Source organism: Hydrogenivirga sp. 128-5-R1-1, from assembly GCF_000171895.1.
In genome coordinates this window covers 220,217-329,937 of record NZ_ABHJ01000001.1, presented here as the reverse complement: position 1 = coordinate 329,937, position 109,721 = coordinate 220,217, and the positions used below count along the sequence as shown (strand labels likewise).

Sequence of the window (109,721 nt, the reverse complement as noted above, 5' to 3'; positions counted from 1 at the left end):
TTTCCAGCCTCTCAGGGTCTCGTACACCGGTCTTGAGGATTCCAGCACCTTCAGGGAGGCCGGGAAGTGCTCAAGTCTTTCTCCCTCGTAGTCGTATGCAACGCACACCTTTATCTCATCAAAGGTGTCCAGAACGTCCAGCTTGGTAAGAATTATTCCATCAAAGTGGTTCAGCTCCACCGCGTACTTGAGGGCGACCAGGTCTAACCAGCCACACCTCCTCGGTCTCCCGGTAGTTGAGCCGTACTCCCCACCTAAGTCTCTGAGTCTTTTGCCCTCTTCTCCCTCCAGCTCGGTGGGGAATGGTCCCCCACCCACACGGGTCGTGTACGCCTTTGCCACGCCTACAAAGTAGGCGTCTGAGAAAAACTTAGGAGAAAGTCCCGTTCCGTTGGAGAGCCCCAGAGCGGAAGAGTTGGAAGAGGTTACGTAGGGGTAAGTTCCCATGTCAACGTCCAGCATGGTTCCCTGAGCACCCTCAAAGAGGAGGGTCTTGTCGGTTCTGAGCAGGTACTGGGAGACGTCCCTCACGAGACCCCTGTACTTTGAATACTTCTCAAGGGTTTCCTCAAATATCCTTCCCGCATCAAGGTCGTGGTTCTCACAGAAGACCTTTTCACATATGTCTTTAACGAAGGCAACGTTCTCCTCTATGAGGGAGTAAAGCCTCCTTTCGTCGTCAAGGTCCGCGAGCCTTATACCTTTCCTGCCAAACTTGAACATGTAAGCGGGTCCTATGCCCCTGAGGGTAGTCCCTATACCGCTCTTCTTCTCAAAGAGCCTGTCAAGGAGCTTGTGGTATGGCATAACGAGGTGGGCTCTATCGCTTACCAGAAGCCTCCCCTCGTAGCCTATCCCCTTTTCCCTAAGACCTTCAAGCTCCCTGTCAAGGACGTCAAGGTCAACGACCATGCCCTGGGCTATCACGCCAACCACGTGGTTGTGGAGTATCCCCGTTGGAAGCAGATGGAGGATGAACTTCTCGCCGTTGGCTATGACCGTATGCCCAGCGTTGCTACCGCCCTGATACCTGACGGTTACGTCGTAGTTCTCTGAAAGGAGGTCAACTATCTTTCCCTTTCCTTCGTCGCCCCATTGAGCTCCTAAAATGACGAGTTTTCTGTCCATGGATTTAGCCCCGAACTTCTAATTGTATAATATGAGGCGTAAAGATGCACAGGGATAAGAGCTTTTACGTAATCCAGAACGTTGATTACGCCATGAGGATACTCTTCCTCGTGGAGAAGGAACCCAGAACCCTGGAGAACCTCCAGAGGGAAACGGGATTGAAACCCGAGAGAATAGAGAGGATTTTAGAAACCTTCGTTGATAGGGAGTGGTTGAGCTATCACGAGGAGTCGGGAAGGTACATGCTCGGCGTGAAGTGCTTTGAACTCGGAAGGGCTTACTTTCAACACTTAGACGTCCGCGCTCTCGCCCGACCCGTGCTCAGGGACATGGTGGACAGACTTAAGGAGAACGCCTACCTGACCACACGCATAGGTTACGAGGTTCTTTACATAGAAAAGCATGAGGTTGAAAAAGAGGTAGGCATACTCTCAAGGTTCGGGCGCGTCCTGCCCATGTATGCCTCCGCATCGGGAAAGATATTCCTCGCCTACTTTGATGAGAGGGAGCTTGAGGACTACTTCAGGAAGGTCAAGTGGGTAAGGCATACCGAGAGGACTAAGAATCCCGAGGAGGTCAGGGAGGAACTAAACAAGATAAGGGAAGAGGGATTCTCGGTAAACATAGGGGAGTATGAAGAGGACGTGGTCAGCATAGCTGCCCCCGTGTTTGATTACGCCGGAAAAGTAAGCTATACCGTCAGCGTGGTGGCACCCGCCTACAGGGTTCCTGAGGAGATCCTTCTCTCCAGATTCAAGGAGGTCACCATACACTCAGCTCAGGAACTCTCTAAGAGACTGGGGAAGCTCTAATCCCAGTAACCCAGCTTAAGGGATATGTCCAGAGCGGCGTCCTCCAGCAAGGGCTTTACATCCTCCTCTATCTTGCTAAGGGGTATCCTGTAGATGGGGGCAAGAACCTCCACCGCACCTATCGGTCTCCCCCTGTAGTCCCTTATAACGCACGCGCCGCCCGATATGCCCTTTTTGTCGTCGTGCTCATAATCAAAGACGAAACCAGCCTCGCCCCGGAGCGCCTTCTTTATAGCCTTAGCCGAGCTCACCTGACTGTTTATCCCGAACCTTCTACCTACCCTGGGTTTAACCTTGACAGGTTTTATGGTTTCCTCCGAAGCCACGTATATGATGAACTGCTGCTTCTCGTCCAACATGGCTAAGTTCACACTCTCACCGAGCTTAAACCTCAAACTCTTCAGGACGGGGATGGAAAGCTTCGTCAAAGGGTGCTTGTGTATGAAGCCGTATCCGAGGATCACGCACGCGGTGGAGAGCTTGTACTTCTCTGTCTCCTCCTCCTTCTCAACGAGCCTGTGTTCCTCAAGGGTAACTAATATTCTGAACACATTGTTCTTGTTCAGGTTAAGCTCGTTACTTATCTCTGTAACACCTGCAGCACCTTTTTCCATAAGAAGATCAAGGACATCAAGGGTTTTCTGCAGAGACCTCATTGGAGCAGTATTTTAACATTCTAACAGACCTAAAACAGTGTTTTAAAAACCTTGACAGCTCTCTCAGGCTCACATAAAATTTTTAACACTTTTTCCGAGGAGGAGATAATGCAGGCTCTGAAGGCTGATAACGTATACCCATGGGAAGGCAAGACCCAAAGACCTACCGAAGGTGAGTTCATAAAGCTGAACCCCGACAAGAGCATAAGCGTTCCCGACAACCCCATAATCCCCTACATAGAGGGTGACGGCATAGGACCAGAGATAACTCCTGCGATGATACAGGTGGTAAACGCCGCCGTTGAAAAGACCTACGGTGGCACGAAGAAGATAATCTGGGTGGAAGTCCTCGCCGGTGACAAGGCTGAGGAGAAGACGGGAGACAGACTCCCCCAAGAGACCCTTGACTTTTTGAAAGAGTCCGTTGTAGGCATAAAGGGACCCCTCGGCACGCCCGTGGGAAAGGGCGTCCGTTCCATAAACTCAGCCCTCAGACGTGCCTTTGATTTTTACTCTGCGGTTCGTCCCGTTTACTGGATGGGACAGCCCACGCCCATACCCGATCCCAAGAGGGTTGACGTGGTAGTCTTCAGAGAGAACACCGACGATGTTTACTCAGGGATAGAGTTCTTTTCCGGAACGGAAGAGGCTAAGAAGGTGAGGGAGTTCCTCATAAAGGAGATGGGAGCCAAGGAGAGCGGCTTTCCCGAGGACGTAGGAATAACCGTCAAGCCCATGAGCGAGTTCAAGACAAAAAGACACGTCAGGAAGGCTCTGAGATACGCCCTTGAGAACGGCAGGAAGAACGTTGCTGTCATAGGAAAGGGCAACATAATGAAGGCTACCGAAGGTGCCTTTATAAACTGGGCTTTTGAGGTGGCTGAGGAGCCCGAATTCAAGGACAAGGTGGTCACAGACCCCGAGGCAGAACCCGCAGAGGGACAGGTCAAGCTCAGCAAGGTTATAACCGACCAGATGCTCATGCAACTCGTCCTCAGACCCGATGCTTGGGACGTGGTGATAGCCCAGAACCTAAACGGAGACTATGTATCCGACCTTGCCGCCTCTCTCATAGGTGGTCCCGGCTTTGTGCCCAGCGGGAACATAGGAGACGGATACGCCCTCTTTGAAAGCACACACGGAACCGCATGGGACATAGCGGGTAAAGGGCTGGCAAACCCACTCTCCATAACCCTTTCAGGTGCCATGATGCTGGAGTACCTCGGCTGGAAGGATGCTGCTGAGAAGATATACTCCGCCGTCAGGAAGACCTTTGAGGACAGGGTGGGAACACCCGACGTTGCGAGCGGTTTTAAGAAGCTTGGCATAGAAGCTAAGGCAGTCTCCACCTCCGAATACGCTCAGGAGATAATCAGCAGGATCTAAATTATGGGTATGGCTGTTAAAGAAAAGCTTTCTAAAGAGGAGAAGCAGGAACTTCTCAAGGTGCTCACCTACGAGAAGGTCAAGGGTAAACCCATATACTACAGAGGCTACAAGAAGGTTCTCAAGGGAGAGCTACCCCCGGAGGCGGTGATGGGAAGTAGTGGACTGCAGGCTTTTTTGATCAGGCTATTGGTAGAGTTTCTTCTCGGTGCTTTAGACAGGAAGATGTATGAAGTCCTGTTTAACGAGATTGGATTTCTCTGCGACAAGGATTCTTGGAGGAATCTTGACATAGCCGTCTTTGAAAAAGAGAAAGTAAAACCACACCTGGTTCAGGATAAGCTGATTCCTATACCTCCCCTTGTAGTCATAGAGGTAGATACGAAGGCGGATCTCTCCAAATACATGAACTTTGAAGGATACATGTACGAGAAAGCGGAGGATCTCCTAAACGCCGGCGTCCAAAGGGTTATCTGGTATATAACCAAGGTCAAGAAGGTTCTCATCGCAGAGCCGGGCAAGGACTGGATAACCGCAGACTGGGACAGGGACGTTGAGGTTTTGAAGGGTGTGGAGCTGAATCTCAAGAAACTTCTGGATAAAGAGGGAATAGAAATCTGAATCAAGGAGGTAATTGATGAAGGTTAAGGTCAAGCAGAAGGAGGACTTTCACTTCGTAGGAATAGGTCCCGCTAACAGAGAGGTGCCCATAGACGCGGCGGACTACGTGGGAGGAAAGGGGAGAGGCATAAGACCTCCGGAACTCCTCTTTCAGTCCATAGCGGGCTGTGTGGGAATACACCTCTACGAGGCACTCCACAAGGAAGGCAAACAGGTTGACGACATAGAGATAGAGACCGACGCTGACAGAAAGACCGATGGCTATCCCAAGGTCTTCCTCAAGATATACCTGAACGTCAAAGTCAAAGGTAATGTGAGCGAGGAGGACGTAAAGAAAGCCCTTGATAAGACCATCTACGACCCGGGAACCTGTTCAATAGCCTACATGATAAACAAGGTCGCACCCATTGAGTACAAGGTGGAGATAGTAGGGTAAGATGGCAAAGACTGCTACAAAGTGGACTCTTTCAGAAGAGGAGAGGAAGAAGCTCCTTAAAGTGCTCACCTACGAAAAGGTTCGCGGAAAACCTATCTACTACAGGGATTACAAAAAGGTTCTGAAAGGGGAGCTTCCTCCGGAGGCGGTTATGGGAAGTAGTGGATTGCAGGCTTATCTGATAATGCTCTTGATTAAATTCTTGCTAAGCAAGCTTGACGAGGAAAAATTTATACTTCTTTCAAACGAGCTTGGCTTCCTTTACGGAAAAGGATCCTGGAGAAACCTTGATATAGCTGTATTTGAGAAAGAAAAAGTAAAGCCCTATCTTATGCAGGATAAATTAATTCCCGTCCCTCCAAAGGTGGTTATAGAGATAGATACAAAGGCAGACCTCTCAAGATACGGAAGTTTTGAAGATTATGTTCATGAAAAAACTCAAGATTTGTTAGATGCGGGTGTTGAAGAAGTGGTATGGATTTTTACCAAAACCAAAAAGGTGATGGTAGCGGAAAGAGGCAAAAAGTGGATAGTTCAGAACTGGGATGAGGATTTTGAAGTCTTAGCGGGTATCAAGGTAAACTTAAAAGACCTTATGGAGGAGGTTTCCTGATGTTCAAAAAACTCCTTGTCGCTAACAGAGGTGAGATAGCCTGCCGTATAATCAGGGCTGCCAAAGAGCTGGGCATTGAGACGGTAGCCATTTACAACGAGATAGAGGCAACAGCACGCCACGTGAAGATGGCGGACGAGGCGTACATGATAGGTGTTGACCCGCTGGACACCTACCTCAACAAACAGAGGATAATAGACCTCGCCCTTGAGGTGGGAGCGGACGCCATACACCCGGGCTACGGCTTCCTTGCGGAAAACGCAGAGTTCGCCAAGATGTGTGAGGAGGCTGGCATAACCTTCGTGGGACCCTCCTGGCAGGTCATAGAGCTCATGGGTGACAAGGCTCGTTCCAAAGAGGTGATGAAGAAGGCTGGCGTCCCCGTCGTTCCCGGATCGGACGGAGTTCTAAAGGACGTGGAGGAGGCTAAAGCCCTCGCCAAGGAGATAGGGTATCCGGTTCTTTTAAAAGCGACCGCCGGAGGCGGTGGTAGAGGAATAAGGATATGTAGGAACGAAGAGGAACTCGTTAAGAACTACGAGAGCGCCTACAACGAAGCTCAGAAGGCTTTCGGTTGCGGAGACCTCCTCCTTGAGAAGTTCATAGAGAATCCCAGACACATAGAGTTTCAGGTCTTGGGAGACAAGCACGGCAACGTCATACACCTCGGTGAGAGGGACTGCTCAATCCAGAGGAGAAACCAGAAGCTTGTGGAGATAGCACCCTCACTCCTTCTCACACCCGAAAAGAGGGCACACTACGGAGAGATAGTGGCTAAAGCTGCCAAGGAGATAGGCTACTACAACGCTGGAACTATGGAGTTCATAGCGGACGAGGAGGGCAATCTCTACTTCATAGAGATGAACACCCGTGTTCAGGTTGAGCACCCCGTCAGCGAGATGATAACGGGCATAGACATCGTCAAGTGGCAGCTCAGGATAGCCGCCGGAGAGGAGCTAAAGTACAAACAAGAAGACGTTAACTTCAACGGCTACTCCATAGAGGTCAGGATAAATGCGGAAGATCCTAAAAACAACTTCGCACCCTCGGTGGGAATGATAGAGCGCTACTACGTCCCCGGAGGGTTCGGGATAAGGATTGAGCACGCTGCATCAAGAGGTTTTGAAGTGACACCTTACTACGACTCCATGATAGCCAAGCTCATAGTTTGGGCGCCCGAGTGGGAGATAGCTGTGGACAGAATGAAGGCTGCCCTTGAGACCTACGAGATAACGGGTGTGAAGACCACCATACCCCTGCTGGTGGAGATAATGAAAGAGCCCGACTTCAGGGCTGGCAAGTTCACCACCAAGTATCTGGAAGAGCACCCGCAGGTCTTTGATTACAAGGAGCACAGGGACAAGGAAGACTTCGTCGCCTTCCTTTCGGCGGTAATTGCTTCTTACCATGGACTATAAAACTATTTGTAGGAGGTGATATGAATGGTTGAGGTTGTTGAAGAGATCAGGGAGAAGATGAAGGAATACGAGAAGAAGGGAGTTAAGAAGAAGATACATATATCCGACCTCACGCCCAGGGACGGACAGCAGTGTAAGCTGGCTACCCGTGTCAGGACGGACGATCTCCTGCCCCTGTGTGAGAAGCTGGACAAGTGCGGCTTCTACGCGGTTGAGGTCTGGGGCGGAGCCACCTACGACGTGTGTCTGAGGTATCTCAAGGAAGACCCCTGGGAGAGGCTCAGGAGAATAAAGGAGGTCATGCCCAACACCAAACTCCAGATGCTCTTCAGAGGTCAGAACATAGTGGGCTACAGACCCCGTTCCGACAAGACCGTTAAGAAGTTTGTGGAGAGGTGTATAGAGAACGGGATGACCGTCTTCAGGGTCTTTGACTCCCTGAACGACAACAGGAACATAGAGGTGGCGGTCAAAGCCATAAAGGAACTGGGCGGTGAAGTCCACGCCGAGATAAGCTACACCCGTTCGCCCGTCCACACCTACGAGAAGTGGATGGAGTACGCGAGGGAACTGGCGGACATGGAGCCCGACTGGATATCCTTCAAGGACGCCACCGGGATAATGCCTCCCTTTGAGTGTTACCAGATAATAAAGGGTCTCAAGGAAGCAACCGACGGACAGATACCCGTCCTACTGCACAACCACGACATGAGCGGAATGGCTACCATCAACCACATGATGGCTGTCCTTGCGGGAGTGGACATGCTGGACACCGTTCTATCACCCCTCGCCTTCGGCTCTTCCCATCCGGCCACCGAGACCATAGTCGCCGCCCTTCAGGACACACCCTTTGACACGGAGCTTGACCTCGCCAAGATAGCGGAGGCTGCAGAGGAAGCGAAGAAGATAAAGAAGAAGTACAGGAAGTACGAGACCGAGTATGCTGGCGTGAACGCTCAGGTTCTCATACACAAGATACCCGGCGGAATGATATCCAATATGGTTGCCCAGCTGATGGAGGCGAACGCCCTTGACAAGATGGAGGAAGCCCTTGCAGAGGTTCCCAACGTGGAGAAAGACCTTGGATACCCACCACTCCTGACACCTTCTTCCCAAATAGTCGGTGTTCAGGCGGTTCTGAACGTGATAACAGGAGAGAGATATAAGACCATAACCAAAGAGGTCAGAGACTACGTAGAGGGCAAGTACGGAAAGCCCCCGGGACCCCTCTCCAAAGAGCTCGTGGAGAAGATACTGGGACCCGGCAAAGAGCCCGACTTCTCCATAAGACCCGGAGACCTCGCGGATCAGGAAGAGTGGGACAAGGCAAAGGAAGAGGTCTCCAAGATAATCGGAAGGGAGCCTACCGACGAGGAGATACTCCTCTACATACTCTTCCCCATGCAGGCTAAGGAGTTCCTCACCCTCAGAGAGAAGGGAGAGCTACACCCCGAACCTGTGGAGGAACTGCCAGAGCTTGCGGAGACCGAAGCAGGAAAGGTCGTGGGCGCAGCGCCCGTGGAGTTTGAGATCGTCTATCACGGAGACAAGTTCAAGGTGAAGGTGGAAGGTGTCTCCTTAGAAGACCAGCCCGGCAAGCCCAGAAAGTACTACGTGAGGGTGGACGGAAGGTTAGAGGAGATACAGCTCTTCCCTCAGAAGGAAGCCATACCAGCCAGCGGAGGCACAGCCACAGCTGCTCCCGTGGGAGCGGAAGGCGGGATACCCAAGGCTACCGAGCCCGGAGACGTCACTCCGCCCATGCCCGGTAAGGTCGCCAAGATACTGGTTGAAGAGGGTCAGCCCGTTGAACAGGGTCAGACGGTCGCCATCGTAGAAGCTATGAAGATGGAGAACGAGATCCACGCCCCCATAGACGGCATAGTGAAGGAGATATTCGCCAAGGTGGGAGATCAGGTGAACCCCGACGAGGCGATCCTCAGAATCGTCCCCCACAAGGAGGACAACAGCTACCAGTAAAATAACCCTGTGGAAGAGTATCTAATAAATAGTCCCGAGGAGATGGAAGCCCTCGGGGCTTCCCTTGCAAAAAGACTGAAGGGCAACGAACTTATATGCCTCAAGGGTGAGCTCGGCGCGGGAAAAACCACCTTCGTCAAGGGTCTCGCTAAAGGGCTCGGGATAAAGGAAGGTTATCAGGTAAGGAGTCCTACCTTCACCATAGTCAACGAATACTCAACACAGAAGGGAAAGCTCATACACATAGACCTATACAGGGTCAGGGACTTTGATTACTCAGAGTTTCTGGGTGAGGGTGTGGTCGTGGTTGAGTGGAAGGAGGATAGAGAGGACTGCGACCTCTTCATAGAGATTGAGATCACTGGGGAGGAGCAGAGAAGGGTAAAGCTCTTCAGGAGGGCTTGATCCACCCCTTGAACCTGTTCACTAAACCTTCTCCAACCTCTATCCCCTCTTCGCCGAGCTCCTTTGCGAGCTTTTCCAGGAGCTTCTTGTGTTTCCCGCTCACATTCTTCGGAACCTCTATCCTGAAGGTTATTATCAGATTTCCCCTCCTGCCGTCCGCCAGGGGAAAACCCTTGCCCGGTATGGTCTTTGTAGAACCACACTCCGTCCCCGGCTGGACGAACACCTCTATCTCCTCTTCCTCAAGGGAAGGCACCTTTGTTACACCGCCCAGAACCGCAAGGGGGTAGCTTATGAGCTTCTCCATAAAGAGGTCATTGTTCACCTTCCTGAATACGGGATGCTCCATTAAGAACACCCTCAGGTAAAGGTCTCCTGGCTTTCCTCCGTTAACACCGAAGTGCCCCTTTTCGGGAACCTTGAGGACTTCCCCCTCATCAGTCCCAGGGGGGACGTTTATCTTTATCTTCGCCTGGGTTGTTACCCTTCCTCTCCCGAAGCAGGTTGGACAGGGGTTCTTAATTATGAAGCCTCTCCCTCTACAAACGGAACAGGGTCTCGGGAAGCTGAATATACCGCTGACCCTCCTCCCCTTCCCCTCACAGGCGTGGCAGACGACCGTCTCAGCCTTCCCCTTAACCCCCTTGCCCTCACAGTCCGGGCAGTCTATCCACCTCTCGTACTCAACCTCCTTCTCCGTGCCGAGCCCCGCCTCTTCCAGGGACAGATAAAGCTTCAGCCTTATGTCCTGACCCCTCTTAGGTCTCCTTGCCTTCTCCCTCTCACCCTTGATTATGCTCTCTATGAACTCATGTATGTACTCAACGAAGTCTCTGAACTTGCTCTCGTCCCCGCTCCTGAGTATCCTGTCGTACTCCTCCTTCTTCTCATCGTCGGAGAGAACGTGGTACGCCTCGTTTATCTCCTTGAACTTTTCCTCTGCCTCGGGGTCGGGGTTTCTGTCAGGGTGGTAGAGACGGGCGAGCTTCCTGTAAGCCTTCTTTATCTCGTCCTTTGTGGCGCTCCTCTCAACGCCCAGTATCCTGTAGTAGTCCTTTATGGCTGATCTCATCCGTTAATTATAATTCCCAGCATGGCACGGTGAAGTATGAGGGGGTCATAAATACCCATATCCTCAAAGAGCCTGCCCTCACCGCCGGTTATCACTATGGGAAGTTCTCTCTTGAACTCGTGAACCCACCGCTCCGCGGTAACCTTTATAAAGGAAAGGCTCTCCAGATAGGTGCCCCCCAAGATACACTCCCTCGTACCCTTGCCCAACAGGGTTTCCAGCCTCTCAGGTTTTACGTCTGGAAGTCCCTCCGCCTTCTCCGAGAGTGCTTTTAGCTTCAGCCCAAGCCCCGCAGTGATGAACCCTCCCCTGAAGACACCGTCCAGAAGGAGGTCAACCACCAGGGCAGTCCCCGCCATCACGAGGACAGCATCTTCGGAAATTTGGTCATTAACCCCGTATGCGAAGAGCACCCTGTCAACGCCCAGGGTCTCGGGAGTCTCGTAATCAATCTCAATAGGAACGTCGGAAACCTTTACGAACCTGACCCTGTCGCCGAAAACCTTCATGATCTCCTCGTTCAGGGACTCCTTAACGGAGGAGACGACAACGAGATCGTAATCCCCTGCAAGCTCTCCGAGTTTCCCGTGAGGTAGCCTCCCCATGGGCTTGGGTTTGTCCCCTTCAAACACGCATGCGTCAACGGTGGTGTTCCCTACGTCAAGGGTGAGCACCCTCATGCCTCAGAAACACCCTCCTCTACAGCCTTAAGGTAAAGGAGGTCAACTTTCACCTCTTCTTCTCCAAAGGCTTCCCTCATGGCGTTTCCTACCCTGTCTTTTTTATCCTCGGGTGTTATTGCACAGATGGTAGGTCCCGCACCGCTCAGGAAGACCGCATAGGACCCCGCAGAGTATCCGGCTTCCAAGACTCTATTAAATCCCTTTATAAGACCAGCCCTGTGGGGCTGGTGGAGTTTATCTTCCACAGCAGTCTTGAGGAGTTCGTACCTACCGGTGAGTATGGCGGAGACGAAGAGACTCGCCCTCTGGATGTTGAAGATCGCATCCTTTAGGGATACCTCCCTCTTTATAACGCTCCTCGCCTCTTCCGTGGAGAGTTCAAAGTCCGGAACAGCAAATACCAAAGATAGATCCGATGGGAAGGTGAGTTTGTTGAACGTTAGCTTTCCGTTCTGGACGCAGATCACAAAGCCTCCCACGAAGGCGGGGAGAAGGTTGTCGGGGTGGGGTTCAAACTCAAAGGCTACTCTGATCTTATCTTCCAGACCAACATCAAGGGAGTGGAGCTTCACGCAGGCTTCTATACCACCCACTATGGCGGTCGCTGAAGACCCGAGCCCTCTGGCTGTGGGGACTCTGTTTACCTGTTTGAGCTTGAAGGGTTTGGGACTTACTCCGAAGACCTCGCAGGCTCTCTTATAGACCTTGACCACCAGATTGTTCTCGTCCTTGGGTAGGTCTTTGCCTTCTCCTTCTATTTCCACGCCGAAGGCGTCACCCTCTTCAAATATAAAGGTGTTGTATAGGTTCAGGGCGAGACCGAAGGTATCAAATCCCGACCCGAAGTTGGTTGTGGTGGCGGGAACCTTGAGCTTCATGGAGAATATGATAAGCTACATACCCACGTTGCAGGGAAGGATATAAACTTTAAATTCAAACTTAGGAGGTAAGGAAATGGGAATGCCCACAAGGGAAGAGGTTGAAAAGGTTCTTGATGAGATAAGACCCGCTCTGAGGTTTGACGGCGGAGATGTGGAGCTGGTGGACATTCAGGAGGATGGAACGGTTCTGGTCAGGCTGGTCGGTGCTTGCTCCGGATGTGGAATGTCCGTTCTGACCCTGAAGGCTGGAATAGAGAGGGCTCTCAAGCAGAAGTTTCCGGAGATAAAGGAAGTCAAGGACGTTAATATGGACGTCCCGATGTCCTTCGGGCTGTGAAGTTCTTTTCATAGACTATATTCACGCCCAGTTCCCGAAGGAAGTTTATAAACTCCTTGTAGCGCCAAATCCTGTTGTCGCATAGGACTATGGTGCCTGAGTCTGTCTTTTGTCTTACGAGCCTGCCTACGCCCTGTCTGAACTTGATGAACGCCTTCCTGCGCTGATACTCAAAGGGGTCTTCTCCCACGCTACGCAGGTATCTTATGCGGTGGTAGGTTACCGGGTCTTCGGGACTTTCAAAGGGGAGCTTGGACATTAGTATTCCCTTCTCACCTCTTACGTCTATGCCTGTCCATAGACTATCAAGACCTATCAGAACCTTTATCTTCCCTTCCCTGATCCTCTCTATCAAGGAGTTCAGGCTATCCTCTCCCTGCTTGGCTATGTCTCCCTCTCCATCAAAGAGTTTTAGATGCCTGCGGTTGGTCAGTAGCACGAGGACTTTCTCGTGTAGGTTTCTTATATCTTCGTAGGACTCCTTGAGTTTCTCCTCCCAGCCCTCTCTCTTGGGGTTGGTGTTGGTGATTATGAAGGTTACCTTTGAGTAGTCAAAGTTGTGTCCAAGGCGGTAGAACTCTCCTCCTATGCCGGTGGTGAACTCTATGTCTTCCGGGTCTATGGTTGCGGAGGTGAGGAGAACTCCCTTATAGGAGTGGGGGTCAATTATCCCTCTGGGGAAGACGGGGAATATCTCCATCTTGTAGTTGTAGGTCTGGAGCTTCTTACTCCAGCTTTTGGAGACCTTGTAGCCGAACTCCTCCTTGTCTTCCTCGCAGAGCCTTATGAACTGGGAGAGCTTCTGGAGTTTTCGCTCTATGTAGTCAAGCTTCTTGATCTTCTCTATCAGTCGGTTCTCCTCCTCGTCGGGGTCTTCGTAGCCCGCCTTGAACCTGTCAAGGAACTCTGGTGGGAATAGGAGGGTGCTCTCTAAAAAGCCCTTGAGCTTGAAGCTCACCATGAGTCTACCTTCAAGGAACTCCTCCGCTTCTGCGATCAGCCTCTCCTTTATGTCGGAATAGACCTTCTTTATGGGTTCTGAGAGCTTATCCTTCAGATCAAGGACGTATGGTGAGAGACTCTCAAGGACTACCTCATGCTTCTCCTCCGTAAAGAGGCTCTCCAACCTATCTCTGAAGAAGTCCTCCGGGCTGAGTTTTACCTCCTGACCCGAGAGCTTCTCAAGGACACCTATCAGCTCCCTGAACCAATAGACCGACAGGGCGGATGTGCTCGCAAGGGTTAGATACCTGTCAAGCTCGTGGGCTTCGTCTATGACGAGGACTCTCTCCTCCGTGTTCTCAAAGTCTTTGAGTGCCAAGAGGGCATGGTTCACCACCAAGATCTGAGACCTTGCTTCCCTGAGCTTTACCTTCTCCCAGTAGTAACACTCGCTCCTATACGGGCAGACGCTCCTGTAAGAGGGTGTGCAGTAGTCGTCGTCCACGTTTATTTTGGAGACCGCCTCCGGCGTGCAGGAGCTCAGGGTTAGGTCTCCCTCCCACTGGGTCTCCATCAGATCGGGAACGTCTCCCAGCTCTTCCGCCGGTGGTCTCTCTTTATGCAGTCTGTCAATGCAGAGGTAGTTTCCCTTGCCCTTTATCACCGCATAGCTGACGTCCTCTCCCGTCAGGAGTTTGTAATGACCCGTGAGGAACTCTATATCCCTCTTGAGCTGGTCTTGGAGTATCTTGGTGCCCGTGGATATGATAGCCTTCTGACCGGAGGTTATTAAGGGTATAAGGTAGGCGAAGGTCTTTCCCGTTCCCGTGGGAGCCTCAACGAGCTTAACACCGCCTTCATCTAAGAGGTCACGGACTAAGGCTATAAACTTCTCTTGCGACTCCCTGCGGTCGTATCCTTTGGATATAAGGTATTGGTAGAAGGCTTCAGCATCCATTACAGGACTTTAATATAACCGAAGCCGTTGGACTGGAGCCTCCCTATGCTTCCCACTCCGGAGGGCACTATCTTCACGAAGTCAAAGAAGTTTTCGTACTTGAGCTTCAGACCTCTTATGGTTATGTCGCAGATGTAGAACTCAACCTCAAACTGGGAGAGGTAGGCGAGGCGCTCTTGGGCACGCTTGACGTCTATCTTCTCCTTCTCCCACTTGGTTCCCTTGTGGGTCTTCATGAAGAACTTGACTCCCACTCCGTTCGCCACGAGTATGAGTTTTATCCTGAAGGGGTCAAAGTCGTGAGCGGATAGGTGGTTCCTCATGTTGGTAAGCATGGCGTGGAACCTGTTTTCCTGCGGGAAGTCGCAGTGATAGACCACAGCATCGTCCGTCTCCTTCTGCGGTAAGTCTTCAAGGGTGAGGCGCGGGAGTATATCCTTTTTTTCCTGAGCAAAAGCTCCCCTCATAACGAGAGGTGTTGAGAGGGTTAAAACTCCTAACTTGAAGAAGTCCCTTCTGTCCATGACACACCCCCTTTTTTTCTGTCTAATTTTAATTTAGGGTCTTGGGATAAAAAGAAAAAGGAGGGGGGGAGGGGCGAGCCATGGAGGGGTTCAGCAGTTTTCGCAGGACGCGAAGTTCTTCTTCGCCTCTATAGCTTTCTGGGCGGTTTCAGGGTCGTAAGCCCTTCCCTGCCAGAGCATCGTGTACGCTATCTCCTCGTTCCCGTTCTCGCAGAGCTCAAGGACTCTCTCAAAGAGCTTCTGGAACTGAGGGCTCTGGTGGGACTTCTCATGTTGCTCAAAGGAAGTCCAGAAGGTAACTATGAGAGCTTCCTTATCCTTTAGGGGTGATACCTCTTTGTCCTCAACCGTTGAACCCTCTTTAGAGATCATGCCCGCGTTCATGAGGACGAAGCCTCCTATGAAGCCGTCTATGGAGTGGAAGGTCTTAACGTGTTCACAGAGCTCAGCCACCCTCTCTTCAAGGTCATCAACGGTGTACTCGGGCTTCAGTATTACCCTGTTTATCGTTACAACCCCGTCCGGGGGGAATTGTTCTATCAGTGCCATAACTCCTACCTCCTGAAATTTGTTATCTATTAGGATATTCGTATATAAGAAAATTATTATGACCTGTGTCAAACAAGGGCAAAGGGAGGCATAGAGGACTCTTTGGGAATATAATTAATAGACACTATGAAGATACACGAGGGAGAACTGAAGGCTGAAGGTCTGAGGTTTGCGATAGTTGCCTCAAGGTTTAACCACATGCTCGTGGACAGGCTCGTAGAGGGCGCGATAGACTGCATTCTCAGGCACGGAGGCAGTGAAGACAACATAGAGCTTGCGAGGGTCCCGGGCTCCTGGGAGATTCCCGTCGCCGTTGGAAAGTTTGTTAAGAGAGAGGACATAGACGCTGTGATAGCGCTCGGAGTCCTGATAAGGGGGAGCACACCCCACTTTGAATACATAGCCTCAGAGGTCTCAAAGGGAATAGCAAACCTATCCATAGATGCGGGCAAGCCCGTCTCCTTTGGGATAATAACCTCAGATACTTTAGAACAGGCTGTAGAGAGGGCTGGCACCAAGATGGGCAACAAGGGATGGGAAGCAGCTCTCTCAGCCATAGAGATGGCAAACCTCTTCAGGAAGCTCGCCTAAGTCATGCGTTTCAGAAAGAAAGCCAGAGAGAACAGCCTTATGGTGCTTTACCGATGGGATATAAGGGGCGACTCCATAGACAGAATCCGTGAAGAGTACGTTGAGGAGAAGGGCATAAAGAACAGAGAGATAAGGGAGTACATGGACAAGCTCCTTTCAACGGTCAGAGACAAGCTCCCCGAGATAGACTCTCTCATATCGGAGTACTCCGAAGGCTGGAGCTTTGACAGACTCGGTTACATAGAGAGGAACGTCCTCCGGCTGGGCGTTGCAGAACTGCTCTACGCAGATCCACCGGACCCCGGCAGAGCTTTCAACGACTATCTTGACATAGTCAAGAGGTATGCCGACAGGAAGGCGGCACGCTTTGTGAACGGGATACTTTCAAAGATATATAAGGAGCACAGGGCTACCTCTTCAGCGAAAAGAGCAGGTTGAGTATAAGGGTCAGGAGCACGCTCAGGAGTATAGAGGTAGCTATAGGGAAGTAGAAGGTGAAGTTGTCCCTCTTCACAACTATGTCTCCCGGGAGCCTCCCTATACCGAGGGGTAATTTCTCAAAGAAGATCAGCAGGACTCCCAGAAGGACCATAACCACCCCGAACAGCACCAGCATCTTGCCAACTTCTGACATATCTATAGTTTACAGCGTTCTTCTATGAGGGTGTTAAAGGCTTCACCCCTCTCCACGTAGCTTGAGAACATATCAAAGGAGGAACACCCGGGAGAGAAGAGGACGAAGTCCCCGGGCTCAGCCACCCTCAGAGCCGAGTCAACAGCCTCTTCAAGGGAACTCATAGTTTTTATATTAGAGCCACCGCCGAAGGCGGTCTTCATGGACTCCCTCGTCTCGCCTATCAGGAAAGCCAGCTTCAGCTTTCTTTCCGCCGTTTCCCTGAGGGGCTTAAAGTCAGCTCCCTTGTCTTTGCCCCCCGCTATGAGTATCACGCTCCCGTCAGGAAAGCTCTCAAGGGCAGCCTTCAAGGCGTTCGGTGTCGTTGACTTTGAATCGTTGTATATCTCAACCCCTCTCCACACCTTAACGAGCTCCATCCTGAAGGGAAGTCCCCTGAACTCCCGAAGAACCTCTCTTATGTCCTCGGTGGACACACCCTTGAGGCGGGCTATTATTGAAGCTACAACGGCGTTCTTAAGGTTGTGGGCGCCTTTTAACCTAAGGTCTCCCAGCTCAAAGAGGAGCTCCCCCCTGAAGAGAACCCTTCCCTCCGCAACTACGACCTCCCTGTCAACCACCACCCTGTCGGCTTGCGTGGGTGTGCTCAGCACTTCATCCTGTAAGGAACCTGCTATAAAGGTATCCCGGGGCTCTTGACGCGAGAATATGTTGTGCTTACTCCTCAGGTAATCTCCAAGGTCTGGGTGCCAGTCAAGGTGGTCTTCGTGAAAGTTCAGAAACGCCCCCACGCTCGGTCTGAAGGTGTTTAGAGTTCTGCCCTGGAAAGAGGAGACCTCCACCACAGCGGTGGACTTAGGGTCTGACATGACCACTTCCGATAGGGGAGTTCCTATGTTGCCCGCCTCGTGAACATCTTTGATCTTCTTAGATAGCATCAAACTGGTCAACCTCGTCGTCGTGGACTTGCCGTCAGTTCCCGTTATAGCCACCACATCTCCCTCAAAGAACCTGTAGGCGAGCTCAAGCTCTCCAATTACCTCTATGTCCCTCTTCAGGGCTTCCTTCCAGAGGGGGTGTCTTGGGGGTACTCCCGGGGACAGGACTACCACATCAACGGAGTCTATAAATTCCTCCCAGCTGTCCCCTTTTGCATCGTCCCCAGAGTAGACTTTACAACCTTTCTCTTTTAGAAGTTGAACAGCGGAGAGTCCACTCTTCCCGAGTCCCCAGACAAGGTAGGTTTTCATCGTTTTGTGGAGGCGACGGGCGGATTCGAACCGCCGTAAAAGGGATTTGCAGTCCCTCGCCTAGCCGCTCGGCCACGTCGCCTGTTATTTATAAATTTAATCACACCAGCTTGCGTGAGTGCAGTCGTATTTATCCTGCCAGGAGCTGTTATAGGGGTAGAATCTTCTGAACTGGCACTTTTTCAGAGCAAGGGAATTTACAGGACAGTTGAGATCCGGGTTACCGTCCCTGAAAGGCGTTCCACCCATGCACCAGGGAGTATCGAAGGGGCAGGGAATGCAGATCCACCTTCCCAAAAACTTAAAACATATTGGAGAGTGAAACACCTCTTGAGCGTTAAGCCGGAAGTCGGTGTAGCTTGCGGAGCCTCTCGTGAGACGAACCCAACCCTCATAAGGAAAACCGGGTTCAATAAGCAAAGCGTTGTAAGTTCCGAAGGAAAAGGCACAGTCACCACCTGAGCTTTCGTCCACGCATGTTGTGGGGCAATCGTCGTACCACTCAGGTAAGCTCGATTGAGAATAACAAGACGTAAAGTAATCGTTTTTCGCAACGAGGTCATGTTCGTACCCAGGTTCTTCAACCGACCAGTCTCCGGGATTGTTCCACTTAATTACATTGTATACAACGGTATCCGTTCCAGTGTAAAAAATATCTCCCTCGTTGGGAAAATAAGTCTGAGGAGGTGGTGTCTTTCCTTCCAAAGAACGCTTTTTCGCACCTTCAATAGACTTCTTAAAGAACTCAAGCCTTTTTTTGTAAAAGCCTGCTTTTATATAGAACTTTTTAAAATGCTTGAGGAACTCTTTATTGCTTTTGTGCTCCGACACTGCCTTTTCTATCATCCGGTATAGCTCTTCCGGTTTGGCGTTCTTGACCTCAGGAAAGAAGTAATACTGACTGTACCTTTTCGGTCTGAAGTAATAAGGCACATACTTAAGAAAAGCTGTAAAGAGAGAAAAGTAATTCACACTGACATCCTTTACCAGTTTACTTTCTTCAAGGCAGTTCACATCATCGGTCTTGACAAGAACCGCATAAACTATAGGTCCCCCGCTCTTGATGTAAATATAACTCTCCCTTTGCTGATAGTAGTTGTTTACAAGCCCTCTTACAAGTTTAAGCAGTTTTGGATACCTATTCAGGTCTTCAACTTTGAGCAGATTGTTCTCCAGAATGATTTTAAACCCTGCCACATCTTCAAAGTAACCGATTCTGTATCCACCCACGAGGCGTTCCCTGATCTTTTGAAAAAAATCTCGGGGTTTGTACCATTCCCTTTCTGCACCAGATCCTCCACCACCGTAAGGTGATGCATACCACATGGATCTTATCTTCGCGTTGCACTTTTCAAGTAGCTTTACTATGTCCTCATCCGGAGTAAGCTTTCCAAAACCTACCGCCACCTCAACCGCGAAGGATACACCTGTTAGGAAGAGAAGAAGAGCCATCAGCCTCACGACTCTCACCTCCCCATTTATATATCAAGAGCGGGCGACGGGACTCGAACCCGCGACCTGCGGCTTGGAAGGCCGCTGCTCTACCAACTGAGCTACACCCGCTTCATGGTGGAGGGGGCAGGATTCGAACCTGCGCAGGGCGAAGCCCGGGGGATTTACAGTCCCCTGCCTTTGGCCGCTCGGCCACCCCTCCTACCAGCTCAAAGCTGGCGGCGGGACTTGAACCCGCGACCACGGGATTACAAATCCCGCGCTCTGCCGACTGAGCTACGCCAGCAGACACAAAGGATAATTTTAATTTAAGGTCTCTCCGGCGTCAAGGAGAAGACTTTGAGAAGGGCATTCTGTAAACTAATCTTATAGGAGACGATTAATCTGTCATGGACTTCAGTGTGAGAAGGAGAGCTATACTTGATACCGCTGGCAACCTGTTCGCCTACGAGTTTTACCTTGAACCCCTGTCCACCAGCGAGCTTCCCGAAGATATACTGGAAAACAAGGTCGCGGTCATAACCATAAGGACTCTTGCAGAGTATGGGCTGAAGAGGGTAGGGGAGGGTAAAAGGGTTTTCATAAAGATGCCCATAGACACTATGTTAGTGAAAGCCTTTGAACTGCTGAGCCCCCAGCTAACGGGGTTCAAACTGACACCTGCGACGGTCGGTTTAGGTAAAACCGTGTACACGAGAGCCCTTGAGAGTATAGAGAAGCTGAGTCTTGAAGAGGCAGTTATATCAGTCCACTACGAGCTCTTGAAGCAGCACCCGGACATAATCCAGTTCGCAAACATAATAGAGTTCAACGCAGGAACGGCAGAACCGGCGGACGTTCGCAAGGTAGAAACCGTGGGCAAGAAGGTTCTCGTGAGTGGCGTGGACTCAAAGGAGCTTTACGACAAGTTCGCAGACCTTGTAGACTACGTTGAAGGTGATTTCGTTGGAGCTCACGAAGAGCTACAGCAGATAAAACTTGCACCCTTCCTAAAGAGCACACTCTTAAGGTTGCTGGTCTTGATGAACACAGCCCAAACGCCAAACGAGTTTGCGAAGATTATAGAGACCGACGTGGGGTTGAGTGCAAAGCTCCTTCGCTTCATAAACTCAGCCTACTTCGCCCTCAGGAAGAAGGTGAAGAGCATAGAGCAGGCGGCTGTCTACTTCGGGCTTAAGAACATAAAGAACTTTATACTTGTGCTCGCCATAAACGACTACGCCACGGTTGAAAACCCAACGCTTTGGAGGAAAGCCCTCATAAGGGCGAAGCTTATGGAAGAGCTCTCCAAGAACGTCATGCCGGACAACACCAGCGAAGCGTACCTTGTAGGGCTCTTCTCCCTGATAGACCAGATCCTTGATGTGAGGATACCCGACTTCCTCGTTGAGGTTAACGTTGATGATCTTATAGTGTCAGCCTTCGTTGATAAGAAGAGTCCGCTGGCTAAGCTCCTGAGCATGGCTTCCCTATTGGAGGAGAAGGAAAGAGAGATAAAGGGAGCGAAAGGCGCCGGTGAGTTCAAGTTCCTTGATAGCATAGCCAAGAGCGTTAAACTCAGTCCCGAAGAGGTGCTGGACGTAGCCAGGAGAAGTTACATGATGGCTGACACGGTTATACACCTTTGATCTTAAAGTTCTCGTTTCTGAGCATGTCTATAAAGCTGTCAAGGGTAATCGGCGGGGAGAAGTAAAAGCCCTGAGCTTCATCGCACTGCCACAGCTTCAGGAAGATCAGCTGCTCCTCGGTTTCCACTCCTTCCGCGGTAGCCTTCAGCCCGAGGTTGTGGGCTATCGCTATTATAGTTGTGGCTATGGCGACATCGTTCGGGTCGGAAATAACGTCCCCTATGAAGGACCTGTCTATCTTCAGCTTGTCCACCGGAAAGTACTTCAGATAGTTCAGGGAGGAGTAGCTCGTCCCAAAGTCGTCTATGGCGATAGATATCCCCATCTTCTTGAGCTCTCTGAGGACACGGGCAGCCTGCTGTTTGTTCTTCATAAGGACGCTCTCAGTTATCTCTACCTCCAGGAGGTTGGGATCAAAACCCGTTGCGTTTAGTATATCCCTGAGCTTCTCCAAGAAGTCCTCTTCGGATATTTGCTTGGCGGATATATTAACCGCCACCTTTAGGGGGAACCCGTTCTCAACGAGTCTCCTCCCGTCCTCACAAGCTCTCCTGAGAACCCAGTATCCCAGAGGGACTATAAGATCCGTTTCCTCCGCGACGTGCATGAACCTGCCAGGCAGTATTACCCCCCTATCCGGATGGTGCCACCTTATCAGGGCTTCTACGCCCACTATGGTGTTCGTCCTGAGTTCAAACTGGGGCTGGTAGTAGAGGACGAACTCTTCCCTCTCAAGGGCATCTCTGAGCTCAGCCTGAAGGGTAAAACGCTCACTCACCTTGAGGTTCAGCTCGTTGGTGAAGAACTTAAAGGAGCTCTTCCCGAGCTCCTTGGCGTGGTGCATCGCAATGTCGGCGTTCCTGAGAAGCGTCTGGGGGTCTCCCCCGTCTATGGGGTACAGGCTTATACCTGCCGTAACGGTGACGTATATCTTCTGTCCCTCTATGAAGAAGGGAGTGGTCACGCTGTTGATGAAACCGGAGACTACCTCCTCCACGTCGTCTATACCAGCTATTGACTCAAGGACTACGACGAACTCGTCACTGCCGAAGCGAGCCACCATCGTATTGGGAGGAAAGTGGGAAGTCAACCGGTGGGCGAACGCCTTGAGCAAGCTGTCCCCGACCTCGTGCCCAAGAGTGTCGTTTATAAGCTTGAAGTTGTCTATATCAAAGAACACAACAGCAAGCTTCTTGTTCTCGTTCTTAGCCTGGAAGAGGAATTGGGAAAGGTGGTCGTAAAGCAGAGCTCTGTTTGGCAAACCCGTAAGGGCATCGTAGTAGGCTAAGGAGCGCAGGCTCGCCTCAAGGCTTCTCTTATCGGTGCTGTCCAGGAATATGGCTATGTAGTTCTCCTCGTCTGCCTTCACGAGGGTGGTTTCGGCGGTAAAGGGGCTTCCCCCCCTGCTCACACCCCAGACCTCCCCTCTCCACACACCCTCCGAGAGGAGTATGTCACGAACCTCGTTGAAGGAAGGGTAGCCCTCCCACTTGAAGTCAAGCTCTGATAGGCTCTTCCCGTAAACGCCCTCCCGTCCCAACCCCGTTATCTTAAAGAAGGCTTCGTTTGCACCCCTTATTATCCCCTCTTTGTCCACTATAAGAACGCCTTCGCTCACATGCTTGAGTATCTTTGACATGAGGGAGAGCTTCTCTTTCAGTTTTTTTATCTCTTTCTTGAGCTTATCTTCTCGTCCCATCTTTACAAGTTTAGATTATCGGCAGATGCACGGGCGCTTTAACTTATAATTCTTTCAATGCCTTCCCTGCTCCTTGAGGTGTTCAAAAACAGGCTCTCCTCGGTTGCAGAAGAGATGGGCATAGTTCTCCAGAGGACTGCCTTTTCACCCAACATAAAGGAAAGGAGGGACCTATCATGTGCCCTCTTTGACAGGGAAGGTCGCCTTATAGCTCAGGCGGAGCACATACCGGTTCACCTCGGCTCCATGTCCATGTCCGTCAGGGAAGCCATATCGTCTCTACAGATGAACGAGGGAGATATGGTGATCCTAAACGACCCCTACCGGGGTGGAACACACCTCCCGGATATAACCTTGGTGGCACCCGTGTTCTACCGGGGGGAGCTCATGTTCTACGTGGCCAACAGAGCCCACCACGCAGACATAGGGGGTATGTCCTCGGCATCTATGCCTCTGTCAAGCTCCCTTTTCCAGGAGGGGCTCGTCATACCGCCGGTCAAGCTCGTTGAAAAAGGTGCTTTCAAGGAGGAGGTACTATCCCTACTTAAGGCGAACGTAAGAACTCCCGAAGAGAGGCTTGGAGACCTGAGCGCCCAAGTGATGGCTAACAGGGTAGGCGTGGAGCGCACGTTTTCCCTCATAGAGACATACGGAGAGGACATTAAAGGTCTCTGCAATGAACTCCTCGCCTATTCCGAGCGGCTGATGGTAAGCGCCCTGTCAAAACTTCCCAACGGAGTGTACAGATTTGAGGACTTCATAGAGGACGACGGGTACGGAAGGGAGGACATAGCCATAAGGGTCAAGCTCAAGGTAAAGGACGGACGAGTTGAGGTGGACTTCTCGGAGAGCGATCCCCAGACGGAGGGACCCATGAACGCCGTCAGGGCAATAACCCTCTCCGCAACTTACTACGCCTTCAGGTGCCTCCTTCCAGAGGACAGCCCAACAAACGAAGGCTGTTTCAGACCCATAGAGGTGGTAACCCGTAAAGGCAGCATACTTGATGCGGAGTTCCCCGCGGCGGTGGCCGGCGGCAACGTGGAGACCTCCCAGAGGATAGTGGACGTGGTTCTCGGGGCGCTCTCAAAGGCGCTTCCCGACCTGATCCCCGCTGCGAGCCAGGGCACGATGAACAACGTGGCGGTGGGGGGAACAGACCCCCTTAGGGGAGGTAAGTTCACCTACTATGAGACCATAGGTGGGGGCATGGGTGCTTGGTCTGGAGGAGACGGGGAAAGCGCAGTCCACTCCCACATGACTAACACTATGAACACACCCGTGGAAGCCCTTGAGCACGCCTACCCCTTCCTTGTAAGGGAGTACTCCGTAAAGAGAGGCTCTGGTGGAAAGGGGCTCAGGAGGGGCGGAGACGGGATAGTTAGGGAGATAGAGTTCCTGTCGGACGTTGAGGTTACAGTGCTCTCGGAGAGGAGGAGGATCCCACCCTACGGACTCTTTGGAGCTCAACCGGGAGAGGTGGGAAGGAACATAGTGATAAGAGATGGGCAGAGAGAGTTGATGGGCGGAAAGTTCTCTCTGAGGCTGAAAAGGGGCGACAGACTTAGAGTGGAAACCCCCGGAGGAGGAGGCTATGCTTAAGCTGGGAGTCCTCGTTTCTGGAAGAGGCTCAAACCTCCAGGCTCTCATAAACGGGATAGAGGAGGGGAAGATTGATGCAAGTATAGAGCTCGTGCTCTCGGACAATCCTGAGGCGTTTGCACTGGAGAGGTGCAGGAAGCACGGGCTTGAACACGGGGTCGTCAGGAGGAAAGACTTTTCTACGAAGAAAGAGTTTGAGGAAGAATTAGCTATTAAGCTGAAGGAGAAAGGGGTGGAGCTCGTGGTGCTCGCGGGTTTTATGAGGATTCTGTCGGGCAACTTCCTGAGGCACTTCCCTGACAGGGTGATAAACATACACCCCTCCCTTATACCTGCCTTTCAGGGTCTCCACGCCCAGAGGCAGGCTGTTGAGTTCGGAGTGAAGTTCTCTGGATGCACGGTTCACATAGTTGACGAGAGCGTTGACGGGGGTCCGGTTATCGTTCAGGCTGTCGTTCCTCTCCTGCCCGAGGACACGGAGGATACGCTCTCCCAAAGGATACTTGGATACGAACACAGGATACTCCCCCAGGCAGTCCAGTGGTTCGCCGAGGGAAGGGTTAACATTAAGGGAAGGCTCGTTGAGGTCAGGGAAGCGAGATATGGAACTCTGCCGGTAAACCCAGAGCTTGAGAAATTCTGAAAGGAATATAATTTTTATCTGTCATGGTTGAGATAATAGTTGCTCCAAACGCGGGCTTCTGCTTCGGTGTTAAAAGGGCTGTCAAGCTGGCGGAGGAGTCATCGCATATAACAGGGCAGGGCGCCAGGGTGTTCACCCTCGGACCCATAATACACAACCCTCAGGAGGTAGGGCGCCTTAAGAGCATGGGGGTTAAGCCTCTGGAAGACGAAGAGCCCCACGAGGGTGATGCGATAATAATACGCTCTCACGGTATACCCCCTGACAGAGAGAGGGAGTTGAGAAGTAAAGGTCTTCAGGTGATTGATGCCACATGCCCCTACGTCAAGGCTGTCCACGACGCGGTGTGCAAGCTCGCAGAGGAAGGTTACTTCATAGTCCTCGTGGGAGAGAAAAACCACCCAGAGGTCATAGGCACTCTCGGGTACCTTAAGGAGTGCAAAGGTGAGGGCGTAGTTGTTGAAAGCATGGACGACCTGGAACCCGTCCTCAAACACGAAAAGGTAGGCGTCGTATCCCAGACAACCCAGAGCGAAAAGTTCTTTAAAGAGGTGGTGGGGGAGCTTGCCCTATGGGCAAAAGAGCTCAAGGTGATAAATACCATCTGCAACGCCACCTCCGTTAGACAGGAAGACGTCTATCAGTTAGCACCGCAGGTTGATGTGATGATAATAATCGGTGGTAAGAACAGCGGTAATACACGGAGGCTATACAACATAGCAAGGTCCCTGAACGAAAACTCCTACCACATAGAAACTCCGGAAGAGCTAAAGAGCGAGTGGTTTGAAGGTGTTAAGAGGGTGGGAATAACTGCAGGAGCTTCAACCCCAAGCTGGATAATAGAAAGCGTTAGGAGTAAAATAGAAGAGATATGCAGAGAGCTCTCTTACTGCTCCTGAGTTTGCTGACCTTCCTGTACGCGGGCAGTCTTTACGAGCAGCTCATCAGGGAACAGATAAGGGGTATACCTAAGGATAAAGCTATAGTCGTAGGTAAGGGAAACAAGGAGCTCATAACCGTCATAAATCCTGACTGTCCCCACTGCAGGGCTGAGTGGAAGGAGCTCCGAAAGCACCTTGACAAGCTCAAGGTATACGTCTTCATATTCCCCTTCAAGACGTGGGGCGAGGAGAACCTCAAGAAGTCCTACTACATAGCGTGCTCAAAGGATAAACTCAAGGCGCTGGACGAGGTGATGCTTGGCAGGATAGATGGGAAGGTGCCCAACGTGGGTAAGTGTGACCTCATAGAGGAACACCTCAAGGTTGTGGAAAAACTGGGCGTTAACGGAGTTCCCTACAACATAATCCCTGAGAAGAACAAGATAATAGAGGGCTTCTCCAAAGACCTGATAAAAGAGCTCGGAATAGAAAAGTGAGAAGAAAAGAGCTCGGCGAACAGACGAAGCGAACCATACTTCTAACCGCAAAGAAGCTCTTCGTTGAGAAGGGGTACTTCAACACAACGATAAGAGACATAGCGAGAGCTGCCGGGGTCAGCACAGGGGCTGTCTACCACCACTTTGAAAGCAAGGAAGAGATAGCGGGATTCATATACAGGGAAACACTGGAAACCATAAAGGAGAGTATAGAGGACGCCATAGAATCGGGCAAAACCGCCCAGGATAGGGTCAAGGGCATAGTCAGGGCTCTCTTAGAGCTTGCAGAGAGAGACAGATACACCATGGAGTACGCCCTGTACGTGAAGCACAGGGAGATACTTGATATACCTGTATGTTCCGCTGAACCCTTTGACCTGCTCAAGGAGTTCTGTAGGAGGGAGATAAAGCTGGGAAACCTGAAGGATATGGACGGAGAGGTTTGCGCGGTGTGCCTGACGGGTGCCCCTGTAAGATTGATGCAGCTCAAGTGGGATGGAGCCCTGAAGGGGAGCTTAACTAAGTATGCGGAGGAAATAGGAGAGTGTATATGGAACTCCCTGAAGAGATAAAAATTTGTTTTTCTGTATTTACATACCGAGCGTTCGGTATAAATTAATTCGTAAGGAGGTGTGTGAGATGAAGACCCTTGCTATGGTGGTTCGTCAGGATGCCTACGACCTCGTACTGACTCCATTAGCCTTTGCCTACCTCGGCGCGGCAACCTACGACGAGGTAAACATACTCTTCGTGAACTGGGCTGTGAGGCTTCTATCAAAAGATGGTGTTCAGGCTCTAAAGCCTTCTGCAGACCATGCCGGAACCCCAATAGAGATGATAGAGGAACGGGTTGCCTCTGCGGGACTCCCCTCCGACATACACGAGATATTCAAGAAGCTTAAGGAAACCGGAAAAGTACACCTATACGGGTGCAGCTTAGCCGCCCAGATATTCGGTGTGGGTGAGGAAAACCTCATCCCCGAAGCGGACGGCATAGTGGGTGCCACCTGGTTTCTAACGGAGAAAGCTGAGCCTGCTGCCGTATTCATGCAGTACTGAGATGGACAGAGAACTCTGCAAGAGCTGCGTCTATTACTTCAAGAACCTGCCAAAATCCGCCTACCCGGAAGAGGAGTGGAAGGTTATAGAGGAGCTCCAGTGCTCCATAGATGCGAAGCCTGGAGACGACCTATGCAAAATCTTCAGGAAGAGCTCGTGCTCTTTGGTAAACCTTGAAGGAGGAGACCCATGGGAAGATTGATACTCGCCTTGATCTTACTCTTCTCCCTGTCTCAGGCTCAGGATGTTTACAAGGCGGTCTTTGACTGCGCGGTAGGAGACCTTGACTGGGTGAGCAAGCGGATATCTCTTATACGCAAGACTGCGGACTCACTCATACGGGAGGGAAAGGACTACAGCTTCGTTCTAACGATACACTCCCACTGCATAGGCATAGTGGAGGGCAACCTAAAGAAGGTTCCACCCAAGAAGGCGGAGAAGATAAAGTTTATCCAGAGCCAGCTCCAGACCCTAAGGGATCATTACGACGTTGAGGTAAAAGCCTGTGATATAGCCCTAAAGCGCGGGAAGATAAAGAAGATGCCCAAATTCATTGAAAGGGTTCCAAACAGCTGGATAACCCTCATAGAGCTTCAGAACAAAGGCTACGCCTTCGTCCCCTTTTGAGCCTTGTAAAATAATCTTTCATGATTGACATAGAGCTCATAAGGAGAAAGCCGGACTACGTCAAAGAGAGGCTCAAAACGAGAGATCCAGAACTTCCGGGACTGATAGACCAAGTGCTTGAGCTTGACTCCCGCAGGAGAAGTTTGCTCACAGAGATAGAAGCTCTCAGGGCTGAGAGGAACGCCAGAAGTAAAGAGATAGGCAAACTCCGCCTAGAGGGAAAGGACACCACTCAGATAGAGAGCCTCGTCAGAGAACTGAAAGCAAAGATAGATAAGCTTGATGAGGAGCTGAAAGAAGTTCAGAGAGAACTCAGGGAGTTGATGCTCCGGATACCAAACCTACCCCACGAGAGCGTCCCCGTTGGAGAAGACGAAAGCGAGAACGTTGAGGTTAGAAGATGGGGAGAGCCTAAAGAATTTACCTTTCAACCGAAACCTCACTGGGAGCTCGGTGAGAAGCTCGGCATCCTTGACTTTGAAAGGGGCGCAAGGCTTTCAGGAAGCAGGTTTACCGTGTTAAAGGGCTGGGGTGCTCGTCTGGAGAGAGCCCTCATAAACTTCATGCTTGACCTCCACAGAACCAAAGGCTATGAGGAGGTGCTGCCGCCACACCTTGTTCGTCCCGAAGTCCTTGAAGGAACGGGACAGCTCCCGAAGTTTGAGGAAGACCTCTACAAGTGTGAGAGGGACGAGCTTTACCTTATACCAACCGCAGAAGTTCCCCTGACGAACCTCTTCAGAGGAGAGATACTGAAGGAGGAAGAGCTGCCTATATACCTGACAGCCCACACGCCCTGCTACAGAAGGGAGGCTGGTTCCCACGGAAAGGACATAAGGGGGATAATAAGACAGCACCAGTTCAACAAGGTAGAGCTCGTGAAGATAGTCCACCCGGACACCAGCTACGATGAGCTGGAAAAGCTTGCCGCTGACGCTGAGGAAGTTCTCAAACTCCTCGGGTTACCCTACAGGGTCGTGGAGCTCTGCACTGGAGACCTCGGATTTTCGGCAGCGAAGACCTACGACCTTGAGGTCTGGTTTCCATCTCAGGGCAAGTACAGGGAGATCTCTTCATGCTCCAACTGTGAGGACTTCCAGGCGAGGAGGATGAACACCCGTTTTAAGGACGAAAGGGGAAAGAACAGGTTCGTCCATACCCTCAACGGCTCAGGTCTCGCCGTGGGCAGGACACTCGCCGCCATACTTGAGAACTACCAGAGAGAGGACGGGAGCGTTGAGGTTCCTGAGGCTCTCAGAGATTACCTCAAAGCGGACATCATAGTACCGGGTTAAAGTTCTTCGTAATGCAGCCCGGCTCTTGCGTTCACCTTCCTCGGGTATCTGTAACCGCTCCTGACTCCCATACTTCCTATCTGTACCGAGAGGACAAGGGTGCTGTCCGAAAACACCTTTATCTCAAGACCGAACAAGGCTGTAGCCCTGAAGCTAATAAAGGGCAACGCAAAGCTGACCTCCGACCTGTAAGGAACGTACTTTTCACCGTAGGAAGCCTTTCCGAAGGCGTAGCCCACACCGACCTCCCAGGAACCCCTTCCCTGCCAGAAGTCACTGTAAAGACCTCCCACCACATCAACATACCCACCGGTTCCAGAGGAGTTAGAGTTGGAGTCCTTAAATGAGAGGGAGGCTATGCCTATACTTCCACCCAAATACCCGTAGGTGAAGTACCTCCTTCCACCGAAGGAAAATACGGAGATCGCCCATCTGTCCCTGTCCTCAGGGGCGTTCTCCACACTGAACTTCGCATCTTTGGGAACGGAAACAAACTCAGAGAAGGCTATGTAGGCTCCCAGACCCTCTTTGAAGAAGTGCCTGTCCTCAGGCTCAAAGTACCTCCTATTTACGGGTCTCCCCTTTCTTAGAAAGAAAGAGTCCTCAACCAGCTGAAACTCCTCACTATCATCGTTGTGTCTGATGAAAACAGTGTAGCTACCTTCGGCGAGTCTTCCCTTGAAGCCCTTCTCTCCCTCAGCTATGAGATGTCCTGCACGGGTTTCAAGGGTCAGCGTCGCATCGCCTTCCACCTCAAGCTCAACGTCCTCTGTCTCTGCTCTCTCAAACCTTTCAGCGACATAGGCGTCATACCCCGGCTTCACGTAAACGTCCTTTTCCACGTAGCCGTACACCTTGCTTCCAAAAACCTTCAACTTATAGGTTCTACCCTCCTTGAGGGTCAGGTTAATCACGTTTGGAGTTTTACCCGTTGAAACGACACCCTGGTTTTCACTCTTAAGTTCGTAATACAGCCCCTTGGGCTCGGTATAAATGTATACGTTTGAACTCCTCTTCTTCCTGAGATAAGCTATAAACTCCCATCGGTTGGCAAGCCTCGCATACACACGTATTGGCTCTACAAAACCGAGCCCAGATAGCTCTACGCTTCCCTCCTGGGATGTCATCGTTATGTGCTCCCTGCCCGTCGCATCTTCAAGGAGCAACTCTAAAGCCTGAACGGGACAAACGCCGAAGGCGTCAACTATGTAAATACGCTCCCCCGTGTAGGCAACCCTTAACCTGCCCCTTATAGCCTCTTTCTCTGCAGATATAAAACCTCCTACGGTAGTTATATCGCCTTTAACAACAACCTTCTCTTCGTAAAGATCCCTCACGCTGGATATGTCTGACAGCTCCTTAAGCAGCCTTGCTTTAACGCCAAGGTCGTCTGTGCTCTCCAATAGGTCTATATACGCAAACACATCAACCTTCCTGGCAAACTTCTTGTGGAGCTCTATAGCCCTTTCCTTTTTTATCTTCATCGCTACGTAATAGTAAGTCTCTCCGGTTGAAACCTTGCCGGTTTTGAATATCTCATTGCCTCTAAACTCTAAGTAAGCTAAGTTGGTGGACATGAACTCTTTTACCTGCTTTACCTCCTCACTTACATCCTCATGAACGTAACTTACCACCTGTCTTATCCTCTTCTCAAACCTGACAGACACTACACTTATAACCCTCTCAGCCAGTTCTCGCTTTGCATTACGCTCCGCTTCGTTCAGCGTGCCGCCTATACCGACTGTACATACATACTCCTCCTGAAAGGGTGTGCACAGCTTAAGCTCAAGATCGCTCAACTCCCTTAACAGCTGGTAGTCAGACTTATGGGCACAACCGGAGAGAGAGGCAGTGCACACTACTCCCAAGAGTATGATCACCCTTCTTATAGCTGAGGCAATCCCTCCACCACGCATATTTATCTATAACGATCTTTGATGGGAGTATCTGACAGCTTAAGCCCTATCTCTCAAACACCTGCCAGGGCTTATTTTCTGTAAACACCTCTACCTTATTTATATCTTCAGCCACCTCTTTTGGAAGTTTGAGCTCCTCCCTAACGATGACCTGAATGCAGAGTCTATCACTTTCTTCCCTTTTTAAGAATATTTTGAGAACCCCATCTTCCACCGAGTATCTTTCAAGGGTGTAACATGGGTTCGGCTTTGGATAGGTTATAGGCACAAGGTCAGTGTCTTCCGGCATAGAAAAGACATACCAGAAGGTCAAAAAGACCGTAGCAATTAGCTTCCAGAATGGGAGCATAGTTTTAAGATATTACTATGTCTACGATAGTTATTTTATTAAGCTGAATTCAGAAACACTATAAAAGATATTTTTAAAACCCCCGGCACCGACCTACTTTCCCGTGCCGCGGTCCGGCACAGTATCATCGGCGCTGGAGGGCTTAACTGCCGGGTTCGGAATGGAACCGGGTGTTTCCCCTCCGCTATGGGCACCGGGGAACCTGCAACTCAATAGGTCTTCCTCTCCTCAGGTAGGTATGCAAGTCGAACGGGCGATTAGTACCGCTCGGCTTCACCCATTGCTGAGCTTCCACCTGCGGCCTATCAACCCGGTAGTCTTCCGGGGCCCTTCAGGGAGCCCTTATCTTGGGGTGGGCTTCGCGCTTAGATGCTTTCAGCGCTTATCCCGTAGCAGGATAGCTACCCGGCGCTGCTCCTGGAGGAACAACCGGTACACTAGAGCCTGCCCCGTCCCGGTCCTCTCGTACTAGGGACGGACCCCCTCAAGGCTCCTGCGCCCGCGGCGGATAGGGACCGAACTGTCTCGCGACGTTCTGAACCCAGCTCGCGTCCCCCTTTAATGGGCGAACAGCCCAACCCTTGGGACCTGCTTCAGCCCCAGGATGGGGGGAGCCGACATCGAGGTACCAAACCTCCCCGTCGATGTGGGCTCTCGGGGGAGATTAGCCTGTTATCCCCGGAGTAGCTTTTATCCGCTGATCACCGGCCCTCCCACATGGAGCCGGTGGGTCACTAGGCCCGGCTTTCGCCCCTGTTCGACCTGTCGGTCTCACAGTCAGGCACCCTTCTGCCCTTGCACTCTACGGCGGATTTCCGACCCGCCTGAGGGTACCTTTGGGCGCCTCCGCTACCTTTTAGGAGGCAGCCGCCCCAGCTAAACTGCCCACCTGACACGGTCCCCGCCAGGGGTTCACCTGGCTGGGTTAGAACCTCAGCCTGCCCAGGGTGGTATCTCACCGGCGGCTCCACCCGCCCCGGAGGGCGGGCTTCCCAGCCTCCCACCTATCCTGCGCAGGACAGGCTAAGATTCAATGTCAGGCTGCAGTGAAGCTTCACGGGGTCTTTCCGTCCAGCCGCGGGTAGCCGGCATCTTGACCGGCATTACAATTTCGGCGGGACTCTCCTCGAGACAGTGCGGCACTCGTTGGGCCGTTCATGCAGGTCGGAACTTACCCGACAAGGAATTTCGCTACCTTAGGACCGTCATAGTTACGGCCGGCGTTTACCCGGGCTTCGACCCCGAGCTCATCACCCGGGGCTTTAACCTTCGGGCACTGGCCAGGCTTCAGACCACATACATCCCCTTTCGGGTTTGCGTAGTCCTGTGTTTTTGGTAAACAGTCGGCACCGCCCGGTCACTGCGACCCACAGGAGCTTCGTCCGCGAGGGACTACACCCCCATGGGCACCCCTTCTTCCGAAGGTACGGGGCCAATTTGCCGAGTTCCTTGAGGAGAGTTCCCCCGACGCCTTGGGCTCCTAACCCAGCCCACCTGTGTCGGTTTCCGGTACGGGCAGCGATGCTTCAAAGCCAGCGCCATTGTTTCTTGGCAGTGTGGCGTCACCCGAGTTGCCGCATCGGCTCTCGGGGTTATGGAGGCGCGGATTTGCCTACGCCTCCCCCCTACTACCTTACACCCGCATTCCATAGCGGGCCCGGGTTAGCCTCCTGCGTCACGACTCTGGCTCCACATCGCTGGCGCGGGAATGTTGACCCGCTTCCCATCGGCTACGCCTCATCGGCCTCGCCTTAGGGTCCCGGCTAACCGATGGCTGATTTCCATTGCCACCGAAACCTTGGGCTTCCGGCGGGCAGGTTTCTCACCTGCCTTCGCTCCTACTCATGCCAGGATTCTCACTTCCCTGCAGTCCACCACGCCTCACGGCGTAGCTTCAGCCCACAGGGAACGCTCCCCTACCGCCAGTACCCACCGGAGTGGATACTGACCCGCGGCTTCGGTACCGGGCTTGAGCCCCGCTAAATTTTCGGCGCCCACCCCCTCGACCGGTCAGCTGTTACGCACTGTTTAAAGGATGGCTGCCTCTAAGCCAACCTCCCGGCTGTCTTAGGAGGTGGACTTCCTTTACCACTTAGCCCGGATTTTGGGACCTTAGCCGGCGGTCTGGGTTGTTTCCCTCTTGTCCACCGGAGCTTATCCCCCGGAGACTCACTACCGTCCTACCTTTCCCGGTATTCGGAGTTTGGCAGGGTTCGGTACCCCTCTCGGGGCCCTAGCCCAACCAGTGGCTCTACCCCCGGGAAGGAACGGACGACGCTGCACGTCGATGCATTTCGGGGAGAACGAGCTATCACGGGGCGCGATTGGCTTTTCACCGCTACCCTCACCTCACAGGACGGTTTTGCAGCACCGACCCCTTAGGGCCTCCAGCCGGTTTTACCCGGCCTTCACCCAGGGCAAGGGTAGATCGCCCCGCTTCGCGTCTGCCCCCAGGGACTTAAACGCCCTATTCGGACTCGCTTTCGCTACGGCTTCGCCTGACGGCTTAGCCTAGCCCCTGAAGACAACTCCCTGGCTCATTCTGCAAAAGGCACGCAGTCGGGCCACAAGGACCCTTCCACTGGCTTGTAGACCCGGGGTTTCAGGTTCTATTTCACTCCCCTTCCGGGGTTCTTTTCACCTTTCCCTCACGGTACTATACGCTATCGGTCAGCCGGTAGTACTTAGCCTTGGAGGGTGGTCCCCCCAGATTCCCACAACCTTCCACGTGGGCCGTGGTACTCGGGAACACGCCCCAGGGAGACTCCACACCTTTAACCTACGGGGCTTTCACCCTCTACGGCACCGCATTCCAGCGGACTTCGGTTAGGTGGGAGTTTTGTAACTCCCCGAGGAACCGGCGGATTCCTCCGGACGTGTCCCACTACCCCCTGTGGGCTAAGGCCGCCGCCATGGCACCCACAGGGTTTGGGCTATGCCCCGTTCGCTCGCCGCTACTAAGGGCGTCTCAATTGATTTCCTTTCCTTCCGCTACTAAAAGGTTTTGCTTCGCGGAGTGTGGCCTCCCGCATAAGCGGGATGACAGGCTTATCGCCTGCCGGGTTTCCCCATTCGGGCATCCGGGCCTCAAAGGCTCTTTGCGCCTCCACCCGGCTTATCGCAGCTTAGCACGCCCTTCATCGCCTCCGGCTGCCGAGGCATCCACCCCGAGCCTTTACTAACTTGCATACCTACCATACTTGGAGAGGAAGACCTATTCAGTTGCCAAGGAGCCAATGGAGATGGCGGGACTTGAACCCGCGACCTCCTGCTTGCAAAGCAGGCGCTCTCCCAGCTGAGCTACATCCCCTGATGTGCCCCCAATATGGGCCTCCCAGGATTCGAACCTGGGACCTTGCCCTTATCAGGGGCACGCTCTAACCGACTGAGCTAGAGGCCCTGCCTTGCAAACAACTCAATAGGGGGAAGGAACCCTCTCTAAATGGACTATACAGTGATGAGAAAAATTCTCCGTTATAAAGGAGGTGATCCAGCCGCAGGTTCCCCTACGGCTACCTTGTTACGACTTCGCCCCAGTTGCCAGCCCTGTCATCGGCCCCTGCCTCCGGCCCGAAGGCCGGTTAGCTCGGGGACTTCCGACAGGACCGACTTCCGTGGCGTGACGGGCGGTGTGTGCAAGGCCCGAGAACGTATTCACGGGGACATCGCTGATACCCCGTTACTACCGATTCCGGCTTCATGTGGGCGAGTTTCAGCCCACAATCCGCACCATGACCGGGTTTGAGGATTAGCTCCCCATTGCTGGGTCGCATCCCATTGACCCGGCCACTGTAGCGCCTGTGTGGCCCCGGGCATAAAGGGCATACTGACCTGACGTCATCCCCACCTTCCTCCGGCTTATCGCCGGCAGTCCCTCCAGAGTGCTCCCTCGCGGGTAGCAACTGGAGGCAGGGGTTGCGCTCGTTGCGGGACTTAACCCAACATCTCACGACACGAGCTGACGACGGCCATGCACCACCTGTGCCAGGGTTCGCTCCAGAGGAACGAAAACCCTCCGCTTTCGCAGAGGTGACCCTGGCATGTCAAGCCCGGGTAAGGTTCTTCGGTTAGCATCGAATTGAACCAGACGCTCCACCGGTTGTGCGGGCCCCCGCCAATTCCTTTGAGTTTCAGGCTTGCGCCCGTACTCCCCAGGCGGGGCGCTTAACGCGTTAGCTGCGAGCCTGCCCCAGAGGGACAAGCCCTAGCGCCCATGGTTTACGGCCAGGACTACCCGGGTATCTAATCCGGTTCGCTCCCCTGGCTTTCGTCCCTGACCGTCAGGACAGCCCCAGCAGGCTGGCTTCCCCTTCGGTGTTCCTCCCGAGATCTACGCATTTCACCGCTACCCCGGGAATTCCGCCTGCCCGGGCGTGCCTCAAGCTCCGCAGTTCAGGATGCCGTTCCGCCGTTAAGCGGCGGGCTTTGACATCCCGCTTACGGAGCCGGCTGCGGACGCTTTACGCCCAGTGACTCCGCGCAACGCTCGGGACCTACGTATTACCGCGGCTGCTGGCACGTAGTTAGCCGTCCCTTCCTCTGGAGGTACCGTCAAGACCGTGAGGTATTAGCCCACGGTCCCTTCGTCCCTCCTGACAGCGGTTTACACCCCGAAGGGCTTCTTCCCGCACGCGGCATCGCGGGGTCAGGCTTTCGCCCATTGCCCACGATTCCCCACTGCTGCCCCCCGTAGGGGTGCGGGCCGTGTCTCAGTCCCGCTGTGGCCGGCTACCCTCTCAGGCCGGCTACCCGTCATAGGCTTGGTAGGCCGTTACCCTACCAACTACCTGATAGGCCGCGGGCCCATCCCCAGGCGGGAGCTTGCAAGCAGAGGCCCCCTTTAACTAGGAAGCCTTTGTGGTTCCTAGCTTTATGGGGTATTAGCCCCGGTTTCCCGGGGTTATCCCCCTCCTGGGGGTAGGTTACCCACGTGTTACTCACCCGTTTGCCGGTCGCCAGCACCCTCCCGAAGGAGGGTCTGCTGCCCCGCGACTTGCATGTGTTAGGCGTGCCGCCAGCGTTCGCGCTGAGCCAGGATCAAACTCTTCATGGAAATAGGGCACAAGCAATTAAAAACTTTTTGGATTCAAAGAACCCCCATTCGCGAGGATTCCTTCCCCCTATTCAGTTGCCAAGGAGCCAGGCGAGCCTCTCTGGACTCGCTACCTTTCAAAGCGGTCTATTAATATAGCACCCTTTTTCGTGGGTGTCAACCCTTTTAGAGCCTGTTGGAAAAATACCCAAATTACGGAGGGAAAGGGATAACAGACTCATATACGCCCTCAAAAGATTAAGACCCAATAAAAGGAGCTTGTACAGAAGAATGAGATTGTAAAGAGCAAACCTCGCAAGAACATACAGGCTCGCCGTGTGAAAGTCCCTGACACAATCCCTGTCCCCAAACCTGTTCTTCACTATCCCTATTACCTGCTCTACCCTGTACCTGTTCTTCCTATATACCTTCTTCCTCCTCTCATAGTTATCTTTTGCCCACAACCTGATTGAATGCCTTACCCTTGTGTGAGTTGTGTCCCTGACAGGCACTATCGCATACATGTTTAGTCTCTTTACCTCCCTCAGTATATCCACCTTCCCATAGTAGGCATCCCCAAGAAAATATCTCGCCTTGAACTTAACGTCTCTGAGCATGGAGCTCAGAAGCCTGCATTCGTCTGAATAGGCTCTTCCTGCATTCACTCCCACAACTACAGCTTTTTCCTTTACCACTCCTACGAGTACTTCTGTCTTTACGTGTGACCTTACCTGTCTTATCTCTTTGCCTTTCATCCACAGGAGCCTGAATGTGTCTGAATAACCAAATCCCGTTCCATCTGCTATGAGGCAGTGAAACTCCCTGGCTTTCAGTTCTCTCATTATCTCTTTTGCTGTTGTATGGATCAGCTCCTTAAGGCAGGAGTTTTCAATTTTCCTGAATCTGTACCACAGTGTAGTGTGGTCTGGGGTGTTAGGTAAGATGTCTTTGAGTCTTTGTTCTAAGTCTCTGAGCGACAGGTTTTCAAGGACTTTAAGGAGCAGGGCAAAGAGGATTATGTGGTCCGGGTATGTGGGTGATCTTCCTCTCTTTGGGTTTGTTGTTTTTGTTAAGTCTGTTATTCTTTATCCTCATACTATTATTCTCTACTTCCTCTTCCTCAATGCTTCAAGTTTTTTAAAACGGACTCACCCTTTTAGGAGCCCTTTTGTAAAATCCCGCTATTGAAGAACTTAGAGCAAATCAACATTGTGTAAAAAGCTGAAGTAGTGGGAAAATACATCAAGCCTTACTTTGGAATTATGTTAACTCCCCCTCAGCTCGCCTTGGCGAGCTTGTTGTAAAGAACCCTGTCTTTTTCCACGATCTTCTTTGTCTTCTCCTTGAGCCTCTTTCTGCTCTTTTTGCTTACCGCCCTGAAGATGCTTGAAAGAAGCCCAGCCATGTAATTCACTATATAAAGGCTACCGGTATAGTCAAAGACGAGTTTGCCTCGTATTTCAGAAAGTTATAGGTCTGATCTTATGTTTTTGAAAACATGGACTTTTTCGGTGAGTCGCTGCTGGACTTTGAATTATAATGCTTTAAGCCTTTAAAGGGAGGTGTGCCTATGTACAAGTCTATGTTGTTTATACACATACTGTTCGCCATGGTGTGGATAGGGGGTATGGTCTTCAACCTGCTCTTTCTGCACCCAGCGATGAGGGATGTTAAGCCAGAGGAGACCAGAACTACCGTAGCCCTCAGAGTCTTGAAAAGGTTTTTCCTCGGCGTCTGGCTTTCCATAGCCGTCCTCTTTATAACGGGCATGTGGATGTGGCACTCCGTAAGAATTGATTTCAACACAAACGTGCTGTTTCACATAAAGCTCTTCATTTACGGAGTCATGGTGCTGAACTTCTCTTACATATACTTCTACCTGTTAAGAAAGCAACTGCTCAAACACATACCGAACTTCGTATGGATCAACCTCGTGTTGGGTGTGTTCGTCACCCTGATAATTACCTACATAAGGTAGCATGGAGGGCTTTCTAAACGCCCTCCCCTCGCTCTTCCTTAACGCCCCTTTCCTTGTCCTGATAGGGCTTTTGACCCTTGGCGAGCTTACAATCCAGGTAATAAAGGTCAAGCTCTCACCATCGTGTGAGGTGTACTCCTTAATAAGGCTCTTCTTTTTCCTGCTACTTCTGTCCAGTTTAGGTCTATGGCTAAGGGGGGCTGTCAGAGACTTTCTTCTTGTGAACCTCGTTCTTACGGAACGTGTAGATTTATACGTGAACGGGGCTGTTTTAGTCGCCACCTTAGCCTTCAGCCTTTTGGAAGGGCTTGAGCTCAAAGGATGTAGGGAAGAAACTACGTAACACTGAGCCTCTTAGCGGTCGGGTTTGGGGTTATGACCGCCTGGACTACGGAGTCCTCCAGAGCCTTAAAGCCGTGAAGCTCTTCAGGCTCATAAAAAACTGTTGAGCCTGCTTCAAGGATCTCTTCTCTGTCCTCTTTACCAAGGTAGAAGCTAAGCCTACCCTTCAGGACTGAAATGAATACGCTTGAGGGAGACCTATGGGGCTTTATCTCCTGTCCAGCTCTCAGGAAAAACCTTATCACCTTGGCGTTGGCATCCTCATAAGCGAGCTCTCTGGCGGGAGAGTCCTCGTTGTACTTCTCCTCTAAGGGCTTCACCACAGACATGTTAAACCTCCTTAAGCTTTTTCAAGAAGTGGATAAAGGTAATCTTTACGAAGGCAAACAGCAGAAATAGGTAGGGAAGTACGGACAGCTTGTTTAAGGGGTAGAACAGGGAGTCAAGCGCCACAAACATGGTAAAGGCTACTACAGCCTTTTCCAGAAAGGAAGGGTAGCCCTGCTCGTCTATAAGCTCGTTTACAGCTGGAACCTTGCCCTCCTTCTTTGAGGAAAACTTCCAGTTCCACATTATGCGGGGGAAGAGGTGGGACATACCTCCGAATATGGTAAAGGCTGTGAAGCCGTAAACGAGGAAGTCTATGTGGAGCCTGAACAGTTCGGGAAGGACGCCCACGTGGGAAGAGATAAAGGTTCCGAGAATTAGACCGAAGGGAAGAAACACCAGAGCGAGGAAGAAGGTCTTCACTACGTAAGGCAGCGGAGAGGGCATACGCCTTTGCATTACTAGCCCGTAGAGTATGTATATGAAGTAAAGGGCAACTCCCAGTTCAAGGAGAGAAGCTAAAGATATGAGCTTATAGCTCATGAAGAAGAAGGAAACCAGAAGAACCAGCGTGGAAGCCTGCTTTACGTAAAAGAGCCTCTGGGCTTTCCTTATGTTCAGGGTCTCCATGAGCAGCATGGGCACCCAGGCTATCTCAACCCCGTAAACGGCGTTCAGCATAGAACCCACCGTGAGTGAGTGAAGGGCAAGCTGCAGAGGGACAACCCCAAGGTTGAAGTGCAGGGCAAGGAGAATAGAAGACAGGGCAAGGTAAAGGGCGGACACACCCAGAAACCTAACGGTCACAGGCATCCAGTTCTTGACGTTAACCAAAGAATGAATAAAGAAGAGAACGTAGGAAGCAGCAAGCAGGAGGGAAGCTTCCCTGTACACGCCCAAGTAAAAGAGCGAGAACGAGACCAGAACACCCGCAAAGACAAGATAGGAGAGCTGGTGAAAGGAGAGTTTTCTGTTCTGGGAGTTCGGAATTATCTGATACATAGCCCCCAGGAGAGTGTTCCCTACGAAGCCGAACACGAGCACCACGAAGAAGAGGACTGTATCGTAATCCACGAGCTTCAGAAACAGCGAAAGGAGCAGGTTGAGTACGGCGAACAGAAACAGAGGGGGAGAAATTTTAGACACATAAAACATGCTCTCCTCCGATAAGTAATCAATTATTTACTATAATCCTTTTGCACCCCAAGGTCAATAAGTCCTTGTTAAGTGTTTATAAGCCAAGTGTAGTAAATAGATGTTTATTTGGTGTATATTTAATATCTATGGAGAAGAAAGTTACTCAGGATTTCGGAAACGCCTGGGAGTATCAGGGCTGCATGATCCCCAAAGACCTATACTACGACATAGAGAATCAGGTGTGGCTCAGGGTGAACGAAGACGGCACAGTGACCATGGGTCTTACGGACGTAGGTCAGACGAGAGCTGGCAGGCTGCTCCATGCGAGGATAAAACCGGTAGGGACTAAGCTTAGGAAAGGGAAACCCATAGCGACCCTTGAGAGCGGCAAGTGGGCTGGTCCGGTTCCTGCCCTTGTGGAGGGCGAGGTCGTGGAGATAAACCAGCGTGTGGCGGATGACCCAAACTTCATAAACATTGACCCCTACGGCGAAGCATGGATAGTTAAGGTCAAGCCCACAGACCTGGAGAGAGACCTTAAAGACCTCGCCACGGGTGAGGAGGCTCTTGAGAAGATGAAGGAACACATAGACGAATGGGATATAGTATGTATGAGGTGTATGTGATATGAGTGCACAGGACAGACATGTAATACTGCTCGTGTCCCAGTGGTGCCCCACATGCCCTCACGCCGATGCCCTCTGGAGGAAACTTCAGGAGGAGTACGGCTTCAAGTACGAGGTTCTTGACATAGCCACGCCCGAAGGGCGTTACTGGGTTAACAAGCTCATGGTGAGGAGCGTCCCCTCCTCCGTTGTGGACGGAAAGCTTGCCTTCGTGGGCGTCCCGGAGGAAGGCGAAGCCCGTCAGGTTATAGAGCAGGGCGTTCAGACCGGCTGAGTCTATCTCAAATCATACAATCCTCAGAGGGCACAGGTAAAATTTATCGCTATGAAGGTAAAGATAAACGGAAGGGTCTTTGACATACCTAAAGGTGTCAGGTTCGGAGAGCTTAGCCACGAGATAGAGAAGGCTGGCATAGAGTTCGGCTGCACGGACGGGCAGTGCGGCGTCTGCATAGCGAGGGTATTAAAGGGACTTGAGTGTCTGAACGAGCCCTCCGAGGAGGAGGAGGAGACCCTCTGGAGGATAGGCGCCGTTGACGAGGAAGAGAGGCTCACCTGTCAGCTCATGGTAGAGGACGATAGCTGTGAGGAGATAGAGATAGAGTCCGAGGACTGATGACCTACAAGGCTGTTCAATACCAGAAGGAGGTCCTTGAGGGAGGGAAGGTAAAAACCCTCAACCTCGTTCACGGGGAGGAAGAGTTCCTCGTAAGAACCCTGATAGATAAATTGAAAAACAAGTTTGCAGAGAACTTCACGCTCACGTGGGGGGACGAGCTTGAACTGGGAGACCTCTACGAGCTCTTCTCCGAAGGAAGTATCTTCTCAGCCACCACAGAGAAGGCCGTGGTGATAATGAAGTTTGACGAGTTCCTCAAGAAGCTCGGAAGGAAGAAAAAGAACACCGAGAACCTCACCGACCTGCTTAAGAACCTAAAGAGCACCAAGCTCTTTGCTGTGGTGGGGCACAAGCTCACGGCTCAGGAGCTATCACGGGAGCCCTACAAAACCTTCTCAGCCCTCGGAGATATAATTCTCGCTGACAGGCTGCCTACCAAAAGGGTAAAGGACATAGTCAGGAAGAAGTTTGAGAGGGAGGCAAAGGGTATAGAGGAGGAAGCCCTGGACCTTCTCGTGGAGATGTGCGGTGGCAACCTCATGGTTCTCAAACACGAGAGCGAGAAGCTTATAGCTTACTCAGAGGGCAGGAAGGTAACCCGCGAAGACGTCAAGAATGTGTGTTTTCCATGGGAAGACCACACCCTGTTTGACCTTATAGACAGCTTCTTTGAGAGAGACGCTGAAAGGACGCTTCGCGTTCTCAGGGACGCATACAGAAAGGGGACACCCCCCATACAGATATTAGGCATGCTCTCCGGATACGTAACCAAGCTTTACGTAGTTCAAGAGCTTCTGTCTGAGGGAGAGAGACTTGATAACGCCCTGGAGAAGGTGGGCGTGAAGCACCAGTTTGCCAAGCTGAAGTTCAAAAACTATCTGGACAAGACTCCCAAGGAGAGAGCCAGAGAACTCCTGGAGGCTCTTTACAGGCTTGACTACGCCATAAAGGTTGGCTTTGCAGACCCCCAGAGGAGTGTGGAAAAGTTCGCCACCGATTACACGCTCCGTTGATTATCTTTTATTTCTATGAAGGTAAAGCTGCGGAGGTTTACCGGGAGAGAGTTCGTAACAACCGAGTACGAGGTAGAGACGGGCGAAAACCCCACCGTCCTTGAGATCCTCACCAAGATAAAGGAGGAGCTTGACCCAAGCCTGTCCTTCCGAGCCATGTGCAGGGCGAGTGTGTGCGGAACCTGTGCGGTCAAGGTGAACGGGGAACACAGGCTCGCCTGCAACACGAGGGTAAACGGGGAGGAAGTCCTGATAGAGCCCGTGGACGGATACATCCCCATAAAAGACCTGGTTGTCTCCCATGAAGAGATATACGACGGTCTCAGGAGGGCACGGGTGTGGTTTGTGCCAAGGGAGGAGAACTTAACCATTACACCTCAGGAGCTCAATAAGACCTCAAGGGCGTGGGACTGCATACTCTGCGGCATATGCAACAACGTCTGCCCTCCCCTCCTGGAGAAGCGGGATTTCGGGGGACCTTCCCTCTTCACTAAAATTTACAGGATTCTTGAAGACCCGAGAGATAGCCTGGGTGAAGAGAGGCTCAATGGGCTCACAGCCCTGAACGCCCAGAACTGCGTTCACTGTAGCAACTGCAACCTGTTCTGTCCAAAAGGGTGTATGCCTGAAAGGTGGATCACCGTTATAGAGGGAAAGCTGACCCAGAAGGGCTATATTCAAAAGAAGACGGAGGATTTCGGGTTTTTAGGGTTTTAATATAGAGCTATGGCGGAGGCTACGGGAAGAGAGCTTTCAAGGGCGGAGAAGGCTGCGGTCTTGCTGATGTCCCTTCCTCCCGATGTGGCGGCGAACATACTGAAGGAGCTCACGGAGGAGGAGATCCAGAAGATATTTCTCACAGCGGCGAGGATAAAGGACATATCCCCCGCCGACATAGAGGCTGCCGTTCAGGAGTTCCTTGAAGACTACAGCTTCGTGGCTACCCAGTACTCAAACCTTGAAACTTTACTGGAACAGCTCCAGGGGATACTGCCTCCCGAAGTCTATGAAAGGATAAAGAGCCTTCTGGGTTCCGCAGGGGTAGCCGAAGGGCTTGAGCAGCTTGAAAAGATAGACACGAGGGTTCTCGTGGGTCTTATAAAGAACGAGCACCCCCAGACCATAGCGGTCTTGCTCTCACAGCTTTCCCCCAGGAAAGCCTCCGATATACTCCAGTGGCTGCCCGAGAACCTGAGGTTTGAAGTTGTCAAGAGGATAGCTACGCTGGAGAACGTCTCTCCCCAGTTTTTGAGAGAGCTGATAGAAACAGTAACGGAGGAGATAAAGGCTCTCGGCATATCGGGAGGCATAAAGAAACAGGAAGGGGTGGCTATCGCTGCCGAGCTGATGAACATGCTTGATAAGGAGTCCGCGGAAACCCTACTGAGAAAGATAGGCGAGGAAGACCCCACCCTTGAGGAGAAGATAAGGGAGAAGATGTTCACCTTTGAAGACATTCGCAAGCTTGACAACAGGGCGATAATAGAAGTCCTCAAGGCTGTTGACAAAAACACCCTCGTAATAGCCCTCAAGGGGGCTCCCGACGACATAAAGGAGAAGTTCTTCTCAAACATGTCCAAGAGGGCTGCAAAGATAATGCAGGAGGACATGGAAGCCTTAGGACCTGTCAAGAAGTCCGAGGTTGAGAAAGCCCAGAAGCAGGTCGTGGCAATAATAAGAAAGCTCATAGACGAAGGAAAGATAGAGCTCGGCGGAGAGGAAGCCTATGTCTAAAAACTTCCGCCCTCTGTTCGGTTTAGAGGCACCCGAAGGGTCTGAAGAGTTCAGAAACGAAGTCCACAAGCTCCTTGAAGAGAAGAACAACCTGGAGGAGGAGCTCCGGAGGCTTGAGGACAAGTTAAAGAGCCTGGAAGAGGAGAACCGCACCCTTCTAAAAGAGCTAAAGTCCCTCAGGGAAGAGCTGGCTCAGAAGAGTTCCCGTGTGGAGGAGCTCGTATCGGAGCTCGTTGATGCGAGGCTGAAGAAGTCCATAGCCGAAAGGCTGACCTCCCGGATCCAGGAGAGCCTTGATAAAGCTAAGGAAGACCTAAAGGAAGACTTCCTAAAGCTCTCTAAGGAGATCGTGAAGGAGTTCCTAATGACGGACGTCATCCCCAAGGAAGATATAGTTACTAGGATCTTGGGAGAGGTCTTTGAGAGCAGCCTTGACCTGAAGGGTAGCGTTAAGGTCTTCCTGAACCCGGCGGACATGGAGCGGGTCTTTGACTTCATAGCGGGCATAAGGGAGAAGCTCAGCGAGAAGGTTGACATAGAAGTTCTCGGAGACGAGAGCCTGCAGCCAGGAGAGCTGAGAATAGAAACACCCAAGTTCGTTATAGAGAGAAAGCACGGCGAGATAATAGAAGAGGTCATGAGAGAGGTTCTTGGACGTGTCTTTGAAGGGAGTTAGGGTTTACGGGAAGGTAGTAAAGGTCAGCGGAATATACCTTGAAGCCTACAACCCAGGGAGTGCAACGGGAGACCTGGTAGAGATATTCCCGTCCACAGGCAAGAGCATATACGGAGAGGTTATAGGTTTCAACGAGGACAGGTGTATAGTCATGCCCTACGGCAGGCTCTCTGGCATAAAGCCGGGGGACAGAGTCCTCATAAAGAGCGAGCACGTATCAACGCAGGTGGGCAAGGCTCTTCTCGGAAAGGTCGTGAACCCCTTCGGGGAGCCCTTAGACGGCAGTATGGTGTTCACCGCAGAGAGGCTTCCCATAGAGCTTTCAAGCATAAATCCCCTGGAAAGGGAGAGGATAACGGAAATATTTGACACGGGCGTGCGCTCCATAAACGCCATGTTCACCCTCGGCAAGGGGCAGAAGGTAGGTATATTCGCGGGGGCTGGAGTTGGAAAGAGCACGCTGCTCGGCATGATCACCAATTACAGCAACGCCGATGTGGTCGTGATGGCTCTCATAGGTGAGAGGGGAAGGGAGGTAAGGGAGTTCGTGGAAGACGTCCTCGGGGACGGACTGAAGAAGAGCGTGGTCGTCGTTTCCACGGCTGACGAACCTCCGGTGGTAAAGGTCAAAGGTGCGCTCAGCGCAGTGGTTCACGCGAGGTTCTTCGCCTCCCAGGGGCTTGACGTTCTGCTCGTGATGGACTCCATAACGAGGTTCGCTATGGCTCAGAGGGAGATAGGTCTCGCCGCCGGAGAGCCTCCCACGCTTAAGGGATATACACCTTCGGTCTTTCACATGATGACCAACATAGTGGAGAGCTGTGGAAACTTCACCAGAGGTGGAAGCATAACGGGCATTTTCAGCGTCCTAGTTGAAGGGGACGACATAACCCTTGATCCTGTAGCGGACGCCCTCGTGGGCGTATTCGACGGGCACATAGTTCTCTCAAGGAAGAGGGCTAACGCCGGTCTCTTTCCGGCAATAGACCCGGTCAAGAGCCTCTCAAGGCTCATGCCTAAGCTCGTCAGCGAGGAGCACATGAGGATGGCTATGTACGTCAAGGAGCTCCTCAGCTCTTACGAGTCAATGGAAGACCTCGTCAACCTCGGTCTTTACAAGAGGGGTTCAAACCTCGCCGTTGACAGGGTGATAGACAACAAGGAGCTGATAGACGGCTTCTTCAGGCAGGACTACCGGGAGGGGGTGTCCTTTGATGAAAGTCTTCAGGGGCTTTCCAGACTCTACGCAAACCTCAGGGGCGAATCAGCTTGAGTCCAGCCTTCTCAAACTTCCTGTTGAAGGATATCACCTCTTTCACCTTCTTCTTCTTGGCTTTGGCAGATTTGAGCGAGTCCAGAAAGCTAAGCTTAGTTGAAGAATAGGTCTTCACGGCGTTCTGTATCACCTCTCTGTTTTCTATTGAGAATAGGCTATCAAGGAGCACCGTGTTCACAACCTCGGCGACAACTTCCCTCTCCCATCCGTAAACCTGCTCAAGGTAATAGACAAGCTCCAGAATCACCTCCTCCGTCACGAGGAGCTTCTCCTTCTGCTTTTCCATCTCTCTGAAGAGGCTGTCTATCCTGTCCACCTCCTCCTCAGAGCCCGAAAAGAACTCCAGCAGCACGGCAGTGTCCAGAAGCTTCATGATAATGAATTTTATCAAACACTGAAAAATGTCAATACAAATTTCGTAAAATGACACTTGAAAAATTTTGACATGTGCCGATATTAATACACAGCCATGGATGAGATAGTCAAGGTTATGGCGAGAGGCTTGATAGCACTGCCCAGCGACATAAGGAAGAAGCTGGGGGTAAAGGAAGGCGACATACTCAAGGTTGAGGTAAAGGACAAGGAGGTAGTCCTCAAGAAGGAGAAGAGGATATACGACCTCAAGGGAGCCCTCGCCCAGAAGCAGGCGAAGACCCAGCAGAAGAGCTTTGGAGAGATACTCGCAGAAGAGCTCAAGAGAAAGCAGGGGGAGAAGTGATGGTGGACACGAGACTGGACGTAAAGCCGCCGGAGCCCAAGATAGTCGGTCCCGACTACGTTCAGTCCTTTGACAATATGTCCGCCAACGAGTTTATGAAGATATACCTTGAAACCCTCAAGTTCCAGGATCCCTTCAAGCAGCAGGATCTTTCCAAATCCCTTGAGGACGTGGTCAAGCTGAACCAGGTCAAGTTCTACACGGACATGAAGGGCTTCATGGACAACTTCGTAGCCTGGATGAACCAGGTGACCTTCATGCAGACGATAAACCTTATAGGAAAGGAGTTCGTCTTTGCCTCCGACACCTTAGATACGGTGAAGGGAGGGGAGTACTACATACTTTCGGGAGAGAGGGTGAGGGGGGTTACAGCGAAGATATACGACGGGGAGGAGCTCATTAAGGAGGTTGAGATTGACCTTGAAAGGGGCTTGAATCTTCTGGACACAAGCGCCCTTCCCAAGGGGCAGTTCACGGTGAAATTGTTCAAGGGGGATTACGAACTACCCGGCTGGCAGCTCGGCTTCAAGGACGCCGTAAAGTCGGCGGGCATAGTGAACGGAGAGCTGATGTTAGACCTGCTATCGGGAAGACAGGTTTCCTCTTCCCAGATCATCTATACAGGGGGTTGAGAGATGTTAAGGAGCTTCTTCAACGCCGTTACTGGAATGGACGCTTCGCGTTTCTGGATTGACGTAACCTCCGATAACCTCTCCAACGTAAATACGGTAGCCTTCAAAGCTCACAGACCCCTGTTCCAAGACGTGATATCTTCGGTCACCATAGGGCTGAACGTTGTGACCGGAACTATAAAGTCCACCACCTACGGAGCGGGTGTGGTGGTTGACAGCACCCAGAAGCTCTGGAACATAGGGAACTTTAAGCAGACGGGGGTGAACACCGACCTCGCCATACAGGGGAGAGGGCTCTTCATACTTAAAGACCCTATAACCGGAGCCAACCTGTACACAAGAGATGGGCAGTTCAGACTCAGCAGGGACGGATACATGGTCACCTCGGGGGGCTTCTACCTCCAGGGCTTCAGGCTTAATGAGGCTGGCGAAGTTGTAGGGACAGGTCTTGAGAACATACACGTTGAGCAGCAGCTCCAGCCAAGACCTACAGGACAGATGTCCTTCCTCCAGCCCACGAACCTGAACGCGGAGGCTATACCACCTACGGTCGCCTTTGACCCAACCAACACAACCTCGTACAACTACAAGTACACTATAACCATATACGACTCTCTCGGAAATGAGTACCAGGCGGACGTTTACTTTAAGAAGGCAAGCACGAATGAGTGGAGGGTCTTTGTCCTAAGCGATTACGACGGGGACGGAAACCTTGAAAACCTTATATCAAACGGATACAGGGCTGGCTTTGAACAGTCTGGCACACCCCTCAAAACCTACAACTACCAGACCCTCATCTTTGACCCCGCGACGGGAAAGATAGACGAAGATGATACCCAAACGGCAAACCCACTCGCTTTTAATAGAGTTCCTCTAGGAAACAAGAACTACTTCTTCCTTCAGATGTTTGACGACACAAACCGTCCTTCCGATGTTACCACAGGTGCAACGCAAACTCTGGATACCTCCTCCGGTGGTACCTTAGGAAGTGCTGTTGAAGGGCTTACTACAACGCCCGGCATGATATTCTCCATAGGAGACGAGCTAACCTCGGATACGGACACGAACCTCATACAGAACTCTTACGCCAACCAGTTTGCATCGGACTTCGTTATAACCCTTGAGCAGAACGGATACACCAAGGGAGACCTCATAGACGTCTACGTCCTTTCTGAGGACGGCTCCGTGGTTGGGGTCTACTCAAACGGGAAGTCCCTCCCCCTCTACAGGGTTGCGGTAGCTGTGTTCACAGACCCAGAAGAGCTCACGAAGAAGGGGGCAAACCTTTATACCTCCATAACCACACCTACGATACTCCTTGCCGGAGGTTCCGAAAAGGTCAGGTCGGGGATGCTGGAGATGTCCAACGTTGACATAGCCAAGGAGTTCATAAACCTCATTACCGCACAGAGGGCATACCAGGCTAACGCGAGGGTCATAACGACCTCAAATACGATACTTGATGAAACGGTGAATCTTGTTAGATAATAAGAGCCATGGCTGACGAGGAGAGGGAGGCGCAACAGGCAGAGGAGGCGACCGGCGGAGGCAAGGGCAAGCTCCTCCTTGTCGTCCTCCTTCTCCTCATTCTTTTAATAGGTGGCGGAGCTGGAGCCTATTTCTTCCTTTTCGCAAAGAAGGACGAGGAGAAAAAAGAAGAAACTCCCAAACCCAAGGTATCCCCTGAAGCTGTGGGGGTGATGTATAAACTTGAGCCTGCATTCATAGTGAACCTCGCAGACCCGGAGCTCACCATGTACGCAAGGGTCTCCATAACCCTTGAGCTCTCATCTCCTGAGGTCGTCATGGAAGTCCAGAAGAGGGAGCCCATAATAAGGGACGCGATAATAGAGATACTCTCCAACAAGACCTCAAGGGAGCTCAGGTCTCCTGAAGGGAGGGAACAGCTGAAGCTTGAGCTGATAAAGAGGATAAACACCATACTCGTCCAGGGAGGAGTCAGGAACATATACTTCACGGAGTTCGTCGTTCAGGCTGAGTGATGGAGCTCTCCGAATACCTTGTAAAGGTCTTTCTGTCCCTCATAGTGGTCGTAGTTGCGATTGTATTTTTACTACCCTTAGTACTCAGAAAGTCCATGGGCTTAAAGGGTTTTGGTGGGAAGGGCAGTTTTGAGCTTAAAAAGGTCTCCCCCATAACCAAGAACGTGTTCATAGTTGAGCTTGAGGTGAAGGGGAGAACCTACGTCCTCTGCATTAGCGAAAGGGGGGCTGATGTAATATATAGGGAAGATGGCACGGGTTCTGATTCTCGTGGTTCTGCTGGGTCAGGTGGCTCTGGCCCAGAACGAAGTGATACCACCGATTGAGCTAAAGGTGGGGGAAGGGAACTTAGACACCTCCCTAAGGTTGCTGATACTTCTTACCATTCTCGCCCTTGCACCCTCCATACTTATAATGACCACATCCTTCATAAGGATAGTGGTCGTTCTCTCCGTTCTTAGGCAGGCGCTCGGTGTGCCTCAGGTTCCTCCCAATCAGGTGATAGTCTCCTTAGCTCTCTTTCTGACCTTCTTCATTATGAAACCCGTATTTGAAAACATAAACACAAACGCACTCCAGCCATACATGAAGGAACAGATAAGCGACCAGGAGTTCTTCAACCGGGTTACCGGCTCCTTAAAGGGCTTTATGCTCAAACAGACGAGAAAGGACACCGTAGAGGTCTTCATGGAGGTTGCCAAACTGAAGAAGGAGGAGAGGGAGAAGATAAGGAAACCCTCCGACATACCCCTCAGCATACTCATACCCGCCTTCATGGTCAGCGAGCTCACCACAGCCTTTGAGATAGTCTTCCTACTTTACATACCCTTCCTGATAGTTGATATAGTGGTGGCTTCCATACTCATATCCATGGGGATAATAATGATCCCTCCTCAGATAATATCGCTGCCCTTCAAGATAATGCTCTTCGTTTTAGCCAACGGCTGGGAGCTCGTGGTGTTGTCTCTTGTGAGAAGTTATCAGTAAGGGGGTTAGGACATGTCTCCAGACCTTATAGTATCAATAGGACAGAGAGCCCTTGAGATGGCAGTCCTGCTCGCCATGCCGGTACTGCTGGCGACCTTCATAGTCGGTCTCGTCGTGAGCATATTCCAGGCTGCGACCCAGATACAGGAGATGACCCTTGCTTACATACCCAAGATAGTGGCTGCCATGGTGACCATATTCGTGCTCGGGGGCTGGATGATGGGAAAGCTCGTTGACTTCACCAAGGAAGTGCTGATAAACATACCCGTCTGGATAAGATGATAACTGTAGATACTAACAGCTTACTAACCATACTCCTCCTTTTCTTCAGGGTCTTCGCCTTCATGTTCATGGTTCCCATGTTCGGCACCTTCTTTCTGCCAAACATAATCAGGGTGTACTTAGCCTTCGCCGTAGCTGCCTCAATACTCATGTTCTCTGACTTAGAACCTCTGCAGATAAGCTCCGCTTTAGAATTCTCAAAGCTTGCCCTTCAGGAGGTCATCTTCGGGTTCCTCTCCGGTTTCTTTCTCAGGTTGCTCTTTGATACGGTGTTCGTGGCGGGGGAGGTCATCGCTGTAAACACGGGGCTGGGCTTCCTTATGATGTTCCTCCCCCAGCAACCGCAAACTACCGTGCTCGCCGGTTTTTCAACCCTCATGGCTTCCACGCTCTTCCTCGCCGTCGGAGGTGCAGAGGCTGTGTACGTGGGTCTCGCCCAGAGCTTCAACAGCGTCCCTATAGGTAGTTTTGATATATATTCCATGAACGGGAAGGCGTTTCTCAGCCTCTTTTACAAGAGCTTCTCCTTAGGCGTAAAGCTTGCACTGCCAGTCCTGATAGCCGCCATGCTGACCAACATAATCCTCGCTGTGATAAACCGATTTATACCGCAGATAAACGTGTTCATGGTAGGTCTTCCCCTGCAGGTGATGGTTGGTCTGACCGTTCTGCTCCTTTCCCTGCCTGTCATAGGTCTGGTGCTCATATCCTATATGAGGGAGTACATGCTCAACTTTTTGAGCTTCATAGGTTCTGGCTGAGGACTATATTTAAGGTTTCGGGGGAGTTATGGCGCAGGAGAACAAAACCGAAAAGGCAACGCCCTATAGACGGCGGAAGCTCAAGCAGGAAGGTAACGTAGCCAAGAGCGTGGAGATAGCCTCTTCCCTCTCGGTGCTTATTTCCTCGTTAATCATATTCTTCACAGGCGCCCTGATATTCAAGGAGGTTGTAGCCTTCCTGATAGCCATATCGGGTCTCAGGCCTGCCGAGTTCTCAATCCTCGCGGGAACCACCATAAAGGACTCCTTCACCAGCATAGTTAAGCTCCTCGTGCCTTTCTTCGTGGTCACCATCCTCGTGGTTATAGGTGCGCACGTCGCCCAATTCGGCTTCATATTCACGCTTAAGCCTCTTCAGTTCAAGTGGGAGAGACTTAATCCCGTTGAAGGCATAAAGAAGATGGTCTCCATAACCACACTCTTTGAGCTGTCTAAGAACACGCTGAAGGCGTCTCTCCTGTTCGGTATAGCCCTGTTCATACTCAAGGGCAGCGTGAGCTTGATTCTCAACTCCGCCCAGATGCCCCTGCTTGAAGGGGTCAACTTCTTGATAGACCTCCTGATAAAGGTTGTCCTTATACTGGGAGTTATAGCCTTCCTTATAGCCCTCCTTGACTTCGCATACAAGAAGTGGGACTACGAGAGAAGGATAAGGATGTCCAAGCAGGAAGTAAAGGAGGAGTTCAAGCAGCTGGAAGGTCAGCCGGAGGTTAAGGCTAAGGTGAAGGCACGCATGAGAGAGATGGCACGGGGTCGCATGATGGCTGAAGTTCCCAAAGCGAGCGTGGTCATCACCAACCCGACCCACTACGCCATAGCTCTCAGGTACGATGCGGAGAAGGACAGGGCACCGGTGGTGGTAGCTAAGGGTAAGGGAACTCTTGCGGAGAGGATAATAAAGGTTGCGGAGGAGAACGAAGTACCGGTGATAAGGAAGCCGGAGTTGGCAAGGGCTATGTACTCTGCTGTTGATGTGGGGGACGAGATACCACCCGAGTTCTACAGGGCGGTGGCGGAGATAATAGCCTTCATAACCTTCCGTAAGAAGAGGACTTACGTTTGATATGAGTAACTTTAGTCCAAAGAGTTACCAAGAGGTCGGCAGAGCCTTTATAAACATAGCAACGGCTACCTTCATACTTGGGACTATACAGCCCATATTTTCAGGTAAGTTCTCACTAATTGTAGCTTTCGGGTCACTATTCCTCTTTGGCACTTTCCTCTACGTGGGAATAAAATTAATAGACAGAGGTGAAAGGGATGGATGATTTGAAAGCCCTCATATACTATGCGGTTTTATTCGGCGGTGCCCTTCTGATAGGTCTGTACTTGCTGAAAGCCTCAAGGAAATCGGATAAGGCTCACCACGTATGACTACGAAGAGCGAGGTGTTAATTGGTATGGTATATCAAATACTTTACTTTGCAGGTAAATTATCCTGCCCAGACAACGATATAGGATCGCACGGATAGCTTAGCCAGCCACCTAAAATACCCTCATGGAGGGGACTATCATGGAAGTTGTAAAAAGAAGCGGGAAGAGAGAGCAGCTTGACATAAATAAGATCAGGATAGCCCTTGAGTTCGCCTTCAAGGGGCTCAACGTTGACCCTCTTGAGCTGGAGACGGACGCCCAGATCCAGTTCCGGGACGGGATAACCACCGAGGAGATACAGGCTGTCCTCATAAGGACTGCAGCGGAGAAGGTCTCTCCCGAAACTCCCGACTGGCAGTTCGCAGCCGCAAGGCTCCTCTTATACGATCTATACAAGAAAGTCGCCCACATAAGGGGTTACGAGGTCAGGGACGAACTCTCCAAGGACTACAAGCCTTACAACACCGAAGGTTTTTACGAGTTCATAAATAGGTTCGTTGGGGAGGGAATATACGGCGACTACCTGCTAAAGCACTACTCCGAAAGCGACATAAGGGATCTTGCCAAGCACATAAAGCCGGAGAGAGACCTCTACTTCAACTACACGGGCATAAAGATTCTCACCGACAGATACCTTGCCAGAGACGAGGACGGTAGGATAATAGAGCTCCCTCAAGAGATGTACATGCTCATATCCATGACCCTTGCCATTCCCGAGAAGGAAGGTGATAGGGTCAAGTGGGCTAAGGAGTTCTACGACCTTCTATCGGAGCACCTCATAACCGTCGCAACGCCCACGCTGATGAACGCAAGGCGTCCCTTCACACAGTTGTCTTCCTGCTTCATACTCACTGTGGACGACGACCTTTACGACATCTTTGACAACGTCCAGAAGGCTGCCCAGATCTCTAAGCACGCGGGTGGTCTGGGAATATACATAGGGAAGCTGAGAGCGACGGGAGCGCCCATCAGGAAGTTCAAGGGGGCGAGCTCAGGGATAATACCCGTAGTCAAGGTGATAAACGATGTGATGACCTACGTTGACCAGCTGGGTATGAGGAAGGGTTCCGCCTCCATAACCCTTGACATCTGGCACAAGGATATTCTGGACTTCCTTGAGGTGAAGACCAACGCAGGGGACGAGAGGAAGAAAGCCCACGACATACACCCTGCCATATCCATACCCGACCTATTTATGAAGAGGGTCAAGAACAGGGAAAAGTGGACGCTCTTAGACCCTTACTACACCAAGAACGTAAGGGACGGGAAGAACTTGGAAGACCTCTGGGGAGAGGCTTTTGAGGAAGAGTATGAGAGACTGGAGAAAGAGCTTCCCGAGGACGCTAAGAAAGAGGTGGACGCCTTTGAACTCTGGAAGAGACTCCTAACGGTAGCCTTTGAAACGGGAGAGCCCTACCTCTTCTTCCGAGACCACGCCAACCGAATAAATCCCAACAAGCATGCTGGAATGGTTTACTCAAGTAACTTATGTCATGAAATTGTCCAAAATATGAGCCCCACCAAACACTTAGGAAAAGAGCTTGACCCGGAAACGGGAGAGATAGTCCACAGGAAGAAATCCGGAGATGTGGTCGTATGTAACCTCGGTTCTGTGAACCTCGGTAAGGTTTATACGAAGGAGACCATGGAACAGGTAGTTCCCAAACTGGTGAGACTCCTTGACAACGTTATAGAGATGAACTACTACGCCATACCCGAGGCTGAATACACCAACAAGCGCTACAGGGCGATAGGTATAGGGGTCTCTAACTACCACTACTGCCTCGTCAAGAACGGAGTCAACTGGGAGAGCGAGGATCACCTGAAGTTTGCGGATAAACTCTTTGAGCTGTTGGGCTTCTACGCCATAAAGGGTTCTATGGAGCTGGCTAAGGAGAGAGGAAAGTACAGGCTCTTTGAGGGATCGGACTGGAGCAGGGGTATATTCTTCGGCAGGAAGGCGGAAGAATTAGAGGAGAACTCCAAGGAGAACGGCAACGACCTGCCTTGGAAAGACCTTGCGGAGGATGTTAGAGAAAACGGGATTAGGAACTCTTACCTCCTCGCTCTGATGCCCACGGGTTCTACCTCTCTCATACTGGGAGCAACTCCTTCCGTTGACCCGATATTTGCCAAGTACTACAAGGAAGAGAACATGAGCGGGATACTGCCGCAGGTTCCTCCCGAGATAGACAGGTTCTTCTGGCACTACAAGAGCGCCTACAACATAGATCAGGAGTGGGTTGTAAGAGCTGCAGCTGTTAGGCAGAAGTGGATAGATCAGGCTCAGTCTTTAAACCTATTCATAGACCCGGAGAAGATAGACGGACCCACTCTCTCCAAGATATACCAACTCGCATGGGAGCTCGGACTCAAGACCATATACTACCTCAGGAGCAAGTCCATAACGGACATAGAGGAATGCGAGAGCTGTGCGGTTTGATCTTTAAAAGTTCATAAAAGAGGCGAAATTAATAGAGCTGGAGGAGGTAAGGAGATGTTAGAAAGCGGAGAGAAGATTCTCCAGAGGAAGCTCATATTCAACCCAGAGGGAGAGAGGGACGCCGCCAACAGACGCATAATAAACGGCAATCCCACCAACATCATAGAACTGAACAACATAAAGTATCCGTGGGCTTTTGACCTTTACAAGACTATGGGTTTCTCCAACTTCTGGATACCCGAAGAGATACCTCTTATGGAGGACAAGAAGCAGTACGAGAGAGTCCTATCGGACTACGAGAGGAGAGCCTACGAACTCGTGCTGTCGTTCCTTATAGCCCTTGACTCCTTTCAGGTGGACATGCTCAAGGACTTCGCTCGTATGATAAGTGCTCCGGAAGTGGAGATGGCTCTCACCGCTCAGGAGTTTCAGGAGTCCATACACGCCTACTCATACCAGTTCATCCTTGAGTCGGTGGTTGACCCCATAAAGGCGGACGAGATATACAACTACTGGAGGGAGGACGAAAAGCTCAAGGAGAGGAACGAGGTCGTTGCGGAGGTATACAACGAATTCATAAGGAAGCCCTCCGAGGAGAACTTCATAAAGGCGGTCATAGGAAACTACATTCTGGAATCTCTCTACTTCTACTCAGGCTTTGCCTTCTTCTACACCCTCGGAAGGCAGGGGAAGATGACCAACACCGTCCAGCAGATAAAGTACATAAACAGGGACGAGCTTACCCACGTGACCCTCTTCAGGAACATGATCCTTAACCTCCAGAAGGAACAACCGGAACTCTTCTCTCCCGAGATAAAGAAGTGGATAGCCGAGTACTTCAGATACGCCATAGATCAAGAGATCAAGTGGGGTCAGTACGTAACCCAAGACCAGATACTCGGTATAAACAACCAGCTCATAGACAGGTACATAAAGTACTTAGGCAACCTAAGGATAACCCAGATAGGTCTTGAGCCCCTCTACCCGGAGATAACCGAGAACCCGATGAAGTGGATAGACGACTTTAGAAAGATAAACAACACCAAGACGGACTTCTTCCAGAGAAAGCCTCAGACCTATGCCAAGGCTAACGAGCTGAAGTGGTAGGACAAAAACTGTAAAACCTTTTTACACAACGCCGTTATAATTATCTGTGTAAATCTTAAGGGAGGTTTGCATGAAGGGGAGAGTCGCTCTCTCGTCCGGTCTTATATCGGTTTTGCTCATAGGTTGTGGTGGTTATGACGGCGTAGGCTTGTCCGATGACAACTCCGCGGAAGCGAAGAGGTACGAGGTTTTAAAAGCCATAGACGAGGGTAACTACGACTTCGTAATACAGGCTCTATCCAGCGACATAACCTACGGTGGTGCTTTTACACAGGATGAAGGCAGGCTAAACCTCGCGTCCGCCTACGTAGGAAAGGCAGGGTTTGACGCGAACGATATAGTCAAGGAGATGGTCAATACGGTGAACAACAATACGACAAGTGACGATTTCCAGCAGTTCATTCAGGCTCTGTCTAAAAACATAGGGACTTACGGGACGCTCTACCTCTCAAAGGCGTCCGCCCTCTACGGACAGATAGCTGGTTCATGTAACCCCGCACCAGCGGAAGATATAAAGAAGGACGCCTGCTTTTACAGAGGGATCGTTGATGTAGCGACCGCTGCGGTCAGCATAGTGAGCATCGTGAAGGACGTAAACGACTGGTTGAACCCCCAGGGCTGTGCGGAGGACGCAAACGGAAACAGCGTGGGTGATGATGCGGACGCTTCCGCGTGTGCCATAGAGTATGGAGCAAATGGTAGCTGTACGGTTACAGGGGCATCGCTGACCTCTCTTAACAGCAATCTCACCTTCACAGACTCTCAGGGCAACAACTACTCCTTTGAACTGGTAAAGATTGACGTAAGCGGTGGCAGTGGCTGTACGAATACGAACACCTTTTACAGGCTAATAGACAACGGCTCCGGTACGATGGCTGTGACGGAAGGTTACTGCGATACCAACTTCAACCCCTGCAACACGCCCGACGGAACAACCTGCTACCCCTGTCCCGTTGTTGACAACGGAGATGTTTTAGATATAACGGAGACGATAGTGAACACCGTTGAGAGCTCCCAGCAGATAATAACGAGCTTAGTCCAGGGAACAGATACAGAACAGGCGGTCAACGACTTTATAACAGAGGTGTGTGGCGCTGACCAGAACTGCACCGAAAGCGAGATAGCCAGCTACCTGCAATAAAAGGGAGGTCATAGTATGAAAAGGCTACTCCTTGGTTCTCTTCTGTCTGTGTCCTTAGGGTTTCCCATAGCCTTTGAATATCCTTACATCTACAAAGACCCAAGGGTAATGGGTATGGGAGGTGCCTACGTGGCTGTGGGTGGAACCTCCGCATCTCTCTTCTACAACCCTGCAGGAATAGGAAAGATAAAGAAGGAAGCGGGTTTTGAAGTTGACCTTATAGGTGTGACAGCCGCGGTGAGTAAGGACGGGTACAAGTTCCTTCAGGACTTCCAGGACGCCCTTGACACGGGTGACCTTGACGGAGACGGGGACACGAGCGACGACCAACTTGAAGCCACCCTTGACGTGCTGAAAGAATACAGAGGTAAGGTTCTCCACTTTTCGGTGGACACCTTCCCCTCGGTTGCGAGGAGATTTGGCAATCTCGGTGTAGCCCTCGGGGGTATAGCGGTCCTCAAGTTTGACGCTGTCCCACACCAGGGTTTCAGCTCTCAGGGGCTCCTGAGCGTTGATACTAGCCTGACTTACGGGGGAGTGGGTGGACTCTCTTACGGATTTCTGAACGAGAAGCTGACCCTTGGTGTTGGCATAAAACAGCTCAGCAGAGAGCTCGTCCAGAAGGACTTTACCGCCAGGGAGCTCGTTGAAAACCAGGACGACCTTGACAACTACATAAACGACGAGGTAAAGAAGTCCGGTTCTGCTACAGGTGTTGACGTAGGCGTTATCTACGACCTGGCTGAGATTTTCGGATTCAAAGCCTCCGTAGGCGCTTCTTACATGAACATAGGAGACCTTGACTTTGGGGAGGCTGGAAATATCCCGGGAACGCTGAACGCAGGGCTGGCTTTGAAAAAAGAAGGTTCTTCAGCCTTCCTGAGCGGTGTTACCCTCGCCCTTGATGTGGTTGACCTGACAAAAAACTACGAGCAGGACGAAGACTGGGGCAAACGCCTCAGGGCTGGCGCAGAGCTTAAGGTCTGGAATGGGAAGCTGAGTGACTTCATACTTCGTGTTGGTTCCTACCAGGGATACCTTACCGCAGGTGCGGAGCTCAGGTTCTTACTTCTGAGGGTGGTAGCCACCACGTACGCAGAGGAGGTAGGCGCCTACTCAGGACAGGACGAGAATAGGAGATACATGCTCTCCGCATACATAACTTGGTAAAATTCTCTCTCTATGGAAAGGTACGAACTCCTGATAAAGTCCGCCCTCCTTCCCGGCAGGGGAGAGGTTGATGTAGCGATAAAAGGGGGCATAATCGCAAGGATCGGAAAAGATATACAAGCGGAGGCTGATTACACCATACACGCTGGCGGTAGGCTTCTTCTTCCCTCCTTCGCCAACATGCACACCCACGTCCCCATGTCACTTCTCAGAGGCATAGGCGCGGATCTGCCTCTGATGGACTGGCTCCAGAAGGTTATATGGCCCCTTGAGGGTGAGTTCGTCTCTCCAGAGTTCGTGAGGGCTGGGACGGAGCTTGGCGTTTTGGAGATGATAAAGAGCGGGACTACCCTCTTCATGGATATGTACTTCTTTGAGGAGGAGGTTGGGGATGTTGCAAAAGAGGCAGGTGTTAGGGCAGGTCTCGGTTTCGGAATACTGGACTTTCCAACCAAGGTAGCCAAAACTCCCGATGAGTACATAAGCAAGGCAAGAGAGTTCGCTAAGAGCTTAAAGGGAGATGATCTCGTCTTCCCGGTTATATGTCCTCATGCGCCCTACACCTGTTCACCCAATACGCTCACCAAGGCTAAGGAGCTCGCTGAAGAGCTTGATCTCTACCTTCACATACACGTTGCGGAGACCAAAGGAGAGGTTGAAAAGATAAAAGAGGAATACGGAAAAACTCCTGTCAGGCATCTTGAGAGCATAGGCTTTCTATCTGATAGGGTTCTCTGCGCCCACATGGTCTGGCTTGATGAAGAGGAGATGGACATAGTCAAAGAAAGAGGTGTAAAGGTAGCCCACTGCCCGGAGAGCAACTTAAAGCTCGCCTCGGGGATAGCTCCCGTCCCCGATTACATAAAGAGGGGAATACATGTAACCCTCGGAACGGACGGGTCAGCTTCCAACGACAACCTTGACATGCTGGAAGAGTTATCAACCATGGCAAAGCTTCACAAGGGTGTGAATCTGGACGCCCGGGCTATAGATGCGGTTACCGCCCTTGAGATAGCCACGGAAAAGGGGTTCTCGGCTGTAGGTATAAAGGCGGGGAGGGTTGAGGAAGGTTACGAGGCCGACCTCCTGCTCATAGACCCTAACAGCCCTCATTTACAGCCCCTCTACGACCCCATAGCCCAGGTGGTTTACTCCGCCCAGTCCTCCGACATAGACACGGTCATCTGCAAGGGCAGGGTTCTCATGGAGAAGAGGGAGCTAAAGACCCTTGACGAAGAGAGGATACTCTATGAGGCTAAGGGGTGGGGAGATAGAATAAAAGGTTTCCTTGACAGGCTGAACTCTCAGGGATAGACTACAAACCGATGAAGAAGGACCTTACCAACCTGCTCAAGGGTGAGACCGTTCCACCCGGCTTTGAAAACCTGGACTCGGCAAAGGAGTACGTTGCGAGATACCTAATAAACTACATAAACATAGAGCTTGAAGGACTTCCAAGAGAGGAGTGGGAGAAGACCCTTTCCACGTGGGCTAAGATATGCGCCTTCTCAAAGAACCTCATACCAAAAAGCGAAGAGGAGAGGAACAAACTATACGAGAAGTTTGGCTTTGATACGATGATGCAGGGGATAGCCGAGGACGTCAGGCTCACCTTCATAGGTATGCTTTCTTTGGGAATTCTTAAGGAAAGTGAGCCTCCCCAAAACCTTATACTCAGGGCGGTGGAGCTTATAAGAGACGAGGACGAACTCCTCAGGAAGTGGGAGCTCAATCCTGAAATTGTCAGATTTATCCATGACTTCTGCTCTTCCAAGTCCCCCCAGAGAGATTAAATTAACCCAGTTATGAGAGTCGCAGTCGGTATGAGCGGTGGTGTGGACAGCAGTGTCACCGCCCTGCTTATGAAGGAAAAGGGTCACGAGGTTATAGGCGTAACCTTGCGCTTTCACACAATTGAGGCGTGCGAGGTGGAAGGAACCCACAACGTCTGCTGTTCGCCGAAGGACGTTCAAGATGCGGCGAGGGTATCTCAGAAATTGGGCATTCCGCATCTAACCTTTGATTGGGAAAGGATATTCAAGGAGCGTGTTATAGACTACTTCGTTGAAGAGTACTCAAGGGGCAGGACTCCCAACCCTTGTGCGGTATGCAACCGTGAGGTCAAAACCGGATACTTCGCCAGATACTTGAGGGCTGTTGCGGACATAGATAGACTCGCCACAGGACACTACGCCCGTATTGAAGAAGACCCTTCCTTCGGAAGGGTGATAAAGAGAGGAACGGACAGGAAGAGAGACCAGTCCTACTTTCTGGCTCTGGTGAGGAGAGAAGACCTTGATCTTCTGGAATTCCCTCTCGGGAACATGACCAAGGAGGAGGTGAGAGAACTCGCCCGATCCTACGGGCTTGAGGTAGCGGACAAGAGGGACTCTCAAGAAGTGTGCTTTTTGATGGGTAAGAGTCCCGGAGAGTATCTTGAGAAGATCGTAGGCTTAAGGGAAGGGGAGATAAGGCACGTATCCGGAAAAACTCTCGGAAGGCACAGCGGTATATACAACTTCACCATAGGACAGAGGAGGGGTCTCGGAATATCTTACAGCAAGCCCCTATATGTGGTAGACATAGACGCCTCTACCAACACAGTATTTGTGGGTGAGGAGGAGTACCTGTACAACGACAAGCTCTACGTGAGGGAACTGAACCTTCACGTTCCTATGGAGAGATGGGAGGACGTAAGCGCCCAGATAAGATACAGGCATAGCCCTGTAAGGGTTGAAAGTGTAAAGAGAACGTCCGATGGATATGAGGTGAAGTTTAGGGAGGAAGTGAGGGGAATAACCCCCGGACAGGTGGTAGCCTTTTACAGCGGTGATATCCTGCTCGGAGGTGGAATAATAGAGGCTTATAAAGAATGAAGTTCAAAGGGAAGCTGGCGGTATTCATAATCTCCACACTTATAGGGCTTGCCCTGAACCTGTTCAAACTGCCTCTCTTTCTTAACAGCATAAACGTCCTCTTCGGGGAAGCCCTTGCGCTGTTCGTCCTTGAAGTTCTCGGACTTAGATTTGCCCTCGCAACCTCCGTGATCCTTGGAATCCAGAGGTTCATACTTCACAACGATGTGGTCATGCCGCCGGTTCTTATCCTGTCCGTACTGTCCATATACCTTCTCAGAAGGCTCTCATACATGAACCTCATATTTGCGGGGTGGCTCTTCTGGGCTTCGGTGGGTTGGATTGCTGTCTTCCTCATATACACTGAGCTTCTGAACATAAACAGCTCGCTGGCTATAACCCTCTCCTTCAAAGAAGCGGTCAACGGTCTGATAAACGTTACCATGGCGAGCCTGCTTGCACTCCTCTACGGATACTACTTTGAGAGGGACAGAAAGGTCTCTTACGTAGAGCTCATATTCGTGTCCCTAATTGTGGTTTCAATAGTTCCCATGTTCCTGAAGTCCGTTCACCAGGCTAAGGAGGGAGAGAAGGACTTCGTCCGCAGCGTAAGGGTTGACATGGAGATAATCTCAGATAACCTTGAAGAGAGCATACTCTACTGGCTTAACATACACCTGAACGCCGTCAAGGAACTCGCCAACAGGCTCGTCGTATGGGGACCTGAGAACAGGGAGCAGCTCCAGAGGGATACGGAGGCTATACGCAGAGCCTTTTCAGAGTTTCACGCCTGCTACATAGCTGACTCGGAAGCCACGGCGATAACCTTTTATCCCGAGATAAACCCGAAGGGTAAGTACATGATAGGAACAAACTTCAATTACAGACCCTATTACAAGGAGGTGAAGAGAACCCACAAGCACACCTTCACCCAGGTGTTCATAGCCAAGTTCGCCCTCAAGCCGGTGGTGGGTATAGCCGTCCCGGCGGTCAAGGAGGGAAAGTTTCTCGGATACGCTTACTGCGGGCTCAGGCTTGACAGGCTCAGGTCGGTTGTGCGTGAGTTTTCCCTGAAAGAGGGGGTTTTCGTCACCCTTATAGACAAGAAGAACAGGATCATCGTCTCAAACAAGGAAGGAGTCAAACCCCTCCAGGAGTTTGAGAGGGGTGAGCTGAAGATAACCTCGTTCGGTCTCGTAATGGAAACATTCAGGGGAGAGCACGACTCCAAATTCAATCCTCCAGCCGACAGGCTCTACCACTCCTTCTTTTACAGAGAGAACAAGTTAAGAGAGGACGTGGGCTGGACTGTGGTTATGGAGGTCTCCATAGTGCCCTACCTGAAGGAGCTTATGTCAAAGCTGAATACCAACTTCCTGTCCATATACGCCTTAGCGTTGCTCTCCTTCCTGCTCGCCCGTTTTCTCACCTCAATATCCACAAAACCTGTTCAGAAACTCGCCGATGCTATAGGCGTGATAACGAGAAACCTTGAAAAGAACCCTCCCCTCAACCTACCCGGGACGAACATAGCCGAGATAAAGGAGCTGACAGAGTCCTTCAGAGACATGGCTAATAAGGCAATGAGTTACCTTGAAGAGCTCAAGAAGATGGCTTACTTTGACCCACTCACGGGTCTGCCTAACAGGACACTCCTGAGGGACAGGATAGAGAGCGCCATACACTTCGCAAATAGAAACGGCTCAAAGGTGGCGATACTCTTCATAGATCTTGATTACTTCAAGACCGTGAACGACACGCTCGGACACGATGTGGGAGACAGGATACTCGTTCAGGTAGCAAAGAGGCTCAGTTCCGTTTTCAGGGAGACGGACACGGTTGCGAGGTTCGGGGGAGACGAGTTCGTAGCGGTAATACCGGACGTCAGAGACCTCAAAGATGTGGTGCAGGTCGCTGAGAGAATACTGAGCCTGTTCAGTACTCCCTTTGAGGCTAACGGGGAGGACATATACCTCTCCGCATCGGTGGGCATAGCGGTGTATCCAGACAACGGTGAGAACCCTACAGAGCTTATAAAGAACGCGGACATGGCTATGTACAGGGCTAAGGAGGAGGGCAAGAGCAACTTCTCCTTCTTCACGGAGGAGATGAACAGCAAAGCTGTTGAGATACTGAGCGTTAAGAACAAGCTCCACAAAGCCCTTGAGAGGGGTGAGTTCCTCCTCTACTACCAGCCGATATACAGCCTCGGAGACAACTCAATCGTAGGTCTGGAGGCTCTGCTCCGATGGAGAGACCCCGATAGGGGTCTGGTATCACCTGCGAAGTTCATGCCCATACTTGAAGAGCTCGGTTTAGTTAAGGAGGTCGGCAGGTGGGTGATGGGAGAAGCCTTTAAGAAGTCAAGGGAGTGGGGAGACAGGTACGGTATATACGTGAGCGTGAACATATCTCCCCGGCAGTTCATGGACAGGAACTTCGTTAAGAGAGTCCTCCAGATAGCGAGCGACACGAACGCAAACAACGAGCACGTAGTCCTGGAGATAACCGAGACCTCCTTGATGAGAAATCCTGAAGAGTCGGTGTCCATACTGAAGAGGCTGAGGGCAAAAGGTTTCAAGGTAGCGGTGGACGATTTCGGAACGGGATACTCCTCCTTAGCATACCTGAAGAGACTACCAATAGACATAATCAAGGTTGACATGACCTTCACCCAGGGCATGGTGAAGAGCAACGTGGACAGGTCTATAGTTATGGCAGTTATAGGGCTTTCAAAGTCCCTCGGGCTAAAGAGCCTTGCCGAGGGGGTGGAGACGAGGGAGCAGGTAAACATCCTGAGAGAGCTCGGGTGTGACCTCGCCCAGGGATACCTATTCGGAAAGCCCATGAAAGAAGAGGAAGCGGAAGCCCTGATAAGGAAGGAAAAGGGATTATAATATTCCTTTTAGCGGGTGTGGCGGAACTGGCAGACGCGCGGGACTTAGGATCCCGTGCCCTTAGGGGCGTGAGGGTTCGACTCCCTCCACCCGCATGAGCTCAAGGAGGAATTAAATGAAGGTAAAGACCGAAGAGAGAGAGGGTCTCTTCAAGGCTTTGACCGTGGAGGTTGAAGGCGACGTAGTCCAGAGCCTCCTCAACGAAGTTTACGAAAACCTCAAGCAGAATGTTGAGATTCAGGGCTTCAGAAAGGGAACGGCACCCCTCTGGCTCATAAAGGCTAAGTATAAAGATTACGTTGAAGAGGAAGTGGGAAAGAAGGTGGCTAACCAGACCCTTGAGGAAGCTATAAAGGAGAGTTCCCTCACACCTGTGGCGGACGTCTACCTTGAAAAGGTTGAGCTTGAGGAGAAGACCCCCAAGGTCACCTACACCGTCACCTTTGAGACGCCTCCTGAGTTTGAACTTAAAGACATAGAGGGGCTTGAGGTGGAGGTGCCAAAGCTTGAGTTCAAGGATGAGCTCGTTGAGAAGAGGATAGAGCAGCTCAGAGAAGAGCACGCAGTCTGGGAACCGGTTGAAGACAGACCAGTGAAGGAAGGCGACCTCGTAACCATAGAGTACGAAGTTGAGGAGATAAAGGAAGGTGAGGAGGGCGAAAAGGTTACCGGAGAGACCTCCGGTGTTATCGGACAGAAGATGTTCAGGGAGGAGCTTGAGCAGGCTCTCGTAGGAAAGAAGGTTGATGAAGAGGTGGAGCTAAAGGAGCTTCCCCTCTACGACCAGGAGGGCAAGGAGATAGGGAAAGCCAACATAAAGGCGAAGATAAAGGACGTAAAGGAGAAGGTTCTACCGGAGCTAAACGACGACTTCGCCAAGGAGCTAGGATACGAAAGCTGGGAAGAGGCGAAGAAAAAGATAGAGGAGCAGGTTAAGGAGGAGTTTGAGAGGGGCAAGCAGGCTCTTATTGAGGACGCTGTCGCAGACAAGCTCATAGAGATGCACGAGATAGACATACCCCAGACGTTGCTGAACAGGGAGCTCTCCTTCCTTATAGAGAGGAGGGTAAACGAGCTCAAGCAGTTCGGCATAGACACCCGTTACCTTGATTACAGGACTATGGCTCAGGAGTTCCTACCCCAGGCACAGGCTAACATAAAGCTCAGGTACATACTTGACAGGTACGCAGAGGAGAAGGGGATAGAGGCAACGGAGGAGGACATAGAGGAGCAGTTTGAAGAGCTTGCAAAACAGATGGGAACTACCAAGGAAGAGGTGAAGGACTACTTTGAGAGAGAAAACCTCATGGAGGTTGTCCGCTCGGACGCAAGAAGGAAGAAAGCACTCAAGGAGATAATCTCCAAGGTGAACATAAAGGAGGTTGAGCCTGAGACCAAGGCTCAGGAGACCAAACCAGAGGAAAAAGAAGAGGCTAAGGAAGAGGCAAAAGAGGAAGCCAAGGAGAAACCAAAGAAGAAAACTACGAGGAAGAAAAAAGAAGGAGGAAGTAAGTGATGGACATAAAAGAGGTCACCAACCAGCTCGTTCCCATAGTTATAGAGCAGACCCCAAGGGGTGAAAGAGCTTACGACATATACTCAAGGCTATTACAGGACAGAATAGTCCTGCTCGGCTTTCCAATAGACGACCACGTTGCAAACCTGATAGTAGCTCAGCTCCTCTTTCTGGAGTCCCAAGACCCCGATAAGGACATCTATCTCTACATAAACTCCCCGGGAGGTTCTGTAACGGCAGGCATGGCTGTGTACGACACCATGCAGTACATAAAGCCAGACGTGGTAACCATCTGTATAGGACAGGCGGCTTCCATGGGAGCAGTTCTGTTGGCTGCAGGAGCCAAAGGTAAGAGATACGCACTCCCACACTCAAGGATAATGATCCACCAGCCCTTGGGTGGAATTCAGGGACAGGCGACCGATATTATCATTCACGCCGAGGAGATAAAGAGGATAAAGAGGATGCTCAACGAAATACTCGCGAAGCACACGGGTCAGGATTTAGAGAAGATTGAGAAGGACGTTGAGAGAGACTACTTTATGTCAGCCGAAGAGGCTAAGGACTACGGGGTCATAGACAAGGTTATTGAAAAAAGACAGTAGCAAGTTTAATTTTGAGGAATGAAGAGGATGAAGAGAGAGAAGCAGAGCTGTTCCTTCTGCGGAAAGCCCCAAGATGAAGCCCTCATACTTATAGAGGGACCATCGGACACCTTTATATGCGATGAGTGTGTTGAGAAGTGTTACAACCTCGTAAGGGATCAGAAACCGGAAAGCTATGTTTTAGACCTTAGTGACCTGCCCACACCGGAGAGGATAAAGAGCATCCTTGACGAGTACGTCATCGGGCAGGAGAGGGCAAAGAAGGTTCTATCTGTGGCGGTTTACAACCACTACAAGAGGATAAAGGCAAAGGAAGCAGGTCTTGACCTGGACGGCGTTGAGGTTGAAAAGAGCAACATACTCCTCATAGGTCCCACGGGTTCTGGGAAGACCCTAATGGCTAAGACCCTCGCCAAGATACTGAACGTCCCCTTCGCGATAGCAGATGCGACCTCACTCACGGAGGCAGGGTACGTGGGGGAAGACGTGGAAAACGTCCTCACGAGGCTGCTCCAGAACTGCGGATACGACGTGGACGCCGCCCAGAAGGGGATAGTTTACATAGACGAGATAGACAAGGTAGCCAAGAAGTCGGGTATAAACCCCTCTATAACGAGGGATGTCTCGGGAGAGGGTGTCCAGCAGTCCCTCCTGAAGATAATAGAGGGGACGGTAGCCAACGTGCCACCTCAGGGAGGAAGAAAGCACCCCCACCAGGAGTTCATACAGATAGACACGACGGACATACTTTTCATATGCGGTGGAGCCTTCGTAGGACTTGAGGAGATAATAAAGCACAGGATAGGTAAGTCCACCATGGGCTTTGAGTCCTCAATAAAGAAGGTTGAGGAAGAGGATAACGTTGTAGCACTCGTTGAGCCAGACGACCTCATAAAGTTCGGGCTCATACCTGAGTTCGTTGGAAGGCTACCCGTTATAACCACCCTTGACGAGCTCACACAGGAAGACCTCGTAAGGATACTCGTTGAACCAAAGAACGCCCTCGTTAAACAGTACAAAAAGCTCTTTGAGATAGACGGCGTGGAGCTTGAGTTTACAGAAGAAGCCCTCAAGGAGATAGCGAACGAGGCTATAAGGAGAAAGACGGGAGCGAGAGGACTGAGGGCTATACTGGAAGATGTAATGACGGAGATAATGTTTGAGATACCCTCAATGAGGGACGTTAAGAAGGTAATAATAGACAAGGACACGGTGGCAAAAAAACAGAGACCCAAGCTCATATACGAGAAAGCGGTCTAACATGGATAGACCCCGCGTAAGGTATCTGGAGGTTCAGCCCCACGGAGACAAATACCTCCTTACAGACCCCATGGGTATTTCCGAGCCTGTGGTCGTGACCGGAGAGCTCCTCCTGATAATGTCTCTGATGGACGGAACGAGGAATGAAGATGACATAAAGAGGGAGTTCACGGCGAGAACAGGCATGGTACTCACCTCGGATATACTCAGGGACATCCTGAAAAACCTTGACAGAAACCTGATGCTCTTAAACGAAAACTTTGAGTCAAGGCTTGAGTCCATGAAAAGGGAAGCTCTGGGCAGGGCGTTCAAGGAGCCTTTCCATGCGGGCGAAGCTTATCCGGGAGAACCCCAGGAGCTCAGGAACTTCATAGAGGGCTCCCTCAGAGACGGAGAGAAAGAAAGTCCGCTGGGAATACTCGTGCCCCACATGGACATGAGGGTAGCGATAGATACCTACGGCAAGGTCTACGGAAGGCTCAACGTGAACCCAGATACGGTCGTTATACTCGGCGTATCCCACTACATACACGAGACGCCCTTCTCGGCGTGCCCAGTTGACCTAAAAACACCGATAGGAACCCTTGAGGTTGACAGGGAAGCGATAGAAAAATTACGGGAGAAATTCAGCTACGACATATTCTACGACATACTCTCCTACGAGAAGGAACACTCAATAGAGTTCCAGACCGTATTCGTAAAACACCTGTTTCCAGAAGCTAAAGCAGTTCCACTGATAGTCTCTTACGGGGACGATAGATCCCTGAGGGACATAGCGGAGAAGATAGCGAGCTCCATTGGGGACAAGGAGGTCTTAATAATCTCCAGCGTGGACATGAGCCACGTGGGTAAGAAGTTCGGAGACCCGGCGAGCTATGACCCTTCCGAGAGGGACAGGGAGTACATAGGTCTCCTGTCCGAGCTGAGGGGAGAAGAGGCTTTCAAGCTATTGAAGACTGACAACAACAGGACGAGAATAGACGGGCAGTTCACGAACCTAGTATTCACGGAGCTACTGAAGCTCTTAGGAGCCAGAGAGGGTAAGGAGATTGATTACCAGATATACCACGAGGAGCCGACGGACTCAAAGGTATCCTACGCTGGAATGAGCTTCTCCTAATTGCCTTATAATAAAGTTCAAAATGATAAGGTTAACGGTAGCCTTGCTGGTTCTCGTAAGCGTATCCTTATCTGCACCCCTGAAATACTGCATTCAGGTGGCAGCCGAGAAAAGGTTAGAGCTTATAAAGAACTCCTTTAAAAAGGTGGAGGACTTCCCCAAGGCGAGGATAGAGAAGAGGCAGAATCTTTACCTGCTCAGGGTTGGGGCTGAAGACAGAAAGGAGAACCTCTACGTAATGCTCAGGAAGATAAGGAAGTTCTTCCCCGATGCCTTCATAAAGAGGTGTGAGATAAGGGACGACTACGTAGTTTACCCTAAGAAGGAAGTGACAACAGCCCTTGCGACGGAAAAACCCGAGGAGAAAAAGGAAGAGAGGCCACCAAAAAGGGTAGAGCCCAAACCAAAAGAACAAGCAGAGACAAAGATTGAAGCCACAAAGAAAGAGAAACCCGAGAAGAGATCAAAACCTCCAGTGAAGTCTCCTGTAAAGATTGAGCTCAAGGACGACAAAGAGATAAAAGAGCTGTTAATATCCATAAAGAACGAACTGAGCATAATAAGGGAAGAGCTCAAAAAGAAAAAAGGAGGCTCCCCAAGGGGTTCTGAGGAAAACCCAGCCTACTTTGAAAAGTTCCTATACAGCGTTGGGATATTCACCGGAGGTCTCTTCCTGTTCACGTGGATACTCCTTATTGCCCTTTACCGCAAGATAGGGGCAAGCAACGTTGAAAACGCAAACCTTCTGAACGATATGTTCAAGCTTATAAAGGTTCTCAACCTCCTCAACAAGGGTCAGATAATTAAGATGGAGAACGGAAAGCTCCTTATATACGACAGGAAAAACGAAAGGTGGAAAGAGGTTGATTGATGCAGATAAACTTCATGGGTTCAGACCAGCGGTCGGTCAGGTGTGCGAGGGTATCCTTCGGCAAGGACGAACAGACAGACCCACAGAGGGATAAGAAGCTCCTCAGATACCTCTACAAACACAAACACGCCTCTCCCTTTGAACACAACATCGTAGCCTTTGAAGGGAGCAAGAAGGACTGGTTGAAGATACTTGAGAGGATAGATAACCCTACCATTCAGATATACCACTCGGGAGGATACATCTGGCTCAACCTAAGGAATGCAATAAATGCAAAGGAGTACCTCCCACCGGAGGTCTTTGAAAAACTAAAGGAACACTTCCCGACCACTTGGGAGATAGTGGAAAGAGGCGGCGATGTATCGGACGAAGACCTCGCAAGCATACCCTACTCCACCGATAAGGTCTTTTTGGAGGAGAAGATAGAGACATCTTCAGGTTGGATAGGGCTGGTGGACAGCTTGGAGCTCGGGACGGACATGGATTACTACACCTTCATAGTGGAGTGTCCGCTCTTCGTCGCCCGGCAGTGGCACAGGCACAGGTTCGGATCCTACAACGAGATAAGCAGGAGATACACCGCCTACGACATAAAGTTCTACATTCCCGACATTCTCAGGAAGCAGGCAAAGTCCAACAAGCAGGCTTCCATAGACGAACCGGTGGAAGATCCGTACCACAGGGAGTTCCTTGAGGAGATAGATAGGATCATAGGACAGAGCTACGCTCTGTATGAGAAGATGACGGAAAAGGAAGTGGCTAAGGAGCTTGCGAGAGGGATACTCCCTCAATTCATGAAGACCCGCTACTACTGGACGGTTCCGAGGATAGCCCTTGACAACTTCATAACCCTCAGAACCCACGAAGGCGCCCAAAAAGAGATAAGAGAGTTCGCAGAAGCCATCAAAGACATGGTGGGCTACAGGGGTACGGATAGAAAGAACAAGCTTTGACGAGTTTGTACTTATATAACTTCCACACGGCACATTAGGATTTTTGCCTGACTTCATACCCGGCTCTCTCTTTATTATTTTTCTACTCCATAACGGCACATTAGAACTTAAGAAGATAATCAATGAAATATTTAGGATAAATAACTTTCAACTCCACAACGGCATATTAGAACTCTCCTGAACCTTCTTAGCCCCTTCTTCTATGGTCTTCTCTTTCAACTCCACAACGGCATATTAGAACCGAGTACTTCAAGAGAAGGGTAGAGGAAAAGAAAGACCTTTCAACTCCACAACGGCATATTAGAACCGAGTACTTCAAGAGAAGGGTAGAGGAAAAGAAAGACCTTTCAACTCCACAACGGCATATTAGAACTAGATTACTTACAGAGAATACTTACATATATAAGGCTTTCAACTCCACAACGGCACATTAGAACCAAGAAGAAAGCAAACCGTATATCCGGAAAGGGTAGAACTTTCAACTCCACAACGGCACATTAGAACTCAACGGTTTATGGTAGTGGTCTTACATCAACCGAAGCAGAGCTTTCAACTCCACAACGGCATATTAGAACAAGGTAAGGTCTATATCCTGTGAGATAGGAGGGGAGCTTTCAACTCCACAACGGCATATTAGAACCGGAACACGCATTCTTATGCCACCCACAAACTCATACTCTTTCAACTCCACAACGGCATATTAGAACCTAAGTCAAGGTCTCGTAAGGAACAAAAGAAGGACGGAGGAACTCCTTTCAACTCCACAACGGCATATTAGAACGGCACGAGTCTACGGCACAGTTCGTGTCAAAGCTCCCTTTCAACTCCACAACGGCATATTAGAACCCCTTTCGCTGTCCCCCACGAAAAGGAAGTCCTTCCTCTTTCAACTCCACAACGGCATATTAGAACTCAATAATCCAGCCGTATATAAAACAGGGTTCTGAATTGCTTTCAACTCCACAACGGCATATTAGAACCCGAACCCGACTTTTATAAAATGAAGGTGCTGGTGAACTTTCAACTCCACAACGGCATATTAGAACCCCAAACAAGCCGTCCAATAATATAAGCTAAATCAACGAATTACGCAACACCCTGTCTTCGCAAATGAAGTTAATTTCCGAAAATCGTCAGTCCTGCATAAGGGGTCAAAAATTAGGCGCTTCCAATTCTTGTATGTCAATAAGCTCAGGAGGGTATCATCAAGGTATCAAAACATCAAGACATTTTGATGCGCCTTAAATCCTTCCGCCCTATTCAATTGTCAAGGAGCCGGCAGGCTCTTACGTCCTGCTTACTCGGTTATATTATAAACTCAGCCTTCAAGAAAACCATCTTTCAATTACCTTTTTAGCCACCGCTTCGGGTGTAAACCCAAAGTGCTCAAAGAGAGCTTTTCCGGGGGCAGACTTACCGAAGGTCTCCATAGATATAACCAAGCCCTCAGTCCCAACGTATCTATACCAGCACATCCCCCTTCCAGCTTCCACAACGACTCTCCTATGCACCCCAGGAGGTAAAACTTCCCCTTTATACTCATCGCTCTGCTTCTCAAAGAGTTCAATGCTCGGGAAGTTTACAACCCTCGCCTTTATGCCTTTACTCCCAAGCAAGTCCTTCGCGCCGAGAGCCACGTGAACCTCAGAACCGGTTCCTATAAGTATTACATCGGGAGTACCCTCGCAGTCTGAAAGAACGTAAGCCCCCTTCTCAAGGTTCTCCTCAGAGGGAAATTTATCCCTGTCTATCACAGGAACGCCCTGCCTTGTGAGAATTATCGCCGTAGGTCCTTCCTTCCGCCTGAGAGCTACCCTCCAGGCTACCTTAACCTCGTTTGCGTCAGCTGGTCGTATGACCACAAGGTTCGGGACAAGTCTGAGGAAGGATAGCTGTTCCACGGGCTGGTGGGTTGGACCGTCTTCACCGAGACCTATTGAGTCGTGGGTAAGGACATATATCACCTGAAGCCCAGCCATTGCAGCGAGCCTTATGGGCGGCCTCATGTAGTCGGAGAATATGAGGAACGTCCCTCCGTAGGGGAGAATTCCCCCGTGGTAAGCCATTCCGTTCATTATCGCCCCCATGGCATGTTCCCTTACGCCGTAGTGGATGTTCCTTCCGGTGGGAGAGTCTGCCTCAAAGTCAGGGTAGTTCACGAGGAGCGTGTTATTGGATTCGGAGAGGTCTGCAGACCCGCCGAGCATCATGGGTATATAATCAGCCATAACGTTGAGAACCTTTCCAGAAGCCTTCCTCGTAGCCATAGGTTCTTCAAAACGTGGAACCTTCTCGTACCAGTCTTCACTCCAGTTAGCTTCGTGGCAAGCCTCAAGCTCTCGGGCTAAATCCGGATACTCCCTTCTGTACCTCTCAAAGAGAGAAACCCACTCGGACTCCCTTTCCTCACCCAGCTTAATGTGACGTCTCGTGTAGTCCAGAGCCTCCTTGGGAACGTAGAACTCCTGGGTAGGCCAGTTGAATCGCTTCTTCGTCTCAATCACGTTCTCCGTCCCGAGGGGTGCCCCGTGAACTTTCGCCGTATCCTGCAATGGGCTTCCGTAACCTATGTGAGTCCTGACAGATATAAAAGAAGGCTTGTCAGAAGCCTTAGCCCTTTCTATAGCTCTCTCTATAAGTTGCAGGTCGTAGCCTTCTTCTATGTGCTGGACGTCCCACCCGAGGGCTTTAAACCTTTTCAAAACATCCTCAGACCAGGCGAGCCTGGTGTCTCCATCTATTGATATGTGGTTATTGTCCCAAACCACTATGAGCTTATTCAGCTTCCAGTGCCCCGCGAGGGCTGCCGCCTCGTAGGAAATTCCCTCCATAAGGTCTCCGTCTGAGCAGAGGACGTAGGTGTAATGGTCAACGACAGGGAAGCCGTCCCTGTTGAAGTGAGCTGAGAGAAACCTCTCGGCGAGAGCCATACCCACAGCGTTGGCAAAACCCTGTCCCAGGGGTCCAGTGGTTGCTTCAACTCCTGGAGTCACCCAGCTCTCTGGGTGCCCGGGCGTCCTGCTCCCGAGCTGTCTGAACTCCTTCAAGTCCTCTATGGAGAGGTCGTATCCGAACATAAAGAGGGTTGAGTAGAGCATGGCGGAAGCGTGCCCGGCAGACAGAACAAACCTGTCTCTGTTTATCCACTTAGGGTTCTTTGGATTGAACTTCAAAAACCTATCGTATATGAGGTATATGATGTGAGACGCTCCGAGGGGCATACCTGGATGCCCGGACTTCGCCCTCTCAACCTGGTCTACGCTGAGAAACCTTATGGTGTTTATCACGAGCTGGTCTATCTCTCTCTGAGAACCAACCTTGGAGTCCATAGCCTTAATATTCTATACTCCTCACTTCAAATACTCTTCGTTTATTTGAATGTCCGCCTCTTCAGCCAGCTTCTCTGCAAACAGACTCACGAGGCTGTCAAGTTTGGCATTAAGCAGGCTATCTTCCAGCTGACCCCTGTTCTTAATGTTTTTACTGTCAAAGCTCCGTTTTTCTATATAGACCACGGCATAACCGCCTGCCGTCCTATAGGGACCAAAGACCCTATCCTCAGAGAAGACCAGCCTGAGAACCTCGTCCCCCTGAATCTTGAAGAGCGTTATGAACTCCTCCACCGTTGAATTATCAAACCTGACGTGCTTATGATCCACCCTGGCACCCTTGGACAGGAGTTCCCTTAACTCACGAGCCTTCTTCTCAACTAGCTCAGCCTTTTTCTCTTCCACGAGGAGCTTCTCTATATCCTTTCTCGCCTCTTCAAAGCTCTTAACCCTTCCGGGTGAAGACTCTTCAAGATATATGACGTAATACTTGCCTTTGACCTTCGTGAGGGTAAAGGGCTCCGTAACCTTCAGGTTTCTCACGGTATCTTTTAAAGCTGAAGGAAGTTCCTCCTCTTTAAATAGACTGCCACCCTCGGGCACTTTACCCCTCTTTAGCTCCCTGTAAATAGACTGGGCTTTCCCCTTGTCTGCAGTTTCCCAAACCCTGAACCTTTTTACCGAAGGAAGGGAAAACTTTTCAGCGTTTCTGGAGTAAAACTCCTTCAGCTCTTCCAGAGTCGGCTTGTAGTCCAGTTTCACCGAAGAAGCATTTAGCAGGTACGCCCTGCCGCTGAACCTCGCGGAGAGTATCCTCTCCTGAAACTCAAGCTCTTTGGGAGAAAGGTAAGTGCCACTCTTTATAAATCTGAGCAACTTCCTTATGGTGAGGCTCTTCTTTAGATAGCCCTCATACTCCACAGGTGTGAGCCCGGCTCTCTCAAGGGTCTCAGCGTATAGCTTAAAGCTGAACTTACCCCCCTCCTGAAACTGGGGATCCTTCTTTATAAGCTCTGCCACTTCTCTGTCGGAAGCCACAACACCAACGTCCAGAGCCTTCTGATAGAGGAGTTCCCTGTTTATCAGGCTGAACAAGACCTGCCTTTTCACCAAAGTCCTCAACTCCTCCTTTTCTAATAGACTCTGGTACTTCCTGAGCTCATGGTTAAACTCTCTCAGGCTTATGCAGTAGTCGTTTACAGCAGCCGCACACCTCTGAAGACCGAACATCTGCTTGATGTCGGACACGCTGAACATCCAGAACAGAAAGGAGAGGGACGCAACGGCGATTATTATCGCAGCGAGACGTTTGTGCTTCTGTATAAGTCCATACATGGAGTTTTATATTTTAACTTTTCATGGCGGCGGGAGGAGTCGAACCTCCGACCTGGGACTTATGAGATCCCCGCTCTAACCACCTGAGCTACGCCGCCTGAACGATATAAAATTATACACAGAATGGACAACGCAAGAACCCACACCAGAATTGACAAGAGATTGAGCGGATTTCCCGAAGAGTTGAAGGACGGCTTCGCCGTGGTAAGACTGAAAACAACGGAGGTGATGTCAGCCGACGAACAAGGTCTCGTGCACGGTGGATTCCTCTTTTCCTCTGCAGATTACGCCGCCATGCTCGCAGTAAACGAACCGACAGTCGTCCTGGCTAAGGCGGAGGTGAAGTTCCTGAAGCCTGTCAGGATTGGCGATGAGGTGGTCTTTACGGCAAGGGTTGAAAAGAGGGAAGGAAAGAAAATAATTGTTAATGTGGTGGGTGAAAAGAACGGAAGCGCGGTTTTTGAGGGAGAATTTTTGTGCGTTGTTCCAGAAAGGCACGTTCTTGAAAAGGTATGAGATGGAAAGAGGAGCTCAAGAGAATTCTTGATATACCGGAGGATGCCGAAATAGTAACAAGACCCTACTACCGAGAGATACCAAAGAGAAGTGGAAGGAAGTACAGAGCGCTAACGGTTCAATACATGCACAGAGGCAAAAAGAGGTACAGGCACGTTAGTAAGGAAAAGGAAGCGCTTATAAACAATCTCCTTAACAATGAGGACACAATACTGGAGTACGTTTCCAGCAAGGTTCGCGAGCTGAAAGACTTCCTTGACAGCATACCCGACGAAAAGGTAAAGGACAACCTTAAACCTCTATACAGGGAGATAGACAGGCTCCTCACGAAAGTATCTGTGGGTATCCTCTAATATAATTCCTTTTTCTTTATCTATGTAGTTCTAAATAAAGAATAATAAAAATAATAGGAGACCTCCTTTCCAGAGGTTACTCTTCAGTTCTATCAAGCACTTACGGACTTTCTTTCCACATCTTGGGCTAAATACATACTTATACCAAACACTTATGCTTGGGGTAAATGTGTACAATTGTCAATAACTTTTAAGTTTTCCACATTCTGGCTAATATTTAACGGCGTATCAATAACTTACATCTGATTTAAATGTCTATGCAAATCAGTGAGTTACGATTTTATCCACATTTATCCACAGTGTACTTGATTTTCTTAGGTTTAAGAATGACTTACACACGGTGTATATGTCTATAATTACCAACAACTTATAACTTTTCCACAATTTTATGTGGATGGGGGCATCCTTTTCCACATATCTGTGGAGAAATTGTGGAAGGATTGTGGAAAAAATGTGGAAAGATTGTGGAGAAATTGTGGAAACTTTGTGGAAGGGTCGTAAAATTTAATTATGTCGGTTAAGCTATTGATAGTAGATGACGAGGAGGGTATAAGGAACTCTCTGGGGGAGATACTCAGGGAGGAGGGGTACAGGGTAAGCTTGGCACCGACCCTTTCTGAGGCTAAGAGGAGAATTTCCGAGGAGTTCTTTCATGTGGTCGTCCTTGACGTGTGGATGCCCGACGGCGATGGTATAGAGTTCATGGACACCCTTAAGGAGCTCTCCCCGGACACGGTTGTGGTAGTCATAACCGGTCACGGAAACGTTGAGATGGCTGTGAAGGCTATAAGGAAGGGGGCTTACGACTTCCTTGAGAAGCCCTTTTCCATGGACAAGTTCCTTGTAACCATTAAACACGCATCGTCGGAGGCTCTAACCAAACGTTCCGGAGAGCCGGGAGAAGAGATAGAGTTTATAGGGAACTCCAAGAAGATAAAGGAGATAAAGGAAATAATTCCGAAGATAGCTATGAGCAAGGCTCCAGTCCTGATACTCGGGGAGAGCGGTACGGGAAAGGAGCTGGTAGCTAAGCTCATCCATAAGCACTCCGGTAGAAAGGGGCAGTTCGTTGATATAAACTGTGCCTCTATACCCAACGACCTCATAGAGTCCGAGCTATTTGGTTATGAGAAGGGTGCCTTTACGGGAGCTACCAGCAGGAAGAAGGGCAAGTTTGAGCTTGCGGACGAGGGAACCCTCTTTCTTGATGAAATAGGCGACATGGATATAAAAGCGCAGGCGAAGCTCTTGAGGGTGATTGAGACGGGGAGCTTTACAAGGCTCGGTGGTACCCAGAGGATAGACGTTGACGTGCGGATAGTCTCCGCCTCCAATAAGGACATACTCTCTGAGGTTCATGAGGGTAACTTTAGGGAAGACCTCTACTACAGGGTTTCTGTATTTACCATAGAGATCCCTCCACTCAGGGAAAGAGGAGAGGACATCATACTGCTTGCGGAGCACTTCCTGAAGAAGTTTTCCACTGAATATAAGAAGGAGTGTAAGTCTCTATCTGACGATGCCAAGGAGGTTCTCCTGAACCACAGGTGGAAGGGAAACGTGAGGGAGCTTAGGAACCTTATGGAGAGGATAGTTATACTCTGCAACCAGGATGTTATAAAGCCTGAGCACATAGGGGCTGGCTTTTCCAAGAGCTCAAAGGATTACAGCTACATATTTAGGCTTGAGAGCTTCAGGGAAGCAAAACGTGAGTTTGAGAAGAAGTTTATAGAGGAAAAGCTCAAGGAGTACAACTACGACATGAAAGAGGTTGCTTCACGGATGGGGGTTGATCTATCAAGCCTTTACAGGAAGGTTAAGACCTACGGTATAAAACTCAAGAACCTGCAAGGTTCATTATGATCCCTACACCTACCGTGGCTGCGGTGTCCGCCCTAAGTACGTGTGGCTCCAATTTCACCGATAGGAAACCCTTACTTCTAAGATGTTCACCCTCTTCACGCCTAAAACCTCCCTCGGGACCGACCACAACGCTGACGCTTTCAACACTGCTGAGTTCAAGGCTACCTATGGGCTTACCCTCATAGAAGTTATCCAAGAGAATGTTCAAATCTGATGTAGGTTCTAAATCTTCCAGTAATGCAGGTTCTCTTATGGAGAGTTCGTAGGTTCTGCCTGACTGCTTCATCGCTTCTTTTGAAACCTTCTTCCACCTGTCCATCTTCTTAAGGATCACCTCTCTCCTCCTGAAGCTCCTCTCCGTTATGAGGGGGACTAACTCAGCGGCACCGAGTTCAGTTGCTTTCTGAACTATGGTTTCAAAGGTTTTCAGCTCAATGGTTACAGCCTGATACAGGGTTAGCTTCAGTTTAGGGATTTTGGTTTCTATCTCTTCTTCAATTTCACAGAGGGCTTTCTTCTTGTTTTTTTCAACTACCTTACATAAATAGAGTTTATTTTCCCAGATTATACCTACCTTCTCACCTATTTGAACCCTTCTGACGAGAAGGTGCTTTAGTTCTTCACCTGATATTGAAAATTGAGTGCCTTTTTTTGATTCTGGAAAGAATATGTGCATGGAAGCGGGGCGGAAGAGCCCCGAGAGAGTTTTACTTTATGCTTTCCCTAAGGTCTTTGGCTGGCTTGAACGCCACGACCTTTCTGGCGGGAATCTGAATCACCTGACCAGTCCTGGGGTTCCTACCCTTCCTGGCAGCCCTCTTCTTGACGGTGAATATTCCCAGTCCGGGAATGGCGATCCTTTCGCCCTTCTTGAGAGCCTTGGCTATAGCCGCGACAGCTGCCTTGAGAGCGGCGTCAGCCTCTTTCTTGGTGATGCCCGCCTGCTTGGCGACCTCTGCAACAAGCTCTGCCTTTGTCATAGCACGACCCTCCCAAATAGAATTTAGCGCTGATATAGATAATACATAACTTGTTTTGATTTTGCAAGCCTTTTCTTTAGTCTATAATTATCTTTCAGCCATTTTTAAAGGGCTCATGGAGGTCTAATGAATGGACTACAAGGAAACTCTTAACCTTCCGAGAACTGACTTTCCCATGAAGGCAAATCTTCCAGATAAAGAGCCTCAAATACTTCAGAGGTGGGATGGGCTGTACAAAAAAGTTAAAGAATTCAGAAAAGGGAGGGAAATTTTCCTCCTTCACGACGGACCTCCCTACGCGAACGGACACATACACATAGGACACGCCCTCAACAAGATACTCAAGGACGTGATAAACAAGTACAACTTGTTGAGAGGTAGGGACATCCTTTACATACCGGGGTGGGACTGTCACGGGCTTCCCATAGAGAGGCAGGTTGAGAAGGAGCTAAAGTCTAAGAAGATTAGAAAGGACGAGCTCCCCAAGGCGGAGTTCAGGAAGCTCTGTAGGGATTATGCAAGCCGGTTTGTGGAGATACAGAAGGAGGAGTTCATCAGGCTCGGTGTTCTCGGGGACTGGGAGAACCCTTACCTTACTATGGACCCTAAGTACGAAGCCCAGGAGGTGAGGGAGCTCGGGCGGTTTTACGAAAAGGGGCTCGCCTACAGAAGCAAGAAGCCGGTTTACTGGTGCATATACGATGTCACCGCTGAGGCTGAAGCGGAGGTTGAGTACCAGGAGAGAGAAGACCCGAGCGTGTTCGTTAAGTTCCCCCTTAGGGGACAGGAAAACACCTTCCTCGTAATATGGACTACAACCCCCTGGACTCTGCCCGCGAACCTCGGGGTAATGGTCGGGGAGGACTACACCTACTCTTACTATGAAACCTCTGAGGGAACCCTTATAGTGGCTAAAGAGCTTCTGGGGAAGTTCAGGGGGACGACAGGTATAGAGGGTAAAGTCGTAAGAGAGGTTTCCGGGAAGGAGCTCGTTGGGCTCTCTTACGATCACCCTTTCGTGAGCAGATCGGAGCTTTCAGGTTTTCTCTCCGAGGATACCCTTAAGGGACTCTGGAAGGTCTATCCCTCCGAGTTCGTTGAACTTGGGACGGGAACCGGTCTAGTTCACATGGCTCCTGGACACGGTCAGGAAGACTACATCGTGGGTTCAAGGTTCGGGCTTGAGCCTTACTCTCCTCTGGACGATACAGGCAGGTTCGTTCCTCCCGCCCCGGAGTTAATAAGGGGCGTGAGGGTTTTTGATGCAAACAACCTTATAATCAACCTGCTCAAGGAGAAGGGCTACCTCCTTTACAGGGGTAAGGTTAAACACTCCTATCCCCACTGCTGGAGGTGTAAGAATCCAGTAATATTCAGGGCAACCCATCAGTGGTTCATAGGGATGGAAGCCAAGCTGAACTCCCACACCTTGAGAGAGAAAGCCCTTGAAGAGATAGACAGGGTCAGGTGGATACCTGAGTACGGCAGGAACAGGATAAGGAGCATGGTTGAGAACAGACCGGACTGGTGTATATCAAGACAGAGGTACTGGGGAGTCCCGATAGCAGTGTTTTACTGCAAGGATTGTGGTGAGATAGCTTCGGATAGACAGGTCTTTGAGCACGTCGCCAGCCTTGTTGAGAACAACGAGTTCGGTGCAGACATCTGGTTTGAGAAGGAGGCTGAGGATCTCCTGCCCGAAGGGTACAGGTGTAAGAGGTGTGGCAGCAGGAACTTTAAGAAGGAGGAAGATATACTTGACGTCTGGTTTGACTCCGGTTGTTCCCACGCTTCCGTGATAAGACCTCTCGGTTTTGAGAGGGCTGACATGTACCTTGAAGGTTCAGATCAGCACAGGGGTTGGTTTCAGGCTTCTCTCCTTGAGTCTGTCGGTTCCTACGGGAGCGCACCTTACAGGTCAGTTCTCACCCATGGTTTTACGGTGGACGAAAAGGGGAGGAAGATGTCCAAGTCTCTCGGAAACGTTGTTGCTCCCCAGGAGATAATAGAGAAGTACGGGGCGGACATACTGAGGCTGTGGGTGGTTTCGGAGGACTACTCGGAGGATGTGAAGCTCGGTGGTTCCATAATAAGGAGCCTCGTTGACGACTACCGAAAGATCAGGAACACCCTGAGGTTCCTTTTGGGAAACCTTTATGACTTTGTTCCCTCCAGGGACAGGGTTGATGTGTCCGAACTCCATCACTTTGACAGGTGGATGCTCTCTCATCTCCAGGGAGTCCTATCTGAACTGCACAGGCACTACGAGAACTACACCTTTCACAGGGTTTACCACCTGATCAGGAACTTCTGCACCACTACCCTATCCTCCCTTTACCTTGACGTTCTCAAGGACAGGCTCTACGTTTATCACCCTGATAGCTGGGAGAGAAGGTCTGCACAGACCGTCCTTTACGAGCTTCTCGTAGCCCTCACAACCTCCGTTGCACCCTTCCTGAGCTTTACAGCCGAAGAGGTCTGGGAACACGTCCTCAAGATAGACCCTTCTCTGCCCGAGAGTGTATTTCTCGCCGAGATCCCCCTTCCCGAGGAGGAGCTCGTTGATAGGGCTCTTGAGGGGGAGTACTCAAGACTCCTGAAGGTAAGAGAGGACGTGCTTAGCTCCCTTGAGGAGGCGAGAAGAGAGGGGATAATAAGGCACCCTTACGAGGCTAAGGTTTACATAGAGGCTGATGGAGAGATAAGAGGTCTGCTGGAGAAGTACGAGGACTACCTTAACTTCTTCCTTACGGTGAGTCAGGTTGAGCTCCGGAAGGGCGGAGAGATAGTTAGAGATGGAGAGGAGGTTGAGGGTATTTCCATCGGAGTCTCCCACGCAGATGGTAAGAAATGTCCGAGATGCTGGATATACTTTCCTGAGGATGAGTTTGAGGGCAACGTGTGTAGGCGGTGCTGTCAAGCGCTGGAGAATATGGGATATGCTTGCACTTAAATCATACCTGAGTCTTGGACTCTGCATACATTTATCTACTCAGGAGGAGTTGAAATGAAGAGAGAGAGTATTCCCCTCCTTGATTTCCTCAGAGATGCTGAGGGCTCTATCCTCATACTGACGCACGAGAACCCTGACGGGGATGCCCTCGGGAGCGCTATGGCTCTGTATCTTTTTCTGAAGAAGCTGGGCAAGAACGTTACGGTGGGCTGCAAGGACAGGATACCCCACTTTCTTGACTTCATACCCCACGCGGAAGAGGTCGTCAGCATACCTGACGGAAAGTTCTACGACATAGGGATAATAGTTGACTCGGCTGGATTTTACAGAGCTGGGGCTGAGGTGAAGGTAGCCACGAGGATCAGGATAGACCACCACGTTGGTGGTGAGTTTTACGGAAGGTACGACTACATAGACCCCAAGTCTCCAGCCACTGCCGCACTCGTATACGAACTTATATCGGCTTGGGACGAGGAAAAGATTGACCAAGAGATAGCGACATGCATATACACCGGGCTTGCCACAGATACGGGCTTCTTTAAGTACTCCAACACGAACGAGTACACCTTTGATCTTGCGAAGAGGCTCGTCCACCACGGAGCTGACCCGAACTACGTTTACAGGATGTTTTCCGAGAGGGAGTCCATAAACAAGATGAAGCTTATAGCAAAGGTTCTTGAGACTCTTACCCTCTACGAGGACGGACTTGTTGCAGGGATAACTATATTTGACAGGTTCTTCAAGGAGACCGGGACGGAGTACTCGGACAGCGAGGGGCTCGTAAACTACCCGCGCTCTCTTGAAGGTGTTGAGGTAGCCTTCGCCCTTATAGAGAAGCCGGACGAAGGAGTATGGAAGGTTTCCCTCAGGAGTAAGGTGAACGTGGACGTGTCCAAGATAGCTGAGAGACTCGGGGGAGGCGGGCACAAGTACGCCTCAGGTGCAAAGATAAAGGCAAACTCCCACGATGAAGCCCTCAGCAAGCTCCTTTCCGAGATAGGTAAACAGCTTGAACTCCAGAATATAAACAAGTAATGGCTCTTTTCGGCGCTCACGTTTCCTCGGCAGGTTCAATACTGAACACCTTTGAAAGGGCGAAGGATATAGGTGCTGAGGTCTTCCAGTTCTTCCTGAGGAGTCCGCGGGTGTGGAGGTGGAAGGGTATTAGTAATAAGTTAGTAAGAAAATTCAAGGAGGAGCTTGAAGGGTTCGGAAACCCGGTTATGGTTCACTCCCCATACCTACTAAACCTTGCATCTTCCAACGAAGAACTCAGGAGAAAGTCTGTATCCGTTTTCCTTGAGGAGCTCAAGTTCTGCGATTCTGTGGGTATACACTTCTACAACTTCCACCCGGGAACAGCCAAGGGTATATCCGAAGAGGAAGCCATAAAAAACATACTGGTGTCCCTTGAGGAGGTCTTCCGTGAGTACGAGCCAAGCAGGACTACAGTGCTTCTTGAGAACACAGCCGGGGAGAGGGGGGATATGGGTAAGAGCTTCAGAGAGCTTGCTGAGATAGTGGGTGCCTTTAACGGTGTCAGGATCGGTGTATGTCTTGACACGTGCCATGCCTTCGCTTATGGCTACGAGATAAATACTCCTAAAGGGTTTGATGAATTTCTCAGGGAGGTTGAGAAGACTCTGGGTTTTGATAGGATAAAGGCTGTCCACGCGAACGACTCAAAGGTTCCACTGGGTGCTCGCAGAGACAGGCACGAGCACATAGGGGAGGGATACATAGGAATAGAGGGCTTCAGAAACCTGTTAAGTCATGAATACTTTGGAAGTCTGCCCTACTACATAGAAACACCTAAGGAGGGAGACATGGACGTGGTTAATCTCAGGAGGTTGAGGGAGCTTTCTCTGGTGTAGAATTTTGCTGTGGCTGTCAGGGTGGTTATATCAAAGGGCAATCCTGAGGTGCCGGATGAGTTTATCTTCAGCGTCCTGTCAAGCACCCTTGGTATAGAGGAGGAAGAGTACAGAAGTATAAAACGTGAAGACGGCTCTGTCTCCCTCTACGTTAAAGACCCGGAGGCTATAGTCAAGCTCCAGAACATAGCCGAGAAGCACGCGTCTCTTATAAACGTAGCCTTTGAGAAGCCCTCTTCGGGTGGTGGTCTGTTCAGTCTGACAAACACAGCGGTGAAGTCAAACTGGGGCTTGGTCCTGTCCTGGGGTGCGGTCGTCCTCCTCATGTTCATACTCTCCATGGTTCCCATATTTGGTATCTTTATCAACCTGTTCCTCAGCGTTTTCTACTACGCCTTTTCCCTTTTTGTAGCCCACAAACTCCTCGGTGTTGATCTCAACCCGGAGGGTGTAAAGGAACTGTTCGGCAAGCTCAGGCTCGCTGAGACCTTTTCCGAATACTTGGGTGCCGGTTTCGGGTTCTGGCTCGGCTTTCTTGTGCTGTACATACTTTCATTCGTAGTCTTTGGAGTCATAGCTGTCCTGTTTGGGGGACTCGGTGCTGTATCCGACCTGATGAACTACGGCAGGGTTGGCAGCGGAACTGTCGGTGCCATGTTCCTCGTATTTCTCCTCATGTTTCTCTTCTGGCTCTGGGTGTTCTATGCTTTCCCTCTTATGGTTGCGAGAGCTCTTTCTGACGGGAATCCCACCCTGGGGAGTTCCTTCAAGGCTGTTGTGTCTGTCCTCACTCCCTCCTTCCTTAAGGAGAGCTTCAGCGGAAGTTACGTTGGTATAGGTGGTATGTGGTCTCTCGCGGTTACGGTTGGAATCATAGGATTTCTCCTCACAGTAGTTCTTATAGTTACGATACCGGTAGCCATACTCATACTCTACTGGTTGCAGGTGTTTCTATCAATGAGTGCCGTTTCCTATATTAAAAGGTCATGAAGGCTCACTCTCTCTGTGTCCCATGCCTGATAAATCAGGGCTTGAACGCTGTTAGGAAGCTCGGTCTGGGTGAGGAAAGAGAGAAGGAGATAGCTCTGCGCTCTCTTAAGTTCCTTTCCCAGTTTGATAGTCTTGAGAGGTCTCCAGCCTACTACGCTTACTTTATACAGAAGATAGTTAAGGAGCTCGCGGGTACAGATGACCCCTTCAAGGAGCAGAAGAGAACGGCTAACGAGATCGCAGTTAAGCTGCTCCCAGAGTTTGAAAGAGAGCTTGAGTCCATAGAAGACAGGCTCGCATACGCAATAAAGCTCTCAGCTGTGGGGAACTTTATAGACTTCGCCATAAAGGGAGACTTAAATGTGGAAGAGGATGTTAAGGCTCTGATGTCCTCAGACTTCGTGGTTTGGGACTACGAGGTTTTTAGAAACAGGTTAGATAAAGCTAAGTCTGTCCTTATAGTGGGAGACAACGCCGGGGAGATAGCCTTTGACAAACCCCTTGTGAAGACCCTCCTGGAAATGGGAAAGGAGGTGGTTTACGCCGTTAAAGGGAAGCCTATACTCAACGACGCTACCTACGAGGATGCGGTGGAGGTTTCAATGACCGAGTTGTGCAAAGTTGTGGACAACGGCTCCGACAAAGTTGGGACGTGGCTTGAGGACTGCTCTGAGGAGTTTCTGGAGGTGTTCTGGAACTCTGACATCGTGATAAGCAAAGGACAGGCAAACTTTGAGACCCTGAACGACGTGGACAGGAACATTTTCTTCTTGCTCGTTGCTAAGTGCGAACCCATAGCCAGAGAGACGGGTGGAGAGGTCAGGAGATTCCTCTTCAAGTTTAAGGCTTAGATTATTCTCTGGAGGCTGGAATGATATCTTCCTACGTTGTAACCGGTTACCTCGGCAGCGGTAAGACTACGCTGATAATTAATTCGTTCAGAGAACATCTGAAGGACAAGAAGGTCGCCGTAGTGGTCAACGAGTTCGGGGAGGTGGGGCTTGACGGGAAGATACTTAAGAACGCCTACTCGGAGGTTCTTGAGATAGAGGAGGGCTGTATATGCTGTAAGCTCTCTCAGGAGTTTGAGAGCTCCGTGCTCAAGATAATTAGGGATTACAGCCCGGAGGTCATAGTTGTTGAAAGCTCCGGGACATCGGAGCCGTTCCCTATCATGTTCAGCTTAAGAACTGTCGGTACTGCGGTTGAAGGTGTTATATGCGTGGTGGACTCAAAGAACTTCTTTAAGTACAAGGACGAGGATACCGCCAAGTACCAGCTCGCCTCCTCAAACGTGGTAGTTCTAAACAAAATAGACCTCGTGGACGAAGATACCCTGAGGAAGGTGGAGGAGGAGGTAAAGGATATAAAGGAGAACTACAGGCTTGAGAACATGTTCTCAAATGAGGATAAGAAGAACATTTACGCTATATACAGGGCTGTGCGGGGCGTTGTCCCACCGGAGGTCTTCGCAGGGACAGGAAATCCTATAGAGCTGAAGAAGAATGTCCACCTACATACCCACGAGGACATGGGGCAGAGGGTCGTTGAGTTTGAAAGAGAACTCTCCTACGAGGAGCTGATGGAGTTTCTAAGTAAATTACCGAATAACGTTTACAGGGCAAAGGGTATAGTTAAGCTGAAGGACTACCCTTACCCCGTATTCGTTCACTACGTCTTCGGGGACGTTGACATGGGCATGCCTGCTCAGGGCTACGAGGGGAGATCCTTTATAGTCCTGATAGGAAAAGGGCTTCAGGATATAATATCCCTATGAACAGATGGGGAAAGGTACTGAAAGCGCTGTGTCAGGAGGCGGACTCCAGAGGGTTGAAGTTAGCCATTCTTGAGGCGGACGGGGAGCTAAACTGGTTTGGTGCTGGCGTTGACAAGCTCTGCTCAGATGAGAACTACTCAAAGAGCGATGCGGAGCTTTACAAGATCATAAAGGGTAGCGTATCCGAAGGTGTTAATGAAGGAAAGGTTATAGCTTACGTTAGCCCCGTCAACTTTCAGGCTGACATATACGAAGCCGACAGGAGGCGTTTTGCCACCTCCAATACCTCAAGACCCTTCGGTGTAACGAGGGACGGCTTCAGAGTCGGTTTCTTTGAGAGCGTTGAAGAGGCGGTGGACTTCTTCCTTGGTGTTGCCAAGAGGTTAAGGGAGGAAGGTCTCAGCCTTCACCTTCATTATTGAGCCTTCTCTTCTCTCTCCTCCTCTCCTTGTAAACCTCCTGCCTGCACTCCCTTATTATCTTCTTGTATTTGTAGTAAACGCTGGGGACGTTTATGGGCAGTTTGTAATACCTCTCAAGGACGAGCATTATGTCCTCGGTGGTCATGTATTTGTGATTTCTTATTAGGCTTTTGATGTATTTGGTTATGCGAGTTTCTTTCATTATTTGAAGGACGGGGGCGTTCGCCCCCGTGGGTTTTAACCTATGTAGTCGCCCAGGGCTTCGCAGGCTTTCATAGCCTTCTCAAACCTTGCGTTCACAACCTCCCAGTTGAGGTTCTTGAGGACTGCGTCCACGTAGGGAGGTCTCTTGTTCTTGTAGTCCACGTAGTAGGCGTGCTCGTAGGTGTCTATAACGATTATGGGAATGAATCCGTGGAAGTTATAGACGTTGTGTGCGTCCAGCCCGTTCACCACCAGCCTGCCGGAGAAGAGGTCAAGCCCTAAGACAGCCCATCCCCTGAAGGCAACCGCCGCAGCCTTTAGCTCGTTGGTGCAGGCGTCCCAACCTCCGAGGTCTTCCTCCACCTTCTTCTTAAAAGCCTCGGAAGGCTCACCCTTGGCTCCCAAGTGTCCGAAGTAGAGCTCGTGGAGGACTATACCCATGTAGTTGAAGGTCTCCTCTACCTTGAGCTCCCTGTATTCGGAGTAGTTCTGGTTTGCCTTGCTCCTGTCGGAAAAGTTCTGGTCTGCAAGCTTCTCCTGAATCTCGTTGTACTTGCCCACGTATCCCTTGTAGTGGGCTTCAAAGTGGGGCTCAATCTGTTCGTTGGATATACCATCAAGGTTCTGTGGCTTTAGATGGTCTCTTGCCTGAAGTTTATGAACTCCCATGGCTAACCTCCTTCTTGGGTTTTTCACAGATTATAACACCCGAACCCTTGAACACCTTTATGACGCTTAGCATATAAGCTTTACGAACACCGCTATGATACGATTTTTAAGAGATATGGGGAGAGCGCTCATTATTTTGCTTTTGGTGGGGGTTGTCTTCGCCCAGGATAGGAAGCTTATATTCGGTGGTGTTTTCACCGGTGCACCAGAGGACTACCTCCACAATATTAAGGTGGTCGGCGGGAAACTCCTTGAGAGGACGTGTATATGTTCCGTTAAGCTTGAGAAGAGTATAAGGAAGTGTGTGGGCATGTGCGTGAGCAAGTTTGAGAGGGACGTGAAGAGAAGGATGCGTTCTACCTGCGCAAAGAGCCCGAACCCTGCGAGCGTTATGGTTTATGGTGCGGGAGACCTTAAGGTTTCCTACTTCAGGGATGAGGCGGTTCTCAAGAGGGGAAACACCTTCGCCAACTACGATATAAGCGTGGTAACGGTCTACGGCACAGGTTTCTGTGCCGTCCTTAGTGCTGAATCGGAGTAGTTATGCGGATATCCGACCTTGGAGAGTTTGGTCTGATAGAAAGGATCAAGGGTATCCTCGGGTCTGACGTTATAGGTGACGACTGTGCTCATCTGAAGCTCGGGAATGAGAACGTACTCCTAACCGTTGACCTGCTTCTGGAGGAGGTTCACTTCCTTAGGAGATACCCACCGGAGTCTGTCGGCTGGAAAGCTCTGAGCGTGAACGTGAGCGATGTGGTTGGAAACGGTGGTGAACCTAAGTGGGCTCTCGTGTCTCTTATGCTCCCGGACATAGATGTAAGCTACGTTGAGAGGCTCTACACGGGAATTGGGAAAGCCTGCGAGTTTTACAGGTGTGAGGTGGTTGGGGGTAACGTAGCGAGGTCTGAGAGGATCGGGGTAGACGTGTTTCTCCTCGGCACGAGCGATAGACCTGTAGGTAGGGGGGGTGCTGAGCTCGGAGACAGCCTCTTCGTTTCCGGGACGCTCGGAGATTCCAGGGCTGGGCTTGAGCTGCTTAAAATGGAGAAGAGAGACTACGAATCCTTTGAGTTAGCCCTGATAGAGCGGCACCTCAGACCAACGGCGAGGATAGACTATGTTAAGCACATACAGAAGTATGCAAATGCAAGCATGGACATAAGCGACGGACTCGTGGCAGACGCGGGGCACATCTCCGAGAGGAGCGGGGTAAGGATAGATATAGACAGCTCAAAGCTACCCCTGTCGGAGGAGCTCCTAAGGTTCTGCGAGAAGTACGGGAAAGACCCAAAGGACTACGCCCTATACGGAGGGGAAGACTACCAGCTCCTCTTCACCCACCCGAAGGAAAGGTGGAACCCCTTTATGGACATGAGCGAGATCGGGACTGTTTCGGAGGGCTCAGGGGTCTTTGTTGACGGGAAGGAGGTCAGGGGTGGCTACACCCACTTCTGATAGAATCTTTAAGGTATGTACACAGGTCTCGCCGGTATAGTTTTGAAGCTCTACGACCTCGCTTACATAGAGAGATGGAACGACCACCCGAAACCCTTCCACATAACTGAGCTTGACAAACAGGCGCACAAGTCGGCGATAGCCTACATAGTTGGAAGGTTTGAGGAGGAGCTCAAAGGGACTGAGCTTGACTGGTCTTACCTTCTGGAGGGTCTTATATTTGAGGCTATCCAGAGGGCGATACTCACCGACATAAAGCCTCAGGTCTTTCACAGACTCCTTAAGGAACGTTCCAAAGAGATAAACAGCTTCGTTCTCAGCAAGGTAGGAGACTACCTGAAGGACTTTGAGCCGGAGCTTTACGAGAGGTTTGTCTCTTACTTTGAGGAGGACGGCAGGCTGGAGAGGAGGATACTTAGGGCTTCCCACTTTCTCGCAACTTACTGGGAATTCCAGATGATCTACTCCGTCGGGATACGCTTCTACGGCATAGAGAGGGTGAAGGAGGAGATAGAGGACACCATAGAGGACTTCTTTGACCTCGTGGCGGTTGAGAGGATATATCTCAGAAAGAAGACCTTTAACTTCATAGACCTCGTGGGTCAGCTCAGGTTCCAGAAGAGATGGATACTCTCCCCGAGGATACCTCTAACCACCGTCCTCGGACACATGTTCATAGTGGCGAGCCTTTCTTACCTTCTATCCTTGAAACTGGGGGCTTGCCAGAGACGGAGGTTCATGAACTTCTTCACGGGTCTGTTCCACGACCTACCGGAGGTCACTACGAGGGACGTGATAGCCCCCGTCAAGAAGGAGGCTGGTATATCAGACGTGCTGAAGATGTACGAGAGGGAGCAGGTGGAAAGGGTGATACTGCCCCTTCTGCCGGAGTTCCTGAGGGAGGAGTTTGCCTACATATTAGGGTTTGCCGGGGACGGGGACGAGTTCTCCAACAGGGTCTTTGAGGGAGGGGCTGTGAAGGAGGTTGGAGAGATAGGAGAAGAGCTGAACAGGGACGAATTATCTCCCGTAGATGGGACGCTGATAAAAGGCTGTGACAACCTCGGGGCTTACGTGGAAGCCCTCCTGTCCCTGCATCACGGCGTTAGCTCGCGCCACCTTGAAGAGGCTATAAGGGGCATAAGCAAAACCTTAATGAAAAACAGCTATATGGGAATAGATTTCGGTAAACTGCTTTCCCGTATAAGGGTTGAGTTAGGAGAAGATTGAATGGCTTCCTTTTTACAGAGGGTTCTTGAGGTCAAGAGGAGAGAGATAAGGGAGGATAGGGACTATATAAAACATTTGGAAAAACTCATAGAGAAGAGGGAAAGACACTACGACTTTCCATCAGCCCTCAGGAGTTGTAGGACTAAGATAATAGCTGAGGTGAAGAAAGCCTCCCCTTCTGCGGGGCACATAAGAAGCGTGAAACCCTCAGAACAGGCTAAGCTCTATGAGTCCGCTGGGGCGGTCGCCATCTCCGTTCTCACCGACAGGGAGTTCTTCGGAGGTTCCCTTGAAGACCTCCGTGAGGTCAGAGAGGCGGTATCGCTCCCCATACTGAGGAAGGACTTTATCATCCACAGGGTTCAGGTTCTTGAGGCTAAGGCTTTTGGGGCGGACACGCTCCTCCTTATAGTTCGCATACTCTCTCCGGAGGAGCTCGGAGGGCTGATAGGTTTTTCCAGGGAGCTCGGACTTGAACCCCTCGTTGAGGTCTTCTCCCTTGAAGAGGCTAAAGTGGCTTTGGATGCGGGCGCTCAAGTTCTGGGCATAAACAACAGAGACCTTGACACCCTCAGGGTTGACGTGAACCTCACCAAGGAGCTTGCTCCGAAGGTTAAAGAGCTGGGCGCTGAGTTCGTGATCGCAGAGAGCGGTATAGAGACGAGGGAGCAGATAGAGGAGCTCACGAACTACAACGTTGATGCCTTTCTCATAGGTACAGCCTTGATGAAGAGCGAAGACCCTTACAGTAAGCTGAAGGAGCTGCTCGGTTTCCCCTGCGATAGGTAATATAATTTAGAGATGGAGGATGCTATGAAGAAATCAAACTCCCTTGACATGACCCTCCTTGAGGAGATAACCCAGCTAGAGTTCTTTCTGGTAAAGAAGCCGCTTAACTCCCTGGAGTTCTGGGGAGAGTGGCAGGAAAAGTACGGCAAAGCCACCCTCGCCAAGATAGCCCTGAAGAAGATAGCCAAGACGAGGAAACTCTCCCACGAGGAGTTCGCAAAGCTGAGGACTATGATGGGGGTTTATGAGGACGTTCTCAAGTACCTTGAACAGCTCAAGAGTGCCGCCCTGAGTTTAAAGGGTGTTGTTGGGAACTTCAACGTTGAGCTTGACGACGAGGACATAGACCTGGACTTTTAAGGAGGATTTGCGATGCTGGAAGGATTTCAGGAGGTTTCCGATAGAGACTTCTACGAGAAGGTGATGGCTTCAGAGTCGCCTGCGGTGGTTCTATTCGTTGATCCGAACTCCCCCGAGACCGAAAAGTTCGTCTCCCTGCTCAAGCCATACATGGATCAGTACGGTGACAGGATAAAGTTCTATTACATGGACGTAACCAAGAACACCTCCTTTGAGGACTTCGGTGTATTCAACTTTCCCTCCGCCATGTACTTCAGAGACACCATGGAACTTGACAGGCACGACTTCATACCTCCCCCCGAGATGGTTGAACAGGCTATAAAGAGGCTCCTGAGACTTGCTTGAGGTACGTTAAGGATAAAGCCTACGGCTTTCTCTTAGCCCTGGTAGGAGTTCTTCTTTTAGCCTCCTATGCCTTTGACTTCCAACCCATCAGGGACAGGGCGGAGGACTACCTTAATAGGGGCATAAAGATCACCCTTGCAAGCTACCTGATAGTCAGGGGTATAAACGCTGGGGTCTCCGTTATAAAGGAGAGCGAGCTTTCCCTGTCTCCTGCGGGTGTTGGTCTTTCCCTCGCCCTCGGTGAGGTTCTTGACCCTATAGACGACGTAACGGAGAGGGTATCGGTCCTCCTTCTGGTGAGCTTCATATCCTTCGGTATTCAGAGGCTTACCCTTGAGCTCCTGTCGGCTCCCCTGCTGCTTGTCTCAGGAATCCTCTCCTTAATCGTGGGGATCGCCGGTCTTCTCAGGGGAGTTCAGCCCAGGTTCGTGCTCAGGGTACTTGTGCTCCTGCTCACGGTGAGGTTTCTCCTTCCGCTCTCTGTTGTCGCTGGAGAGGGTATTTACGAGGGAGTGGTTAATCCCCGCCTTGAGGCAACGAACGCTCAGTTGTCAAGTGTGAAAACCACCATGCTCTCCTCCCTTGAAAGGGTTAAAAGCCCCTCCGACCTGAAGAATCTTTTAAGTAGTTTAAAAGACGGCGCCGACAGCGCCGTGGGAGGCATGCTGACCCTTGCCCTCTACTTCGCCTTTCAAACCATCTTTCTCCCGGTGGCGAGCCTCTGGGTGGTGGTCAGGCTCTCCCTTGGCGTCATGAGGCTGAAGTTATAATAGACCCATGGATATACTCTGGGCACCCTGGAGAAGCCATTACGTAGAAAACGTTGACAACATAGAGGGCTGTTTTCTCTGTCACGCCGTATCCCAGCCTGAGGACAGATGGAAGGAGTTCTTAGTCCTCTACAAGAGCTCTAAAAGTTTCATAATCCTTAACAAGTACCCTTACAACTCCGGACACCTAATGATAGTGCCTCTCAAACACACAGGCAACTACGAGGAGCTTGACGAGGAGACTGTTCTGGACATGGACAGGCTGCTCAAGCTCTCATTGAAAGCCCTCAGGGATGTTTACAAACCCCATGGCTACAACATAGGCTACAACATAGGCAGACCGGCGGGTGCGGGTCTTGAGAGCCACGTGCACATGCACGTCGTTCCAAGGTGGAACGGGGATACCAACTTCATGCCCGTTGTAGCCAACACAAAGGTCATATCCCAAGACCTGTCCACAACCTACGACAGGCTTTACGAGGCTATAAGGAAGCTAACATCCTGAGGGAGAGTGCATGAGCCTTCTGGAAGTCAAGAGCTTGAGCCTGTGGTATGGGGAAAACCGCGTTCTGTACGATGTTTCTTTCTCCCTTGGTAGGGGCGAGGTTCTCTGTATAGTGGGTGAATCTGGCTCTGGCAAGTCCTCCATACTCTACTCCATATTAGGCTTGCTGCCGGACACCGCAAAGATTGAGGGGGAGATACTCTTTGAGGGCAGAGAGCTCACAAAGATGAGAGAGTCTGATAGGCGAAGGCTGAGGGGAAAGGAGATAGGCATGGTCTTTCAAGAGCCCTCCTCCTACCTTGACCCATTATTCACTGTGGGCACTCAGATAGCGGAAACCTACGAAGGACACTTCCCCGAGGGAAGGTCTGAATCAAGGGACAGGGCTATAGAGGCTATGAGGAGGGCGGGCATTCCTAAGGCTGAGGAGAAGTTCGGCATGTACCCCCATCAGCTTTCTGGTGGGTTGAAGCAGAGGATGTGTATAGCTGCGGCAATAGTGTGTGAACCCAAGCTGCTCCTCGCAGATGAACCTACGACTGCCCTGGACGTGTCCGTTCAGAAGAGGATACTGAACCTCTTCAGGAAGTTCAGGGCTGAGGGCAGGTCGGTCATCCTCGTGACCCATGACTTTGGGGTCGTTGCAGAGGTGGGAGACAGGGTTGTAGTCCTGAAGGATGGGAGGGTGATTGAAGAGGGGGACGTCTACGGGATATTTGACTCACCGAGGGAAGAATATACACGTGCCCTTCTGAGGGCGATCTAATCGCCTGAACTTCAGGAGAAGAACTTCCTGAAACCTTCTACTATCTTATCTGGGTTCACCTCGTAGGTGCCTCTTGCTATCTCCTCCTTGATCTTCTTCACCTTTTCGGAGAAGTCTTCGTAGTCCGCCTCCAGAGCCTTCCTGGCAGTCTGGGAGATCTCCACTACGTCTTCGTTTCTCTGAACCTCGCTGACCTGCTCCTTCTTCTTCACCTTCTTCTCGGTCTCAAGAGCCTGTCCTATAAGCCTGTTCAGATTAACCTTGTCTATCATCCTGACTATTAGTATCGGACGTTTTTAATAAATTTTCAATACTCTTATAGGCTTTCGGTATATCCCTGATTATGTCCCTCGCCCTAAGGCTCTCCCTGTGGAGCCGCTCCTCCGCGATCTCTCCTGCAAGCCCGTGGAGGTAAACGCCGAGTTTGAGAGCTTCCAAAGGTTCCTCGTACCTGCCGAGGAGCGATACGAGTACTCCCGACAGGACATCTCCAACACCACCTTTAGCCATAGCTGGGGTTCCCCTCGTGGATACGAACACCTCCCCTGAAGGTGAGGCTATCACAGTCCTCGCACCCTTCAGGACAATGTAGCAGCCGAACTCCCCGGAGAAGTCTCTTGCGACCTCCGTCTGGTTGCAGACTATCTCCTCTGAGCTGAGACCGGAGAGCCTTGAGAACTCTCCCACGTGGGGTGTGAGCACGGTTACACCTTCCCTATCCCTGAGAAGACTGAGCTCACCCGAATCCGCCAGGTTGTTTATGCCGTCCGCGTCTATGAGCAGTGGTCTGTCCCACCTCTCAAGGAGTTCAAGGACTATGTCCTGCCCCTCCTCGTATCTGTCCATGCCCATGCCCACGGCGAGGGCTGTAAACCTCTCTCCTTCCTTCAGTAGCTTCTCTACTCCGAACACGGACAGCCTCTCCTCTCCGGGCAGGGGGAGGCTCATCTCCTCAACGAGGTGCCCTTCAAAGGTGGGGTTCAGCCCCTCCGGGACTGCTACAGTAACCAGTCCGCTTCCCGTTCTCGTCGCAGCGAGGGCGGACATCACCACAGCCCCTGTCTTACCCACGCTGCCTCCCATTATGAGGACGTGTCCTTCCCTGTTCTTGTATGTGTCCGGCTCCCTCTCAGGGAGTTTGAGACCTGAGGGTGCTATAACATCCCTCTTTATGTTCTCCGCCAGACGTTCTGGTATGGAGATGTCATGGACTACGACCTCGCCGCAGAGCTTAGCGGCAGGGTAGAGTATGTGGCAGAGCTTCGGAAACTGGAAGGTTACCGTTGCCACGGCTTTCACTGAGGGCTCAAAGGTCTTGCCCGTGTCTGCAGATAGACCGGAGGGTATGTCAACGGCCAATATGGGCACGCCGGAGGCGTTCATATCAAGGATGGTCTCGGCGACCTTTCCCTTCACGGGGGGTTGAAACCCCGTCCCGAAGAGAGCGTCCACTATGAGATCGTAATTTCTGTAAATGGGTCTTTCCTTCAGGGGTTCGTAGCCAAGATTTCTGTATATTTTGAGCTGGAGGGCTCCGTCACCCTTTGGCTCTCCCATGGGCAGGTAGAGGTCTGCCTCCATGCCTTTTAACCTGAGCATCCTCGCTACGGCTATGCCGTCACCGCCGTTGTTCCCCTTCCCCGCGACCACGAGAACTCTCTTCAGGGAGGGGTACTTTTCGTTTATGTAATTGAACACGCCGCGGGCGGCGTTCTCCATAAGCACGGAGGAGGGAATACCTATGTCTTCAATGGTGATCCTGTCAAGTTCAGCCATCTCGTGGGCTTTTAGAACCTTCATGAATTAAAATGATAACAGTATGATTGAGAAGATAGTCTCCTCCTTCAAGGAGAGCGCCGAGGTCAAGTTAGCCTTCGTTGAGCTGTACAAGGACAAGATACTTGAGGTTGGGAGCATAATGGCTACCGCCATAAAGGACGGGAACAAGATCCTACTCTTTGGCAACGGAGGGAGCGCAGCCGATGCCCAGCACATAGCAGCGGAGATAGTGGGGCGCTACAAGAAGGAGAGGAAGGGACTGCCAGCCATAGCCCTGACCACCGACACCTCCATACTTACCGCCGTGGGCAACGATTACGGCTTTGAGACGGTGTTTGAGAGGCAGATAGAGGCTCTGTGCACTCCCGGAGACGTAGCGATAGGCATATCCACCTCCGGCAACTCCGAGAACGTCCTTAGGGCTATCAAAAAAGCCCACGACCTTGGAGCCACAACGGTCGCCTTCACGGGCAGGAACGGAGGGAAACTTGCGGAGGTGTCCCACTATGCCTTCGTGGTTCCAGCCTACGATACTCCCAGGATACAGGAGTGCCACATAACCCTCGGTCACGTCCTCTGTGAGCTGATAGACGATATGGTATGAGCAGGGTAGCTCTCTTCGTAAAGGATTCGGAGGAGGCTAAGAAGACCGCCGAGGAGATAGCCGAGTTCCTGAAGTCTAAAGGACACACAGTAAAGAAACTTCTGAATAGACCCCCTCTGGGGGTGAACCTGAACCTGAAAGGTTACAGGCTTATGGTCGTCGTGGGAGGTGACGGCACCTTCCTGGCGGGAGCGAGGCTTGCTTCAAGGTTTGGCATTCCCCTCCTGGGTATAAACGAGGGAAGGTTCGGCTTCCTGACCGAGATAGAGAGACACGAGGCTGTGGACGTGCTCAAGAGGCTCTTCTCTGGAAAGCTGAAGAGACAGAGGAGGATGATGCTCTCTACTTACCTGAACAGGGGCAGAAGGAGGAGGTTCCTCGGCAACTACCTGAACGACGTGGTCATATCCAAGAGCGCCATAGCGCGCATAATGGAGATAGAGGTGTTTGCGGACGACAACTTCATGGTGCACATATACGGGGACGGCGTTATAGTCTCATCTCCCACTGGTTCAACAGCCTACGCCCTGTCTGCAGGGGGACCGATAATATACCCAGACTCGGAGAACATACTCTTCGTTCCCATATGTCCCCACACCCTCTCCAACAGGCCGGTGGTTCTGCCCTCAAACTTCTCCCTGAAGTTGAAGGTGCTCTCTCCCAACAGAGCCTGCTACCTTACCATGGACGGGCAGGAGGGTATGTACCTTGATAGGGGAGACGTGGTGGAGGTGAGAAAGTCCAGAAGGTTCTGCGATATTTACGTCCACCCCGAGAAGGGGTTCTTTGAGATACTGAGAAGAAAGTTGAGGTGGGGATAACTACGGGTGCAAACCCGTCCTTAAATCTTGAAATGGTGTTGCCTTTGTAGGATAATTGTTTAACCTCGGAGGTTGACATGGATATAGGTGTTATACCGAACGCTACCCTCTGGATTCAGGCTATCCTCTTTTTAGCCTTCGTCCTCCTGATGAACTTTATATACGTAAAGCCTTACTCAGCTGTAATTGAGGGAAGGGAGGAGCTCGTAAGGAAGAACCTTGAAACCGCATCAAGGCTCCGTGAGGAAGCTAAGACTTACGTAGAAGAGGCGAGAGGTATCATAGACAAAGCGCGCTCTGAAGCCAACGCGATACTTGAGGAGGCAAAGAAGGAGGCTGCTAAGGTTAAAACGGAGATACTTGACAAAGCGGAGAAGGAAGCCCAGGCTGAGGTTGAGGTTAAGGTCAAGGAGATAAGGGAGTCTCTGGAGGAGGAGAAGAAGAAGCTGGAGGAAGCCGTCAGGGACATAGCCAACAGCATCGTCAAGAAGATACTCGGAGAGGCAGCATGAAGAAGAGATCCCTTTTATTGTTTCTGGTGTCCACGTCCGTGTTCGCCGCCGGAGGAGAGGGCGGTGCCCATCACAGCCCCCTTGAGCTATTCTGGAAGGGCTTCAACATACTTCTCTTCCTCGGGGCGGTCTACTGGTTTGGTAGAAACTACATAGCGGAGGCTTTCAACAACTTCTGGAAATCTCTTACCAAGAGCGTTGACGACTCGGAGAGAGAGCTTAGGGCTGCCAAAGAGGAGCTCCAGAGGGCTAAGGAAGAGCTTGAGAAAGCTAAGGTCAGGGCTGATGAGTCCATAGCCCTCGCAAGGGAGTCCGCCCAGACCGAGATAGAGAACGCCAAGAAGCATGCGGAGGAGGTCGCCCAGAGGATCAGAGAGAAGGCTCGTGAGACCGTGGAGATAGAGCTCAAGAAAGCTAAGGAGGAACTCGCCCTTTACGGAATGATGAAGGCGGAGGAGATAGCGAAGGGCATGCTTGAAGAAGCCTTCAGAGACCCGGAGGTTCAGAGGAAATACATAGAGACCCAGCTGAAGGTTCTGGAGGACAAGGGAAATGCATAGCAGGAAGGAGATAGCCCGTAAAGCGGTTCGTTTGCTGGTTAGGAGGCTTCCCAAGGATAAAAAGAGCCTCATATCAACGGGAGAGTTCATAAACTTCCTCGCTCAACTGTACAGGAAGAGTAGAGATGCGAGGAACTTCTTCGTCAGTCCCTTCGTGCCTAAGGAAAAGAAGGTAGCCCTTCTGAAGGAGATAATGGGGAAGTATGAAGTTCCCTCTGAGGCTCTTGAGGTATTTGATTACCTCCTTGACATAAATGCCCTCTCTCTGCTGCCTGAGATGAAGAGGCTTTACGACCACGAGGTTGAGAAGCTCATGAAGATGTCCAAGGGCTTCCTCTACCTCGCCAGGGAGATTGACGGCAGGGAAATAGAGAACATTACCGGTGTGATCCAGAAGGCTCTCGGTAGGGAGCTTGAGATAGAGGTCTCCTACGATGAATCCCTCATAGGAGGGTTCGTGTTCAAGACTTCAGGCTTCGTGGTTGACACATCGGTTAAGAGACAGCTTGAAAAACTCTTAGTTCACGGAGGTTAATCCCTATGGAAAGGACACTCATAATCATCAAGCCCGATGCTGTGCAAAAGAAGGCTACGGGAAAGATCCTTGACAGGTTTATTGAAGAAGGCTTTGAGGTCAGAGCTTTAAAGATGTTCAGGTTCACTGAGGATCAGGCAAAGCAGTTTTACATAGTTCATAAGGAGAGACCTTTCTACGGAGAGCTCGTTGAGTTCATGACCTCCGGTCCTGTCGTCGCCGCGGTTCTTGAGGGCGAGAACGCCATCCAGAGAGTAAGGGAGATAATAGGTCCCACCGATAGCGAGGAGGCGAGGAAGGTAGCCCCAAACTCCATAAGGGCTCTCTTCGGAACGGACAAGGGGCAGAACGCCATACACGCCTCTGACTCCGAGGAGTCCGCGAATTACGAGATACCCTTTATCTTCTCTGGTCTTGAGATCGTTTGAGGTAGAGCCATACGTAGTTTTCTTTTCTTATATGAGCCTTTAGGAGCTCTTCTGTTCCTGCGTTTGTGTTAATGGGATCACAGGAGACAAGGTAGCGCCAATTGGGTGTCAGCCTTGAGCTCTTTATAAACTCTCCCGTTATGAAGTCAAGGTACAGACACACAGCTTTCCTTTCGTCCGACCGGCAGTCGCACGCTATCTTGCCGCTATCCTTTACGAGCTGGCTTATAGCATAAGCGGTATCCTTTATGGGTCCCCTCTGGCGTTCCAGAATGGGCAACCCTACGAAACCGAAGATCAACCTCAGGAGGGCTAAAACGAGGACTGTCGCGACGAATATCTTCTTGAACTTCTCTTTATTGTGTAGGAGAAAGGCGAACAACACGGCGAGCAGTGGAAACAGAGGAAGCACGTACCTTCCTTTGGCGTTCACCGATGCCAGGTAGGGTAGGTAGTTGAGCAGCGCTATGAGTGTCAAAGCCTTTATATCTCTGTTTAAGGTTATGGTGTTCTTGCCTTTTATGAACAGAACCAATACGAACAGGCTTGCGGGTAGCAGTTGTTTGAAGTTTAGAAGTGGGTATGAAACCACATGCTTTATTAAGGATACAGGGCTACTGTCTCCTTTAACCTTGGCTACGGTTTCCCTGAACAAGGTCTGGGCGTAGGCGTATGGGTCTTGGGTGTTGAGAAGCCATACAGCCGGGATAATTATTGATACGAACGTTGCTATAAATATGCTTCTGAGCGTAACCCTCCCGGGTTTGTAGATGACAAGCACCGCCAGGACGCTCAGGAACCAGAAGGCATAGGAGGGCAAGCCTTTTAGCAGGAAGGAAAACCCTATAGCTATACCGGCTGCGTATATCATAATGGGCTTGTCGTCTCTCACGCCTATGAGAAGCAGAGATACGGAGAGCGTGTTTATTGCAGTTAGGGTCATGTCTATCTCTGCAAGGTATCCGTACCAGAAGAGCACGTCAGAAAAACTTATCAGTATTAATGATGCGAGCAGAGATGTTTCAACGTTACTGGTTATCTTCAGGGCTAACGCAAAGGTTATCAGGAGGGAGACTAAGAGCGCTGTTAGGGTAACGCTTCTGGCGGTCATCTCCGACCATGGTATGACCTTTGAACTTGCGAGGATCAGCCAGTTAAAGAGGGGCGGCTTGTTGTAGTAGGGCTCTCCCAGAAAGGTGGGCTGGAAAAGGTTATCGCCCTTGTCCATCTCATAGGCAACTATGGTTCTCAGAGCCTCCTCGCCTCTGAACTGGTAATTGTTGAGATTGGGTAGCATAGAGAGGAAACATACTGATACGAGCAGTAAAGTCAAAGACTTCATAGTAGGTCTATAATTTTACGGGTTATCCTCCTGATGGAAAAATCTCTTGTACTAAAGTTTTGCACCTCTTGACAAGAGAGCATTCAAGTCTGTCAAAAGAACCTTCCAGGGGATTTCCTCAAGGGAGGTAAGAACCATGAACGAAGCTAAATACAACGCTCTGCTAAATATTTTCTCATATTCTCCTTATACCCTGTCCTCCTCACCTATTTACTCAGCCTCAACTCTTTCAAGATTCCTGAGTTCCTTTGACTTTAACCCAATGCCTCAAATCCAATCCCTCATACACCAACTCCTCGCTAAACTCAGCTCCTCCCATAAAGCCTTCCTCATCGCCGATACCACACTCCTGAGAAAAACAGGCTCCAAGATTGAAGGTGTCAATAAGCTCTACGACCCTTCCTCAAAAAGAATCGTCTTAGCCCACAGGGCACTGGTCATAATCCTGTCGGTGGGCAATTTAAGAGTGTCTCTCCATGTTGAGCTACTCCGCGACGTCAAGCCTGTGGATGCCCTGATAGAAGCTCTGAAAAGGCTCCTGCACTCTCTGAAGAGACTATTTCCCAATCTCCTTTTCCTCTGCGATGCAGGGCTTACCTGCAACAGGCTCCTTGAATTCATCCTGTCCGAAGAATTTGATTTCGTGTGTGCTATAGGTCAAGGAAGAGTGGACAAAGAGAGTAAAGAGAAGCTCAGAGACCTGTGGTTTCCGAGAGCTGAAAAGGTAAAGCTAAAAGGAGTGGATAAACACCTCTATGCCTACAGGGTAAGTGATGGTAGTGATAAGGAGGGAGTGAAGGTGAGCAATAAGTGTCTTGGGAAGAAGCGGCTTGAAGATTTCTACAGGCAGAGATGGTCTCAAGCCTATAAGCCTTGAGGAGCATATGGTCAGGAGGCTAAGAGCTATAAGGCTTTGGATAATGGCGGTATGGCATGTTGTGCTTTTGAAGCTGAGGTCTAAGCTTAATGGCGTAGATTTCAGGGGGTATCTGTTGTCTCTTGTGTTTCCTCCCATTGTGCTTGAGCTTATTGAAGTGCTTGAGTTTGTTCAAGACATTGCAGGGCGAAGTTTGAGGTTTGCTCCTTTCCCTGACGATAGGCTTGTTCTGTTCCTGCTCCGAAATCTGATAGGAGGTGGCTCATGTTGTGCAAAAGTTTAGGTTCTTTAATTTTCATGCCACTCTGCTCTGTCCAAAAATAGCTTTAGATACTCCCTGTTCTTTGCATCTTCCCCTTTCACATATGCGGACAGGCTCATGTTCATACCACCCCTGCCATCATAAGCATATTCATTATCCCTACCTTGAACACCAGTTCCTTCTTCATATTCTCAAACTTCAAACTCACTACATACTCCCCAAACCATCGCTTGAATACTGAGAAGAAATTCTCCACAAGCCACCTCTTGCCATACTCTATTCTTTCCTTCCATCGCCTCTTCCCCCTCCTTATAGCCCTTACCACTTCATCCCTCAATGGATTTCCCCTTACCTTCGCCCCCTTCCTCACAAGCACTCCCGCACATATACCCTCATCATGCAAATACCTGAAAAACTCATGTGTGTCGTATCCGCTATCAGCCACAACCTTGCTCACTTTCTTGCCCTTGTCCTTTGCCTCCCTCTTAGCACCTTCTACAAGCTTTTTAGCTTTCTGACTGTCATGGACTCTCTCGTCCGTTACCTCTATCTCCACTACCTTCTTCCTTTTGAGGTCAAAGGCTACGTGTAGTTTTATCCATCCTTTCCTTGCCCTCTTGCCATGCTTCTTCCTGAGCCATTCCCCTCTGTTGGTAACCTTTATGCCCGTGGAGTCAAGGACTATTACGAAGTCATCTGGCAGGTCTTCCGGGTCTGGGAAGTCTTTAATGTTTATTTCCATGGTTTTGAATCTGTAGTGTAGAGTCCTGAAGTCAGGGATTTTCAAGCCTGAGTTTTGGAAGAGCTTTTTAGCGAGTCCCTGGGTTTGTCTGTATGGGAGTTTCAGGGCGAACTTTATGAAGAGGAGCATCAAGATGAGGTGGTCTGAATACACCGGCGGTCTACCTGTATTTCTATTCCTCTCACTCTTAGCTTTTAGACCAAAGCTCATGGAGTCTATGAGTATTTCACCCCTCTTTACAAGCTCTCCGTTGTATTTGCTCCAGTCCCTGCTCATGGGTCTTTATTCTAATGGGTAGGGCTTTTTAGACAAAGCAGCCACTCTAAACAACTTCTTCCAAAAGTTTTCTTACTATGACTTTTCTATGAAACTGATCAGCTGTATGACGGGCCTTGAGAGAGAGTTTATCGTATACACTATTTTGTTCCAGTAAGTCTATTACTTTTCTAACCATGCCTTCAATGTCTCCAAATGGTATTAAGACTTCTTTATTATATGCACCCAGTATTTCTTTATACCCCGAGTGTTGATTGTAAAAGGCTATAGGTGGTACACCTAGGGCTAAACTTTCAAGAATAACTCTGCCCAACCCTTCTCTACGGGCAGTATGTATGAGCAGTTTAGCCCTTCCCATATACTTATAAGGATTTTCTCTGAAACCAGTAATAAGCACAAATTTATCAAGTTTATATTCGCTAATTTTATTTCTTAATATATTTTCAAGTCCACCTTGTCCAACATAGCATAATTTTACATCTTTATATTTTAAGATTCCTTTCAGCACTTCTAAGGCAAGTAGGGGTTCTTTCTGTTCATCTATCCTTCCTACCCATACAAGTACGTTTCTCTTTCTAAAGAAATTTTCAAACTCTTTTTCTATGGGCTCTTTTGCAAGCTCCCTTATTCTATCTAAGTCTATGGGGTTGTATATAACTCTTATCTTGTCCTCATTTACATAAAACGTTCTCTCTAGATCCGATTTCACGGCGGGTGAGATTGCAATTACTTTATCCATGTTCTCATAAATTCTTTTTATGAAAAATCTGTACGGTAGTTTCCACGGTTTCATATGCCACGGTCTCAGATCTCTTTCTATTCCAATAAACTTAACCCTATCGCTATTCAATATTTTTTTAGTTATGGATGCAGTAGTTATTTGTGTTAACATATTAGCTATTACTATATCAGGCTTTTCCTCTCTTATAGTAGTGTATAGCTTAAAGGGCCTATCTATGTCACCAACGGCATTTAGAGGTATGACTCTTACGGGTACATTCACATCATCAGCGCTTTTCTTGTTGACTACAAATGTAACTTCTGCGCCTAATTCTCTAAAGCCTTTCATAAGCTCTAAATTGGATGCAAGGTTGCCATAGTTGAATTTGCTAATTGTATTTATATAAATAAGTATTTTCATAGCCAAATCTAAATATAATCAGACACCATGCACTTGGGTTTGTCCTTTGTGAGTTTACTGAGGCGTCTACCTATGCCTGCCGCCAGTATTACCGCCTGCATACCTTCAACCGCTTATAATTGTATTTCATGAAGCCCTTCAAAGGAGAGAGGATATTCACCCCTGGACCCGTTGAGATTCCTGACAGGATAAGAGAAGTTCTCGGCAGGCAGATAATCCATCACAGGACGTCTGAGTTCAGGGAAGCATTTTTGGAAACTAGAGAGCTCTTTAAACAGCTCGTTGACTGCAAGGAAGAGAACTTCGTGTTCTTCGCCTCTTCGGGCACGGGTGCCATGGAAGCGGCAGTACTGAACTTCTTTGATGAGGGAGATAAGGTAATAGCCGTAGTTGGAGGAAAGTTCGGCGAGCGCTGGGCTGAGCTGGGGAAGAAGTACAGGCTGAACGTCATAGAGCTTGAGGTTGAGTGGGGAAAGAGCGTTGAACCTGGGGCTGTGGAGAACTTGCTTAAAGATAACCCTGACTGTAAGGGTGTCCTCGTCCAGGCATCGGAGAGCTCAACTGGCGTGTATCACGATGTTAGGGCACTCGCACAGGTCACTAAAGACACGGACGCCCTCCTCGTGGTTGACGCCATAACAGCCCTCGGCGTTTACAATATGAAGCCCCACGAGTGGGGTCTGGACGTGGTCGTGGGAGGTTCTCAGAAAGCCTTTATGCTACCGCCAGGTCTGTCTATGCTGTGGTTCTCAGAAAGAGCTAAGGAAAGGCTGACCGCCAGGTCTTACTACTTCAACGTAAAGGAAGAGCTTAAGAAACAGACAGATGGACAGACAGCTTTCACACCGGCGATAGGTCTGATCCTTGCCCTGAGGGAGTCCCTATCCATACTCCTTGAGAGCGGCATGGATGCTGTTGAGGAGAGGTACAGGCTCATCTCTGAGGGGTTGAGTAAAGCTATGGATGCTCTGGGGCTGTCCATCTTCCCCGAAAACCCGTCTATAGCGATGACCACCGTTATGCCTGAGGGCGTTGATCCGGAGGCTCTCAGAAAGGAGATGCTCAGGCTCGGCGTCAGAGTTGCGGGCGGACAGGGAAAGCTGAAGGGAAAGATATTCAGAGTATCCCACATGGGAATGGAGCTTTTAGATATGCCCGTGGTTCTTTCAGCTTTAGAGGTGGCTCTCAATAAACTCGGGTGTGTAAAGACCTTCGGTGCCGGGGTAGGAGCATACCTGGACACTTTATCCACCGGAATCAAGCATGGGTAAACTTCCTCTATCCGTGGCGATAATAACCTACAACGAGGAAGATAGGATAGGCAGAACCCTTGAGGCTGTTAAAGACATAGCCTCCGAGATAGTGGTGGTTGACTCCCACTCTACCGACAGGACGAGGGAGATCGCAGAGTCTTACGGGGCAAAGGTTTACGTTGAGGACTGGAAGAGCTACGCCGGGCAGAAGAACTATGCCCTTGAGAAGTGTACCCAGGAGTGGGTGCTCTTCTTAGACGCTGACGAGGTCGTATCGGAGGAGCTGAAGCGCTCTATCGTTAAAGCTGTGAATTCAGGAAGGGCTGACGCTTTCTACCTGAACAGGAAGACTTACTACCTGGGAAAGTTCCTTGAGCATATATGGCAGCCCGACTGGGTCTTGAGACTTGCGAAAAGGAGCTCTGATCCCAAGTGGGTAGGTGGTAGTGTTCACGAGCGACTTGAGGTTAAGGGCAGGGCTGAGAAGCTGGAGGGATACCTTTACCACTACACTTACAGAGACCTGTCCGACCACTTCCAGAAGTCCCTCAGGTACGCAAGGCTGTCCGCCGGGGATATGTTCAGAGGCGGAAAGAGGTTTAAGCTCCACAAGTTAGTCCTGAACCCCGTGTGGGCTTTCCTCAAGCAGTACTTTATCAAAGGGGGCTTCCGAGACGGCATCAGGGGTCTCTCCGTATCAATGAGCTACTTCTTTTCAACCTTCCTGAAATACATGTTCCTCTGGGAGCTTGAGCAGGAGGAGAGGAGGAAGGGTGGCAGAGGTTAGCGTGGTGATACCCGTCTATAACGGGGAGAGGTACATAAAGGAGTCCGTTGGGTGTGTGTTGAATCAGACCTTTAAAGATGTGGAGGTCATCGTAGTAGACGACGCTTCGCGTGATAGGACACAGGACGTAGTTTATGAAAACTTTGGGGAGCTTATAGGTGAGGGAAAGATAAAGTACATGAGAAACGAGAGGAACATGGAGAGGGCTTTTTCCAGGAACGTGGGTTTTGAGAACTCTTCTGGAGAGTACGTTTTCTTCTTAGACCACGACGACCTGTGGAAGGAGAACCACATTGAGGAAGTTCTGAAGGCTTTTCCCGGCTATGACGTGGTTTACTCCTTCCCGAGGAGCTTCATAGACGACGGCTCGCAGGTGTTCCGGAGGTCTGGCAAAAGGATAAAGCCCCTGGAAGAGACCATATTTTCGGGAAACATCGGCTACCCTTCCGCCTCAGCTTTCAGGAGGGAGAGCTTCCCCGGTTACAACGGGAACTTCATCATGAGGGAAGACTGGGAGATATTCATAAGAAGCTACCTTGAAGGCTTGAAGATAAGGATCGTTGACTCGGACACGGTTCTCATAAGGGAGCACCCCCACAGGACGAGCAGGAGCAAGCTTTTTCTGGAAGCTACGAAGGCTGTATACGAAGCCTACAAGGATAAAGTACCGGAAGAGTGCCTTCCCCACTTCTTGCTCCACATTTCGGACGTAGCCTTCCGGTTCGGGGATTTCAGAACGGGTTACAGGGTTTTCTTTGAAGCTGTGAGTAAGAAGCCCAGCATCTTGGCTGACAGGAGGAACCTCCTGAACTTTCTCAAGAGGGGCTTTCGGCTGGACAGGTTTCTCGGATTCAGAGCTTAGGCTCTTTCCCTAAGGGCCTTCTCCCCGAACTTGAACATGAGTAAGTAGAGGGGAAGTAGGGCGTCCCAGAAGAAGGTGAACACAGAAGCTACGAGGTGAACCAAGAGAGGGATCATTCCCATAAGGTAGAGCACCTCCTCCCCTCCGGACACCCTTGAGCGGAGGAACTCTCTGAAGGCGATGAAGTATATGAGGAGTATGGACACAAGTCCTATGATCCCCCTCTCTATGGTTTCCGACACGAGTATTATAGACTCGTACCTCTGCCAGCTCTTGGGGCTCTTCTCGTGGGGCAGGTAGAGACCCGACCTTATCCCGTGCCCCAGCAGGAGGTTCACGTACCTTCCCTCCTTTATATCGCTCTCTATTATCTTTATGCCGTCCAGCATTATGTTGAGCCTTGAGGAGCTTATAATGTTCAGGGCGTTTGTGTCCAGTTTTCTCTTTCCAAGGACTACCTCGTTCAGAACCTTGAACCTTACATCCTTGGTTGATAGGAATACGTAAGCTACAGAACCACCCAGCAGTATAAACACAAGCAGCAGAACTACGTACCTGCCCTTCAACAGCTTGCTTCTGTACATCAGGTAAGACAGGGCGAGAAAGACCACGGGTATGCTCAGCAGGTAAGACCTCCTTGCGGAGAAGACCACAACCGCGAAGAAGGAGAGAGCGAGCAGGACGTAGAAGAAGACTCCGAAGTTAAACTTCTTTCCCTGCAGGTAAAGGTACGTAGCTATCAGTAATGAAGCGAAGGCGAACAGGGTGTAAAAGGAGGCAACCTCAAAGTGCCCTCCCCAGAAGAGTTTGTACGTGTTCGTTTTAGTTACGTTGTATAGGAGAACCGGCAGTCCCAGCAAGCCCAGAAGCACGAAGATGTAGTTGAGCTTTACGAGGGTCTTCCCTGTGCGTTCAGGGTTCAGGAAGTATATGACCTGGAAGAGCCCCTCGCTCACACTCTTTACGAACATCTTGGGGAAGAAGAGAGCTGTCGGCACGAGGGTTGAAAGTACGTAACCGGAGAGAGGTATTCTCAGGCTGCCGCGGAAGGCCATGCCCCCTCTGAGGAGAAATATCAGTATCCCGAGTATCACGAGACCTTCGTAGACGCTTATTGACAAGAAAGAGGCTACCGACAGCAAGATCAGGTAAGAACCCATGGGTATAATCTTATCCCATGATAAAGTTCGGGACGGACGGATGGAGGGCGGTAATAGGAGACCAGTTCACCTACGGGAACGTCAGAAAGGTCGCCCGGGCGCACGCAGAGGTCTTGAAAAAGAGAGGGCTTGGAAAGGTCGTGGTGGGCTATGACTGGAGGTTCTCCTCGGAGCACTTTGCCGCTCAGATATACGATGTGTTCAGGGCTGAGGGCATTGAGGCGAAGCTCGTTGAGAGGGCGTGCACCACACCTATGGTCTCTTTTGCGGTGAAGTACATGGGCTTTGAAAACGGTGTTATGGTTACAGCCTCCCACAACCCGCCTAACTACAACGGCTACAAGGTCAAGGAGAGCTTCGGAGGCTCCGCAACACCAGAGTTCATAGCGGAGATAGAGAGGGGTATAGAGAACTCCTCCGACGAACCAGCCCCAAAATCGGAACCCGAGACTCTTGAAGTTGAGAGCAAATACCTTAGTAAGGTCAGGGGAGAGATAAGCCTTGAGCTCTTTAGGGAGAGAGGGCTCAAGGTAGTTCACGACGCCATGTACGGAACCTCCTCCGGGCTTCTATCCAGAGCTCTGGAAGATACAAGGGCTCAGGTTACGCCCATAAGGTCATACAGAGACGCTCTCTTCGGTGGACACGCACCAGAACCCGTTGAGAAGAACCTCGCCCTTCTCAAAGAGAAGGTTAGGGCTGAGGGGGCGGACGTGGGCGTGGCTAACGATGGAGACGGAGACCGTATAGCGCTCGTAGATGAGAGGGGCGAGTACGTCAACACCCAGCTCATATACGTCCTGCTCCTCCTTCACCTGATAAAGCACAAGAACATGAGGGAGGGCATAGTTGTCAAGACGGTGTCTACCACATACCTTGCGGACAGGATATGCAGGGCGGAGGGTATAGAGCTCAGGGAAGTTCCAGTAGGGTTCAAGAACATAAACGAGCTGATACTGAAGGAGAAGGTTATATTCGGAGGCGAGGAGAGCGGAGGGTACGGCATACCCTCATACCTTCCAGAGAGGGACGGTCTCATGTCAGCCCTATTCGTGCTGGAGCTCATGCTCCTGAAGGGCAGACCCCTGTCGGAGATAATAGAGGAGGTCTTTGATACCTACGGCAGGGCTTACTACAAGAGGGTAGACTTCCCTGCGGACGAGGGGATAAAGGCTAAACTTAAAAGTTTGATAGAGAGACCGCCTTCGGCGGTGGGTGGAAGGAGCGTAAGGAGAGCTATAACCATAGACGGGCTGAAGCTGGTGTTTGAGGACGAGAGCTGGCTCCTCTTC

Annotated in this window: 116 protein-coding genes, 8 tRNA genes, 3 rRNA genes, 1 pseudogene and 1 CRISPR repeat array (2 of these 129 running past the window's edge); of the genes and pseudogenes, 87 read left to right on the top strand and 41 right to left on the bottom strand. The window is 50.6% G+C overall.

Translation table 11 applies throughout. The features are described 5' to 3' along the window. Positions 1-1,128 carry the 5' portion of an adenylosuccinate synthase gene (locus HG1285_RS15310; protein WP_008286159.1) on the bottom strand. It extends 174 nt beyond the left edge of the window, so the window shows 1,128 of its 1,302 coding nt (coding positions 1-1,128); it begins with the start codon at positions 1,126-1,128; its stop codon lies off the left edge, out of view. A 44-nt stretch (positions 1,129-1,172) separates the two neighbouring features. Here HG1285_RS15310 and HG1285_RS15315 point away from each other — a divergent pair, with 44 nt between their 5' ends. Beyond that, positions 1,173-1,940, top strand: coding sequence for an IclR family transcriptional regulator (locus HG1285_RS15315; RefSeq protein ID WP_008286158.1), 768 nt, complete (start codon positions 1,173-1,175; stop codon positions 1,938-1,940). Here the strand turns inward: HG1285_RS15315 and HG1285_RS15320 are convergent. Continuing rightward, positions 1,937-2,596 carry an IclR family transcriptional regulator gene (locus HG1285_RS15320; protein WP_008286157.1) on the bottom strand — a complete coding sequence of 220 codons (660 nt, stop codon included), beginning with the start codon at positions 2,594-2,596 and terminating at the stop codon, positions 1,937-1,939. The two genes, HG1285_RS15315 and HG1285_RS15320, sit on opposite strands and share 4 nt — an antisense overlap. Before the next feature lie 108 nt (positions 2,597-2,704). Here HG1285_RS15320 and HG1285_RS15325 point away from each other — a divergent pair, with 108 nt between their 5' ends. Genes HG1285_RS15325 through tsaE form a run of 7 tightly spaced genes read left to right on the top strand, consistent with a single transcriptional unit; the run spans position 2,705 to position 9,455 of the window. Beyond that, positions 2,705-3,982: an NADP-dependent isocitrate dehydrogenase gene (locus HG1285_RS15325; protein WP_008286156.1), complete on the top strand. Its 1,278-nt coding sequence runs from the start codon at positions 2,705-2,707 to the stop codon at positions 3,980-3,982. Between the two features lie 9 nt (positions 3,983-3,991). Then, on the top strand, positions 3,992-4,603 hold the full coding sequence (locus HG1285_RS15330) for a Uma2 family endonuclease (protein WP_232219438.1): 612 nt from the start codon (positions 3,992-3,994) through the stop codon (positions 4,601-4,603). Positions 4,604-4,619: 16 nt separating this feature from the next. Then, positions 4,620-5,039: an OsmC family protein gene (locus HG1285_RS15335; protein WP_008286154.1), complete on the top strand. Its 420-nt coding sequence runs from the start codon at positions 4,620-4,622 to the stop codon at positions 5,037-5,039. Position 5,040: 1 nt separating this feature from the next. Next, positions 5,041-5,652: a Uma2 family endonuclease gene (locus tag HG1285_RS15340; protein ID WP_008286153.1), complete on the top strand. Its 612-nt coding sequence runs from the start codon at positions 5,041-5,043 to the stop codon at positions 5,650-5,652. After that, a complete protein-coding gene (accC, locus tag HG1285_RS15345) occupies positions 5,652-7,070 on the top strand; it encodes an acetyl-CoA carboxylase biotin carboxylase subunit (protein ID WP_008286152.1) in 1,419 nt (472 codons plus the stop codon). The genes HG1285_RS15340 and accC overlap by 1 nt, the downstream gene beginning before the upstream one ends. A gap of 24 nt (positions 7,071-7,094) precedes the next feature. Next, complete coding sequence (locus tag HG1285_RS15350) at positions 7,095-9,050, top strand: pyruvate/oxaloacetate carboxyltransferase (RefSeq protein ID WP_008286151.1); 1,956 nt, start codon at positions 7,095-7,097, stop codon at positions 9,048-9,050. A 9-nt stretch (positions 9,051-9,059) separates the two neighbouring features. Continuing rightward, complete coding sequence (gene tsaE, locus HG1285_RS15355; RefSeq protein ID WP_232219437.1) at positions 9,060-9,455, top strand: tRNA (adenosine(37)-N6)-threonylcarbamoyltransferase complex ATPase subunit type 1 TsaE; 396 nt, start codon at positions 9,060-9,062, stop codon at positions 9,453-9,455. On the opposite strand, the gene HG1285_RS15360 is transcribed toward tsaE, so the two are convergent. The 3 genes from HG1285_RS15360 to thrB are packed head-to-tail and all read right to left on the bottom strand — an operon-like array spanning position 9,442 to position 12,088. Continuing rightward, positions 9,442-10,527, bottom strand: coding sequence for a DnaJ C-terminal domain-containing protein (locus tag HG1285_RS15360; RefSeq protein WP_008286149.1), 1,086 nt, complete (start codon positions 10,525-10,527; stop codon positions 9,442-9,444). The two genes, tsaE and HG1285_RS15360, sit on opposite strands and share 14 nt — an antisense overlap. Next, positions 10,524-11,207: a type III pantothenate kinase gene (locus HG1285_RS15365; protein ID WP_008286148.1), complete on the bottom strand. Its 684-nt coding sequence runs from the start codon at positions 11,205-11,207 to the stop codon at positions 10,524-10,526. Before HG1285_RS15365 ends, HG1285_RS15360 begins: the two co-directional genes overlap by 4 nt. Next, the gene (thrB, locus tag HG1285_RS15370; RefSeq protein WP_008286147.1) at positions 11,204-12,088 is read right to left on the bottom strand and encodes a homoserine kinase; all 885 of its coding nucleotides are present in this window, start codon (positions 12,086-12,088) and stop codon (positions 11,204-11,206) included. The genes HG1285_RS15365 and thrB overlap by 4 nt, the downstream gene beginning before the upstream one ends. Before the next feature lie 76 nt (positions 12,089-12,164). Here thrB and HG1285_RS15375 point away from each other — a divergent pair, with 76 nt between their 5' ends. Then, positions 12,165-12,428, top strand: coding sequence for a NifU family protein (locus HG1285_RS15375; protein ID WP_008286146.1), 264 nt, complete (start codon positions 12,165-12,167; stop codon positions 12,426-12,428). Here HG1285_RS15375 and HG1285_RS15380 read toward each other — a convergent pair. The 3 genes from HG1285_RS15380 to HG1285_RS15390 form a co-directional block, all read right to left on the bottom strand. After that, positions 12,394-14,328, bottom strand: coding sequence for an ATP-dependent DNA helicase (locus tag HG1285_RS15380; protein ID WP_008286145.1), 1,935 nt, complete (start codon positions 14,326-14,328; stop codon positions 12,394-12,396). The genes HG1285_RS15375 and HG1285_RS15380 overlap by 35 nt on opposite strands. Continuing rightward, on the bottom strand, positions 14,328-14,852 hold the full coding sequence (locus HG1285_RS15385) for a DsrE family protein (protein ID WP_008286144.1): 525 nt from the start codon (positions 14,850-14,852) through the stop codon (positions 14,328-14,330). The genes HG1285_RS15380 and HG1285_RS15385 overlap by 1 nt, the downstream gene beginning before the upstream one ends. Positions 14,853-14,942: 90 nt before the next feature. Further along, entirely contained in the window at positions 14,943-15,401 is a 459-nt protein-coding gene (locus HG1285_RS15390; protein ID WP_008286143.1) for a hypothetical protein, read from the bottom strand. Between the two features lie 126 nt (positions 15,402-15,527). Here HG1285_RS15390 and ribH point away from each other — a divergent pair, with 126 nt between their 5' ends. Next, positions 15,528-15,992, top strand: coding sequence for a 6,7-dimethyl-8-ribityllumazine synthase (gene ribH, locus HG1285_RS15395; protein ID WP_008286141.1), 465 nt, complete (start codon positions 15,528-15,530; stop codon positions 15,990-15,992). A gap of 3 nt (positions 15,993-15,995) precedes the next feature. Further along, complete coding sequence (nusB, locus tag HG1285_RS15400; RefSeq protein ID WP_008286140.1) at positions 15,996-16,430, top strand: transcription antitermination factor NusB; 435 nt, start codon at positions 15,996-15,998, stop codon at positions 16,428-16,430. On the opposite strand, the gene HG1285_RS15405 is transcribed toward nusB, so the two are convergent. The 7 genes from HG1285_RS15405 to HG1285_RS15435 form a co-directional block, all read right to left on the bottom strand. Further along, the gene (locus tag HG1285_RS15405) at positions 16,402-16,626 is read right to left on the bottom strand and encodes a DUF2905 domain-containing protein (RefSeq protein WP_032496270.1); all 225 of its coding nucleotides are present in this window, start codon (positions 16,624-16,626) and stop codon (positions 16,402-16,404) included. The two genes, nusB and HG1285_RS15405, sit on opposite strands and share 29 nt — an antisense overlap. Before the next feature lie 2 nt (positions 16,627-16,628). Beyond that, positions 16,629-17,876 (bottom strand): UDP-N-acetylmuramoyl-L-alanine--D-glutamate ligase, encoded by a 1,248-nt coding sequence (gene murD / locus HG1285_RS15410; protein ID WP_008286138.1) that lies wholly within the window; start codon positions 17,874-17,876, stop codon positions 16,629-16,631. Positions 17,877-17,883: 7 nt separating this feature from the next. After that, positions 17,884-17,958, bottom strand: a tRNA-Cys gene (locus tag HG1285_RS15415). 14 nt (positions 17,959-17,972) lie between these two features. Then, complete coding sequence (locus tag HG1285_RS15420; protein WP_008286137.1) at positions 17,973-19,337, bottom strand: hypothetical protein; 1,365 nt, start codon at positions 19,335-19,337, stop codon at positions 17,973-17,975. Between the two features lie 29 nt (positions 19,338-19,366). Then, positions 19,367-19,439 (bottom strand) — tRNA-Gly (locus HG1285_RS15425). 4 nt (positions 19,440-19,443) lie between these two features. Further along, a tRNA-Tyr gene (locus HG1285_RS15430) sits at positions 19,444-19,530 on the bottom strand. A gap of 11 nt (positions 19,531-19,541) precedes the next feature. Then, positions 19,542-19,614: transfer RNA gene (locus HG1285_RS15435), tRNA-Thr, on the bottom strand. 103 nt (positions 19,615-19,717) lie between these two features. On the opposite strand from HG1285_RS15435, the gene HG1285_RS15440 reads away from it, so the two are divergent. Continuing rightward, positions 19,718-20,956, top strand: coding sequence for an HDOD domain-containing protein (locus HG1285_RS15440; RefSeq protein WP_008286136.1), 1,239 nt, complete (start codon positions 19,718-19,720; stop codon positions 20,954-20,956). On the opposite strand, the gene HG1285_RS15445 is transcribed toward HG1285_RS15440, so the two are convergent. Further along, the gene (locus HG1285_RS15445) at positions 20,943-22,655 is read right to left on the bottom strand and encodes an EAL domain-containing protein (protein ID WP_008286135.1); all 1,713 of its coding nucleotides are present in this window, start codon (positions 22,653-22,655) and stop codon (positions 20,943-20,945) included. The genes HG1285_RS15440 and HG1285_RS15445 overlap by 14 nt on opposite strands. A gap of 57 nt (positions 22,656-22,712) precedes the next feature. Here HG1285_RS15445 and HG1285_RS15450 point away from each other — a divergent pair, with 57 nt between their 5' ends. From HG1285_RS15450 to serS, 9 genes are all read left to right on the top strand, one after another. Then, complete coding sequence (locus tag HG1285_RS15450) at positions 22,713-24,257, top strand: hydantoinase B/oxoprolinase family protein (protein WP_008286134.1); 1,545 nt, start codon at positions 22,713-22,715, stop codon at positions 24,255-24,257. Then, positions 24,250-24,900 carry a phosphoribosylglycinamide formyltransferase gene (purN, locus tag HG1285_RS15455; RefSeq protein ID WP_008286133.1) on the top strand — a complete coding sequence of 217 codons (651 nt, stop codon included), beginning with the start codon at positions 24,250-24,252 and terminating at the stop codon, positions 24,898-24,900. Before HG1285_RS15450 ends, purN begins: the two co-directional genes overlap by 8 nt. A gap of 23 nt (positions 24,901-24,923) precedes the next feature. Further along, a complete protein-coding gene (gene ispH, locus HG1285_RS15460) occupies positions 24,924-25,799 on the top strand; it encodes a 4-hydroxy-3-methylbut-2-enyl diphosphate reductase (RefSeq protein ID WP_008286132.1) in 876 nt (291 codons plus the stop codon). Then, a complete protein-coding gene (locus tag HG1285_RS15465; RefSeq protein WP_008286131.1) occupies positions 25,772-26,278 on the top strand; it encodes a thioredoxin fold domain-containing protein in 507 nt (168 codons plus the stop codon). The genes ispH and HG1285_RS15465 overlap by 28 nt, the downstream gene beginning before the upstream one ends. Further along, entirely contained in the window at positions 26,275-26,850 is a 576-nt protein-coding gene (locus HG1285_RS15470) for a TetR/AcrR family transcriptional regulator (protein ID WP_008286130.1), read from the top strand. Before HG1285_RS15465 ends, HG1285_RS15470 begins: the two co-directional genes overlap by 4 nt. Positions 26,851-26,917: 67 nt before the next feature. Beyond that, on the top strand, positions 26,918-27,337 hold the full coding sequence (locus HG1285_RS15475) for a DsrE family protein (protein WP_008286129.1): 420 nt from the start codon (positions 26,918-26,920) through the stop codon (positions 27,335-27,337). A gap of 1 nt (position 27,338) precedes the next feature. After that, positions 27,339-27,539, top strand: coding sequence for a hypothetical protein (locus HG1285_RS15480; RefSeq protein WP_008286128.1), 201 nt, complete (start codon positions 27,339-27,341; stop codon positions 27,537-27,539). Continuing rightward, a complete protein-coding gene (locus tag HG1285_RS15485; RefSeq protein WP_008286127.1) occupies positions 27,527-27,964 on the top strand; it encodes a DsrE family protein in 438 nt (145 codons plus the stop codon). The genes HG1285_RS15480 and HG1285_RS15485 overlap by 13 nt, the downstream gene beginning before the upstream one ends. 20 nt (positions 27,965-27,984) lie before the next feature. Continuing rightward, a complete protein-coding gene (gene serS / locus HG1285_RS15490) occupies positions 27,985-29,259 on the top strand; it encodes a serine--tRNA ligase (protein WP_008286126.1) in 1,275 nt (424 codons plus the stop codon). On the opposite strand, the gene HG1285_RS15495 is transcribed toward serS, so the two are convergent. From HG1285_RS15495 to HG1285_RS20445, 9 genes and pseudogenes are all read right to left on the bottom strand, one after another. Further along, the gene (locus HG1285_RS15495) at positions 29,256-31,175 is read right to left on the bottom strand and encodes a hypothetical protein (protein ID WP_157560424.1); all 1,920 of its coding nucleotides are present in this window, start codon (positions 31,173-31,175) and stop codon (positions 29,256-29,258) included. The genes serS and HG1285_RS15495 overlap by 4 nt on opposite strands. 46 nt (positions 31,176-31,221) lie before the next feature. Further along, entirely contained in the window at positions 31,222-31,464 is a 243-nt protein-coding gene (locus tag HG1285_RS15500) for a hypothetical protein (RefSeq protein WP_008286124.1), read from the bottom strand. Between the two features lie 140 nt (positions 31,465-31,604). Next, positions 31,605-31,722: ribosomal RNA gene (gene rrf / locus HG1285_RS17120) — 5S ribosomal RNA — on the bottom strand. A gap of 38 nt (positions 31,723-31,760) precedes the next feature. Continuing rightward, a 23S ribosomal RNA gene (locus HG1285_RS17115) occupies positions 31,761-34,713 on the bottom strand. A gap of 48 nt (positions 34,714-34,761) precedes the next feature. After that, positions 34,762-34,834, bottom strand: a tRNA-Ala gene (locus tag HG1285_RS15505). A gap of 16 nt (positions 34,835-34,850) precedes the next feature. Beyond that, a tRNA-Ile gene (locus HG1285_RS15510) sits at positions 34,851-34,924 on the bottom strand. A 78-nt stretch (positions 34,925-35,002) separates the two neighbouring features. After that, positions 35,003-36,577, bottom strand: a 16S ribosomal RNA gene (locus HG1285_RS18075). Together the 16S, 23S and 5S rRNA genes with 2 tRNA genes alongside form the textbook arrangement of a ribosomal RNA operon. A 227-nt stretch (positions 36,578-36,804) precedes the next feature. Further along, a pseudogene (locus HG1285_RS18645) lies at positions 36,805-37,608 on the bottom strand (transposase); the annotation flags it as partial. Positions 37,609-37,832: 224 nt separating this feature from the next. After that, entirely contained in the window at positions 37,833-37,961 is a 129-nt protein-coding gene (locus tag HG1285_RS20445) for a hypothetical protein (protein ID WP_008286111.1), read from the bottom strand. Between the two features lie 165 nt (positions 37,962-38,126). On the opposite strand from HG1285_RS20445, the gene HG1285_RS15515 reads away from it, so the two are divergent. Next, positions 38,127-38,534, top strand: a complete 408-nt coding sequence (locus HG1285_RS15515; RefSeq protein ID WP_008286109.1) for a hypothetical protein — start codon at positions 38,127-38,129, stop codon at positions 38,532-38,534. A gap of 1 nt (position 38,535) precedes the next feature. Continuing rightward, positions 38,536-38,877, top strand: coding sequence for a hypothetical protein (locus HG1285_RS15520; protein WP_008286107.1), 342 nt, complete (start codon positions 38,536-38,538; stop codon positions 38,875-38,877). Here HG1285_RS15520 and HG1285_RS15525 read toward each other — a convergent pair. Together HG1285_RS15525 and HG1285_RS15530 are read right to left on the bottom strand one after the other, a co-directional pair. Beyond that, entirely contained in the window at positions 38,870-39,205 is a 336-nt protein-coding gene (locus HG1285_RS15525; RefSeq protein ID WP_008286106.1) for a cupin domain-containing protein, read from the bottom strand. The genes HG1285_RS15520 and HG1285_RS15525 overlap by 8 nt on opposite strands. A gap of 1 nt (position 39,206) precedes the next feature. Then, positions 39,207-40,358, bottom strand: coding sequence for a hypothetical protein (locus HG1285_RS15530; RefSeq protein WP_008286105.1), 1,152 nt, complete (start codon positions 40,356-40,358; stop codon positions 39,207-39,209). 128 nt (positions 40,359-40,486) lie between these two features. Between HG1285_RS15530 and HG1285_RS15535 the strand changes: the two genes are divergently transcribed. From HG1285_RS15535 to HG1285_RS15570, 8 genes are read left to right on the top strand one after another with little or no spacing between them, the layout of a single operon-like run. Further along, positions 40,487-40,966, top strand: coding sequence for a glycine cleavage system protein H (locus tag HG1285_RS15535; protein WP_008286104.1), 480 nt, complete (start codon positions 40,487-40,489; stop codon positions 40,964-40,966). 1 nt (position 40,967) lies between these two features. Continuing rightward, positions 40,968-41,240, top strand: coding sequence for a thioredoxin family protein (locus tag HG1285_RS15540; RefSeq protein WP_008286102.1), 273 nt, complete (start codon positions 40,968-40,970; stop codon positions 41,238-41,240). Between the two features lie 51 nt (positions 41,241-41,291). Next, a complete protein-coding gene (locus HG1285_RS15545) occupies positions 41,292-41,582 on the top strand; it encodes a 2Fe-2S iron-sulfur cluster-binding protein (protein ID WP_008286101.1) in 291 nt (96 codons plus the stop codon). Next, the gene (gene holA / locus HG1285_RS15550) at positions 41,582-42,598 is read left to right on the top strand and encodes a DNA polymerase III subunit delta (protein ID WP_008286100.1); all 1,017 of its coding nucleotides are present in this window, start codon (positions 41,582-41,584) and stop codon (positions 42,596-42,598) included. Before HG1285_RS15545 ends, holA begins: the two co-directional genes overlap by 1 nt. A gap of 15 nt (positions 42,599-42,613) precedes the next feature. Then, positions 42,614-43,315, top strand: coding sequence for a 2Fe-2S iron-sulfur cluster-binding protein (locus HG1285_RS15555; RefSeq protein WP_008286099.1), 702 nt, complete (start codon positions 42,614-42,616; stop codon positions 43,313-43,315). Positions 43,316-43,324: 9 nt separating this feature from the next. Continuing rightward, a complete protein-coding gene (gene fliG / locus HG1285_RS15560) occupies positions 43,325-44,332 on the top strand; it encodes a flagellar motor switch protein FliG (RefSeq protein ID WP_008286098.1) in 1,008 nt (335 codons plus the stop codon). Beyond that, entirely contained in the window at positions 44,325-45,008 is a 684-nt protein-coding gene (locus HG1285_RS15565; protein ID WP_008286097.1) for a FliH/SctL family protein, read from the top strand. The genes fliG and HG1285_RS15565 overlap by 8 nt, the downstream gene beginning before the upstream one ends. Beyond that, entirely contained in the window at positions 44,995-46,281 is a 1,287-nt protein-coding gene (locus tag HG1285_RS15570; RefSeq protein WP_008286096.1) for a FliI/YscN family ATPase, read from the top strand. The genes HG1285_RS15565 and HG1285_RS15570 overlap by 14 nt, the downstream gene beginning before the upstream one ends. Here the strand turns inward: HG1285_RS15570 and HG1285_RS15575 are convergent. Continuing rightward, positions 46,262-46,657, bottom strand: coding sequence for a PIN domain-containing protein (locus HG1285_RS15575; protein WP_008286095.1), 396 nt, complete (start codon positions 46,655-46,657; stop codon positions 46,262-46,264). The genes HG1285_RS15570 and HG1285_RS15575 overlap by 20 nt on opposite strands. A gap of 96 nt (positions 46,658-46,753) precedes the next feature. On the opposite strand from HG1285_RS15575, the gene HG1285_RS15580 reads away from it, so the two are divergent. The 25 genes from HG1285_RS15580 to thyX all read left to right on the top strand — a co-directional run bounded on the left by HG1285_RS15580 (position 46,754) and on the right by thyX (position 71,000). Further along, positions 46,754-47,002, top strand: coding sequence for an AbrB/MazE/SpoVT family DNA-binding domain-containing protein (locus HG1285_RS15580; protein WP_008286094.1), 249 nt, complete (start codon positions 46,754-46,756; stop codon positions 47,000-47,002). Then, positions 47,002-47,634 (top strand): flagellar hook assembly protein, encoded by a 633-nt coding sequence (locus tag HG1285_RS15585; protein WP_008286093.1) that lies wholly within the window; start codon positions 47,002-47,004, stop codon positions 47,632-47,634. Before HG1285_RS15580 ends, HG1285_RS15585 begins: the two co-directional genes overlap by 1 nt. Positions 47,635-47,637: 3 nt before the next feature. Next, on the top strand, positions 47,638-49,122 hold the full coding sequence (locus HG1285_RS15590) for a flagellar hook-basal body complex protein (RefSeq protein WP_008286091.1): 1,485 nt from the start codon (positions 47,638-47,640) through the stop codon (positions 49,120-49,122). 8 nt (positions 49,123-49,130) lie between these two features. Continuing rightward, positions 49,131-49,637 carry a flagellar basal body-associated FliL family protein gene (locus HG1285_RS15595; RefSeq protein WP_008286090.1) on the top strand — a complete coding sequence of 169 codons (507 nt, stop codon included), beginning with the start codon at positions 49,131-49,133 and terminating at the stop codon, positions 49,635-49,637. Then, complete coding sequence (locus HG1285_RS19375) at positions 49,637-49,963, top strand: hypothetical protein (protein ID WP_008286089.1); 327 nt, start codon at positions 49,637-49,639, stop codon at positions 49,961-49,963. Before HG1285_RS15595 ends, HG1285_RS19375 begins: the two co-directional genes overlap by 1 nt. Further along, on the top strand, positions 49,887-50,624 hold the full coding sequence (gene fliP, locus HG1285_RS15600; protein WP_032496265.1) for a flagellar type III secretion system pore protein FliP: 738 nt from the start codon (positions 49,887-49,889) through the stop codon (positions 50,622-50,624). Before HG1285_RS19375 ends, fliP begins: the two co-directional genes overlap by 77 nt. A 12-nt stretch (positions 50,625-50,636) precedes the next feature. Then, a complete protein-coding gene (gene fliQ, locus HG1285_RS15605) occupies positions 50,637-50,906 on the top strand; it encodes a flagellar biosynthesis protein FliQ (RefSeq protein ID WP_008286087.1) in 270 nt (89 codons plus the stop codon). Further along, positions 50,903-51,667, top strand: coding sequence for a flagellar biosynthetic protein FliR (gene fliR, locus HG1285_RS15610; RefSeq protein WP_008286086.1), 765 nt, complete (start codon positions 50,903-50,905; stop codon positions 51,665-51,667). Before fliQ ends, fliR begins: the two co-directional genes overlap by 4 nt. Positions 51,668-51,695: 28 nt before the next feature. Further along, positions 51,696-52,751, top strand: coding sequence for a flagellar biosynthesis protein FlhB (flhB, locus tag HG1285_RS15615; RefSeq protein ID WP_008286085.1), 1,056 nt, complete (start codon positions 51,696-51,698; stop codon positions 52,749-52,751). 1 nt (position 52,752) lies between these two features. Then, positions 52,753-52,956 carry a hypothetical protein gene (locus HG1285_RS15620; RefSeq protein ID WP_008286084.1) on the top strand — a complete coding sequence of 68 codons (204 nt, stop codon included), beginning with the start codon at positions 52,753-52,755 and terminating at the stop codon, positions 52,954-52,956. A 245-nt stretch (positions 52,957-53,201) separates the two neighbouring features. Further along, positions 53,202-55,505: a ribonucleoside-diphosphate reductase subunit alpha gene (locus tag HG1285_RS15625; protein ID WP_008286082.1), complete on the top strand. Its 2,304-nt coding sequence runs from the start codon at positions 53,202-53,204 to the stop codon at positions 55,503-55,505. A gap of 54 nt (positions 55,506-55,559) precedes the next feature. Next, positions 55,560-56,612 (top strand): ribonucleotide-diphosphate reductase subunit beta, encoded by a 1,053-nt coding sequence (locus tag HG1285_RS15630; protein WP_008286081.1) that lies wholly within the window; start codon positions 55,560-55,562, stop codon positions 56,610-56,612. A gap of 70 nt (positions 56,613-56,682) precedes the next feature. Further along, positions 56,683-57,753, top strand: coding sequence for a hypothetical protein (locus HG1285_RS15635; RefSeq protein WP_008286080.1), 1,071 nt, complete (start codon positions 56,683-56,685; stop codon positions 57,751-57,753). A 15-nt stretch (positions 57,754-57,768) separates the two neighbouring features. Then, positions 57,769-58,923: a hypothetical protein gene (locus HG1285_RS15640; protein WP_008286079.1), complete on the top strand. Its 1,155-nt coding sequence runs from the start codon at positions 57,769-57,771 to the stop codon at positions 58,921-58,923. 12 nt (positions 58,924-58,935) lie between these two features. After that, positions 58,936-60,237, top strand: a complete 1,302-nt coding sequence (locus tag HG1285_RS15645; RefSeq protein WP_008286078.1) for an amidohydrolase — start codon at positions 58,936-58,938, stop codon at positions 60,235-60,237. 11 nt (positions 60,238-60,248) lie between these two features. Next, entirely contained in the window at positions 60,249-60,716 is a 468-nt protein-coding gene (locus tag HG1285_RS15650) for a hypothetical protein (protein WP_008286077.1), read from the top strand. 12 nt (positions 60,717-60,728) lie between these two features. Continuing rightward, the gene (gene mnmA, locus HG1285_RS15655) at positions 60,729-61,799 is read left to right on the top strand and encodes a tRNA 2-thiouridine(34) synthase MnmA (RefSeq protein WP_008286076.1); all 1,071 of its coding nucleotides are present in this window, start codon (positions 60,729-60,731) and stop codon (positions 61,797-61,799) included. Beyond that, positions 61,796-64,675 (top strand): EAL domain-containing protein, encoded by a 2,880-nt coding sequence (locus HG1285_RS18640; protein WP_008286075.1) that lies wholly within the window; start codon positions 61,796-61,798, stop codon positions 64,673-64,675. Before mnmA ends, HG1285_RS18640 begins: the two co-directional genes overlap by 4 nt. 11 nt (positions 64,676-64,686) lie before the next feature. Beyond that, a tRNA-Leu gene (locus HG1285_RS15660) sits at positions 64,687-64,770 on the top strand. A gap of 20 nt (positions 64,771-64,790) precedes the next feature. Continuing rightward, positions 64,791-66,191 carry a trigger factor gene (tig, locus tag HG1285_RS15665; protein ID WP_008286074.1) on the top strand — a complete coding sequence of 467 codons (1,401 nt, stop codon included), beginning with the start codon at positions 64,791-64,793 and terminating at the stop codon, positions 66,189-66,191. Beyond that, on the top strand, positions 66,191-66,796 hold the full coding sequence (gene clpP, locus HG1285_RS15670) for an ATP-dependent Clp endopeptidase proteolytic subunit ClpP (RefSeq protein ID WP_008286073.1): 606 nt from the start codon (positions 66,191-66,193) through the stop codon (positions 66,794-66,796). The genes tig and clpP overlap by 1 nt, the downstream gene beginning before the upstream one ends. 27 nt (positions 66,797-66,823) lie before the next feature. Then, positions 66,824-68,056, top strand: a complete 1,233-nt coding sequence (gene clpX / locus HG1285_RS15675) for an ATP-dependent Clp protease ATP-binding subunit ClpX (protein WP_032496300.1) — start codon at positions 66,824-66,826, stop codon at positions 68,054-68,056. A gap of 1 nt (position 68,057) precedes the next feature. Then, a complete protein-coding gene (amrB, locus tag HG1285_RS15680; RefSeq protein WP_008286071.1) occupies positions 68,058-69,176 on the top strand; it encodes an AmmeMemoRadiSam system protein B in 1,119 nt (372 codons plus the stop codon). Between the two features lie 22 nt (positions 69,177-69,198). After that, positions 69,199-70,047, top strand: a complete 849-nt coding sequence (locus HG1285_RS15685; protein ID WP_008286070.1) for an SPOR domain-containing protein — start codon at positions 69,199-69,201, stop codon at positions 70,045-70,047. Continuing rightward, positions 70,047-71,000: an FAD-dependent thymidylate synthase gene (gene thyX / locus HG1285_RS15690; RefSeq protein WP_008286069.1), complete on the top strand. Its 954-nt coding sequence runs from the start codon at positions 70,047-70,049 to the stop codon at positions 70,998-71,000. The genes HG1285_RS15685 and thyX overlap by 1 nt, the downstream gene beginning before the upstream one ends. 78 nt (positions 71,001-71,078) lie before the next feature. Continuing rightward, positions 71,079-72,046: direct repeats of the CRISPR family, unit length 29 nt; unit sequence CTTTCAACTCCACAACGGCATATTAGAAC. A gap of 279 nt (positions 72,047-72,325) precedes the next feature. Here thyX and tkt read toward each other — a convergent pair. The 3 genes from tkt to HG1285_RS15705 all read right to left on the bottom strand — a co-directional run bounded on the left by tkt (position 72,326) and on the right by HG1285_RS15705 (position 75,762). Further along, positions 72,326-74,329, bottom strand: coding sequence for a transketolase (gene tkt / locus HG1285_RS15695; RefSeq protein WP_008286068.1), 2,004 nt, complete (start codon positions 74,327-74,329; stop codon positions 72,326-72,328). Between the two features lie 21 nt (positions 74,330-74,350). Next, entirely contained in the window at positions 74,351-75,664 is a 1,314-nt protein-coding gene (locus tag HG1285_RS15700; RefSeq protein WP_008286065.1) for a peptidylprolyl isomerase, read from the bottom strand. 24 nt (positions 75,665-75,688) lie between these two features. Further along, a tRNA-Met gene (locus HG1285_RS15705) sits at positions 75,689-75,762 on the bottom strand. Between the two features lie 25 nt (positions 75,763-75,787). Here HG1285_RS15705 and HG1285_RS15710 point away from each other — a divergent pair. The 3 genes from HG1285_RS15710 to HG1285_RS15720 all read left to right on the top strand — a co-directional run bounded on the left by HG1285_RS15710 (position 75,788) and on the right by HG1285_RS15720 (position 78,396). Then, positions 75,788-76,180, top strand: a complete 393-nt coding sequence (locus tag HG1285_RS15710; protein ID WP_008286064.1) for a PaaI family thioesterase — start codon at positions 75,788-75,790, stop codon at positions 76,178-76,180. Then, on the top strand, positions 76,177-76,533 hold the full coding sequence (locus tag HG1285_RS15715) for a hypothetical protein (protein ID WP_008286063.1): 357 nt from the start codon (positions 76,177-76,179) through the stop codon (positions 76,531-76,533). Before HG1285_RS15710 ends, HG1285_RS15715 begins: the two co-directional genes overlap by 4 nt. Positions 76,534-77,043: 510 nt before the next feature. After that, positions 77,044-78,396 (top strand): sigma-54 dependent transcriptional regulator, encoded by a 1,353-nt coding sequence (locus HG1285_RS15720; protein WP_008286062.1) that lies wholly within the window; start codon positions 77,044-77,046, stop codon positions 78,394-78,396. On the opposite strand, the gene HG1285_RS15725 is transcribed toward HG1285_RS15720, so the two are convergent. Further along, positions 78,371-79,072 carry an RsmE family RNA methyltransferase gene (locus HG1285_RS15725; protein WP_008286061.1) on the bottom strand — a complete coding sequence of 234 codons (702 nt, stop codon included), beginning with the start codon at positions 79,070-79,072 and terminating at the stop codon, positions 78,371-78,373. The genes HG1285_RS15720 and HG1285_RS15725 overlap by 26 nt on opposite strands. Before the next feature lie 31 nt (positions 79,073-79,103). Continuing rightward, positions 79,104-79,376, bottom strand: a complete 273-nt coding sequence (locus tag HG1285_RS15730) for an HU family DNA-binding protein (protein ID WP_008286060.1) — start codon at positions 79,374-79,376, stop codon at positions 79,104-79,106. Between the two features lie 130 nt (positions 79,377-79,506). Between HG1285_RS15730 and ileS the strand changes: the two genes are divergently transcribed. Genes ileS through HG1285_RS15765 form a run of 7 tightly spaced genes read left to right on the top strand, consistent with a single transcriptional unit; the run spans position 79,507 to position 87,392 of the window. Further along, entirely contained in the window at positions 79,507-82,329 is a 2,823-nt protein-coding gene (ileS, locus tag HG1285_RS15735) for an isoleucine--tRNA ligase (protein ID WP_008286059.1), read from the top strand. Positions 82,330-82,383: 54 nt separating this feature from the next. After that, entirely contained in the window at positions 82,384-83,364 is a 981-nt protein-coding gene (locus HG1285_RS15740; RefSeq protein WP_008286058.1) for a bifunctional oligoribonuclease/PAP phosphatase NrnA, read from the top strand. After that, positions 83,364-84,203 (top strand): deoxyribonuclease IV, encoded by an 840-nt coding sequence (locus HG1285_RS15745; RefSeq protein ID WP_008286057.1) that lies wholly within the window; start codon positions 83,364-83,366, stop codon positions 84,201-84,203. Before HG1285_RS15740 ends, HG1285_RS15745 begins: the two co-directional genes overlap by 1 nt. A gap of 9 nt (positions 84,204-84,212) precedes the next feature. Beyond that, positions 84,213-85,193 carry a hypothetical protein gene (locus tag HG1285_RS15750; RefSeq protein WP_008286056.1) on the top strand — a complete coding sequence of 327 codons (981 nt, stop codon included), beginning with the start codon at positions 84,213-84,215 and terminating at the stop codon, positions 85,191-85,193. After that, on the top strand, positions 85,190-86,044 hold the full coding sequence (locus HG1285_RS15755) for a DUF89 domain-containing protein (RefSeq protein WP_008286055.1): 855 nt from the start codon (positions 85,190-85,192) through the stop codon (positions 86,042-86,044). The genes HG1285_RS15750 and HG1285_RS15755 overlap by 4 nt, the downstream gene beginning before the upstream one ends. A gap of 20 nt (positions 86,045-86,064) precedes the next feature. Then, the gene (locus HG1285_RS15760; protein ID WP_008286054.1) at positions 86,065-86,970 is read left to right on the top strand and encodes a GTP-binding protein; all 906 of its coding nucleotides are present in this window, start codon (positions 86,065-86,067) and stop codon (positions 86,968-86,970) included. Continuing rightward, the gene (locus HG1285_RS15765; protein ID WP_008286052.1) at positions 86,967-87,392 is read left to right on the top strand and encodes a hypothetical protein; all 426 of its coding nucleotides are present in this window, start codon (positions 86,967-86,969) and stop codon (positions 87,390-87,392) included. The genes HG1285_RS15760 and HG1285_RS15765 overlap by 4 nt, the downstream gene beginning before the upstream one ends. On the opposite strand, the gene HG1285_RS17095 is transcribed toward HG1285_RS15765, so the two are convergent. Together HG1285_RS17095 and HG1285_RS15770 are read right to left on the bottom strand one after the other, a co-directional pair. Then, on the bottom strand, positions 87,370-87,594 hold the full coding sequence (locus HG1285_RS17095) for a hypothetical protein (protein WP_032496264.1): 225 nt from the start codon (positions 87,592-87,594) through the stop codon (positions 87,370-87,372). The genes HG1285_RS15765 and HG1285_RS17095 overlap by 23 nt on opposite strands. A 35-nt stretch (positions 87,595-87,629) precedes the next feature. Next, the gene (locus tag HG1285_RS15770; protein ID WP_008286050.1) at positions 87,630-88,265 is read right to left on the bottom strand and encodes a superoxide dismutase; all 636 of its coding nucleotides are present in this window, start codon (positions 88,263-88,265) and stop codon (positions 87,630-87,632) included. A gap of 115 nt (positions 88,266-88,380) precedes the next feature. Here HG1285_RS15770 and HG1285_RS15775 point away from each other — a divergent pair, with 115 nt between their 5' ends. From HG1285_RS15775 to HG1285_RS18070, 9 genes are read left to right on the top strand one after another with little or no spacing between them, the layout of a single operon-like run. Beyond that, positions 88,381-88,806, top strand: coding sequence for a hypothetical protein (locus HG1285_RS15775; protein ID WP_157560419.1), 426 nt, complete (start codon positions 88,381-88,383; stop codon positions 88,804-88,806). A gap of 2 nt (positions 88,807-88,808) precedes the next feature. Next, the gene (gene thiL / locus HG1285_RS15780) at positions 88,809-89,723 is read left to right on the top strand and encodes a thiamine-phosphate kinase (RefSeq protein ID WP_008286048.1); all 915 of its coding nucleotides are present in this window, start codon (positions 88,809-88,811) and stop codon (positions 89,721-89,723) included. 15 nt (positions 89,724-89,738) lie between these two features. Continuing rightward, on the top strand, positions 89,739-90,953 hold the full coding sequence (locus HG1285_RS15785; protein WP_008286046.1) for an HD domain-containing protein: 1,215 nt from the start codon (positions 89,739-89,741) through the stop codon (positions 90,951-90,953). Beyond that, entirely contained in the window at positions 90,954-91,742 is a 789-nt protein-coding gene (trpC, locus tag HG1285_RS15790) for an indole-3-glycerol phosphate synthase TrpC (RefSeq protein WP_008286045.1), read from the top strand. Positions 91,743-91,766: 24 nt separating this feature from the next. Then, positions 91,767-92,102 (top strand): hypothetical protein, encoded by a 336-nt coding sequence (locus HG1285_RS15795; RefSeq protein WP_008286044.1) that lies wholly within the window; start codon positions 91,767-91,769, stop codon positions 92,100-92,102. A gap of 12 nt (positions 92,103-92,114) precedes the next feature. Further along, positions 92,115-92,447 carry a thioredoxin domain-containing protein gene (locus HG1285_RS15800; protein ID WP_008286043.1) on the top strand — a complete coding sequence of 111 codons (333 nt, stop codon included), beginning with the start codon at positions 92,115-92,117 and terminating at the stop codon, positions 92,445-92,447. Continuing rightward, positions 92,444-93,217 carry a hypothetical protein gene (locus HG1285_RS15805; protein ID WP_008286042.1) on the top strand — a complete coding sequence of 258 codons (774 nt, stop codon included), beginning with the start codon at positions 92,444-92,446 and terminating at the stop codon, positions 93,215-93,217. The genes HG1285_RS15800 and HG1285_RS15805 overlap by 4 nt, the downstream gene beginning before the upstream one ends. Positions 93,218-93,224: 7 nt before the next feature. Next, a complete protein-coding gene (locus HG1285_RS15810; RefSeq protein ID WP_008286041.1) occupies positions 93,225-93,722 on the top strand; it encodes an HIT domain-containing protein in 498 nt (165 codons plus the stop codon). Between the two features lie 10 nt (positions 93,723-93,732). Continuing rightward, a complete protein-coding gene (locus HG1285_RS18070) occupies positions 93,733-94,488 on the top strand; it encodes an ABC transporter ATP-binding protein (protein ID WP_008286040.1) in 756 nt (251 codons plus the stop codon). An 11-nt stretch (positions 94,489-94,499) separates the two neighbouring features. Here HG1285_RS18070 and HG1285_RS18635 read toward each other — a convergent pair whose 3' ends face one another. Together HG1285_RS18635 and HG1285_RS15820 are read right to left on the bottom strand one after the other, a co-directional pair. Further along, positions 94,500-94,760: a flagellar biosynthesis anti-sigma factor FlgM gene (locus tag HG1285_RS18635; protein ID WP_008286039.1), complete on the bottom strand. Its 261-nt coding sequence runs from the start codon at positions 94,758-94,760 to the stop codon at positions 94,500-94,502. Continuing rightward, positions 94,744-96,288: a bifunctional ADP-dependent NAD(P)H-hydrate dehydratase/NAD(P)H-hydrate epimerase gene (locus HG1285_RS15820; protein ID WP_008286038.1), complete on the bottom strand. Its 1,545-nt coding sequence runs from the start codon at positions 96,286-96,288 to the stop codon at positions 94,744-94,746. Before HG1285_RS15820 ends, HG1285_RS18635 begins: the two co-directional genes overlap by 17 nt. Positions 96,289-96,307: 19 nt before the next feature. Between HG1285_RS15820 and gmhA the strand changes: the two genes are divergently transcribed. The 6 genes from gmhA (at position 96,308) to ndk (ending at position 99,727) form a co-directional block, all read left to right on the top strand. After that, entirely contained in the window at positions 96,308-96,871 is a 564-nt protein-coding gene (gene gmhA, locus HG1285_RS15825; protein ID WP_008286037.1) for a D-sedoheptulose 7-phosphate isomerase, read from the top strand. Further along, a complete protein-coding gene (locus HG1285_RS15830) occupies positions 96,868-97,692 on the top strand; it encodes an NAD(+)/NADH kinase (RefSeq protein ID WP_008286036.1) in 825 nt (274 codons plus the stop codon). The genes gmhA and HG1285_RS15830 overlap by 4 nt, the downstream gene beginning before the upstream one ends. Before the next feature lie 77 nt (positions 97,693-97,769). Continuing rightward, on the top strand, positions 97,770-98,204 hold the full coding sequence (locus tag HG1285_RS15835; protein ID WP_008286035.1) for an ATP synthase F0 subunit B: 435 nt from the start codon (positions 97,770-97,772) through the stop codon (positions 98,202-98,204). Further along, entirely contained in the window at positions 98,201-98,764 is a 564-nt protein-coding gene (locus HG1285_RS15840; protein ID WP_008286034.1) for an ATP synthase subunit B, read from the top strand. The genes HG1285_RS15835 and HG1285_RS15840 overlap by 4 nt, the downstream gene beginning before the upstream one ends. Further along, positions 98,757-99,299: an ATP synthase F1 subunit delta gene (gene atpH, locus HG1285_RS15845; RefSeq protein WP_008286033.1), complete on the top strand. Its 543-nt coding sequence runs from the start codon at positions 98,757-98,759 to the stop codon at positions 99,297-99,299. Before HG1285_RS15840 ends, atpH begins: the two co-directional genes overlap by 8 nt. Positions 99,300-99,304: 5 nt before the next feature. Next, on the top strand, positions 99,305-99,727 hold the full coding sequence (ndk, locus tag HG1285_RS15850; RefSeq protein WP_008286032.1) for a nucleoside-diphosphate kinase: 423 nt from the start codon (positions 99,305-99,307) through the stop codon (positions 99,725-99,727). Here ndk and HG1285_RS15855 read toward each other — a convergent pair. Then, positions 99,699-101,024, bottom strand: a complete 1,326-nt coding sequence (locus HG1285_RS15855; protein WP_008286031.1) for a glycosyltransferase family 39 protein — start codon at positions 101,022-101,024, stop codon at positions 99,699-99,701. The two genes, ndk and HG1285_RS15855, sit on opposite strands and share 29 nt — an antisense overlap. Positions 101,025-101,205: 181 nt before the next feature. Between HG1285_RS15855 and HG1285_RS15860 the strand changes: the two genes are divergently transcribed. Then, the gene (locus tag HG1285_RS15860) at positions 101,206-101,946 is read left to right on the top strand and encodes a hypothetical protein (protein WP_032496261.1); all 741 of its coding nucleotides are present in this window, start codon (positions 101,206-101,208) and stop codon (positions 101,944-101,946) included. Continuing rightward, positions 101,900-102,229, top strand: coding sequence for a hypothetical protein (locus HG1285_RS15865; RefSeq protein WP_157560415.1), 330 nt, complete (start codon positions 101,900-101,902; stop codon positions 102,227-102,229). The genes HG1285_RS15860 and HG1285_RS15865 overlap by 47 nt, the downstream gene beginning before the upstream one ends. Before the next feature lie 100 nt (positions 102,230-102,329). Here the strand turns inward: HG1285_RS15865 and HG1285_RS15870 are convergent, their stop codons facing one another. Both HG1285_RS15870 and HG1285_RS15875 read right to left on the bottom strand, forming a co-directional pair. After that, positions 102,330-103,226 carry an IS5-like element ISHysp1 family transposase gene (locus HG1285_RS15870; RefSeq protein WP_008286027.1) on the bottom strand — a complete coding sequence of 299 codons (897 nt, stop codon included), beginning with the start codon at positions 103,224-103,226 and terminating at the stop codon, positions 102,330-102,332. Between the two features lie 46 nt (positions 103,227-103,272). Further along, positions 103,273-104,367, bottom strand: coding sequence for a glycosyltransferase (locus HG1285_RS15875; protein ID WP_008286026.1), 1,095 nt, complete (start codon positions 104,365-104,367; stop codon positions 103,273-103,275). Positions 104,368-104,495: 128 nt separating this feature from the next. On the opposite strand from HG1285_RS15875, the gene HG1285_RS15880 reads away from it, so the two are divergent. The 3 genes from HG1285_RS15880 to HG1285_RS15890 are packed head-to-tail and all read left to right on the top strand — an operon-like array spanning position 104,496 to position 107,269. Beyond that, positions 104,496-105,638, top strand: coding sequence for an alanine--glyoxylate aminotransferase family protein (locus HG1285_RS15880; RefSeq protein WP_008286025.1), 1,143 nt, complete (start codon positions 104,496-104,498; stop codon positions 105,636-105,638). Further along, the gene (locus HG1285_RS15885) at positions 105,631-106,407 is read left to right on the top strand and encodes a glycosyltransferase family 2 protein (protein ID WP_008286024.1); all 777 of its coding nucleotides are present in this window, start codon (positions 105,631-105,633) and stop codon (positions 106,405-106,407) included. The genes HG1285_RS15880 and HG1285_RS15885 overlap by 8 nt, the downstream gene beginning before the upstream one ends. After that, positions 106,394-107,269 (top strand): glycosyltransferase family 2 protein, encoded by an 876-nt coding sequence (locus tag HG1285_RS15890; RefSeq protein WP_008286023.1) that lies wholly within the window; start codon positions 106,394-106,396, stop codon positions 107,267-107,269. The genes HG1285_RS15885 and HG1285_RS15890 overlap by 14 nt, the downstream gene beginning before the upstream one ends. Here the strand turns inward: HG1285_RS15890 and HG1285_RS15895 are convergent. Further along, positions 107,266-108,429, bottom strand: a complete 1,164-nt coding sequence (locus HG1285_RS15895) for a hypothetical protein (RefSeq protein ID WP_008286022.1) — start codon at positions 108,427-108,429, stop codon at positions 107,266-107,268. The two genes, HG1285_RS15890 and HG1285_RS15895, sit on opposite strands and share 4 nt — an antisense overlap. Positions 108,430-108,446: 17 nt before the next feature. Between HG1285_RS15895 and HG1285_RS15900 the strand changes: the two genes are divergently transcribed. Then, positions 108,447-109,721, top strand: partial view of a phosphoglucomutase/phosphomannomutase family protein gene (locus HG1285_RS15900; RefSeq protein WP_008286021.1) — the 5' portion only. Its footprint extends 105 nt past the window's final position; 1,275 of the gene's 1,380 nt are visible here — the first part of the coding sequence; its start codon is at positions 108,447-108,449; its stop codon lies off the right edge, out of view.

What these genes read in the sequence shown, in the direction of transcription:
- HG1285_RS15575 (WP_008286095.1), bottom strand. Translation starts at nt 46,657, where the DNA reads ATGAAGCTTCTGGACACTGCCGTGCTGCTGGAGTTCTTTTCGGGCTCT.
- HG1285_RS15875 (WP_008286026.1), bottom strand. Translation starts at nt 104,367, where the DNA reads ATGAAAATACTTATTTATATAAATACAATTAGCAAATTCAACTATGGC.
- HG1285_RS15715 (WP_008286063.1), top strand. Translation starts at nt 76,177, where the DNA reads ATGAGATGGAAAGAGGAGCTCAAGAGAATTCTTGATATACCGGAGGAT.
- amrB (WP_008286071.1), top strand. Translation starts at nt 68,058, where the DNA reads ATGGATAGACCCCGCGTAAGGTATCTGGAGGTTCAGCCCCACGGAGAC.
- HG1285_RS15390 (WP_008286143.1), bottom strand. Translation starts at nt 15,401, where the DNA reads ATGGCACTGATAGAACAATTCCCCCCGGACGGGGTTGTAACGATAAAC.
- thyX (WP_008286069.1), top strand. Translation starts at nt 70,047, where the DNA reads ATGCAGATAAACTTCATGGGTTCAGACCAGCGGTCGGTCAGGTGTGCG.
- HG1285_RS15730 (WP_008286060.1), bottom strand. Translation starts at nt 79,376, where the DNA reads ATGACAAAGGCAGAGCTTGTTGCAGAGGTCGCCAAGCAGGCGGGCATC.
- HG1285_RS15645 (WP_008286078.1), top strand. Translation starts at nt 58,936, where the DNA reads ATGGAAAGGTACGAACTCCTGATAAAGTCCGCCCTCCTTCCCGGCAGG.
- HG1285_RS15500 (WP_008286124.1), bottom strand. Translation starts at nt 31,464, where the DNA reads ATGCCGGAAGACACTGACCTTGTGCCTATAACCTATCCAAAGCCGAAC.
- mnmA (WP_008286076.1), top strand. Translation starts at nt 60,729, where the DNA reads ATGAGAGTCGCAGTCGGTATGAGCGGTGGTGTGGACAGCAGTGTCACC.
- tkt (WP_008286068.1), bottom strand. Translation starts at nt 74,329, where the DNA reads ATGGACTCCAAGGTTGGTTCTCAGAGAGAGATAGACCAGCTCGTGATA.
- HG1285_RS15515 (WP_008286109.1), top strand. Translation starts at nt 38,127, where the DNA reads ATGTACAAGTCTATGTTGTTTATACACATACTGTTCGCCATGGTGTGG.
- HG1285_RS15760 (WP_008286054.1), top strand. Translation starts at nt 86,065, where the DNA reads ATGATATCTTCCTACGTTGTAACCGGTTACCTCGGCAGCGGTAAGACT.
- HG1285_RS18635 (WP_008286039.1), bottom strand. Translation starts at nt 94,760, where the DNA reads ATGATAGACAAGGTTAATCTGAACAGGCTTATAGGACAGGCTCTTGAG.
- HG1285_RS15700 (WP_008286065.1), bottom strand. Translation starts at nt 75,664, where the DNA reads ATGTATGGACTTATACAGAAGCACAAACGTCTCGCTGCGATAATAATC.
- tig (WP_008286074.1), top strand. Translation starts at nt 64,791, where the DNA reads ATGAAGGTAAAGACCGAAGAGAGAGAGGGTCTCTTCAAGGCTTTGACC.
- serS (WP_008286126.1), top strand. Translation starts at nt 27,985, where the DNA reads ATGATTGACATAGAGCTCATAAGGAGAAAGCCGGACTACGTCAAAGAG.
- HG1285_RS15535 (WP_008286104.1), top strand. Translation starts at nt 40,487, where the DNA reads ATGGAGAAGAAAGTTACTCAGGATTTCGGAAACGCCTGGGAGTATCAG.
- HG1285_RS15755 (WP_008286055.1), top strand. Translation starts at nt 85,190, where the DNA reads ATGAAGGCTCACTCTCTCTGTGTCCCATGCCTGATAAATCAGGGCTTG.
- HG1285_RS15830 (WP_008286036.1), top strand. Translation starts at nt 96,868, where the DNA reads ATGAGCAGGGTAGCTCTCTTCGTAAAGGATTCGGAGGAGGCTAAGAAG.
- HG1285_RS15685 (WP_008286070.1), top strand. Translation starts at nt 69,199, where the DNA reads ATGATAAGGTTAACGGTAGCCTTGCTGGTTCTCGTAAGCGTATCCTTA.
- trpC (WP_008286045.1), top strand. Translation starts at nt 90,954, where the DNA reads ATGGCTTCCTTTTTACAGAGGGTTCTTGAGGTCAAGAGGAGAGAGATA.
- gmhA (WP_008286037.1), top strand. Translation starts at nt 96,308, where the DNA reads ATGATTGAGAAGATAGTCTCCTCCTTCAAGGAGAGCGCCGAGGTCAAG.
- HG1285_RS15445 (WP_008286135.1), bottom strand. Translation starts at nt 22,655, where the DNA reads ATGGGACGAGAAGATAAGCTCAAGAAAGAGATAAAAAAACTGAAAGAG.
- HG1285_RS15450 (WP_008286134.1), top strand. Translation starts at nt 22,713, where the DNA reads ATGCCTTCCCTGCTCCTTGAGGTGTTCAAAAACAGGCTCTCCTCGGTT.
- HG1285_RS15625 (WP_008286082.1), top strand. Translation starts at nt 53,202, where the DNA reads ATGGAAGTTGTAAAAAGAAGCGGGAAGAGAGAGCAGCTTGACATAAAT.
- HG1285_RS15800 (WP_008286043.1), top strand. Translation starts at nt 92,115, where the DNA reads ATGCTGGAAGGATTTCAGGAGGTTTCCGATAGAGACTTCTACGAGAAG.
- HG1285_RS15365 (WP_008286148.1), bottom strand. Translation starts at nt 11,207, where the DNA reads ATGAGGGTGCTCACCCTTGACGTAGGGAACACCACCGTTGACGCATGC.
- HG1285_RS15545 (WP_008286101.1), top strand. Translation starts at nt 41,292, where the DNA reads ATGAAGGTAAAGATAAACGGAAGGGTCTTTGACATACCTAAAGGTGTC.
- HG1285_RS18640 (WP_008286075.1), top strand. Translation starts at nt 61,796, where the DNA reads ATGAAGTTCAAAGGGAAGCTGGCGGTATTCATAATCTCCACACTTATA.
- HG1285_RS15630 (WP_008286081.1), top strand. Translation starts at nt 55,560, where the DNA reads ATGTTAGAAAGCGGAGAGAAGATTCTCCAGAGGAAGCTCATATTCAAC.
- HG1285_RS15485 (WP_008286127.1), top strand. Translation starts at nt 27,527, where the DNA reads ATGGGAAGATTGATACTCGCCTTGATCTTACTCTTCTCCCTGTCTCAG.
- HG1285_RS15380 (WP_008286145.1), bottom strand. Translation starts at nt 14,328, where the DNA reads ATGGATGCTGAAGCCTTCTACCAATACCTTATATCCAAAGGATACGAC.
- ileS (WP_008286059.1), top strand. Translation starts at nt 79,507, where the DNA reads ATGGACTACAAGGAAACTCTTAACCTTCCGAGAACTGACTTTCCCATG.
- ndk (WP_008286032.1), top strand. Translation starts at nt 99,305, where the DNA reads ATGGAAAGGACACTCATAATCATCAAGCCCGATGCTGTGCAAAAGAAG.
- holA (WP_008286100.1), top strand. Translation starts at nt 41,582, where the DNA reads ATGACCTACAAGGCTGTTCAATACCAGAAGGAGGTCCTTGAGGGAGGG.
- flhB (WP_008286085.1), top strand. Translation starts at nt 51,696, where the DNA reads ATGGCGCAGGAGAACAAAACCGAAAAGGCAACGCCCTATAGACGGCGG.
- HG1285_RS15745 (WP_008286057.1), top strand. Translation starts at nt 83,364, where the DNA reads ATGGCTCTTTTCGGCGCTCACGTTTCCTCGGCAGGTTCAATACTGAAC.
- thrB (WP_008286147.1), bottom strand. Translation starts at nt 12,088, where the DNA reads ATGAAGCTCAAGGTTCCCGCCACCACAACCAACTTCGGGTCGGGATTT.
- HG1285_RS15465 (WP_008286131.1), top strand. Translation starts at nt 25,772, where the DNA reads ATGCAGAGAGCTCTCTTACTGCTCCTGAGTTTGCTGACCTTCCTGTAC.
- HG1285_RS17095 (WP_032496264.1), bottom strand. Translation starts at nt 87,594, where the DNA reads ATGAAAGAAACTCGCATAACCAAATACATCAAAAGCCTAATAAGAAAT.
- HG1285_RS15765 (WP_008286052.1), top strand. Translation starts at nt 86,967, where the DNA reads ATGAACAGATGGGGAAAGGTACTGAAAGCGCTGTGTCAGGAGGCGGAC.
- HG1285_RS15480 (WP_008286128.1), top strand. Translation starts at nt 27,339, where the DNA reads ATGGACAGAGAACTCTGCAAGAGCTGCGTCTATTACTTCAAGAACCTG.
- ribH (WP_008286141.1), top strand. Translation starts at nt 15,528, where the DNA reads ATGAAGATACACGAGGGAGAACTGAAGGCTGAAGGTCTGAGGTTTGCG.
- HG1285_RS15595 (WP_008286090.1), top strand. Translation starts at nt 49,131, where the DNA reads ATGGCTGACGAGGAGAGGGAGGCGCAACAGGCAGAGGAGGCGACCGGC.
- HG1285_RS15855 (WP_008286031.1), bottom strand. Translation starts at nt 101,024, where the DNA reads ATGCTACCCAATCTCAACAATTACCAGTTCAGAGGCGAGGAGGCTCTG.
- HG1285_RS15495 (WP_157560424.1), bottom strand. Translation starts at nt 31,175, where the DNA reads ATGCGTGGTGGAGGGATTGCCTCAGCTATAAGAAGGGTGATCATACTC.
- HG1285_RS15810 (WP_008286041.1), top strand. Translation starts at nt 93,225, where the DNA reads ATGGATATACTCTGGGCACCCTGGAGAAGCCATTACGTAGAAAACGTT.
- HG1285_RS15635 (WP_008286080.1), top strand. Translation starts at nt 56,683, where the DNA reads ATGAAGGGGAGAGTCGCTCTCTCGTCCGGTCTTATATCGGTTTTGCTC.
- HG1285_RS15840 (WP_008286034.1), top strand. Translation starts at nt 98,201, where the DNA reads ATGAAGAAGAGATCCCTTTTATTGTTTCTGGTGTCCACGTCCGTGTTC.
- HG1285_RS15860 (WP_032496261.1), top strand. Translation starts at nt 101,206, where the DNA reads ATGAACGAAGCTAAATACAACGCTCTGCTAAATATTTTCTCATATTCT.
- HG1285_RS15350 (WP_008286151.1), top strand. Translation starts at nt 7,095, where the DNA reads ATGGTTGAGGTTGTTGAAGAGATCAGGGAGAAGATGAAGGAATACGAG.
- nusB (WP_008286140.1), top strand. Translation starts at nt 15,996, where the DNA reads ATGCGTTTCAGAAAGAAAGCCAGAGAGAACAGCCTTATGGTGCTTTAC.
- HG1285_RS15720 (WP_008286062.1), top strand. Translation starts at nt 77,044, where the DNA reads ATGTCGGTTAAGCTATTGATAGTAGATGACGAGGAGGGTATAAGGAAC.
- clpP (WP_008286073.1), top strand. Translation starts at nt 66,191, where the DNA reads ATGGACATAAAAGAGGTCACCAACCAGCTCGTTCCCATAGTTATAGAG.
- HG1285_RS15835 (WP_008286035.1), top strand. Translation starts at nt 97,770, where the DNA reads ATGGATATAGGTGTTATACCGAACGCTACCCTCTGGATTCAGGCTATC.
- HG1285_RS15650 (WP_008286077.1), top strand. Translation starts at nt 60,249, where the DNA reads ATGAAGAAGGACCTTACCAACCTGCTCAAGGGTGAGACCGTTCCACCC.
- HG1285_RS15775 (WP_157560419.1), top strand. Translation starts at nt 88,381, where the DNA reads ATGGGGAGAGCGCTCATTATTTTGCTTTTGGTGGGGGTTGTCTTCGCC.
- HG1285_RS15320 (WP_008286157.1), bottom strand. Translation starts at nt 2,596, where the DNA reads ATGAGGTCTCTGCAGAAAACCCTTGATGTCCTTGATCTTCTTATGGAA.
- HG1285_RS15530 (WP_008286105.1), bottom strand. Translation starts at nt 40,358, where the DNA reads ATGTTTTATGTGTCTAAAATTTCTCCCCCTCTGTTTCTGTTCGCCGTA.
- HG1285_RS15880 (WP_008286025.1), top strand. Translation starts at nt 104,496, where the DNA reads ATGAAGCCCTTCAAAGGAGAGAGGATATTCACCCCTGGACCCGTTGAG.
- HG1285_RS15555 (WP_008286099.1), top strand. Translation starts at nt 42,614, where the DNA reads ATGAAGGTAAAGCTGCGGAGGTTTACCGGGAGAGAGTTCGTAACAACC.
- murD (WP_008286138.1), bottom strand. Translation starts at nt 17,876, where the DNA reads ATGAAAACCTACCTTGTCTGGGGACTCGGGAAGAGTGGACTCTCCGCT.
- HG1285_RS15525 (WP_008286106.1), bottom strand. Translation starts at nt 39,205, where the DNA reads ATGTCTGTGGTGAAGCCCTTAGAGGAGAAGTACAACGAGGACTCTCCC.
- HG1285_RS15770 (WP_008286050.1), bottom strand. Translation starts at nt 88,265, where the DNA reads ATGGGAGTTCATAAACTTCAGGCAAGAGACCATCTAAAGCCACAGAAC.
- HG1285_RS15405 (WP_032496270.1), bottom strand. Translation starts at nt 16,626, where the DNA reads ATGTCAGAAGTTGGCAAGATGCTGGTGCTGTTCGGGGTGGTTATGGTC.
- fliQ (WP_008286087.1), top strand. Translation starts at nt 50,637, where the DNA reads ATGTCTCCAGACCTTATAGTATCAATAGGACAGAGAGCCCTTGAGATG.
- atpH (WP_008286033.1), top strand. Translation starts at nt 98,757, where the DNA reads ATGCATAGCAGGAAGGAGATAGCCCGTAAAGCGGTTCGTTTGCTGGTT.
- HG1285_RS19375 (WP_008286089.1), top strand. Translation starts at nt 49,637, where the DNA reads ATGGAGCTCTCCGAATACCTTGTAAAGGTCTTTCTGTCCCTCATAGTG.
- HG1285_RS15540 (WP_008286102.1), top strand. Translation starts at nt 40,968, where the DNA reads ATGAGTGCACAGGACAGACATGTAATACTGCTCGTGTCCCAGTGGTGC.
- HG1285_RS15710 (WP_008286064.1), top strand. Translation starts at nt 75,788, where the DNA reads ATGGACAACGCAAGAACCCACACCAGAATTGACAAGAGATTGAGCGGA.
- clpX (WP_032496300.1), top strand. Translation starts at nt 66,824, where the DNA reads ATGAAGAGAGAGAAGCAGAGCTGTTCCTTCTGCGGAAAGCCCCAAGAT.
- HG1285_RS15580 (WP_008286094.1), top strand. Translation starts at nt 46,754, where the DNA reads ATGGATGAGATAGTCAAGGTTATGGCGAGAGGCTTGATAGCACTGCCC.
- HG1285_RS15340 (WP_008286153.1), top strand. Translation starts at nt 5,041, where the DNA reads ATGGCAAAGACTGCTACAAAGTGGACTCTTTCAGAAGAGGAGAGGAAG.
- HG1285_RS15640 (WP_008286079.1), top strand. Translation starts at nt 57,769, where the DNA reads ATGAAAAGGCTACTCCTTGGTTCTCTTCTGTCTGTGTCCTTAGGGTTT.
- HG1285_RS15820 (WP_008286038.1), bottom strand. Translation starts at nt 96,288, where the DNA reads ATGAAGGTTCTAAAAGCCCACGAGATGGCTGAACTTGACAGGATCACC.
- HG1285_RS15870 (WP_008286027.1), bottom strand. Translation starts at nt 103,226, where the DNA reads ATGAGCAGGGACTGGAGCAAATACAACGGAGAGCTTGTAAAGAGGGGT.
- HG1285_RS15620 (WP_008286084.1), top strand. Translation starts at nt 52,753, where the DNA reads ATGAGTAACTTTAGTCCAAAGAGTTACCAAGAGGTCGGCAGAGCCTTT.
- HG1285_RS15795 (WP_008286044.1), top strand. Translation starts at nt 91,767, where the DNA reads ATGAAGAAATCAAACTCCCTTGACATGACCCTCCTTGAGGAGATAACC.
- fliR (WP_008286086.1), top strand. Translation starts at nt 50,903, where the DNA reads ATGATAACTGTAGATACTAACAGCTTACTAACCATACTCCTCCTTTTC.
- HG1285_RS15330 (WP_232219438.1), top strand. Translation starts at nt 3,992, where the DNA reads ATGGCTGTTAAAGAAAAGCTTTCTAAAGAGGAGAAGCAGGAACTTCTC.
- HG1285_RS15440 (WP_008286136.1), top strand. Translation starts at nt 19,718, where the DNA reads ATGGACTTCAGTGTGAGAAGGAGAGCTATACTTGATACCGCTGGCAAC.
- ispH (WP_008286132.1), top strand. Translation starts at nt 24,924, where the DNA reads ATGGTTGAGATAATAGTTGCTCCAAACGCGGGCTTCTGCTTCGGTGTT.
- HG1285_RS15885 (WP_008286024.1), top strand. Translation starts at nt 105,631, where the DNA reads ATGGGTAAACTTCCTCTATCCGTGGCGATAATAACCTACAACGAGGAA.
- HG1285_RS15375 (WP_008286146.1), top strand. Translation starts at nt 12,165, where the DNA reads ATGGGAATGCCCACAAGGGAAGAGGTTGAAAAGGTTCTTGATGAGATA.
- HG1285_RS15520 (WP_008286107.1), top strand. Translation starts at nt 38,536, where the DNA reads ATGGAGGGCTTTCTAAACGCCCTCCCCTCGCTCTTCCTTAACGCCCCT.
- HG1285_RS15725 (WP_008286061.1), bottom strand. Translation starts at nt 79,072, where the DNA reads ATGCACATATTCTTTCCAGAATCAAAAAAAGGCACTCAATTTTCAATA.
- HG1285_RS15360 (WP_008286149.1), bottom strand. Translation starts at nt 10,527, where the DNA reads ATGAGATCAGCCATAAAGGACTACTACAGGATACTGGGCGTTGAGAGG.
- HG1285_RS20445 (WP_008286111.1), bottom strand. Translation starts at nt 37,961, where the DNA reads ATGGCTGGGCTTCTTTCAAGCATCTTCAGGGCGGTAAGCAAAAAGAGC.
- HG1285_RS15475 (WP_008286129.1), top strand. Translation starts at nt 26,918, where the DNA reads ATGAAGACCCTTGCTATGGTGGTTCGTCAGGATGCCTACGACCTCGTA.
- HG1285_RS15325 (WP_008286156.1), top strand. Translation starts at nt 2,705, where the DNA reads ATGCAGGCTCTGAAGGCTGATAACGTATACCCATGGGAAGGCAAGACC.
- HG1285_RS15385 (WP_008286144.1), bottom strand. Translation starts at nt 14,852, where the DNA reads ATGGACAGAAGGGACTTCTTCAAGTTAGGAGTTTTAACCCTCTCAACA.
- HG1285_RS15785 (WP_008286046.1), top strand. Translation starts at nt 89,739, where the DNA reads ATGTACACAGGTCTCGCCGGTATAGTTTTGAAGCTCTACGACCTCGCT.
- HG1285_RS15740 (WP_008286058.1), top strand. Translation starts at nt 82,384, where the DNA reads ATGAAGAGAGAGAGTATTCCCCTCCTTGATTTCCTCAGAGATGCTGAG.
- accC (WP_008286152.1), top strand. Translation starts at nt 5,652, where the DNA reads ATGTTCAAAAAACTCCTTGTCGCTAACAGAGGTGAGATAGCCTGCCGT.
- HG1285_RS15335 (WP_008286154.1), top strand. Translation starts at nt 4,620, where the DNA reads ATGAAGGTTAAGGTCAAGCAGAAGGAGGACTTTCACTTCGTAGGAATA.
- HG1285_RS18070 (WP_008286040.1), top strand. Translation starts at nt 93,733, where the DNA reads ATGAGCCTTCTGGAAGTCAAGAGCTTGAGCCTGTGGTATGGGGAAAAC.
- HG1285_RS15590 (WP_008286091.1), top strand. Translation starts at nt 47,638, where the DNA reads ATGTTAAGGAGCTTCTTCAACGCCGTTACTGGAATGGACGCTTCGCGT.
- HG1285_RS15895 (WP_008286022.1), bottom strand. Translation starts at nt 108,429, where the DNA reads ATGGGTTCTTACCTGATCTTGCTGTCGGTAGCCTCTTTCTTGTCAATA.
- fliG (WP_008286098.1), top strand. Translation starts at nt 43,325, where the DNA reads ATGGCGGAGGCTACGGGAAGAGAGCTTTCAAGGGCGGAGAAGGCTGCG.
- thiL (WP_008286048.1), top strand. Translation starts at nt 88,809, where the DNA reads ATGCGGATATCCGACCTTGGAGAGTTTGGTCTGATAGAAAGGATCAAG.
- HG1285_RS15565 (WP_008286097.1), top strand. Translation starts at nt 44,325, where the DNA reads ATGTCTAAAAACTTCCGCCCTCTGTTCGGTTTAGAGGCACCCGAAGGG.
- HG1285_RS15315 (WP_008286158.1), top strand. Translation starts at nt 1,173, where the DNA reads ATGCACAGGGATAAGAGCTTTTACGTAATCCAGAACGTTGATTACGCC.
- purN (WP_008286133.1), top strand. Translation starts at nt 24,250, where the DNA reads ATGCTTAAGCTGGGAGTCCTCGTTTCTGGAAGAGGCTCAAACCTCCAG.
- fliP (WP_032496265.1), top strand. Translation starts at nt 49,887, where the DNA reads ATGGCACGGGTTCTGATTCTCGTGGTTCTGCTGGGTCAGGTGGCTCTG.
- HG1285_RS15585 (WP_008286093.1), top strand. Translation starts at nt 47,002, where the DNA reads ATGGTGGACACGAGACTGGACGTAAAGCCGCCGGAGCCCAAGATAGTC.